This is a genomic window from Limnohabitans parvus II-B4 (assembly GCF_003063455.1).
Lineage (GTDB): Bacteria > Pseudomonadota > Gammaproteobacteria > Burkholderiales > Burkholderiaceae_C > Limnohabitans_A > Limnohabitans_A parvus.
Genome location: NZ_NESN01000002.1, coordinates 443,921 through 556,955, shown reverse-complemented (window position 1 = coordinate 556,955; position 113,035 = coordinate 443,921). Strand labels below are relative to the sequence as shown.

At 60.1% G+C, this 113,035-nt stretch carries 105 protein-coding genes and 1 pseudogene (2 of these 106 cut by a window edge); 60 read left to right on the top strand and 46 right to left on the bottom strand.

All coding sequences use genetic code 11. The annotated features are described in order from the left end of the window. The 3 genes in view from B9Z37_RS07375 to B9Z37_RS07365 are tightly spaced (at most 5 nt apart) and all read right to left on the bottom strand, a layout consistent with a single transcriptional unit that may run on beyond the window. Window positions 1-389, bottom strand: the start of a protein-coding gene (locus tag B9Z37_RS07375) for an amidase family protein (protein WP_108312326.1). Its footprint begins 1,036 nt before the window's first position; only the first 389 of its 1,425 coding nucleotides appear in the window; it begins with the start codon at window positions 387-389; its stop codon lies off the left edge, out of view. A 5-nt stretch (window positions 390-394) separates the two neighbouring features. Beyond that, window positions 395-1,597 carry a M20 aminoacylase family protein gene (locus B9Z37_RS07370; RefSeq protein ID WP_108312325.1) on the bottom strand — a complete coding sequence of 401 codons (1,203 nt, stop codon included), beginning with the start codon at window positions 1,595-1,597 and terminating at the stop codon, window positions 395-397. Next, window positions 1,594-2,580 carry a tripartite tricarboxylate transporter substrate binding protein gene (locus B9Z37_RS07365; protein ID WP_108312324.1) on the bottom strand — a complete coding sequence of 329 codons (987 nt, stop codon included), beginning with the start codon at window positions 2,578-2,580 and terminating at the stop codon, window positions 1,594-1,596. Before B9Z37_RS07365 ends, B9Z37_RS07370 begins: the two co-directional genes overlap by 4 nt. 116 nt (window positions 2,581-2,696) lie before the next feature. Between B9Z37_RS07365 and B9Z37_RS07360 the strand changes: the two genes are divergently transcribed. Beyond that, a complete protein-coding gene (locus B9Z37_RS07360; RefSeq protein ID WP_108312323.1) occupies window positions 2,697-3,599 on the top strand; it encodes a LysR substrate-binding domain-containing protein in 903 nt (300 codons plus the stop codon). 37 nt (window positions 3,600-3,636) lie between these two features. On the opposite strand, the gene B9Z37_RS07355 is transcribed toward B9Z37_RS07360, so the two are convergent. After that, on the bottom strand, window positions 3,637-4,704 hold the full coding sequence (locus tag B9Z37_RS07355; protein WP_108312575.1) for an ornithine cyclodeaminase: 1,068 nt from the start codon (window positions 4,702-4,704) through the stop codon (window positions 3,637-3,639). Between the two features lie 210 nt (window positions 4,705-4,914). On the opposite strand from B9Z37_RS07355, the gene B9Z37_RS07350 reads away from it, so the two are divergent. Together B9Z37_RS07350 and B9Z37_RS07345 are read left to right on the top strand one after the other, a co-directional pair. Then, the gene (locus tag B9Z37_RS07350; RefSeq protein WP_108312574.1) at window positions 4,915-5,334 is read left to right on the top strand and encodes an Lrp/AsnC family transcriptional regulator; all 420 of its coding nucleotides are present in this window, start codon (window positions 4,915-4,917) and stop codon (window positions 5,332-5,334) included. Between the two features lie 6 nt (window positions 5,335-5,340). After that, entirely contained in the window at window positions 5,341-6,648 is a 1,308-nt protein-coding gene (locus B9Z37_RS07345) for a leucine-rich repeat-containing protein kinase family protein (RefSeq protein ID WP_108312322.1), read from the top strand. A gap of 10 nt (window positions 6,649-6,658) precedes the next feature. On the opposite strand, the gene B9Z37_RS07340 is transcribed toward B9Z37_RS07345, so the two are convergent. Then, window positions 6,659-7,048 carry a thiol-disulfide oxidoreductase DCC family protein gene (locus B9Z37_RS07340; RefSeq protein ID WP_108312573.1) on the bottom strand — a complete coding sequence of 130 codons (390 nt, stop codon included), beginning with the start codon at window positions 7,046-7,048 and terminating at the stop codon, window positions 6,659-6,661. 17 nt (window positions 7,049-7,065) lie between these two features. Next, on the bottom strand, window positions 7,066-7,539 hold the full coding sequence (locus B9Z37_RS07335) for an Lrp/AsnC ligand binding domain-containing protein (protein WP_108312321.1): 474 nt from the start codon (window positions 7,537-7,539) through the stop codon (window positions 7,066-7,068). 96 nt (window positions 7,540-7,635) lie between these two features. On the opposite strand from B9Z37_RS07335, the gene putA reads away from it, so the two are divergent. Beyond that, a complete protein-coding gene (putA, locus tag B9Z37_RS07330; RefSeq protein ID WP_407067225.1) occupies window positions 7,636-11,406 on the top strand; it encodes a trifunctional transcriptional regulator/proline dehydrogenase/L-glutamate gamma-semialdehyde dehydrogenase in 3,771 nt (1,256 codons plus the stop codon). A 62-nt stretch (window positions 11,407-11,468) separates the two neighbouring features. Then, window positions 11,469-13,358, top strand: coding sequence for an acyl-CoA synthetase (locus B9Z37_RS07325; protein ID WP_108312572.1), 1,890 nt, complete (start codon window positions 11,469-11,471; stop codon window positions 13,356-13,358). Here B9Z37_RS07325 and B9Z37_RS07320 read toward each other — a convergent pair whose 3' ends face one another. Then, window positions 13,359-13,898 (bottom strand): hypothetical protein, encoded by a 540-nt coding sequence (locus B9Z37_RS07320; RefSeq protein WP_146179718.1) that lies wholly within the window; start codon window positions 13,896-13,898, stop codon window positions 13,359-13,361. It lies immediately after the preceding gene. Between the two features lie 195 nt (window positions 13,899-14,093). Next, window positions 14,094-17,009, bottom strand: coding sequence for a DNA topoisomerase III (locus tag B9Z37_RS07315; RefSeq protein ID WP_108312318.1), 2,916 nt, complete (start codon window positions 17,007-17,009; stop codon window positions 14,094-14,096). A gap of 95 nt (window positions 17,010-17,104) precedes the next feature. On the opposite strand from B9Z37_RS07315, the gene B9Z37_RS07310 reads away from it, so the two are divergent. The 4 genes from B9Z37_RS07310 (at window position 17,105) to B9Z37_RS07295 (ending at window position 19,683) form a co-directional block, all read left to right on the top strand. After that, window positions 17,105-17,836, top strand: coding sequence for an SET domain-containing protein (locus B9Z37_RS07310; RefSeq protein WP_108312317.1), 732 nt, complete (start codon window positions 17,105-17,107; stop codon window positions 17,834-17,836). Between the two features lie 163 nt (window positions 17,837-17,999). Then, on the top strand, window positions 18,000-18,779 hold the full coding sequence (locus tag B9Z37_RS07305; protein ID WP_108312316.1) for a biotin--[acetyl-CoA-carboxylase] ligase: 780 nt from the start codon (window positions 18,000-18,002) through the stop codon (window positions 18,777-18,779). 11 nt (window positions 18,780-18,790) lie between these two features. After that, window positions 18,791-19,003, top strand: coding sequence for a hypothetical protein (locus tag B9Z37_RS07300; protein WP_167394340.1), 213 nt, complete (start codon window positions 18,791-18,793; stop codon window positions 19,001-19,003). 20 nt (window positions 19,004-19,023) lie between these two features. Next, window positions 19,024-19,683, top strand: coding sequence for a glutathione S-transferase family protein (locus tag B9Z37_RS07295; protein ID WP_108312314.1), 660 nt, complete (start codon window positions 19,024-19,026; stop codon window positions 19,681-19,683). A 71-nt stretch (window positions 19,684-19,754) separates the two neighbouring features. Here the strand turns inward: B9Z37_RS07295 and B9Z37_RS07290 are convergent, their stop codons facing one another. From B9Z37_RS07290 to B9Z37_RS07280, 3 genes are all read right to left on the bottom strand, one after another. Beyond that, complete coding sequence (locus B9Z37_RS07290) at window positions 19,755-21,218, bottom strand: sensor histidine kinase (protein ID WP_240606647.1); 1,464 nt, start codon at window positions 21,216-21,218, stop codon at window positions 19,755-19,757. Window positions 21,219-21,268: 50 nt separating this feature from the next. After that, window positions 21,269-21,943 carry a response regulator gene (locus tag B9Z37_RS07285; RefSeq protein ID WP_108312313.1) on the bottom strand — a complete coding sequence of 225 codons (675 nt, stop codon included), beginning with the start codon at window positions 21,941-21,943 and terminating at the stop codon, window positions 21,269-21,271. Window positions 21,944-22,037: 94 nt separating this feature from the next. Then, window positions 22,038-22,541, bottom strand: a complete 504-nt coding sequence (locus B9Z37_RS07280; protein ID WP_108312312.1) for a MarR family winged helix-turn-helix transcriptional regulator — start codon at window positions 22,539-22,541, stop codon at window positions 22,038-22,040. Between the two features lie 142 nt (window positions 22,542-22,683). On the opposite strand from B9Z37_RS07280, the gene recA reads away from it, so the two are divergent. Beyond that, window positions 22,684-23,721, top strand: coding sequence for a recombinase RecA (gene recA / locus B9Z37_RS07275; protein ID WP_108312311.1), 1,038 nt, complete (start codon window positions 22,684-22,686; stop codon window positions 23,719-23,721). Between the two features lie 24 nt (window positions 23,722-23,745). After that, window positions 23,746-24,204 carry a recombination regulator RecX gene (recX, locus tag B9Z37_RS07270; protein ID WP_108312310.1) on the top strand — a complete coding sequence of 153 codons (459 nt, stop codon included), beginning with the start codon at window positions 23,746-23,748 and terminating at the stop codon, window positions 24,202-24,204. 77 nt (window positions 24,205-24,281) lie between these two features. Here recX and argC read toward each other — a convergent pair whose 3' ends face one another. Further along, a complete protein-coding gene (argC, locus tag B9Z37_RS07265) occupies window positions 24,282-25,205 on the bottom strand; it encodes an N-acetyl-gamma-glutamyl-phosphate reductase (RefSeq protein WP_108312309.1) in 924 nt (307 codons plus the stop codon). 186 nt (window positions 25,206-25,391) lie between these two features. On the opposite strand from argC, the gene sucC reads away from it, so the two are divergent. The 5 genes from sucC (at window position 25,392) to B9Z37_RS07240 (ending at window position 30,393) form a co-directional block, all read left to right on the top strand. Beyond that, a complete protein-coding gene (sucC, locus tag B9Z37_RS07260; RefSeq protein WP_108312308.1) occupies window positions 25,392-26,552 on the top strand; it encodes an ADP-forming succinate--CoA ligase subunit beta in 1,161 nt (386 codons plus the stop codon). 9 nt (window positions 26,553-26,561) lie between these two features. Further along, window positions 26,562-27,458: a succinate--CoA ligase subunit alpha gene (sucD, locus tag B9Z37_RS07255; protein ID WP_090142737.1), complete on the top strand. Its 897-nt coding sequence runs from the start codon at window positions 26,562-26,564 to the stop codon at window positions 27,456-27,458. Window positions 27,459-27,588: 130 nt separating this feature from the next. Then, complete coding sequence (locus B9Z37_RS07250) at window positions 27,589-28,305, top strand: TerC family protein (RefSeq protein WP_108312307.1); 717 nt, start codon at window positions 27,589-27,591, stop codon at window positions 28,303-28,305. A 65-nt stretch (window positions 28,306-28,370) separates the two neighbouring features. Beyond that, window positions 28,371-28,853, top strand: coding sequence for a pilin (locus B9Z37_RS07245; RefSeq protein WP_108312306.1), 483 nt, complete (start codon window positions 28,371-28,373; stop codon window positions 28,851-28,853). Window positions 28,854-28,914: 61 nt separating this feature from the next. Beyond that, entirely contained in the window at window positions 28,915-30,393 is a 1,479-nt protein-coding gene (locus B9Z37_RS07240) for a PglL family O-oligosaccharyltransferase (RefSeq protein WP_108312305.1), read from the top strand. A 295-nt stretch (window positions 30,394-30,688) separates the two neighbouring features. On the opposite strand, the gene B9Z37_RS07235 is transcribed toward B9Z37_RS07240, so the two are convergent. Together B9Z37_RS07235 and moaC are read right to left on the bottom strand one after the other, a co-directional pair. After that, window positions 30,689-31,444, bottom strand: a complete 756-nt coding sequence (locus tag B9Z37_RS07235) for a hypothetical protein (RefSeq protein ID WP_108312304.1) — start codon at window positions 31,442-31,444, stop codon at window positions 30,689-30,691. A 169-nt stretch (window positions 31,445-31,613) separates the two neighbouring features. After that, on the bottom strand, window positions 31,614-32,105 hold the full coding sequence (gene moaC, locus B9Z37_RS07230; RefSeq protein WP_108312303.1) for a cyclic pyranopterin monophosphate synthase MoaC: 492 nt from the start codon (window positions 32,103-32,105) through the stop codon (window positions 31,614-31,616). Window positions 32,106-32,228: 123 nt separating this feature from the next. Between moaC and B9Z37_RS07225 the strand changes: the two genes are divergently transcribed. Beyond that, the gene (locus tag B9Z37_RS07225) at window positions 32,229-33,737 is read left to right on the top strand and encodes a M48 family metalloprotease (protein ID WP_108312302.1); all 1,509 of its coding nucleotides are present in this window, start codon (window positions 32,229-32,231) and stop codon (window positions 33,735-33,737) included. 6 nt (window positions 33,738-33,743) lie between these two features. On the opposite strand, the gene B9Z37_RS07220 is transcribed toward B9Z37_RS07225, so the two are convergent. Further along, entirely contained in the window at window positions 33,744-34,430 is a 687-nt protein-coding gene (locus B9Z37_RS07220) for a TerC family protein (RefSeq protein ID WP_108312301.1), read from the bottom strand. A 354-nt stretch (window positions 34,431-34,784) separates the two neighbouring features. Between B9Z37_RS07220 and B9Z37_RS07210 the strand changes: the two genes are divergently transcribed. After that, on the top strand, window positions 34,785-35,252 hold the full coding sequence (locus B9Z37_RS07210) for a DUF3717 domain-containing protein (RefSeq protein WP_108312299.1): 468 nt from the start codon (window positions 34,785-34,787) through the stop codon (window positions 35,250-35,252). A gap of 52 nt (window positions 35,253-35,304) precedes the next feature. Here B9Z37_RS07210 and B9Z37_RS07205 read toward each other — a convergent pair whose 3' ends face one another. Beyond that, the gene (locus B9Z37_RS07205) at window positions 35,305-35,865 is read right to left on the bottom strand and encodes a YaeQ family protein (RefSeq protein ID WP_108312298.1); all 561 of its coding nucleotides are present in this window, start codon (window positions 35,863-35,865) and stop codon (window positions 35,305-35,307) included. Between the two features lie 121 nt (window positions 35,866-35,986). Beyond that, window positions 35,987-37,387 carry an adenylosuccinate lyase gene (gene purB, locus B9Z37_RS07200; RefSeq protein WP_108312297.1) on the bottom strand — a complete coding sequence of 467 codons (1,401 nt, stop codon included), beginning with the start codon at window positions 37,385-37,387 and terminating at the stop codon, window positions 35,987-35,989. 119 nt (window positions 37,388-37,506) lie between these two features. Here purB and B9Z37_RS07195 point away from each other — a divergent pair, with 119 nt between their 5' ends. Further along, complete coding sequence (locus B9Z37_RS07195; RefSeq protein ID WP_108312296.1) at window positions 37,507-38,121, top strand: glutathione S-transferase family protein; 615 nt, start codon at window positions 37,507-37,509, stop codon at window positions 38,119-38,121. A 43-nt stretch (window positions 38,122-38,164) separates the two neighbouring features. Here B9Z37_RS07195 and B9Z37_RS07190 read toward each other — a convergent pair whose 3' ends face one another. From B9Z37_RS07190 to B9Z37_RS07150, 9 genes are all read right to left on the bottom strand, one after another. Then, window positions 38,165-38,599: a nuclear transport factor 2 family protein gene (locus B9Z37_RS07190; protein ID WP_108312295.1), complete on the bottom strand. Its 435-nt coding sequence runs from the start codon at window positions 38,597-38,599 to the stop codon at window positions 38,165-38,167. A 20-nt stretch (window positions 38,600-38,619) separates the two neighbouring features. Further along, window positions 38,620-39,372 (bottom strand): SDR family NAD(P)-dependent oxidoreductase, encoded by a 753-nt coding sequence (locus B9Z37_RS07185; protein ID WP_167394350.1) that lies wholly within the window; start codon window positions 39,370-39,372, stop codon window positions 38,620-38,622. Window positions 39,373-39,482: 110 nt separating this feature from the next. After that, window positions 39,483-40,076 (bottom strand): DUF3833 domain-containing protein, encoded by a 594-nt coding sequence (locus B9Z37_RS07180; RefSeq protein WP_108312294.1) that lies wholly within the window; start codon window positions 40,074-40,076, stop codon window positions 39,483-39,485. A 33-nt stretch (window positions 40,077-40,109) separates the two neighbouring features. Beyond that, entirely contained in the window at window positions 40,110-41,483 is a 1,374-nt protein-coding gene (locus tag B9Z37_RS07175) for an MFS transporter (RefSeq protein WP_108312293.1), read from the bottom strand. Next, window positions 41,480-42,118: a chalcone isomerase family protein gene (locus B9Z37_RS07170; RefSeq protein WP_240606645.1), complete on the bottom strand. Its 639-nt coding sequence runs from the start codon at window positions 42,116-42,118 to the stop codon at window positions 41,480-41,482. Before B9Z37_RS07170 ends, B9Z37_RS07175 begins: the two co-directional genes overlap by 4 nt. A gap of 5 nt (window positions 42,119-42,123) precedes the next feature. Further along, complete coding sequence (locus B9Z37_RS07165; protein WP_407067224.1) at window positions 42,124-43,371, bottom strand: class I SAM-dependent methyltransferase; 1,248 nt, start codon at window positions 43,369-43,371, stop codon at window positions 42,124-42,126. Between the two features lie 29 nt (window positions 43,372-43,400). Beyond that, the gene (locus B9Z37_RS07160; protein WP_108312291.1) at window positions 43,401-44,213 is read right to left on the bottom strand and encodes a DUF1365 domain-containing protein; all 813 of its coding nucleotides are present in this window, start codon (window positions 44,211-44,213) and stop codon (window positions 43,401-43,403) included. Then, window positions 44,210-45,529, bottom strand: a complete 1,320-nt coding sequence (locus B9Z37_RS07155) for an NAD(P)/FAD-dependent oxidoreductase (RefSeq protein ID WP_108312568.1) — start codon at window positions 45,527-45,529, stop codon at window positions 44,210-44,212. The genes B9Z37_RS07160 and B9Z37_RS07155 overlap by 4 nt, the downstream gene beginning before the upstream one ends. Before the next feature lie 8 nt (window positions 45,530-45,537). Then, a complete protein-coding gene (locus B9Z37_RS07150) occupies window positions 45,538-46,143 on the bottom strand; it encodes a glutathione peroxidase (protein ID WP_108312290.1) in 606 nt (201 codons plus the stop codon). Window positions 46,144-46,231: 88 nt separating this feature from the next. Between B9Z37_RS07150 and B9Z37_RS07145 the strand changes: the two genes are divergently transcribed. After that, window positions 46,232-46,393, top strand: coding sequence for a DUF2256 domain-containing protein (locus tag B9Z37_RS07145; protein WP_108312567.1), 162 nt, complete (start codon window positions 46,232-46,234; stop codon window positions 46,391-46,393). Further along, the gene (locus B9Z37_RS07140; RefSeq protein ID WP_108312289.1) at window positions 46,390-47,928 is read left to right on the top strand and encodes a cryptochrome/photolyase family protein; all 1,539 of its coding nucleotides are present in this window, start codon (window positions 46,390-46,392) and stop codon (window positions 47,926-47,928) included. The genes B9Z37_RS07145 and B9Z37_RS07140 overlap by 4 nt, the downstream gene beginning before the upstream one ends. Before the next feature lie 124 nt (window positions 47,929-48,052). Here the strand turns inward: B9Z37_RS07140 and B9Z37_RS07135 are convergent, their stop codons facing one another. The 3 genes from B9Z37_RS07135 to glnE all read right to left on the bottom strand — a co-directional run bounded on the left by B9Z37_RS07135 (window position 48,053) and on the right by glnE (window position 55,155). Next, the gene (locus B9Z37_RS07135) at window positions 48,053-51,148 is read right to left on the bottom strand and encodes an efflux RND transporter permease subunit (protein ID WP_108312288.1); all 3,096 of its coding nucleotides are present in this window, start codon (window positions 51,146-51,148) and stop codon (window positions 48,053-48,055) included. Window positions 51,149-51,157: 9 nt separating this feature from the next. Then, window positions 51,158-52,228 (bottom strand): efflux RND transporter periplasmic adaptor subunit, encoded by a 1,071-nt coding sequence (locus tag B9Z37_RS07130; RefSeq protein ID WP_108312287.1) that lies wholly within the window; start codon window positions 52,226-52,228, stop codon window positions 51,158-51,160. A 173-nt stretch (window positions 52,229-52,401) separates the two neighbouring features. Further along, window positions 52,402-55,155: a bifunctional [glutamate--ammonia ligase]-adenylyl-L-tyrosine phosphorylase/[glutamate--ammonia-ligase] adenylyltransferase gene (gene glnE, locus B9Z37_RS07125; protein ID WP_108312286.1), complete on the bottom strand. Its 2,754-nt coding sequence runs from the start codon at window positions 55,153-55,155 to the stop codon at window positions 52,402-52,404. A gap of 25 nt (window positions 55,156-55,180) precedes the next feature. On the opposite strand from glnE, the gene B9Z37_RS07120 reads away from it, so the two are divergent. The 4 genes from B9Z37_RS07120 to B9Z37_RS07105 are packed head-to-tail and all read left to right on the top strand — an operon-like array spanning window position 55,181 to window position 62,604. Beyond that, window positions 55,181-59,302, top strand: coding sequence for a YhdP family protein (locus tag B9Z37_RS07120; RefSeq protein ID WP_108312285.1), 4,122 nt, complete (start codon window positions 55,181-55,183; stop codon window positions 59,300-59,302). A 6-nt stretch (window positions 59,303-59,308) separates the two neighbouring features. Next, entirely contained in the window at window positions 59,309-61,393 is a 2,085-nt protein-coding gene (locus B9Z37_RS07115; protein WP_108312284.1) for a sensor histidine kinase, read from the top strand. 9 nt (window positions 61,394-61,402) lie between these two features. Then, window positions 61,403-62,044: a response regulator transcription factor gene (locus B9Z37_RS07110; protein ID WP_108312283.1), complete on the top strand. Its 642-nt coding sequence runs from the start codon at window positions 61,403-61,405 to the stop codon at window positions 62,042-62,044. A gap of 14 nt (window positions 62,045-62,058) precedes the next feature. Further along, window positions 62,059-62,604: a C40 family peptidase gene (locus B9Z37_RS07105; RefSeq protein WP_108312566.1), complete on the top strand. Its 546-nt coding sequence runs from the start codon at window positions 62,059-62,061 to the stop codon at window positions 62,602-62,604. A 9-nt stretch (window positions 62,605-62,613) separates the two neighbouring features. Here B9Z37_RS07105 and B9Z37_RS14470 read toward each other — a convergent pair whose 3' ends face one another. Beyond that, on the bottom strand, window positions 62,614-62,751 hold the full coding sequence (locus B9Z37_RS14470; RefSeq protein WP_167394339.1) for a hypothetical protein: 138 nt from the start codon (window positions 62,749-62,751) through the stop codon (window positions 62,614-62,616). Window positions 62,752-62,923: 172 nt separating this feature from the next. Here B9Z37_RS14470 and mltA point away from each other — a divergent pair, with 172 nt between their 5' ends. The 4 genes from mltA to B9Z37_RS07085 all read left to right on the top strand — a co-directional run bounded on the left by mltA (window position 62,924) and on the right by B9Z37_RS07085 (window position 66,250). Then, window positions 62,924-63,910, top strand: coding sequence for a murein transglycosylase A (mltA, locus tag B9Z37_RS07100; RefSeq protein WP_338066582.1), 987 nt, complete (start codon window positions 62,924-62,926; stop codon window positions 63,908-63,910). Next, a complete protein-coding gene (locus B9Z37_RS07095; RefSeq protein ID WP_108312281.1) occupies window positions 63,907-64,179 on the top strand; it encodes a YkgJ family cysteine cluster protein in 273 nt (90 codons plus the stop codon). The genes mltA and B9Z37_RS07095 overlap by 4 nt, the downstream gene beginning before the upstream one ends. Window positions 64,180-64,299: 120 nt before the next feature. Beyond that, window positions 64,300-65,085, top strand: coding sequence for a class II aldolase/adducin family protein (locus B9Z37_RS07090; protein ID WP_108312280.1), 786 nt, complete (start codon window positions 64,300-64,302; stop codon window positions 65,083-65,085). Window positions 65,086-65,125: 40 nt separating this feature from the next. Beyond that, a complete protein-coding gene (locus B9Z37_RS07085) occupies window positions 65,126-66,250 on the top strand; it encodes an alkene reductase (protein WP_108312279.1) in 1,125 nt (374 codons plus the stop codon). 16 nt (window positions 66,251-66,266) lie between these two features. Here B9Z37_RS07085 and B9Z37_RS07080 read toward each other — a convergent pair whose 3' ends face one another. Continuing rightward, complete coding sequence (locus B9Z37_RS07080) at window positions 66,267-66,848, bottom strand: hemerythrin domain-containing protein (RefSeq protein ID WP_167394338.1); 582 nt, start codon at window positions 66,846-66,848, stop codon at window positions 66,267-66,269. Between the two features lie 156 nt (window positions 66,849-67,004). Continuing rightward, window positions 67,005-69,224: a heavy metal translocating P-type ATPase gene (locus B9Z37_RS07075; protein ID WP_108312277.1), complete on the bottom strand. Its 2,220-nt coding sequence runs from the start codon at window positions 69,222-69,224 to the stop codon at window positions 67,005-67,007. Window positions 69,225-69,288: 64 nt separating this feature from the next. Here B9Z37_RS07075 and B9Z37_RS07070 point away from each other — a divergent pair, with 64 nt between their 5' ends. The 8 genes from B9Z37_RS07070 to minE all read left to right on the top strand — a co-directional run bounded on the left by B9Z37_RS07070 (window position 69,289) and on the right by minE (window position 73,778). Further along, window positions 69,289-69,486 (top strand): heavy-metal-associated domain-containing protein, encoded by a 198-nt coding sequence (locus tag B9Z37_RS07070; RefSeq protein WP_108312565.1) that lies wholly within the window; start codon window positions 69,289-69,291, stop codon window positions 69,484-69,486. A gap of 26 nt (window positions 69,487-69,512) precedes the next feature. Then, entirely contained in the window at window positions 69,513-69,707 is a 195-nt protein-coding gene (locus B9Z37_RS07065; RefSeq protein ID WP_108312276.1) for a YgaP family membrane protein, read from the top strand. 201 nt (window positions 69,708-69,908) lie between these two features. Continuing rightward, window positions 69,909-70,409 (top strand): Spy/CpxP family protein refolding chaperone, encoded by a 501-nt coding sequence (locus B9Z37_RS07060; RefSeq protein WP_108312275.1) that lies wholly within the window; start codon window positions 69,909-69,911, stop codon window positions 70,407-70,409. Window positions 70,410-70,530: 121 nt separating this feature from the next. Next, window positions 70,531-71,385, top strand: coding sequence for a DUF2189 domain-containing protein (locus tag B9Z37_RS07055; protein WP_108312274.1), 855 nt, complete (start codon window positions 70,531-70,533; stop codon window positions 71,383-71,385). Next, on the top strand, window positions 71,385-71,594 hold the full coding sequence (locus B9Z37_RS07050) for a DUF2788 domain-containing protein (protein WP_205872560.1): 210 nt from the start codon (window positions 71,385-71,387) through the stop codon (window positions 71,592-71,594). The genes B9Z37_RS07055 and B9Z37_RS07050 overlap by 1 nt, the downstream gene beginning before the upstream one ends. Window positions 71,595-71,880: 286 nt before the next feature. Next, on the top strand, window positions 71,881-72,654 hold the full coding sequence (gene minC, locus B9Z37_RS07045) for a septum site-determining protein MinC (protein WP_108312272.1): 774 nt from the start codon (window positions 71,881-71,883) through the stop codon (window positions 72,652-72,654). Between the two features lie 44 nt (window positions 72,655-72,698). Then, complete coding sequence (minD, locus tag B9Z37_RS07040; RefSeq protein WP_019429986.1) at window positions 72,699-73,514, top strand: septum site-determining protein MinD; 816 nt, start codon at window positions 72,699-72,701, stop codon at window positions 73,512-73,514. A 3-nt stretch (window positions 73,515-73,517) separates the two neighbouring features. Further along, window positions 73,518-73,778 (top strand): cell division topological specificity factor MinE, encoded by a 261-nt coding sequence (gene minE / locus B9Z37_RS07035; protein ID WP_019429987.1) that lies wholly within the window; start codon window positions 73,518-73,520, stop codon window positions 73,776-73,778. Between the two features lie 179 nt (window positions 73,779-73,957). On the opposite strand, the gene B9Z37_RS07030 is transcribed toward minE, so the two are convergent. Then, window positions 73,958-77,494, bottom strand: coding sequence for an indolepyruvate ferredoxin oxidoreductase family protein (locus B9Z37_RS07030; protein ID WP_108312271.1), 3,537 nt, complete (start codon window positions 77,492-77,494; stop codon window positions 73,958-73,960). A gap of 119 nt (window positions 77,495-77,613) precedes the next feature. On the opposite strand from B9Z37_RS07030, the gene B9Z37_RS07025 reads away from it, so the two are divergent. Then, window positions 77,614-78,087, top strand: coding sequence for an Lrp/AsnC family transcriptional regulator (locus B9Z37_RS07025; RefSeq protein ID WP_108312270.1), 474 nt, complete (start codon window positions 77,614-77,616; stop codon window positions 78,085-78,087). 3 nt (window positions 78,088-78,090) lie between these two features. Here the strand turns inward: B9Z37_RS07025 and B9Z37_RS07020 are convergent, their stop codons facing one another. Further along, the gene (locus B9Z37_RS07020; protein ID WP_205872559.1) at window positions 78,091-79,401 is read right to left on the bottom strand and encodes a Glu/Leu/Phe/Val family dehydrogenase; all 1,311 of its coding nucleotides are present in this window, start codon (window positions 79,399-79,401) and stop codon (window positions 78,091-78,093) included. A gap of 287 nt (window positions 79,402-79,688) precedes the next feature. Between B9Z37_RS07020 and mnmG the strand changes: the two genes are divergently transcribed. The 9 genes from mnmG (at window position 79,689) to B9Z37_RS06975 (ending at window position 89,592) form a co-directional block, all read left to right on the top strand. Further along, entirely contained in the window at window positions 79,689-81,659 is a 1,971-nt protein-coding gene (gene mnmG, locus B9Z37_RS07015) for a tRNA uridine-5-carboxymethylaminomethyl(34) synthesis enzyme MnmG (RefSeq protein WP_108312269.1), read from the top strand. Further along, entirely contained in the window at window positions 81,656-82,309 is a 654-nt protein-coding gene (rsmG, locus tag B9Z37_RS07010; protein ID WP_108312268.1) for a 16S rRNA (guanine(527)-N(7))-methyltransferase RsmG, read from the top strand. The genes mnmG and rsmG overlap by 4 nt, the downstream gene beginning before the upstream one ends. 135 nt (window positions 82,310-82,444) lie before the next feature. Then, window positions 82,445-83,056, top strand: a complete 612-nt coding sequence (locus tag B9Z37_RS07005; RefSeq protein WP_108312267.1) for a LysE family transporter — start codon at window positions 82,445-82,447, stop codon at window positions 83,054-83,056. Between the two features lie 41 nt (window positions 83,057-83,097). Further along, complete coding sequence (locus B9Z37_RS07000; RefSeq protein WP_108312266.1) at window positions 83,098-83,715, top strand: LysE family translocator; 618 nt, start codon at window positions 83,098-83,100, stop codon at window positions 83,713-83,715. A 59-nt stretch (window positions 83,716-83,774) separates the two neighbouring features. Continuing rightward, window positions 83,775-84,545: a ParA family protein gene (locus B9Z37_RS06995; RefSeq protein ID WP_108312265.1), complete on the top strand. Its 771-nt coding sequence runs from the start codon at window positions 83,775-83,777 to the stop codon at window positions 84,543-84,545. 45 nt (window positions 84,546-84,590) lie between these two features. Next, the gene (locus B9Z37_RS06990) at window positions 84,591-85,166 is read left to right on the top strand and encodes an RBBP9/YdeN family alpha/beta hydrolase (RefSeq protein WP_108312264.1); all 576 of its coding nucleotides are present in this window, start codon (window positions 84,591-84,593) and stop codon (window positions 85,164-85,166) included. Between the two features lie 2 nt (window positions 85,167-85,168). After that, on the top strand, window positions 85,169-86,086 hold the full coding sequence (locus tag B9Z37_RS06985) for a ParB/RepB/Spo0J family partition protein (protein ID WP_108312263.1): 918 nt from the start codon (window positions 85,169-85,171) through the stop codon (window positions 86,084-86,086). A 94-nt stretch (window positions 86,087-86,180) separates the two neighbouring features. Next, window positions 86,181-87,851, top strand: a complete 1,671-nt coding sequence (locus B9Z37_RS06980; RefSeq protein WP_167394337.1) for an ATP-binding protein — start codon at window positions 86,181-86,183, stop codon at window positions 87,849-87,851. Continuing rightward, window positions 87,844-89,592, top strand: coding sequence for an ATP-binding protein (locus B9Z37_RS06975; RefSeq protein ID WP_108312261.1), 1,749 nt, complete (start codon window positions 87,844-87,846; stop codon window positions 89,590-89,592). The genes B9Z37_RS06980 and B9Z37_RS06975 overlap by 8 nt, the downstream gene beginning before the upstream one ends. Before the next feature lie 30 nt (window positions 89,593-89,622). Here the strand turns inward: B9Z37_RS06975 and B9Z37_RS06970 are convergent, their stop codons facing one another. The 4 genes from B9Z37_RS06970 to B9Z37_RS06955 form a co-directional block, all read right to left on the bottom strand. Then, the gene (locus tag B9Z37_RS06970) at window positions 89,623-91,050 is read right to left on the bottom strand and encodes an FAD-binding oxidoreductase (RefSeq protein WP_108312260.1); all 1,428 of its coding nucleotides are present in this window, start codon (window positions 91,048-91,050) and stop codon (window positions 89,623-89,625) included. 133 nt (window positions 91,051-91,183) lie between these two features. Continuing rightward, entirely contained in the window at window positions 91,184-92,518 is a 1,335-nt protein-coding gene (locus tag B9Z37_RS06965) for a caspase family protein (protein ID WP_240606663.1), read from the bottom strand. Window positions 92,519-92,544: 26 nt separating this feature from the next. Beyond that, a complete protein-coding gene (locus B9Z37_RS06960; protein ID WP_108312258.1) occupies window positions 92,545-93,219 on the bottom strand; it encodes a hypothetical protein in 675 nt (224 codons plus the stop codon). Then, the gene (locus B9Z37_RS06955) at window positions 93,216-93,794 is read right to left on the bottom strand and encodes an RNA polymerase sigma factor (RefSeq protein ID WP_108312257.1); all 579 of its coding nucleotides are present in this window, start codon (window positions 93,792-93,794) and stop codon (window positions 93,216-93,218) included. Before B9Z37_RS06955 ends, B9Z37_RS06960 begins: the two co-directional genes overlap by 4 nt. 114 nt (window positions 93,795-93,908) lie before the next feature. Here B9Z37_RS06955 and B9Z37_RS06950 point away from each other — a divergent pair, with 114 nt between their 5' ends. The 6 genes and pseudogenes from B9Z37_RS06950 to B9Z37_RS14780 all read left to right on the top strand — a co-directional run. Next, complete coding sequence (locus tag B9Z37_RS06950) at window positions 93,909-94,211, top strand: hypothetical protein (protein WP_108312256.1); 303 nt, start codon at window positions 93,909-93,911, stop codon at window positions 94,209-94,211. Between the two features lie 196 nt (window positions 94,212-94,407). Then, window positions 94,408-94,806, top strand: coding sequence for a hypothetical protein (locus B9Z37_RS06945; RefSeq protein ID WP_146179717.1), 399 nt, complete (start codon window positions 94,408-94,410; stop codon window positions 94,804-94,806). Window positions 94,807-94,991: 185 nt separating this feature from the next. Then, the gene (locus B9Z37_RS06940; RefSeq protein WP_146179716.1) at window positions 94,992-95,540 is read left to right on the top strand and encodes a hypothetical protein; all 549 of its coding nucleotides are present in this window, start codon (window positions 94,992-94,994) and stop codon (window positions 95,538-95,540) included. 70 nt (window positions 95,541-95,610) lie between these two features. Further along, window positions 95,611-96,744 carry a hypothetical protein gene (locus B9Z37_RS06935; RefSeq protein WP_108312253.1) on the top strand — a complete coding sequence of 378 codons (1,134 nt, stop codon included), beginning with the start codon at window positions 95,611-95,613 and terminating at the stop codon, window positions 96,742-96,744. 82 nt (window positions 96,745-96,826) lie between these two features. Continuing rightward, a complete protein-coding gene (locus B9Z37_RS06930) occupies window positions 96,827-97,843 on the top strand; it encodes a hypothetical protein (RefSeq protein ID WP_108312252.1) in 1,017 nt (338 codons plus the stop codon). A gap of 63 nt (window positions 97,844-97,906) precedes the next feature. After that, window positions 97,907-97,987: pseudogene (locus B9Z37_RS14780) on the top strand (zinc-ribbon domain-containing protein); the annotation flags it as partial. A 67-nt stretch (window positions 97,988-98,054) separates the two neighbouring features. Here the strand turns inward: B9Z37_RS14780 and B9Z37_RS14465 are convergent. After that, window positions 98,055-98,336: a hypothetical protein gene (locus B9Z37_RS14465; protein WP_167394336.1), complete on the bottom strand. Its 282-nt coding sequence runs from the start codon at window positions 98,334-98,336 to the stop codon at window positions 98,055-98,057. A 49-nt stretch (window positions 98,337-98,385) separates the two neighbouring features. Next, window positions 98,386-98,637 (bottom strand): hypothetical protein, encoded by a 252-nt coding sequence (locus B9Z37_RS14575; protein WP_205872558.1) that lies wholly within the window; start codon window positions 98,635-98,637, stop codon window positions 98,386-98,388. 282 nt (window positions 98,638-98,919) lie between these two features. On the opposite strand from B9Z37_RS14575, the gene B9Z37_RS06920 reads away from it, so the two are divergent. From B9Z37_RS06920 to B9Z37_RS06900, 5 genes are all read left to right on the top strand, one after another. Further along, a complete protein-coding gene (locus B9Z37_RS06920) occupies window positions 98,920-99,588 on the top strand; it encodes a DUF4755 domain-containing protein (RefSeq protein ID WP_146179713.1) in 669 nt (222 codons plus the stop codon). A gap of 68 nt (window positions 99,589-99,656) precedes the next feature. Further along, window positions 99,657-100,226, top strand: a complete 570-nt coding sequence (locus tag B9Z37_RS06915; RefSeq protein WP_108312250.1) for a cob(I)yrinic acid a,c-diamide adenosyltransferase — start codon at window positions 99,657-99,659, stop codon at window positions 100,224-100,226. A 408-nt stretch (window positions 100,227-100,634) separates the two neighbouring features. Further along, window positions 100,635-102,125: an IS5 family transposase gene (locus tag B9Z37_RS06910; RefSeq protein ID WP_240606644.1), complete on the top strand. Its 1,491-nt coding sequence runs from the start codon at window positions 100,635-100,637 to the stop codon at window positions 102,123-102,125. 2 nt (window positions 102,126-102,127) lie between these two features. After that, complete coding sequence (locus tag B9Z37_RS06905; RefSeq protein ID WP_240606643.1) at window positions 102,128-104,158, top strand: acetoacetate--CoA ligase; 2,031 nt, start codon at window positions 102,128-102,130, stop codon at window positions 104,156-104,158. A 211-nt stretch (window positions 104,159-104,369) separates the two neighbouring features. Next, window positions 104,370-105,323 (top strand): alpha/beta hydrolase, encoded by a 954-nt coding sequence (locus B9Z37_RS06900; RefSeq protein WP_205872557.1) that lies wholly within the window; start codon window positions 104,370-104,372, stop codon window positions 105,321-105,323. Between the two features lie 365 nt (window positions 105,324-105,688). Here B9Z37_RS06900 and dapD read toward each other — a convergent pair whose 3' ends face one another. The 3 genes from dapD to B9Z37_RS06885 all read right to left on the bottom strand — a co-directional run bounded on the left by dapD (window position 105,689) and on the right by B9Z37_RS06885 (window position 108,639). Next, window positions 105,689-106,666, bottom strand: coding sequence for a 2,3,4,5-tetrahydropyridine-2,6-dicarboxylate N-succinyltransferase (dapD, locus tag B9Z37_RS06895; protein WP_108312249.1), 978 nt, complete (start codon window positions 106,664-106,666; stop codon window positions 105,689-105,691). An 81-nt stretch (window positions 106,667-106,747) separates the two neighbouring features. Next, window positions 106,748-107,734: an acrylyl-CoA reductase (NADPH) gene (gene acuI / locus B9Z37_RS06890; RefSeq protein WP_108312562.1), complete on the bottom strand. Its 987-nt coding sequence runs from the start codon at window positions 107,732-107,734 to the stop codon at window positions 106,748-106,750. An 8-nt stretch (window positions 107,735-107,742) separates the two neighbouring features. After that, a complete protein-coding gene (locus B9Z37_RS06885; protein WP_108312248.1) occupies window positions 107,743-108,639 on the bottom strand; it encodes a DMT family transporter in 897 nt (298 codons plus the stop codon). 105 nt (window positions 108,640-108,744) lie between these two features. Here B9Z37_RS06885 and B9Z37_RS06880 point away from each other — a divergent pair, with 105 nt between their 5' ends. Beyond that, window positions 108,745-110,370, top strand: coding sequence for an alkaline phosphatase D family protein (locus tag B9Z37_RS06880; RefSeq protein ID WP_108312561.1), 1,626 nt, complete (start codon window positions 108,745-108,747; stop codon window positions 110,368-110,370). Between the two features lie 69 nt (window positions 110,371-110,439). After that, on the top strand, window positions 110,440-111,063 hold the full coding sequence (locus tag B9Z37_RS06875; RefSeq protein WP_108312247.1) for a TetR/AcrR family transcriptional regulator: 624 nt from the start codon (window positions 110,440-110,442) through the stop codon (window positions 111,061-111,063). Between the two features lie 41 nt (window positions 111,064-111,104). On the opposite strand, the gene B9Z37_RS06870 is transcribed toward B9Z37_RS06875, so the two are convergent. The 3 genes from B9Z37_RS06870 to B9Z37_RS06860 all read right to left on the bottom strand — a co-directional run. Further along, window positions 111,105-111,527 (bottom strand): universal stress protein, encoded by a 423-nt coding sequence (locus tag B9Z37_RS06870; RefSeq protein WP_108312560.1) that lies wholly within the window; start codon window positions 111,525-111,527, stop codon window positions 111,105-111,107. 111 nt (window positions 111,528-111,638) lie between these two features. Next, complete coding sequence (locus tag B9Z37_RS06865; protein ID WP_108312246.1) at window positions 111,639-112,517, bottom strand: metallophosphoesterase; 879 nt, start codon at window positions 112,515-112,517, stop codon at window positions 111,639-111,641. Beyond that, window positions 112,514-113,035 carry the 3' portion of a LysR family transcriptional regulator gene (locus B9Z37_RS06860; RefSeq protein WP_205872556.1) on the bottom strand. 456 nt of this gene lie beyond the right edge of the window, so 522 of the gene's 978 nt are visible here — the last part of the coding sequence; its start codon lies beyond the right edge, outside the window; its stop codon occupies window positions 112,514-112,516. Before B9Z37_RS06860 ends, B9Z37_RS06865 begins: the two co-directional genes overlap by 4 nt.

Below are 113,035 nucleotides of genomic sequence, written 5' to 3'. Positions count from 1 at the left end.
GAAAACGCGGGCGCGTTGTTGCGTCCCACCACAATGGCCCCCGCTTCGCGCATGGACTGCACCAGGGGTGAGTCGGTGCTGGCGATGTTGTCTTTGAAGTCGTGCACGCCTTCGTCGGTGGCCTCGCCCTGCACGTCGATGTTGATCTTGATGGTAACGGGCACGCCGTGCAGTGGCCCCAGAGCATCGCCCCGAGCCTGCGCGGCGTCGGCCGCATCGGCGGCTTGCAAGGCTTTGTCGGGCGTGACGCTGGCCAGGGCGTTGACCTGCGGGTTGGCCTCGGCAATGCGGGCCAACACACTTTCGGTGGCGGCGCGTGCGGTGGTCTCGCGGCGGGCGATGCGTGCGGCCAGTTCGGTGGCGCTCAGTTGCCAAAGTGCGGTGGTCATGGTGTTCAGTCTTTCAGGTAGCGTTGTGTCAGCAAGGCCCAGAAGGCCGCGCCCACGGGCAAGATGTCGTCGTTGAAGTCGTAGCCCGGGTTGTGCACCATGCAGGCGTGGGCGGCCGCACTGTCACCTGTGCCTTCACCCGTGCTCTCGCCCGCACCATTGCCGATCATGAAATAACTGCCGGGGCAGTGTTCCAGCATGACGGCAAAGTCTTCGCTGCCCGTGAGCGGGCGGCCCTGGCGCGTGATGCGTTCTGCACCCAGCAGCTCGGTGCCCACTTGGCGGGCCAGTTCGGTCTCTTCGGTCGTGTTCACCAGCACGGGGTAATCGCGCTTGTAGTCGATGTGCGCTTGCACACCCAGGCTTTGGGCCTGCGCTGTGACCAAGGCGGTGATGCGCGCTTGCAGCAGGTCGCGCACGTCGCGGTCGAGCGAGCGCACGCTCAGCTCCAACCGGGCGCTGGCAGGGATCACGTTGTTGGCTTTGCCCGCCACCAGCGAACCCACGGTGATGACGGCCGTGTGCTGTGGGTCCACATTGCGCGAGACGATGGTTTGCAGCGTCATGACGATGGCCGCTGCCGCCACGATCGGGTCTTGTGAGCGATGCGGCATGGCGCCATGCCCGCCCACACCCGTCAGCGTGATGGTGACGTCGTCGCTGGAGGCCATGGCCGGGCCTTCGATGAACACCAGCTGCCCGGCCGGAATGCCGGGCATGTTGTGCGCAGCAAAAATGGCATCGCATGGAAAGCGCTCGAAAAGGCCTTCTTCGATCATGATCTTCGCGCCGCCCGGGTGCTCTTCGGCCGGCTGAAAGATCAGGTTCAACGTGCCCGAAAACTCGACCTCTTGGGCAATGTACTGCGCCGCCGCCATCAGCATGGCGGTGTGCCCGTCGTGGCCACAAGCGTGCATCACGCCTTCGTGCACGCTGCGGTGCTCAAACACATTGACTTCGTGGATGGGCAGTGCGTCCATGTCGGCCCGCAGGCCCAGACGCTTGCCGCCCTTGCCGCGCTGGAGCTGGGCCACCAGGCCCGTCGTCGCCAAGCCGCGTGTGACGGTGTAGCCCCAGCTTTGCAACTGCTGGGCCAACAGCTCAGAGGTGCGGAACTCTTTCAGGCCCAGCTCGGGGTGGCGGTGCAAATCGTGGCGCAGCGCCACAAAGGGCGCGGCACGCGTTTGCAGGGCATGCAGCACACTCATTGGGCTTCGAGCTTGATGGACTTGGCGATGCCCTGGTACAGCTTGACCTCATCGGCATAGACCTGATCGGTCTGGTCCAAACGCAAAGCTTCACCCACTTCCTGGCCCATGGCGGTCATGGTGTTGCGGAAATCGGCGTCGAACATGACCTTGGTCAGCGCCCGGTGCAAGGCTTCGACGACGGGCTCAGGCGTGCCTTTTTTCACGTAATAGCCGCTGCCAATCGTGTAATGAAAGCCTTTGAGTTCTTTGGCCTGGTCCACCGAGGGCACATCCGGAATCAGGCGCTGCGGCTGGGGTGACAAAGCGGCAATGAATTTGATCTTGCCTTCTTTGGCCATGTGCACATGGGGTGCGCCATAAGGGGTGATGAACAGGTCAATCTGGCCACCCATCAGATCCTGCGTGATGGGGCCACCACCTTTGTAGGGCACATGCAGCATTTCAGCGCCAAGCTTCTTGGCCATTTCTTCGCCCAGCAAATGGTAGAAGCTGCCGGTGCCCACGCTGGCGTAATTGACCGGTTTGCCCGCTTTGGCGCGTTTGACGATTTCGGCCACCATCTCTTGCGGGGTATTGCCCGGGAAATTCTTGCTGGCAATGATGGCCATGGGGGCCATGGCCATGCGCTGGATCAGGCGAAAGTCATCGGGCTTGTGCTTGACGGCCTTCATGGCCAAGGGGGCGAGGATGAGTTCGTTGGGCGAGCCCTGGAAGAGGTAGTAGCCGTCTGCGGGGGTATTGAGCACTTTTTGCGCCGCAATAGCCCCGCCCGCGCCGCCCAGGTTTTCGATGATGACGGGCTGCTTGAGCTCGGCCCCCAAGGGCACGTTGATCTTGCGCGCGATGATGTCCGACAGGCCGCCAGCCGGGTAGGGCACCATCAGATTGATGGGCTTGTTGGGATAGCTTTGCGCTTGCGCAGGGGCCTGAACGGCCAGGGCTGCGCCCAGCAACAGGCTCAGGGTGGTGATCAGTTTCATGGGGTTCTCCATCGTCAAAAAGATGGCCTCATGCTAGTCCTGTGAGGGGACAACCGAAAGACTGTCAATTTTCTTCATGACAACTTTTTGTTGTCACTGATTTACACTGCTGCAGCATGAAACTGCACCAACTCCAAGCCCTGGTGGGCGCCGTCGAGCACGGCAGCATCCGCGCCGCTGCCCGAGAACTGCACCTGACCCAGGCGGCCCTGACCAAGTCCTTGCGCCAACTGGAAGAGGAGGCAGGGGTGGCCCTGCTGGTGCGCAAATCGCGTGGGGTGGGGCTAACCGAGGCAGGCCTACGCTTGCACGCCCGGGCACTGCTGGTGATGCGCCAACTGGCGCTGGCACAAGACGAGTTGCAGCAAGCCCAGGGCGACGAGGCCGGCACGGTGCGTGTGGCGCTCACGCCGTACCTGATGCTCACCGTGCTGGGCGAGGCATTTTTGTGGTTTCGCAAACGTTACCCGCGCATCGAGTTGCGCCTGATCGAAGGCCTGGTGGCCCGTGTGTTGCCGGGCTTGCGCGATGGCACGGTGGACTTTGCCATCGTGGCCGACAGCGGCGATGTCACGCCCCAAGAATTTCAATGCACCCGCTTGCACAAAGACCAGCAAAAACTGGTGGTGCGCGCCGGGCACCCGGTGCTGCGCCAGCCCACTGCGGCCAAGCTGGCCGCGCTGGAGTGGGTCATGCCCGGGCCTTTTTCTCAAGGACTGGACGACGGCTTGCTGGCCATGTTTGCACAGGCGGGCGTGTCACCACCCCAGCAGATCACGCGCTGCGACGCGATGGCCGCCATGGCCTTGATTCGGCAAACCGATGCCATGAGCGTGATGCCCGCCCCCTTGCTAGCCCAGCCCGAGGGGCATGGCCTGGTGGAGTTGTCGCTGCGCAGCATGCGCCCGCCCGACATCGAACTGGTGTTGTTGTCTCCACCCGAAGTGCCGCTCACGCCTGCAGCGGCTTATCTGGCCAGGTGCCTGACCGACGCGATTGCCGCGCGGGGCAAAGCCTGACAGCGGCATCGGCGCACATCGGGTTGGCGCCAAGACCTCAGGCCATGGCAACAGCTTGAGGCTGCAAGTGGATGGGGGCGGCGTTGGCCTGGCCATCGAGCAAGGTGCCAAACAGGTTTTTCGGATCGGTCATTTGCGGGATCAGCGCCAGGCGCTCGCCGTAACCCAGCGCCAGCGCCGCGTCGTGCATGAAGCGCAGGGCCGAAAAGTCTTCCAGCGCAAAGCCCACCGAGTCGAACACGGTGATTTGCGCATCGCTCTCGCGGCCTGTCCGGCTGCCGTTCAAAACTTCCCACAACTCGGTCACGGCAAAGTCGGCGGGCATTTGCTGGATGTCGCCTTCGATGCGGGTTTGGGGTGTGAACTCGACAAACACCTTGGCCGCTTGCAGCACACGCGCCGCCAGCTCGGTCTTGCCCGGGCAGTCGCCGCCCACGGCGTTGATGTGCATGCCCGGGGCCAGCATGTCGGCCGTGACGATGGTGGCGCAGGCCTTGTCCGCCGTGACGGTGGTCACGATGTCGGCGCCTTGCACGGCCTCTGCGGCGCTGGTGCAGACCTGCAGCGACAGGCCGCTGCCGCTCAAGTTAGCCACCAGTTTGGCTGTGGCTTGCGGGTCAATGTCGAACAGCCGCACCGTGTCGATGCCCACCAGGTGCTGGAAGGCGATGGCCTGGAACTCGCTTTGCGCGCCGTTGCCAATCAGCGCCATCACCCGGCTGTCCGGGCGTGCCAAGGTCTTGGCGGCCAAAGCCGAGGTGGCGGCGGTGCGCATCGCCGTGGTCAGCGTCAGCTCGCTCACCAGCGTGGGGGCGCCCGTGGCCACATCGGCCAGCACGCCAAAGGCCATCACTGTGGACAGGCCAATGGCGGTGTTTTTGGGGTGACCATTGACGTACTTGAAGCTGTAGGCGGTGTCGTCCGAGATCGGCATCAACTCGATCACGCCGTCTTTGGAGTGGTTGGCCACGCGGGCCGATTTGTCAAAGTCTGGCCAGCGCAAAAAGTCGGCGCGGATGTTGTCGGCAATGCCCGCGATGCAGTTTTTAAGACCCTTGCGGCGCACCAAGGCCACGGCGTCGGGGGCACTCAGGTACAGGGGCATGGTGGCCGAGGGGACGACTTGACGGCGAACGTTGAGGTCGTATTCAGAGGTGTTGTGGTTGTGGCTCATGTGCAGGCTTCTTCGGTCCTTTAGACCTTGTGTGTCGATGCCGGAAGTTTCTGGGAGCCATGTGGCAATGTAAATCAGCAAAAATATGCTGTTTTATGCATTTAATTGTCGAAATGACATAAATGAATGACAATTTGCACCATGGATGACATCGACCAGCACCTGATTAGCCTGCTTAGGCAAAACGCCCGCATGAACATTGCAGACCTCGCGCACAAGCTGGGCGTGTCGCGGGGCACAGTGAACAACCGCCTGCGCAAGCTCGAAGACAGCCAGGTCATCGTGGGCTACACCATCAAGCTGCGCCCCGATGCCGAGCCCGAACGCATCAAGGCCTGGATGGGCGTGCTGATCGAGGGAAACACCACCCGACAGGTGATCGCCAGCTTGCTGGGCGAGCCCGGCGTGGTGGCCCTGCACGACACCAATGGCCGCTGGGATTTGCTGGCCGAAATCGAGGCCTCGTCAATGAAAGAGCTGTCCGATGTACTGGAACGCGTGCGGCTGATCAGCGGCATCCGCAGCACCGAGACCAACATCCACTTGGCGACTTACCGCTGAGCACCCATGCACACCCTTGAACAACTGCGCAGCGGCGCTCTGGCGGGCACGCGCCGTCTGGACCTGTCTTGCGGTCTGACCGAACTGCCGGAAGAAGTTTTCGCGTTGGCCGACACGCTGGAAGTGCTCAACCTGAGCGGCAACCGGCTGCGCGAATTGCCTCACCAACTGAGCCGCCTGCACAAGCTGCAGGTCTTGTTCGCCTCTGACAACGACTTCGAGGTATTGCCCGAAGTGCTCGGTGCTTGCCCAAGCTTGCAAATGGTCGGCTTCAAGGCCAACCGCATCACCCTGGTGCCTGCCGCCGCTTTGCCACCGGCATTGCGCTGGCTGACCTTGACCGACAACGCCATCGACCACTTGCCCACTGAACTGGGCCAGCGCCCGGCATTGCAAAAGCTGATGCTGGCGGGCAACCGGCTCACGGCTTTGCCCGATGGCTTGCAAATGGCACAAAGACTGGAGTTGCTGCGTATCTCGGCCAACCGCCTAGCGCGTGTACCCGACTGGCTGACCCAGTTGCCACGCCTGTCTTGGTTGGCGCTGGCAGGCAACACCATGGCGGGGTCTTGGGCGACAGAATCTGAATTACCAGCTGTGCCGTGGCACACGCTCACACAAGGTCCCTTGTTGGGCGAGGGCGCTTCGGGTCTCATCTACCGCGTACAAGCATCGGACTGGCCGCAACCGCTGGCGCTCAAGCTGTTCAAGGGTGAAGTGACCAGCGATGGCCTGCCCGAAGACGAACTGGCCGCTTGCCTGGCGGCGGGTGAACATCCGGGCCTGACCACACCCGTCGCCCGGCTGGTGAACCACCCTGAACACGCCCAAGGTTTGTTGATGCCGCTGATCCCGCCGGGGCACATCAACCTGGCGGGGCCACCCAGCTTGCAGAGCTGCACGCGCGATGTGTACCCGAGCGGCTTGCGCTTGCCTGCACCTCTGGCACTGAACATCGCCCGCGATGTCGCCCATGCAGTGGCGCACTTGCACCAGCGTGGTGTGATGCATGGTGACTTGTATGCGCACAACATCCTGATCGATCCCATGCACGGCCAAGCCAGGCTGGGTGATTTTGGTGCGGCCACGCGCCTGCCCATGGACAGCACGACCCCGCGCCACCGCTGGCTTGCACTGGAAGTGCGGGCCATGGGTTGTTTGCTGGAAGAGCTGGCAGATCACACGCCAGCGCCAGCCAGCACCGCGCTCCATGCGCTGGCGCAGAACTGCCTGTCGCCTGTGCCCAGTGAACGGCCTGACATGACCACCGTGGCCGCGCAGTGTCAGGCATTGGCCTATGGATTCGCGGCCTGAGCGACTGCGGTCAATCCAGAAATCGGGCTGCCACATCGGACGGTGGGACCATGCAAGTTTCTGTCCGCCCAAAAACCCGGTAACGGTGTCGAGCCACCCAGCGGTACAGCGCATCGCGCAGCACGGCAGGTACCAACCAGCCCAGCCAAGCAGCACGCCAAGGCCAACCCAGATGGTGCAGGATGCGCAAGATGGCAGCCGTGTGTTGCCAACGGGTGGGGCCATCCACCAACAGCAAGGTTTGAAGACCCTCGACCTGCAAGCCCGCTTGCTGCAGCAAGGCTTGGCCTGTACGGCTCTGAATAGCGGCGAAACGGAAAACACCGCGCTGGTCGTGCCTGAGTAAAAACTTCACCCACCCGTTGCACAGCAAGCACTGCGCGTCAAACACCACAATCAAGCTGGGGGTGGTCATGCTCACAGCGCCAGTGCCGTCGTGTTTTTGACTTCTTCCATGACCGCATAGGTGCGTGTCTCGCGCACGCCGGGCAGCTGCCACAGCACCGTGCCTGCAAATTCGCGGTAAGCGTTCATGTCGGCGGCGCGTGTCTTGAGCAGGTAGTCAAAGCCACCTGCCACCATGTGGCACTCCATGATCTCAGGGCGCACCTGCACCGCCGCCTTGAACTGATCGAACACATTGGGGGTGGTGCGGTCGAGCAGGATTTCCACAAACACCATCATCCCCGCGCCCAGCTTCAGCGGGTTCAAGCGCGCCTCGTAACCCAGGATGAAGCCTTCGCGTGTGAGGCGCTGCACCCGCGCCAACACCGCCGTGGGTGACAGGGCCACGCTTTCGGCCAGCTTCAAGTTGCTGATGCGACCGTCGCGCTGCAGCAGGTCGAGGATGCGGCGGTCGATGCGATCAATGTCTGGGGATTCGGTGCTCATGCTACAGATTATTCATCAATGTGACTGTATTTTGGTGAAATATTCGGCCATCAATCCGGATGATGGCGATTCATGTCAACCCGCAAGGCCTCCGTCATGAACGCTCCTACGACTTTCTTTCAACTGATGCCCAGAGGCACCCACTTCAGCCCCGGCGGCCCCTTGCCCGAGCGCAGCGCCCTGCGCGAAGCCATCGCCCGCGCCACCCGCTTGCCTGAAGCGCAGGCCCTGGCCCCCTTGCTGGCCGCCGCGCGCATGAGCGGCCCCCAAGCCGAACGCACCGACGCGCTGGCCCGCCAACTGGTGAGGGGCATGCGCGAAGGCCAACGCGGCCGCGCCGGCAGTCCATTGAGCGGTCGTGCCGGCCGCGTGCAAAGCCTGATGCAGACCTACGCGCTGTCCAGCGAAGAAGGCGTGGCCCTGATGTGCCTGGCCGAGGCGCTGCTGCGCATCCCCGATGCGGCCACGCGCGACGCGCTGATCCGCGACAAGATTGGCCAGGGCGACTGGCACCAGCATGTGGGCCGCAGCCCGTCGTTGTTTGTGAACGCTGCGTCCTGGGGCCTGCTGCTCACAGGCAAGCTGGTGGCCACGCACAGCGAGGGTGCGCTGCTGGCATCGCTGACCCGGCTGATCGGCAAAAGTGGCGAGCCGCTGATCCGCCAGGGTGTGCAACTGGCCATGCAGATGCTGGGCGAGCAGTTCGTCACCGGCGAGACGATTGACGAGGCCCTGCACCGCGCCCGCGCCATGGAGGCGCAAGGCTTTCGCTATTCGTATGACATGCTGGGCGAAGCGGCGCTGACCGAAGCCGACGCGCAGCGTTACATGCAGGCCTATGAAAACGCCATCCACGCGATTGGCAAGGCATCCAAGGGCCAAGGCGTGGTGGACGGCCCCGGCATCTCGATCAAGCTGTCGGCCCTGCACCCGCGCTACAGCCGCGCCCAGCACCAGCGCGTGATGGATGAACTGTTTCCGCGTGTGTTGAAGCTCACCGAATTGGCGATGCACTACGACATTGGCCTCAACATCGACGCCGAAGAGGTGGACCGCCTGGACATCTCGCTCGACCTGCTCGAAGCCCTGTGCCTGGCCCCCAGCCTGCAGGGCTGGCACGGCATCGGCTTTGTGATCCAGGCCTACCAAAAGCGCTGCCCCTTGGTGATCGATTTTGTGGTGGACTTGGCACGCCGCACAGGCCACCGCTTGATGGTGCGTTTGGTCAAAGGTGCTTATTGGGACAGCGAGGTCAAACGCGCCCAGCTGGACGGGCAAAGCGACTACCCGGTCTACACGCGCAAACACCACACGGATGTGTCTTACCTGGCCTGCGCCCAAAAGCTGCTGGCCGCGCCCGATGCGGTTTACCCGCAATTCGCCACCCACAACGCGCACACGCTGGCGGCCATTGTGAACATGGCTCAGGACATGCACGGCGACTATGCGCCGGGCCAATACGAGTTCCAATGCCTGCACGGCATGGGCGAGCCGCTGTACCGGCAGGTGGTGGGTCCGCTGCAGCGGCCGTGCCGCATCTACGCCCCCGTGGGCACACACGAAACGCTGCTGGCTTACCTGGTGCGCCGTCTGCTCGAAAACGGGGCCAACAGCTCGTTTGTGAACCGCATGGCCGACGCCAGCGTGTCCATCAGCGATCTGGTGCAAGACCCGGTGACGCGCACCGAAGAAGACGCCCAGCGCGAAGACAGCCCCTCCGGCCAGCCGCACCCGCAAATTGCGCAGCCCGCTCAGCTGTATGGCGCAGCCCGCCGCAACTCGCATGGCCCTGACTTGGCCCACGAACCTACACTGCGCCAGCTGGCCGCTGACATGCAAGCGCAGGTGCAAGCCGTGTGGGTCACGCCATTGCTGGCCACCCCTTTTGCAGGCGCTGAACGCATCACCCTGCGCAACCCTGCCGACCACAGCGATGTGCTGGGCACGGTGCACTGCGCCAGCGCGGCCGATGTAGAGGCTGCCCTGCAAGCCGCTAGCGAAGCCGCCCCCGCCTGGGCCGCCACGCCGCCCGCACAACGCGCCGCGCTGCTGGCGCACGCGGCCGATCTGCTGCAGGCCGATGCACCCCACGTGATGGCGCTGCTGGTGCGCGAAGCGGGCAAGACCTGGGGCCACGCCGTGGCCGAGCTGCGCGAGGCGGTGGACTTTTTGCGCTACTACGCCGCACAGGTACGCCGCGACTTTGACCCCAGCACCCACACGCCACTGGGCCCGGTGGTCTGCATCAGCCCGTGGAACTTTCCGCTGGCGATTTTTGTGGGACAGGTCGCCGCCGCACTGGCCGCAGGCAACCCGGTGCTGGCCAAGCCCGCCGAGTCAACGCCTGCCATCGCCGCGCTGGCCGTGCAAGCCTTGTGGCAAGCCGGCGTGCCCCGGGCCGCTGTACAACTGCTGCCGGGCCAGGGCCGCGAAGTGGGCATGCAACTGGTAGGCGATGCCCGCGTGCAAGGCGTGATGTTCACCGGCTCCACCGAGACCGCCCGCGTGCTGCAAGCCGCGCTGGCCGAACGCCTGAACGCGCACGGCCAGCCCGTGCCGCTGATCGCCGAGACCGGCGGGCAAAACTGCATGGTGGTCGACTCGTCGGCCTTGCTGGAACAGGTCGTCACCGACGCCGTGGCCTCGGCCTTTGAAGCCGCAGGCCAGCGCTGCTCGGCCCTGCGCGTGCTCTGTGTGCAGGACGATGTGGCAGACCGCCTGATCGAGATGCTGCAAGGCGCGATGGCTGAAAACACGCTGGGCACACCGGCAAATCTGTCGGTGGACATTGGCCCGGTGATCGACGAACGGGCACGCGCTGGCATCGAAGCGCATGTGAATGCCATGCAGCAAGCGGGTTGTACCGTGCACCGCATCAGTGCCAACGCATTGGACACTTTGCCAGAGGGCACTTATGTGCAGCCCACCTTGATCGAGATCGACCGCATTTCACAACTGCAGCGCGAGGTCTTCGGCCCAGTGCTGCACATCGTGCGTTATGCCCGCCGTGAACTGCCCGCGTTGCTGCAAGCCATCCACGACACCGGCTATGCGCTCACGCTGGGCGTGCATTCGCGCATCGAAGAAACCATCACGCAAGTCATTGACCACAGCCATGCGGGCAATGTCTACGTGAACCGCAACATGGTGGGCGCGGTGGTGGGCGTGCAGCCTTTTGGTGGCGAAGGCTTGTCAGGCACCGGCCCCAAGGCGGGTGGGCCGCTGTACCTTTTGCGATTGTTGGCACGTTGCCCGCAAAACGCCGCCTTGCGCAGCGTGCAAGCCAGTGGCGCGGCCGCGCTGCCCCAGCCCCCCCTTGCGCTGCAAGCCCTGCACGACTGGGCGGTGGCGCAGGCCCGTTTGCCATTGGCGCATGCCTGTGCGCAGTTTGCAGCGGCCAGCCCGGCGGGTCTGCAAGCCACCCTGAGCGGTCCCACGGGCGAGCGCAACGTGTACCGCGTGCAAGCCCGTGCGCGGGTCCTGTGCCTGACGGGCGATCAAGCCTGCGCTGATGCCGACCGCCTGACCCAATTGGCCGCCGTGCTGGCCGTGGGCAGTCGCGCGGTGTGGCCCCTGAGCGCACAAGCGCAACATGCACAACTGCCTGCAGCCGTGCAAAGCCAGGTAACGCTTGAAGACCCCCGCCATGGCCAGCCGGTGGATGCGGCCCTGCTGCACGGCGACGCCGCCACCACGCTGCACTGGCAAACACAACTGGCCCAGCGCCCGGGGGCCATCGTCACGCTCACGGCCCTGCACACGGGGGACACCGCCGTGCCACTGGAACGCCTGGTGAGCGAGCGCAGCATCAGCACCAACACGGCCGCTGCGGGGGGCAACGCCAGCCTGATGACACTGGCGGTTTGAAAACGCCCGTGCTTTGCCACTTGTGTGACAAAGCACGGGCCAGCCTCTGGCTACCATCGCGCATGCACCTGACCGTTTCATCTCCCGTTCAATCCCTCGCTGACATTCACCGCATCGAGGCCACTCCACTGAACCAAGCCATACCCTGGCCCAGCACTTACGACCTGATTCGCGCCAGTGCCGAGGCCCACGCAGAGCAGCCCGCGCTCACGTTTTTACACACAGGTGCGCCCGGCGGCCCCGCAACCACCTGGTCCTATCGAAGCTTGCTGCAAGGTATTCACCAGACGGCCAATTTGCTGCACAGCCTGCACCTGGGCCCACAAGACGTGGTGGCCATCTTGCTGCCCGGCGGACTGGCCTACCACCTGGCCTTGTGGGGGGGCGAGGCGGCGGGCATTGTGCAACCGCTCAACCCTTTGTTGAGCGAAGACAAACTGCTGTCTCTGCTGCGCGCCAGCCAAGCCAAAGTGCTGATCGCCCACGGCGTAGACGATGACAGCCACCTGCGTGAAAAAGCGCTGCGACTGCAAGCCCAATTGCCCGACTTGAAAACCGTGTTGCTGGTTCACCCGGAGGGTGCACCCTTGGCACCCGATCTGCCGCACGGCACACAGGACTTTCATGCCCTGCGCCAGCAACAAGTCAGTGACCAACTGCTGAGCGAGCGGGTCTTTCAGCCGAGCGACATCGCTGCTTACTTCCACACTGGCGGCACCACCGGTGCGCCCAAACTGGCAAGGCACAGCCACGGCGCACAAGTTTTCACTGCCTGCGCCAACGCCAGCATGCAGGGCTTTCGCGCCAACGATGTCACGATCAACGGCTACCCACTGTTCCATGTCGCCGGCGTGCTGCCTGGCGCGCTGTGTTCTCTGGCCATCGGCATGCATGTGATCATTCCGACAGATGCGCTGTTTCGCAACCGCGAGGTGGTGCAAAACTACTGGCGTCTGGTCGAGCACCACGGCTGCACGCTCATGTCGGGCGTGCCGACGGTGCTGGCGGCATTGGCGGGTGTGCCACTGAACGGGGCAGACATTGCTCGCATGCGTGCGGTGCGCACCGGGGCTGCGCCACTGCCGCCCGAGCTGGCGCAGCGCTTTGAGCAGACTTTTGGCTTGCAGATCAACGAAAGCCTGGGCATGACCGAGACGGCCGGCCTGAGCACCGTGGCACCACCGGGCCTGAGCGCACCTGCAGGCTGTGTGGGCTGGCCACTGCCGCATGCCAAGGTGCGCATCGCGGCCTTGAACAGCGATGACCAAGTCACCAGCGTAGACCTGCCTGCGGGCGAAAAAGGCATGGTGCTTTACCAAGGACCGAATCTGTTTTCAGGCTATCTGGATGCGGCAGAAACTGCACGCAGCTTCACGCCAGACGGCTGGCTCATCACGGGCGATGTGGGCTTCATCGACGAACAAGGCCGCCTCAATTTGTCGGGTCGCGCCAAGGATTTGATCATCCGTGGGGGCCACAACATCGACCCCAAAGTGATCGAAGACGCCTTGGGGTCGCACCCCGCCGTGGAGTTGTGCGCTGCCGTGGGTGCCCCCGATGCCTATGCGGGTGAGTTGCCCGTGGCGTTTGCCACGCTCAAGGCAGGCGCACAGGTGAGCGAAGCCGAGCTGCTGGCCTTCACCGCCGAGCGTGTGGACGAAGCCCCCGCTAAACCCAAGAGCATCACCATCCTTGAACGCATGCCCGTGACCAACGTCGGCAAAATTTACAAACCCGAGTTGCGCACCCTCGCCACGGCCACCGTGGTGCAGGGCCTGCTCCATCAGGCCATGACGCCCTTGCAAACGCCTGCTGCGCAATGGCCCGAGGTGAAGGCCACGGGAGATGCCCCTGTCGAAGTCGATGCGCGGGCCACGCCCGAGGCGGCTTGGGCGGCGCTGAAGCCGCTGCTGGTGGCCTTGCCCGTTAAGATCCTGTTGCGCGAAAAATAGTCACCGCTTTTTAAGCTGCTCGCGCAACCGGGTTTGCTCTTGTTCTTCGGTCTTGAGCTGATCGCGAACCTGGGTCAGGCTCTGCTCTTGGGTTTTCAAGTGCGTCAACAGCCGCTCCTGGGTTTGCTCTTGCTTGCGCAATGCGTCCAGCAATTCGGGCTTGTCTTGCGCGTGGTCCTGGATCTGACTGCGCGTACGAACCAGCAGCTGGTCTTGTCGTTGGATCTGGTCACGCGTTTGTTTGAGCAGCTTTTCTTGCGCCTTGATCTGGTCCCTTATGGCGGACAGGTTTTTTTCTTGCGTGCGGATTTGCGTCTGGTGGTAGATGGATTCTTTTTGTCGCTCGACAAATTGCTCCGTCTTGGCACCCAAGCCGGTAGCGGGGCCTGCTCCCGAACCAGGGCCTGCGCCGCCTGCGGCACCCGGACCTGCGCCTGCGCCTGCACCTGCACCTGCGCCTTGGGCAAAGGCTGCGAAACTGGAAGCCGCCAGCACAAGGGCTACGGTCGTTGAAGCAATTTTGACAAGTCGTGCAGTCATGGAAAGTCCTTGGTTTTTGCAGTTGAAAGACACCTAGAGTCTGCAAAAACCAGAAAGAACCGTGAATCCATCAGACGGTCAATTTTCATTGACCGAAAGATCTATGCCGTCATTGACACGACAGGACGACCAGGCCTTGCACCAAAGAAAACGCCACGACCCGCGTGGCGTTCAACACCTCACCTCAGAAGACGATCAGCTCAGGTGCTTGCCAATGATCCCTGCCAGCTCGAACATGGTGGCTTGGTCTTTGCCAAACACGGCTTGCAACTTGCCATCGGCGGTGATGGAGCGCTTGTCCGCCGGATTTTGCAAGTTATTGGCCTTGATGTAGTCCCAGATTTTTTTGACCACCTCGGTGCGGGCATAAGTGCCATCGCCAATCACGGCGGCCAAGGCGGCGCTGGGCTTCAAAGTGCCGACTGCGGCTTTGCGCGGCGCCTTGGGTGCAGCGGTTTTGGCCACTTTTTTGGCAGCTGGCGTTTTGACGGCGGCTTTCTTGGCGGCAGGCTTGCCGAAGGGGGTCTTCTTGGCGGCTGTTTTGCGCGGTGGGTATTTCTTGCCGCCTTCGCGCTGTTCAAACTCAAATGCCACTTTGCCCTCTTCGGGGTTCCAGGCCAGCATGGCCTTGAAGCTGCGGCGCGTGCGGTTGCTCACAAATTTGTCGAGCAGATCGGTCTTGCCAGTGGCCAACAATTTGACGACTTGTTCCCGCTCCACCGGCTGCTGCAAGATGACCTTGCCGGTCTTGAAGTCGCAGCTGGGCGTGGGCTGCTCGTGCGTGGGCACGGCTTTGCTGCACACGTAGTTGCTGCCGTGCTCGTGCACCGCGCTGCCGCACTTGGGGCACACGCCCAGTGATTCATCGGTGAATTCGACGATCTCGCCGCTGTCTTCGTTTTTCTTGTCGTCACCAAAATCGAATTCGAGCTTCCAGTTCTTTTCTTCTTCGTTGTACTTGAGCGCCATCTCGGCCACGAAAGGCCAACCAGCTTTGGAGCGGAAGCCGTCCAGCGGGCCAATCTTCTTGTCGCGCATGAATTGCTCGACTTCGGCTGGCTCAAAGGTGCGCCCGGCCGGCGATTTGCCAAACGAGAAGCCGCAACCCTCAGCAGCGCCATGGGCCCCGGTGCAGGTGTACCTGCGGTAGTTTTCTTTGACCACACCGCCGCAGTTGGGGCAAGGCGTGGTCAGCGTTGCGTAGTCACCGGGCACAGTGTCGCGGTCGTACTCTTTGGCTTTCTTGACGATGTGCTCGGTCATGGCCGCGATCTCGGCCATGAAGGTGGCGCGGCTCAATTTGCCTTGCTCCATCTGGGCCAGCTTGTATTCCCACTCGCCGGTCAGCTCGGGTTTGGAGAGTTCTTCGACCTGCAGGCCGCGCAACAGCGTCATGAGCTGGAAGGCCTTGGCCGTCGGGATCATTTCGCGGCCTTCGCGCAGCATGTATTTCTCGTTGATCAGGCCTTCGATGATGGCGGCGCGGGTGGCTGGCGTGCCCAGGCCTTTTTCCTGCATGGCCTCGCGCAGTTCGTCGTCGTCCACCATCTTGCCTGCGCCTTCCATGGCACCCAGCAGCGTAGCTTCTGAGTAGCGTGCCGGAGGGCGTGTCTTCAGGCCTTTGGCTTCGACCGATTCGACACCCACTTGTTCGCCCGGCTGCACCGGCACCAGGTTTTGGCCTTTGTCGCCATCTTTGGCGTCTTCCACTTCTTCTGCGGCTTCTTTGCCGTAAATGGCGAGCCAACCCGGCTTGACCAGCACCTTGCCGACGGTCTTGAAGCTGTGACCAGCGGCCACGCTGATGCGTGTGGTCACCTGGTATTCGGCGCTCGGGAAGAACACCGCCATGAAGCGGCGCACCACCAGGTCATAGAGTTTTTGCTCGGCCTCAGACAGGCCGCTGGGCGCTTGCAGCGTGGGGATGATGGCGAAGTGGTCCGACACCTTTTTGTTGTCGAACACACGAGGGATCTTGCGCACGTAGTTGTTGTTCAGTGCCGTCAGGGCGTGCGGGGCCAGGTGGCGCATGCCGCTGTCGGCCAGCATTTCGAAGGTTTGCTTGGCCACGGGCACATAGTCTTCGGGCAGGTGGCGCGAGTCGGTACGTGGGTAGGTCAGGGCCTTGTGGCGCTCGTACAGGCTTTGGGCCAGCGCCAACGTGGTCTTGGCCGAGAAGCCGAACTTGCCGTTGGCCTCGCGCTGCAAACTGGTCAGGTCAAACAAACCGGGGCTGGCTTGTGTGGTGGGTGTGGCCTCTTCGGTCACGCTGGCGGTTTTGCCGCGCACGGCATCCACGATGGCTTGTGCCTCGGCAGCGGTCCATTGGCGGTCGGCTTTCTTTTCGGCGTCTTCTTCTTTCTTCCACTTCGGGTCGAACCACTTGCCGGGGTAGGTGCCCGCAGCGGCGGCGAACTCGGCGTGGATTTCCCAATAGTCGCGGCTCACGAATTTGCGGATCTGCTCTTCGCGCTCCACCACCACAGCCAGCGTGGGCGTTTGCACCCGGCCCACAGTGGTCAAGAAGAAGCCACCATCACGCGAGTTGAATGCGGTCATGGCGCGGGTGCCGTTGATGCCCACCAGCCAATCGGCTTCAGAGCGGCTGCGGGCGGCGTCGGCCAGGCCCTGCATCTGGGTGTTGCTGCGCAGGTTGTCAAAGCCATCGCGGATGGCTTGTGGCGTCATGGACTGCAGCCACAGGCGTTGTACGGGCTTGTCCAGGGTCTTGGTGCCACCGGCATATTGTTCGATCAGGCGGAAGATCAACTCCCCCTCGCGGCCCGCGTCACAGGCGTTGATGAGGGCGTTCACGTCTTTGCGCTTGGCTTGCCTCACCACGGCACTCAAGCGGCTCTTGGTTTTGTCCACCGGCTTCAGGTCAAAGTGCGGCGGGATCACGGGCAGGTTGGCAAAGCTCCACTTGCCGCGTTTCACGTCGTACTGCTCAGGCGCCTGGATCTCCACCAGATGGCCCACGGCGCTGGTCACGACGTATTGCTCATTCTCAAAATGGTCGTCGTGTTTCTCGAACTTGCCGGAAGTCGGCGTCAAGGCTTTGACGATGTCTTGAGCCACCGAAGGCTTCTCTGCAATTACCAATGTCTTCATGTCATTACAATCCGTTGTCTCGCGTGTGCGCACGCGCCCGGGCACGCGCTCACGCGCACGCCCACATGAATTCACCATAACAAATTTTTAACGCCGTGGCCAAAACCCCTGTTTCTTCCCCCAGCCGCTCCAAGCCGAGCGCATCCGGCAAACGCATCCAGGTTCGCCGCTCCGGCGTGCACGGCAAGGGCGTGTTTGCCCTGCAAGACTTGGCCGAAGGCGAGACCCTGATTGAGTACGTGGGCGAGGTCATCAGCTGGGACGAGGCGCAAGACCGCCACCCACACGACCCGAATGACCCGAACCACACCTTCTACTTCCATGTGAACGAAGACCGGGTGATCGATGCGCTGCACGGCGGCAACTCTTCGCGCTGGATCAACCACAGCTGCAACCCCAACTGCGAAGCCGACGAAGAAAACGACCGCATTTTCATCAAGGCCATCCGCAACATCTTGGCCGGTGAAGAGCTGAACTACGACTACGGCCTGATCATCGACGAGCCTTACACCAAGAAGCTCAAGGCCGAATACCCTTGCTGGTGCGGCAGCGCCAATTGCCGTGGCACCCTGCTGTCGCCCAAAGAGCGCAAGGACACGCCCAAAACACCTGGCCAGAAAAAAGCCAAGGCCAAATCCAAAGACAAGCCGAAGGCAAAAGACGACGTCAAAGCCAAAAGCAAAGGCAAAGCCCCCAAGGCGGTCAAGCCAGTGAAAGCGGAAAAGGCGGTCAAACCCGCGAAGGTGGAAAAGGCGGAGAAGGCCAAAAAGGCAACGAAACCTGAGAAAAAGACCCAAACCAAAAAGGCGGTCGCCAAAAAAGGCTGACGCATATTGGCCTGCAGCGTTGACCCTGTAGGAGGCCGCCCCTGCGGCCGAATGCGGGTGAATCTGTACAGGCCTTGTCGAAGCGCCGACCTTCGCGAGCGGGGGGACTCGCTCCCACAAAACACGCACTCAGCCAACAAGCACGCACAACCAACGCCACACCATGATCACGCGCACCCCTTGGCCTGCTGAAGCGATTTGGGAGCAGATTTACCCCCTGCTGCCCGATTTCACGGTCGAGGTGCTGCCCGAGATCGATTCGAGCAACAGCGAGCTCATGCGCCGAGCGCGCGCAGGCCAGCTCGAGCCCACGTTGCTGGTGGCCGAGCGTCAAACTGCAGGGCGTGGCCGCATGGGCCGCGTCTGGCAAAGCCAACCGGGCGACTCGCTCACTTTCTCCCTCAGCTTGCCCCTCAAGCCCAAAGACTGGTCCGGCCTGTCGTTGGCCGTCGGCCTGAGCCTGGCCGAGAGCCTGCACCCCGAGGTGGGCCTGAAGTGGCCCAACGATTTGTGGTTTCAAGACCGCAAGCTTGGCGGCATGCTGGTCGAAGCGGCCAGCATGGGCGGGCGCAGCCAGGTGGTGGTGGGGGTGGGCCTGAACATCCGTCCACGGCCTTCAGATGGCCTCAACACAGCGCCAGCAGCCCTCACTGAGATGTTGCCTGACTTGACCGCACCCGCCTGCCTGGCACGCGTGGCCATGCCTTTGATACAAACGCTGCTGGCATTTGAGCGCGAAGGCTTCGCCCCGCTGCAAACCCGGTTTGAGTCGCGCGACGTCCTCAAGGGCCGGCACGTGCACACCAGCGATGGCCAAATCGGTCTGGCACTGGGCGTCAGCCCCAACGGCGCTTTGCGTCTGCAAACCGACACAGGCCTGCAAGAGATCCACAGCGCTGAAGTCAGCGTGCGCCCTTTTCCTGTTGAGGACAAATCCCAATGATGCGTTGGTTCATGGCTCTTTTGCTGATCCTCCATGCGGCCACGCTGGCTTGGCAATGGGACGCTTTCGCCCGCTGGGGTTGGGGCCCGAATACGGCACGCGAGCCTGAACGCTTGGGGAACCAAATTCGCCCTGAAGCGTTGAAAATCGAAACACCTGCCGCTGCCGCAGAGCGCATGGCCGCTGAAACGGCTGCCGCAGCCCTCAAAGCCACAAACCCTTAACCCTTTTGGAGACTTGACCGATGAGCCTGAAACTTTACTTTGCCCCCGGCGCCTGTTCTTTTGTGCCCCATGTGCTGCTGGAGATGAGCGGTGCCGAGTTTGAGCCCAGCATGGTCAAGCTGCACAAAGGCGAACAAAACAGCGACGACTACAAAGCCATCAACCCACGCGGCCAGGTGCCGGTACTTGTGAACAACGGCCAACCCGTCACGCAAATCGTCGCCATCGTCTTGCATCTGGACCAGCTGTTCCCGCAGATGGGCTTCTTGCCCACAGAGGCCTTGGCCCGCGCACAAGCCATCTCGACTTTGGCATGGATGAACAACACGGTGCACCCGACCTTCACGCACATCTTCATGCCGCAAAAGTTCTCGGACCAGCCCGAAGTGCAAGCGGCCCTCAAGCCTTACAACACCCAGCTGTTCCGCGGCATGCTGGGCGAATTGCAGGCACTGGTGAAGGCCGCTGCTGCCAAGGGCCAGCCTTGGTTGAGCGGTGAACGCTTCGGCCCGTTGGACGCCTACAGCCTGACCTTGACACGCTGGGGCACGATTGCTGGCATCACGCCCGAAGAACACCCCGAGCTGTGGGCCTTTGTGCAAAAAGTGGCGGCAGAGCCCGCCGTGGCCCGCGTGATCGAGCGTGAGCGCTTGCAGCTGAACATGGGCAGGCCCGCTTAAGGCGGCCAGAGCCACGTCAGACATTCGGCCGCAGGGGCAGCCTCCCACCAAGGGCCTGGCAAGGCTTGCGCTCAAGCGAACGCGTTGAACCGCAGCGTGAAGCAAGCCCCTGGCGGGGTGTGGCTCGGGTGCGCGGCATCGACCGTGACCGAGGCCCCGTGTTGCTGCGCGATTTCCTTGACGATGGGCAAGCCCAAACCCGAGCCATCGACGTTGGTGCCCAGCGCCCGGTAAAACGGCTGAAACACCAGATCGCGCTCAGCCAAAGGAATGCCCGGGCCGTTGTCCTCCACCTGCATCACCAGCGCTTTGCTGTACGGGTCCACCAGAACGCGCACCGTGACCACCCCCGGATGTTCCGGCGTGCTAGGGGTGTAGTGAACGGCGTTTTCGACCAGGTTGCGCAGCATTTCTTTCAGCAAAGTCGGGTTGCCTTGCACCTGTGCACCCGGTGTGCCCGCATCCACCCCTTCGTAGCCCAGATCCAAGCCTTTGTCCATCGCGCGCGGCAGGCAGTCTTGTATGACTTCGCTGGCCAGCAACACCATGTCGCAACTTTGCTGCGCGACATGCGTGCCGCCACCTTCTGCGCGAGCCAGTGACAACAACTGGTTCACCGTGTGGGTGGCCTGCACACTGGCCCGGCCAATTTGTTTCAAGGATTTTTTCAACTCATCTTCGCTGGAGCCCGAACGCTGCGCCAGATCGGCCTGCATGCGCAAGCCCGCCAAAGGGGTTTTGAGTTGGTGCGCCGCATCGGCCAAAAAACGCTTTTGCGTGACGATCGAGTCTTTCAGGCGTTCCAGCAAGTCGTTCACCGACACCACCAACGGGGCCACCTCCATGGGCACCGCTTTGTCATCGAGCGGGCTCAAATCATCGGGTTTGCGCGCACGGATACGCTCTTCCAGCTCCGACAAAGGCTTGATGCCGCGCACCAGCGCCAGCCACACCAACAGCACGGCCAAGGGCAACAAAGCAAACTGCGGCAGCATCACGCCCTTGATGATCTCTGCCGCCAGCACAGAACGCTTTTCACGCGTCTCGGCCACCTGCACCAAGGCGGGGTGCTTGCCCTCGGCATCCAGCCGGATCCAGGTGTAGGCCACACGCACCTCGAAGCCACGCATCTCGTCATCGCGGATGTGCACCTCGTAGCTGCTGCCTTTGTCTTGGTCCACCGGCGGCAAGGGCAAATCGCGCTCACCACTCAAATGCTCTTGATGGCCTCCGCGCACCTGGTAATAAACCAGATCGGTCTCGTCGGCGCGCAGCAATTCACTGGCGGGCTGGGGCAGGTTGAACTGAACACGTTTGTCGGGCCCCAGCTTGACCTGCTGAGCCAAGGCCTGCACGTTGTAGACCAATGCACGGTCAAACGGCTTGTTGGCCAACCCTTGCGCCACCAGCCAGGTCAGGGCCAAACTGATGGGCCACAGCAACAGCAACGGCGTGAGCATCCAGTCGAGGATTTCCCCGAACAAGGAACGTTGTTCGCGTTTGAAGATGCGCACACTCCAGCCGCGGGATTTCATGGCGGCGGCATCCTTGACTCTGGCGTGGCGCGTGTCAAATCACCGGGCGCTCAGCCAGGGATTTTTTCGAGGCAGTAGCCCAAGCCACGGACGGTGGCGATGCGGATCGGGCCCTTTTCAATCTTTTTGCGCAGACGATGGATGTACACCTCGATCGCGTTGTTGCTGACCTCTTCGCCCCACTCGCACAGGCGTTCAACCAACTGGTCTTTGCTGACCAGACGCCCCGCACGCTGCAGCAGCACTTCCAGCAGACCCAGCTCACGCGCTGACAGCTCCACCATCTTGCCGTCGATGGTGGCCACGCGACCGGACTGGTCATAGATCAGCGGACCGTGCTTGATTTGCGAGGTGGCACCGCCCATGCCGTGCCGTGTGAGGGCGCGCACGCGGGCTTCGAGTTCTTGCAGGCTGAAGGGTTTGGCCATGTAATCGTCGGCGCCGTAGTCCAAGCCCTTGACGCGCTCTTCAACGCTGTCTGCCGCTGTGAGGATCAGCACCGGCAAGGTGGAGCCTCTGGCGCGCAAACGCTTGAGGACTTCCAGGCCGTGCATTTTGGGCAGGCCCAAATCGAGGATCAGCAGATCAAATTCGTTGTTGGTCATCAAGGCCGCGTCCGCCTCACTGCCACTGGCCACATGGTCCACCGCTGCGCCCGCACTGCGCAGGGTGCGCAACAAGCCATCGGCAAGCACCTGGTCGTCTTCGGCTATCAGAATTCGCATGTCTGTCTCCTGTTGTGGTGGGTGCGGCTCGTTCCGGGCTGATGACCGAGGTGTTGCAATTCTAGTGTCTGGCGTGGGGGCTTCTGCCTGAACATCAGTGCGCATAGGCCTCCAGACCCAAAGCCACCACGGTCGCCACATCCTTGCCCACCGCATCGCGGAACTCGGTCTCGGCTTGCGCCACCGCATCCTTGAAGGCTTGCAGCCAGGCCAGCCCCACGGGCGTGAACACCACGCGCCGCGCACGGGCGTCCGACACATCGGGCTCGCGTTGCACCAGACCCCAGGCCGTGCATTGGTCCACCAAATCCCCCATGGCCTGCTTGCTCATCCCTGCTGCACGGGCCAGATCGGTCAGGCGCGAGCCTTCCAGCGCCAGATGCCGCGTGATGTGAACGTGTGCGGCGCTGATCTGGTCGCGAGATGCCAGATTGGCCAAGGCCAGCGGCACGCCCTCATTGCCCGCCATCAGGTAGAGCACACGTTCGTCAAAGCGGCGCATGGCATGCCCCAGCAAACGGCCTAAATGGGTTTGACGCCAGCGGTCATCGGCCCAGTCGGGCTGTTCACTGGCTGTTGATTCAGGGGTTTCGCTCATCGGATAAATGATAAGGCAAACTGACCAAAAATAGTGTTCACAGGTTTATACAGTTCGTTTACAGTACTGTTCAAGCATCCAGTCGACAGCGCATTCCCGCTGAATTCGGTGCCCCAAACCATTGATATTCAAGGAGATTTCCATGAGCGACGACAACAGCGAAAAGTCCAAAGCCCTGCAAGCCGCCCTGGCCCAGATTGAAAAACAATTCGGCAAAGGCACCATCATGCGCCTGGGCGAAGGCGAAGCCATCGCCGACATCCAGGTCGTCTCCACCGGCTCTTTGGGCCTGGACATCGCGCTGGGCGTGGGCGGTCTGCCCCGTGGCCGCGTGATCGAGATCTACGGCCCGGAGTCATCGGGCAAAACCACCCTCACCCTGCAAGTCATCTCCGAAATGCAACGCCTGGGCGGCACCTGCGCCTTTGTGGACGCAGAACACGCACTCGACGTGCAATATGCCCAGAACCTGGGCGTCAACCTGCAAGACCTGCTGGTCAGCCAACCCGACACCGGCGAACAAGCACTGGAAATCGTGGACAGCCTGGTGCGCTCCGGCGCGGTCGACTTGGTCGTCATCGACTCGGTGGCTGCCTTGACCCCCAAGGCCGAAATTGAAGGCGACATGGGCGACAGCCTGCCAGGCCTGCAAGCACGCTTGATGAGCCAGGCCCTGCGCAAGCTGACCGCCACCATCAAGAAGACCAACTGCACCGTCATCTTCATCAACCAGATCCGCATGAAGATTGGCGTCATGTTCGGCAGCCCCGAAACCACCACTGGCGGCAACGCGCTCAAGTTCTACGCCTCGGTGCGCCTCGACATCCGCCGCACCGGCACCATCAAGAAGGGCGACGACGCGATCGGCAACGAGACCAAAGTCAAAGTGGTCAAAAACAAAGTCGCGCCACCCTTCAAGACGGCCGAGTTCGACATCCTGTTTGGCGAGGGCATCAGCCGAGAAGGTGAGGTCATCGACATGGGCGTGACCGCCAAGATCGTCGACAAATCGGGCGCTTGGTACGCCTACCAGGGCGAGAAAATCGGCCAAGGCCGTGACAACGCCCGCGAGTTTTTGCGCGAAAACCCCGCCTTGGCCCGGGAAATCGAAAACAAGGTGCGCGAATCGCTGGGCATCCGCTTGTTGGAATCGGCCATTGCCGAGCCCAAAGGCGAATAAGCGGCCTTTGCGAAGAGACCCAACTTGAACAAGCCCGGCTTTCAACCCTCGCTCAAGGGGCGCGCCCTGCGCCTTTTGAGCCAGCGTGAACACTCGCGCACTGAGCTGGAACGCAAACTGGCCCAGCACGAAGAAGTGCCCGGCGAGCTGGCCAAAGCACTGGACGAGTTGCAAGCACGGGACTTCATCAACGACGGGCGAGCCATCGAGTCGGTCGTGCACCGCCGCTCGAGCAAGCTGGGTGCAGCACGTGTCAAGCAAGAGCTGGCCGCCAAAGGCCTGTCGGGCGAAGCCGTGACCGCTGCGATGGAGGGGTTGCGCGAGACCGAGTTCAGCCGCGCACTGGCCGTCTGGCGCAAAAAATTTGACCGGCCTGCAGCCGACCCGAATGAGCGGGCCAAGCAAATTCGCTTTTTAATGACACGCGGGTTTCAAGCCGAGGTCGTGCGAAAAATCGTGCAGGGCGCAGACGAAGACATCTGAGCCTTTGAAAGGCCCCTGCATTCACAAGCTGGGGCCTATTGGTGCAGGACGAACCCTGCAAGTCGTTTGCGGGTGAATTACAAACCCAACATCAATTGGATGTTTTGCACCGCCGCGCCGCTGGCACCCTTGCCGAGGTTGTCCAAACGGGCAATGACCACGGCATGACGGGCTTCTTCGTTGGCAAACACCCGGATTTCCAGCTTGTTGGTGTCGTTCAGCGCCGTGGCGTCCAGCTTGGCGTCAGCCGTAGCCGGCAGCACACTGACCCAACCACCCGCCTCTTGGCTTGCGGCGTAATGCGCGCGCAAAGCTTCGTGCACAGCAGCAGCCGTCGGTTTGCCTGGCAAGCTGTCCAGGTGCAGGGGCAACTGAACCAGCATGCCTTGGCGGAAATTGCCCACGGCCGGCACAAACAAGGGGCGGCAGGTCAGCCCGGTGTAGCGCATGATTTCAGGAATGTGTTTGTGCTTGAGGCCCAAAGCATAGGCCTCAAACAGTGGGGCTTTGCCGGCCTCGTAGTCCTCGATCATGGTTCTGCCGCCTCCGGAATAACCACTCACAGAGGGCAAACAGACCGGAAAGTCCAGCGGCATCAAACCGGCATCGACCAACGGCCGCAAGATGGAAATGGCGCCCGTGGCATAGCAACCAGGGTTGGCCACGCGCTCGGCCTGGCGCACAGCATTCAGCTGGTCGGCTGCCAGTTCAGGAAAACCAAACACCCAATCAGGGTGGCAGCGGTGGGCGGTCGAGGCGTCCACAATGCGCGGCTTGCGGCCGGGCAGGCTGTCGATCATGGCCACCGACTCGATGGCGGCATCGTCGTGCAGGCACAGCACCACCAAGTCGGCAGCAGCCATCAGCTCGCGCTTGGCTTCGGGGTCCTTGCGGCGGGCGGGGTCGATGCTCAGCACCTCGATCTGAGGCATCAGCGCCAAGCGCTCGCGAATCTGCAAACCAGTGGTGCCAGCTTCGCCATCGATGAATATTTTGGCCATGGGTATTACTTTCTCAAAAAATCCTGCGTCCAACGTCAAGTCAATGTAAGACGCAAGGATCAGGATTGGTGCATTGCAGCATGATACAGTCCAAGGCTGCAGTGTCCAGAGCCTGCTGGCGTACACCCTTTGATACAGGGGCCCCGGCGGACCGGTCGAATTTCCACCCCTCTGAGAGAAGACCTCATGAAGATTCACGAGTACCAAGGCAAGGAAATCTTGCGTCAATTCGGTGTGCCAGTTCCCCGTGGCATCCCGGCGTTCACCGTTCAAGAGGCGGTTGAAGCCGCTCAAAAACTGGGCGGCCCGGTTTGGGTGGTCAAGGCCCAGATCCACGCAGGTGGCCGTGGCAAGGGTGGCGGCGTCAAGGTGGCCAAAACCATTGAAGACGTCAAGCGCATCTCTGGCGAGATCCTGGGCATGCAGCTCAAGACCCACCAGACTGGCCCCGAAGGCCAAAAAGTCCGTCGCCTGTACATCGAAGACGGCGCTGACATCAACAAAGAATATTACGTGTCCGTGGTCACCGACCGCGCCACTCAGAAGATTGCTTTCATCGCTTCCAGCGAAGGCGGCATGGACATCGAGGAAGTGGCTCACTCCACCCCCGAGAAAATCATCACCGAGTTCATCGATCCCCTGACCGGTCTGGGCGATGCCCAAGCCAAGAAGATCTCTGACGCCATCGGCATGCCTGCAGACTCCACCGCACAGGCAGTGGACATCTTCAAGAAGCTGTACCAGTGCTACATGGAAACCGACGCGTCGTTGGTCGAAATCAACCCGCTGAACCGCGACAGCAAGGGCAACGTGATGGCTTTGGATGCGAAGTTCAACTTCGACGCCAACGCCCTGTTCCGTCACCCTGAAATCGTGGCCTACCGCGATCTGGACGAAGAAGATCCAGCCGAAGTCGAAGCTTCCAAGTTCGATCTGGCCTACATCTCCTTGGACGGCAACATTGGTTGCTTGGTCAACGGCGCTGGCTTGGCCATGGCCACCATGGACACCATCAAGTTGTTCGGCGGTGAGCCTGCCAACTTCCTGGACGTGGGCGGCGGCGCAACGGCCGAGAAAGTCACAGAAGCCTTCAAGATCATGCTGGCCAACAAGAATGTCAAAGGCATTTTGGTCAACATCTTCGGCGGCATCATGAAGTGCGACACCATCGCCACCGGCGTGATCACCGCTTGCAAGGCCGTGAACCTGTCTGTGCCACTGGTTGTGCGCATGAAGGGCACCAACGACGAGCTGGGCAAGAAGATGCTGGCCGAATCCGGTCTGCCGATCATCTCTGCCGACACCATGGCCGAAGCCGCGACAGCCATCGTCGCAGCCGTTAAGTAAGGAACCGACATGTCGATCTACATCAACAAAGACACCAAAGTCATCACCCAAGGTATCACCGGCAAAACCGGTCAGTTCCACACTGAAAAGTGCCAGGAATACGCGAACGGCAAGAACTGCTTCGTCGCGGGTGTGAACCCCAAGAAGGCTGGCGAGTCCATCTTCAACATCCCAATCTACGCATCGGTCAAAGAAGCCGCCACGCAAACTGGCGCGACCGTGTCCGTGATCTACGTGCCACCAGCCGGTGCTGCCGCTGCGATCTGGGAAGCCGTTGAAGCTGACCTGGACTTGGCGATCTGTATCACCGAAGGCATTCCAGTCCGTGACATGCTCGAAGTGCGCAACAAGATGAAGGCCAAGGAAGCCGCTGGCGGCAAGCGCACGCTGCTGCTGGGCCCCAACTGCCCAGGTCTCATCACCCCTGACGAAATCAAGATCGGCATCATGCCCGGTCACATCCACCGCAAAGGCCGCATTGGCGTGGTGTCCCGTTCGGGCACTTTGACCTATGAAGCCGTGGCGATGTTGACCGAAGTGGGCCTGGGCCAGTCCAGCGCCGTCGGTATCGGTGGCGACCCGATCAACGGTTTGAAGCACATCGACGTGATGAAGGCTTTCAACGACGATCCAGACACCGACGCGGTCATCATGATTGGCGAAATCGGCGGTCCGGACGAAGCCGAAGCCGCCATGTGGTGCAAGGCCAACATGAAGAAGCCGGTTGTTGGCTTCATCGCCGGTGTGACTGCCCCTCCCGGCAAGCGCATGGGCCACGCAGGCGCCCTGATCTCTGGCGGTGCCGACACGGCCGATGCCAAGCTGGCCATCATGGAAGAATGCGGCTTCATCGTCACACGCAACCCCTCTGAATTGGGCAAACTGCTCAAAGCTCAGCTGAAGTAAACTTCAGGCCGCTTTAAATGGCGGCTGTGGTTAGCCACAATGCCAAAGCCGGATGTTCTGCGGGACAATCCGGCTTTCCGTTTTTTGAAATCATGATTCGTCGACTCAAGGTTGGCGTCAAAGGAACACCGTGGAAGAATTTCTGACCGCTCATTTCTGGTTCGCTGTGGGCCAGATCATCATGATCGACATCCTGCTGGGTGGCGACAACGCTGTGGTGATCGCGCTGGCTTGCCGCCAATTGCCCACCCACCAGCGCACCAAAGGCATTTTGTGGGGCACAGCGGGTGCCATCGTTTTGCGCGTCATCCTGATTTTCTTCGCACTCACCCTGTTGGCCATTCCTTTCCTCAAATTTGTGGGCGCACTTTTGCTGTTGTGGATCGGCGTGAAGCTGCTGACCCCCGACGAAGACGATGACCACAGCAACATCCAGGGCAGCGACAAGCTCTGGGGTGCGGTCAAGACCGTCATCGTGGCCGACCTGGTCATGAGCGTGGACAACGTGATCGCCATTGCCGGTGCCGCCCAAACTTCGGGCAACGCCGACCACCAGATGCCTTTGGTCATCTTCGGCCTGCTGGTCAGCATCCCGATCATCGTTTGGGGCAGCCAGTTGGTGCTCAAACTGATGGACCGCTTCCCGATCATCATCACGGCTGGTGGCATGCTGCTGGGCTGGATTGCGGGCACCATGATCCAGACCGACCCCGGCCTGATCAACTACATCCCGCAAGACAAAGCCTGGGGCTACGGTCTGGGCGTGGCGGGTGCTTTGCTGGTGCTGGCCTTGGGCAAGATCATCTTGGCCCGTCGCCCGGCGCACGCCGAAGACACAGCCTCTTGAGCTGAAAACAGGCGTTCGGTGGGTGAATGATTTACCATCGAAGGCCATTCACCAGGGGGAAAACCATGAAAAAAAACCAACACGGTTTGACATTGATCGAGTTGATGATCGTGATCGCGGTCATTGGCATATTGGGTGCGCTGGCGCTGCCGGCCTACCAGGACTACGCCATCCGGGCCAAGGCATCTGAGATGCTGCTGGCCACCAACGCTTGCAAAACCGCCGTCAACGAAGCCGTCAGTTCATCGTCCGAAGCCAATGTGGCTGCGATTTTGCCCAAGGTTTGCGAAAGCCAGGACAGCAAATATGTGAGCAGCGTGGCCGTGGACAGCAATGGCGTGATCACCGTGGTGGGCAAGCACGACGCCTTGCGCGGCAGCACCAGCGCATCGGCCAATGCCATCGCGTTGACGCCTCTGCAAACCGGCGATACGCCAGTCAACGGCAGCACCGATGGCGGTAAAACCATCTCGGGCTGGCGCTGCGGCCCTGCCAGCAGCAATGGCTTGCCGGTCAAGTACCTGCCCGCTTCATGCAAAGCGTCCTGAACGTCTTTTGCACACCCCAACGCCCTGCTGAACCCAGGGCGTTTTTCATGGTGACGACCGCATGTTGTTAAGCCCACCACGCACAAGCGCTTTCGGGGGGGCGACTTCGCTCCAGGCTTGGTTCTTGGGCGTGTTGATGGTGCTGCCTTGGATAGCGCCCTGGTCACCTTCGCCGCAAGCCAATACCGTGCCCTTGCTGGTCAGCTGGGCTTGCATCGGTTTGCTGATGCTGGGGGGCCAGCGCATCCAGCCACTGGACATCGCTCGCGCATGGGCTTGGGCCGCCCTGATCAGCAGCGTGATGGGGCTGATCCAGTACTTTGGCGCAGCGTCTGCGTTCAGTGCCTGGCTGCATGTGCCCGGCTTGGGCGAAGCCAACGCGAACTTGCGCCAGCGCAACCAGCTGGCCACCTTGCTGGGTATCGGTGTGCTGGCGGTACTGTGGTGGCAAGCCAACGGGCTCAAAACCCGGCATGCGCTGTGGATGCTGGCGTTGCTGGCCATTGGCAATGCCGCCACCACATCGCGCACAGGCTTGCTGCACATGCTGTTGATTGGCGGCTTGGTCACCTTCTGGGCCTGGCGCAGCCGTTTGCAAGCGTCGAAGCTGTCCGCGCGCTTGGTCTTTTGGGCATTGGCGGTCTACCTGCTGGCCAACTGGGCCCTGCCTTGGTGCTTGAGTGTGCTGTCCGGACAAGACGTCATCGATGCATTGACCCGCATGGGCCACAACGAAGGCTGTGGCAGCCGACGCGTGCTGTGGGCCAATGTGCTGGAGCTGATTGGCCAGAAGCCCTGGACAGGCTGGGGCTGGGGCGAGCTCAAATATGCGCACTACATCACAGCTTACGACGGCGAACCCGAGAAAAGGTTCTGCGAGATTCTGGGCAACGCCCACAACTTGCCTTTGCACCTGGCCGTGACTTTGGGGCTGCCTGCTGCCGTTGCTTGGGGTTTAGGCTTGCTGGCCGCATTGGCTTGGGCACGCCCTTGGTTGAGCCGTTTGCCCGAACACCAATTGGCTTGGTCGGTGTTGGCCGTGATCGGTTTGCACAGCCTGCTGGAGTTTCCGCTTTGGTATGGGCCGTTCCAAATGGCTGTGTTGCTGTGTGGCGTCTTGCTTTTGCCATCTACCTCCGGCGTGAAAGCACAGGCCTCACCATCCCTACAGCTGGCCGGAGGCTTGATCCTCGCGATGACCTGCCTGATGGGCGCGGACTACGCTCAAGCGCGTCAGATTTACATGCCAGCCCACCAACGCTGGCTTGTGTGGCGTGACGATCCATTGGGGGCCGCCCATCGCAGCTGGTTTTTCAGCCGATCAGCAACGTTTGCCGAACTGAGCATGACCCGCGTGACCCCAGAAAATGCCCCCTGGATACTGACCACCAGCCAAGACATGCTGCATTACTCACCCGAGCCCAAAGTGGTGCGCCAATTGATCATGAGTGCGCACATGCTTGGCAGGCAGGATTTGGTGAATCTGCATTCAGCAAGATGGCTTGCTGCGTTTCCGTCAGAGCCGCTGCCTGGGCATTGAGGGTCTCAGGTGGATCAGTGACAAGGCCGTGGAGTCAAGCTGAACCAGCCAAAGTTTACAAGGGAGACCACAAAGCACCGCCAGCCACCTTGAGTGGAAATGATCTGGCGCACACGCTAAGCACAAAAGACTGGAATTAAGCGCGAGATGCCGGCCACGATTTAACGTCTTGTTGACCGGTGACCGCCAGAGGGTTAGATTTATCTTCGCTCCCTTAGGCGTTGTGACGCTGCGCGGACGCATCGAACGACCTATTCTTTCATTTGAAGTATCAGCCCTGGCTCTGGTAGAGCCTCTACCGCGCTGTCAGACCAGCTGCATAAGTTTCCATTACCCGGCGTGCGTTTGCCTTTTGCGTCTCAAGTGGTGTTCCCGGCGTGACAGGCAGAACAAGGGCGAACTGAATCAGTCGCCCTGGCGTAGTGACGAATCTGCTCAAGCCCATGGTCGGAGTCTTGTCCGAATTAGCGGTCAATTTGAAACGCGCAGCCGGAAAGCAGGGAGACCCAATGCGGTTCGGTACGAAGATATCAAAGCCTTCACCCCACGGTGTATTTACACGCTCAAGTATTGGTTGAGCCGACGTACCTCGCAGGTTGTCACGTTCACCAGCTATCGCCGCTCCAAGTGCCTTTTGAGGTGTGTCGACCGACAAAGGAAGTTCTGTCACCATCAACGCCGCCACCGGATCATCCAGGTCGTTCGGCAAGAGCAGGACATAGTGGTCCACGACCTTCCGTCCACGGTCATCAAAAGCGAGCTTGACCGAGTTCACCGGCAACTCTGGAATGCTCGGAACAATGAATTCCATCTGCGAGTTCGGAATCCTCACGATACCTGTCCGTCCAACTTCGGCAGCGTCAGGGCTGCGGACACTCTCATGCGCCACAAAGCCATTACAAGAAAGCTGCTTTACCAGCCAGACCGATTTGGGTAAACCAGCCTCAACCGGTGCCTGTGCGTGAACTACGTGGCTAGCACCGAGGGCAATACATATAAGAAGACCAGCTTCAAAACCTGAAATCAAAGCACGCGGCAGGCGGAGCAACATTTATAGAATCTCAGTAAAAAATACAAGGTAATGTATTATGAAAAACCTTAAAAACAAACGGAAGAAGTCTGATAAATTCGACCTACCAATCTATGCAAGCAACTTGCTAGAACAGTTACACATGTGTGTGCGCTACTTGCAATTCAGTCTCAGAACAAGCAGCCATCACCTACTTCCCCGCCACAAAGCTCCCCGACTTGCCCCCATGCTTTTCCAGCAAGGTCACGCCGTTGATGGTCATGCCCCGGTCCACGGCTTTGCACATGTCGTAAATCGTGAGCAGGGCAACCTGCACAGCGGTGAGGGCCTCCATCTCCACGCCGGTCTGGCCCACGGTTTCTGCCGTGGCGGTGCAGACCACCGCGTTGTCTGCGCTCAGCACCTCAAATTCCACGGCCACACGGGTCAAGCCGATGGGGTGGCACAGCGGAATCAGGTCGCTGGTTTTCTTGGCGCCCATGATGCCGGCAATGCGGGCGATGCCCAGCACGTCGCCTTTTTTGGCGGTGCCCGACTGGATCAGTGCCAGCGTGGCGGGCAACATCTCGATGCGGCCGGTGGCCACGGCAATGCGGCGCGTGCTGGATTTGCTGCCCACGTCCACCATGTGGGCCTGGCCTTGGGCGTCAAAATGGGTCAAGACATCGGTAGACTGGGTCATGGCTGTGCTTGGTAAAAAACCATTTACAAAAGGTTGACAAGAATGGCGCATCATACGGCCACCAACAGGTCAATCCACGGGACGTCGATCACCTTGAAAAACATATTCCGCCCCTCTCAACTGATGCTGGTTTTGCTGCTGGGCACCTTGGGCCTACAGCCTGCCAGAACCCAGACCAACGCATTGCCCTCCCTGGGCAACAGCGAAGGCATCTCACTCAGTGCCGAGCGCAAACTGGGTGACCGCATTGCACGCGAGTTGTACCGCGACCCGGATTACCTGGAAGACCCGGTTCTGGACGAATACATTCAGCGCCTGTGGGCACCCTTGATCAAAGCGGCAGCGGCACGCGGAGAACTTTCACCCGATTTGCAAGAGCGTTTTGCGTGGCGCATTTTGCTGGGTCGTGATCGGTCGGTGAACGCGTTTGCCTTGCCCGGCGGCTATTTGGGTGTGCATTTGGGCTTGATCGCGGTGGTCGGCTCCAACGATGAACTGGCTTCTGTGCTGGCGCACGAGTTGAGCCACGTCACGCAACGCCACATTGCGCGGTCCATGGACGAGCAGGGCAAGATGACGCCCTTGGTCATTGGCTCGATGATTCTGGGGGCGCTGGCCATCAGCAAGAACCCGCAAGCCGCTCAAGGCCTGATCGTGGGTGGCCAGGCGGCTGCCATCCAGTCGCAGCTGAGCTATTCACGCGACATGGAGCGGGAAGCCGACCGCGTGGGTTTCGGCGTGCTGACCGATGCCGGTTATGACGCACAAGGCTTTGTGGGCATGTTTGCCAAACTGCAACAAGCCGCGGGTGTGAACGACAACGGCGCTTTTCCTTACCTGCGCAGCCACCCTTTGACCACCGAGCGCATCGCCGACATGCAGGCGCGCTTGCAGCTGGGCAGCAGCACTTCGCGTGCGCCAGCGGACTTGGCGCAAGCCATGCTGGCCGCCCGTGCGCGGGTGATGTCGCAAAACAGTGTGGAGGCCTTGAGAGCCTGGACACAAGACAGCAAGGCCACCTCGGCGCAGGCATCTGCTACGCAAAAAGCGGGGGCTTTGTACGCCGCCACATTGGCCCACTTGCAATTGCGCGATACAGCCGCCGCTGAACGCACATGGCAAACCCTGTCGCAATTTGTATTGCAAGCGGGACCGCAGGCCACAGACGCCAGTCGCTTGGTGACTTTGCTTCAGGCCGAAGTGGCCACCAAACAAGAGCGCTTTGGTGCTGCCCTGCAGGTGTTTCAGACTTTGGGTGGAAAAACCCCACAACGCCCGGAACTCTTGGCGACAGCGCAGGCTTTGCTGCGGCTTCCTGCGCATCCAATGCGCGCCGACATCACACGGCAGTTGCGCGAACAAGTCACCCAGGCACCGCACGATGGGCAAGCTTGGAACACCCTGGCCAGCATGCTGGCATTACAAGGCCAAACGCTGGCTTCGCTGCGCGCCGAGGGTGAAGCCCAGATGGCCCGCATGGACTGGTCGGGTGCCGTGGATCGCTTCAGGGCTGCGCAAGACTGGGCCAAAAACAACCGCCTGCAACCGGGCGACCACATTGAAGCATCGATTGTGGACACCCGGCTGCGGCAAGTACAAAGCCAGATCCGGGAGATGCAGGCCGAGCGCTGATGGGACTCAGCCTGCGCTGGCTTGCGTTTTGCGCGCAGTCAGCCAACCCGCGCCCAAGACTGCAACGACGGCCAACACATAAACAGCCCAACGCCAGACGGCCTGCGAAGGCGCGTCAAAAAAGCTGTCGAGCAAAGGCTCCGTCACCACCATCTTGGCGGCAGTGAACGCCAAAACGGCGGCACCCAACTGGATGATGATCGGGAACCGCTCGACCAGCTTGAGCACCACCGAGCTGCCAAACACCACAATCGGCACGCTGATCAACAAACCAATGATCACCAGGTCCCAAGCGCCGTGTGCAGCACCTGCCACACCCAAGACGTTGTCAACGCCCATCAAAGCATCGGCCACGACGATGGTTTTCATGGCGCCCCAAAAAGTGCTGGCCACGGGCCCGTGTTCGTCGTCGTTGCCCGTATCGGCCAACAGTTTGTAAGCCACCCAAAGCAAGCCCAAACCACCAGCCAGCATGAGGCCGGGAATCTGCAGAAGCCAGACCACGCCAATGGTCATGACGCCGCGCACGGCAATGGCACCCACGGTGCCCCAAAAAATGGCTTTCTTTTGCAAGTCGGCAGGCAAGCTGCGGGCCGCCAGAGCGATCACGATGGCGTTGTCACCCGCCAGTACAAGGTCAATCAAGATGATGGCCAGCAATGCCGACCACCAAGGTGCCGATAAAAATTCCATGGAAGACTCCGGTTCAATGTGTTGAACCTGCTTGGAGGGAGTCGGGAATGTGCAGACAGCAGACATGCCGTATGCAACAAGATCGACCCACCCTTGACAGGCTTGGATCGAAGGTCTTGCTCAGCAACAAGCTGGGCTTGTGCCTGGTAAACCGGAAGCTTGCGCTACGTATTGACGGCTTACCAAAACCGGGGCCCTTTGCAGGCCTCGGCAACAGGGAGCTACTCCCCTTCTGGACTGAATTAAACCTTATTTTTGTTTTACCTTTTAAGTTTTGGGGGAATTGACTGTTCACCCCACAAGCTTCTGATCGGGGTGAAGGCGCTATGATCGCCGACCTGCTCCTCACACACCATGGCCGGAATACACATCACCGACATCGAAGCCGCCATCAACCACTGGCGCATCAAGAACCCCTCACCCGATGGGGTCACATTGCCACGCGAACTGCGTGCGCTGGCCGAGGTGTATGCACTGATGGTTTATTACAAGCACGACCTGGCCGACGAGTTCACGCTGCCGCTGGCGGCAGCCGAAGCCTGGCAGGACTGGTACGCCACCACGCCCGACACGCCTTGCATTGCCATTTGTTCGACCAGCCAAGGCGATGAAACCTGCAAAGGCTGTGGCCGAAGTTTTGAAGAAGTGCAGCTGTGGACCGAGATGACCCCCGGTGAAAAACGCGCCGTATGGCACCGCATCACGGTCGACGGCACCTCGTGGCGTTTCAACAAATATGCCGAACGCGCCGCTGAAGAGCGCCATTGGGCCAAGGCGGCAGCGGAAGCGCAAAGCAAACTGGACCTGAAAGCTGCCGACTGAGGCATGGATCCCGGATCAAGTCCGGGATGACCTGTATCGCTGTGGGTTTACTTTACTTCCAGCGTTGCAGCTCGATGTGCACGCTGCCCTTGTCGCTGCTGAAGGTCACGCTGCCTTCTTGCACCGTGGCCTGCAATTGCATGCTGCGCTCGGCCAGCTGCGCCAGCTCTTGTGAACGCTCGGTGGGCACGCGCCAAACCTGCAGTTTGTCCAGTCGCGTCAGCTTGGTCTCGATGCCCTTCCACCAGACTTCAGCCGCGTGGTTGAAGCAATACAGCAACACTTCGTCGGCCTTCTGGCAGGCTTTCATGATCGGCTTGTCTTCGGGTTGACCGACTTCGATCCACATGCGGGTCTGGCCCGTGAAGTCGCGCAGGCTGACGTCCGGGTCATCCGGGTCGGACAAGCCCGCGCCAAAGGCCAGCTTGCCGTCGCCGTTGCACACGGCTTGCAGCTTGTAGGCGTTGATGGCCAGCGCCAGCAGGCGGATCATCATGCGCTCGTCGGTCTCGCTGGGGTGACGCGCCAGCGTGAGCTGGTGGTCTTCGTAATAGCTGTGATCGATGTCAGCGATCGACAGGTTGGCTTTGTAGATGGTGGATTTGAGGGCCATAGGACGTCCAGAACACGGTGAAGACCTGTTGGATGTCATCCCTGCGAAAGCGGGGATCCATCTTGGAAGCAGGTATAGACCCCCGTTTTCACGGGGGTGACAAAAACTTAAAACAACGACTTCAGACGCGGCGGGCCAGCTCGGCGGCCTTGCCGACATAACTGCCGGGTGTCATGGCGAGCAGACGGTCTTTGTCGGCTTGCGGAATCTCCAAGCCCAGGATCAGGCCATGCAGGTCCGCTGCCGTGACAGTCTTGCCGCGGGTGACTTCCTTGAGCTTTTCGTAGGCGCCCTGCACGCCATAGCGGCGCATCACGGTTTGGATAGGCTCGGCCAGCACTTCCCAGGCGGCGTCCAGATCAGCGGCCAAGGCTTCTTCGTTCAGCTCCAGTTTGTTCAAACCGGTCATGAGCGAGGCATAGGCCAGCGTGGTGTAACCCAGGCCCACGCCCATGTTGCGCAGAACGGTCGAATCGGTCAGATCACGCTGCCAGCGGCTGATCGGCAGCTTCTCGCTCAGGTGCTTGAGCACGGCATTGGCCAGGCCCAGGTTGCCTTCGGCGTTTTCAAAGTCGATGGGGTTGACCTTGTGCGGCATGGTGGACGAACCGATCTCACCCGCCTTGAGGCGCTGCTTGAAGTAACCCAAGCTCACATAACCCCAGATGTCGCGCGACAAATCGATCAGGATGGTGTTGGTGCGTGCCACGGCGTCGAACAACTCGGCCATGTAGTCGTGCGGCTCAATCTGGATGCTGTAAGGCTGGAAGGTCAGGCCCAGGCCCCATTGGCTGCTTTGGGTTTCGCTCAGCTCGGGCGTTTCTATGACTTTCTTCGAGAAAGCTTCCCAATCAAAGTCGGGCCAGGCCGACAGGTGGGCGTTGTAATTGCCCACGGCGCCGTTCATCTTGCCCATGAGCTTGACGGCGGCAATCTTTTCACGGCAGCCATTCAAGCGCATGACCACGTTGGCCATTTCCTTGCCCACGGTGGTGGGGCTGGCGGTCTGGCCGTGGGTGCGGCTGAGCATGGGCACTTCGGCAAAAGCGTGCGCCATCTCGCGCAGTTTGGCGATCAGGCCGTCCAGGCCCGGCAAGATCACCTGGGCGCGAGCACCCTTGATCTGCAAGGCGTGGCTGGTGTTGTTGATGTCTTCGCTGGTGCAAGCAAAGTGCACGAATTCACCCACATGCTCCAGCTCGGGGCGGTCCTTGAATTTGGACTTGATCCAGTACTCCACGGCCTTCACGTCGTGGTTGGTGACCTTCTCGAACTCTTTGATGGCGACCGCATCAGCCTCGGAAAAGTTCTTCACCAGCGCCGTCAGGTAACTGCGCGCACCCGGCGACAGGGGCTTGAACTCTGCAAACCCGGCATCGGACAAGGCAATGAACCAGGCAATCTCCACCTGCACGCGGCGGTGCATGTAGCCTTGCTCGCTCATCAGAGGGCGCAAGGCGTTGAGTTTGCTGGCGTAACGGCCATCCAGCGGCGAGAGGGCGGAAATAGGTGAAAAATTCATTCTTTGATTGTAATTCCCAGCGCCAAGGTGCCACGATGCGCATGGGCGTCAGTTTCTGTCAGTGACAGCGAGTCCAAACCTCTAGAATCAGCAGCCATCCTGCACCGACACATCCATTTATGAAACTCATCGGCTCCATCACCAGTCCCTATGTCCGCAAGGTGCGCATCGTCATGGCCGAGAAAAAACTGGACTACCAGTTTGTCACCGAAGATGTTTGGTCTGCACAGACCAGCATTCACGCCACCAACCCCTTGGGCAAGGTGCCGTGCTTGGTGATGGAAGGCGGTGAAGCGGTGTTCGACTCGCGGGTGATCGTCGAGTACTTGGACACCTTGTCGCCTGTGGGCAAGCTGATCCCCACAGCAGGTCGTGAACGCGCCGAAGTCAAAACATGGGAAGCCTTGGCCGATGGCCTGCTGGATGCGGCCTTGCTGGCCCGCATGGAAGCAGTCTGGACCGAGCGCCAAGAGAGCCAACGCAGCCAAGCCTGGATTGATCGCCAGTTGGACAAAATTCAACACGCTCTGCGTGCCATGAACAACGGTCTGGGTGACAAACCCTTTTGCTCCGGCATCCACCTGACATTGTCTGACATCGCAGTGGGCTGTGCCGTGGGCTATCTGGACTTCCGCTTCCCGCAAATCGACTGGCGCACGCCTTACCCCAACCTGCACAAGCTTTATGACAAGCTGGCGCAACGGCCGAGCTTTGTAGACAGTTTGCCGGGCTGATCGGCCTGCGGCAAACCACAAGGCCGAACAGACAACCGCGTCTTCAGCTGTTGGCCTGTTTTTTGAGCCAACGCATCAAGCCACCCACCAACGGCAATTTCTCATACAGTTCTTCCGCCGCGTCCCAATAGTCACGGTGCAAGGTCACCAAGCCTTGTTCATTGAAAGCCACATGGCTTGCGCCGCGCACGGTTTGCAAAGTGGTGGTGTCAAACCGCTTGAAGCGAAAACGGAACTCCCAGGTCAGAAAGGCTTGCGCACCATCGACCAACTGACCGGTGATGACGAAGTGCGGCTGGTCAAGTGCGCCGTACATGTGCCGAAAAATGCGCTCGATCTCAGGCAAGCCTTGCACCTCGTTGAAAGGGTCTTTGAACGTGGCTAGCGCATCGTAGAGCGTGTGCAGCTGCGACACGCTTTGGGGTGAAAGCGTTTCAAAAAATGTGGCCAGATTTTGCGTGACTTGTCGGGTGTCCATGAAAGACTTTCAATTCAGGCTTACAGGCCCGTGAATTTGCGCACCAATGGAAAATAAAGACGATAAGGCAGCAGGCGCAACAGCTTGAGCCACAGCGTGAAGCGCTTGGGAAAGTGGATGTCGAACTGGCCTTGGGCCCAGCCTTTGAGCATTTGACGCGCCGCTTCTTCGGGGCGGATGAGGGCAGGCATGCTGAACTGGTTTTGCGCGGTGAGCGGCGTGGCCACAAAACCCGGGTTCACCACACTCACGCCAATGCCCCGGTCCTGCAAGTCCATGTACAGCGTTTCAGCCAAGTGAGTGAGCGCCGCCTTGGTCGGGCCGTAGGCCAAGCCATTGGGCAGTCCGCGCCAACCCGCCACGCTGCTGAGCACGCTGATGTGCCCGCTTTGTCGAGCCAACATGGCAGGCAATACCGCATGGATGACTTGCAGGGCTCCTTGGTAATTGACCTTGTCGTGTTGCAGCAAGTCTTCCAAATTCATGGCTGTGGCACGTTGGGCACGGTAATAACCGGCGGCGTAAACGACCAAGTCCAGCGGGCCTTCGGCCAGAATGGCGCGTGCGGTAGCCTGGACGTCAGCGTGTTCGCCCACATCCAGTGCGCGCCACTGCACACCCGCATCTTGCGTGGCCCAATCCTGCACACCTTGCGGGTTGCGGGCCGAAATAACCACCTGTGCGCCAGCTGCACGCAACGCTTGCGCACAGGCCAGACCAATGCCCGTAGAAGCCCCAACCAGCCAAACGCGGCGACCATGCCAGTCGGTCATCGGTACATTCAATTGAAGCCAGCGGCGTACAGCGGCTTGCGGTATGGGCTGGGGGCTGACTTTTTGCAGCACGTTGGCTGCCGCATTGGAAGGTGTTGTTGCCATGCTGTTCACCCTGGCGTGGCCAGCAAAGGTGTGCGGCGTGTGAACGACAGGGTGACTTCGCCCAGCTTCACACCCCATTTGCTCATGGTGGCTTTGTTCAACATGACACGGTTTTCCATCAGGTACATCCAGTCGTCAAAGTCGACATGCCAAACTCGGCCGTCTACCGGCAAGGCCAACGTATAGCCCCAGCGAAAGGCATTGCCGCTGACTTGGCCCGAGGCCTCTCCCACCACGTCGTCGGCGCGGCCGGTATAGGCACCGTTCGGCCCGGCCTTGAGCCTCCAGATGCGGCGTTGCTTCGTCCCGTCCGAATACACAAAGGCTTCGTCCAGCACGCCTTCGTCACCGTTCCAGCTGCAGTCCATGACCACCGTGAAGCGCTTGACCACCTGACCGCTTCGGTCGGTGAACACGCCCCAAGCGTCGATGGTGCCAGTGAAGTAGGTGCGCAAGTCCAGTTGCGGTTTTTCCTGCGCGTACTGTTGCACCTGCGGTCCGGCACAGCTGGCCAAGAACGGCGTGGCTGCGACCACGGGCAAAGCGGCCAAACGGGTCAAGACAGAACGGCGGTGAATCAGGGCGTTGTTTGGGCTCATGGTGGGCTCCAGTTATCGAATGTCAAAGTGGCTTCATGCCGAAAGGTGCGCCGAAGGATGGGCGGCATCAGGCCCGGAAATCAAATCAGGTCGGCGCATCAAGCCCACATACAAAGCCAGCCCGGCCAGAAGCTTGAGCACGCAAGGCAGCAGGCCGTAGGCCAGGCCCAGCGCCAGCACAGCGTTGGCGTCTTGTTGGCCCGGGACATAACCCCAAAGACCCAGCAAAGGCAGCGACAAACCTGCCGCCAAGGCCAGATTCAGTTTGGTGGCCAGATTCCACCAGCCCATGAAAGCGCCGTCTGTGCGACCCCGCTCGCCGCAGCGATCAATCAGCTGATTGAGCAGGGCACCGGGCACTGTGAGGTCGACCCCCAAGGCCATGCCCGACACAGCGCACACCACCAAAAAAGCGGTGGTGTCGCCTGCGCCCAACATGACCACGCTGATGAACGCCAGCACCGACAAAGCCATGCCGCTGGCCCAAGTGCGCAGCAAACCGATGCGGTCAATCACCTTGAGCCACAGTGGAAACGACAGCGCCCCGGCGGCGAAATACAAACCCAGAAACAAAGGCTCCATGGCCTTGGGCGCTTGCAAGCGGTCTTGCACAAAAAACAACACCAGCGTCGCAGGCACCGCACTGGCCAAACCGTTGAGCATGAACACCATCAGCAGGCGGCGAAAACCCGCGTGCCGCCAGGGCTGCCAGAGGCTGGTCGTGTCATTCACAACACGAGCTGACTGACCTGCGTTCAAGGCCGTGGCGCCAGGGGCTGCGGGCCCTTGTGCAACCCTGCGTACCGTGCGTTGCCAGCTGAGCAAGCCCAGCGCCAACATGAGCGCCAGCAAAGCGGTGGTCAGCCCCCAACCCCAGAAGGCGGGCAGGGCAGATGCCAGCAACACACCCAGCAAAGCAAATCCTTCGCGCCAGGCCACCCAGCGGCTTTGCGCCAAGCCACCACCGCCCTGCCTTGCGGCCCAAGCTTGGTGCAAGATGCACAAACCACTGTAGGCCAAGTGGCTGAGGGTGAGCGCTGCGCCCACCCACACCAGCAAGGCCATGGGTGACAGCGCCGCCGCAGGCGGGAAAAACAAGGCCACAAACCCCAGCGCCACAGCCAACGCCAGGCACATCGACGCCAGCCACACGGCACGCCATGAATGGCGGTACAAGCGGTCACCCCAGCGACCAAGCCACGGGTCCACCACGGCATCAATGCTGCGGCTGAACAAGAGCACCCCACCCAAAGCCGCCAGCGGCACGCCGTATTGTTGGGCGTACAAATTGGGCAGATGCACATAGACAGGCAAGGCCACAAAGGCGAGCGGAAAGCCCAACAAACCATAAGCGGCAAAGGCCTGACGTGACAACACCGGATCGCCCATCGAGGTCGCTGTATTCATGGCTGCAGGCCTTGCAGCAACTGCGCACGCATCTTGGGCTCGGACGTGCGTTCATCGAGCCAGATGCCAAAAAACAAGCGCGCAAAAGCAGGGTCTTTCACCATGCCCACGCGCAGGCCATTGACCCAAAATTCCGCGCCTTCTCCCGGCAAATTCACGCCCGTGATGCGTTCTCCCGCCCCCACGTTGGGAAACAACTCACGCATGGCCGCCAGCCAGCTGTGCGCTTGGGCATCGCTGAAACTGCCCACGCGCCGCATTTCATCGATCGATCGGCTGGCGATGGCCGCGCCTTCGAGGCGACGCAGGTATTGCAGCTCCAACGCAAACAGGTGCTGCGCAGCTTGGCTGTGGCGAAAACCATGAGGCGTCCACAAACGCGCGTCATAGACCTCAAACCCCCAGACACGCAAACGCACAGGTGCTGTGGGAACGGCACCTCGAAGGGCCGCAACTTCAGGCCGGCTGTACTGGGCATTCGGGTTGGCCACGCTGTTGACTTGGGCCTCGGCCATGTTGGTGTTGGCAGGGGCTTGCGCCTGCGCAACACCCGACACCATCGCCCACGCGAACACACACGGGCAACAACGCAGCCACAGCGGCATCGCTTCAAAGGGCGTGGTCTGCGCGTGCATGTGCATCAAGCCGGTTTGACCAAGGTGAACTGCACCACATCAATGTTGGCCTCATCGAACGCGGCTTCGCAGTACGCCAAGTAAAAGGCCCACAGGCGGATGAAGCGATCGTCAAATTTCAGGGTCCGCACAGTGTCCTGTTGCACCATAAAGCTCTCGCGCCAGCGGCGCAGGGTTTCGGCGTAGTCGGGGCCAAAGTTCAGCTCGTCCACCACCTGCAGACCAGCGGCTTGTGCCTGTTTGCGGAACTCACTGGGGCTGGGCAGGCAGCCGCCCGGAAAGATGTACTGCTGGATGAAGTCAGTGGAATTCAAATAACGCTCGAACAGCGCGTCGTCGATGGTGATGCTCTGGATACAGGCGCGGCCACCGGGCTTGAGCAAACGGCTCACCGTCTGGAAATAGGTGGGCCAATATTCCTGGCCCACGGCCTCGATCATCTCGATCGAGCAGATCGCGTCGTACGGCCCATCGTCGATGTCGCGGTAGTCTTGCAAGCGCAAATCGGCCCGCTGCTGCACGCCGTGGGCTTGCATGCGGGTCTGGGCAAAAGCCAGCTGCTCGGTCGACAGCGTCACGCCCGTGATGTGGGCACCAAACTCGGTGGTGGCCGATTCGGCCAAGGCGCCCCAGCCGCAACCGATTTCCAGCACGCGGTCACCCGGCTGGACATTCACCATGCGCAGAGCGCGGCGCACTTTGGCTTTTTGGGCCTCGGCCATGTCTTGCGTGTGGTCGCCTTCAAACCAGGCCGACGAATAATTCATCGTGCCGTCCAGCCACAGCTCGTAAAAAGCATTGCCCAGGTCGTAATGCGCGTGGATGTTCTTGCGGCTGTTGCTGCGGTTGTTGCGGTTGAGCAGGTGCTTGACGCGGTAGACCAGTCGTCCCAGCCAGTGGCCATAAATCGCGCCCTCAATTTGCGTGCGGTTGGCGATCAACAGGCGCAGCAAAGCGGCCAGATCGGGTGTGTCCCAATCACCCGCCATGTAGCCTTCGGCAAAGCCGATGTCGCCCGACTTGAGCACCTCGGCGCACACCGACCAACTGTGAATGTGCAAAGCTGCAAACGGGGCCTCGTGCGTGCCAAACACCTGAAAATTGCCATCGGGTGCGTGCAGGGTGAGGGTGCCGATTTTCAGTCGGGTGAGCAAGCCCAGCAAACGCGTGGCGGCTTTGGGCAAGCTGGCGTGCGGGATGTGCGCTGCGGCGCTGGATGCCCCCAGGGCGGTGGCTTGGTCAATGGTCTTCATCGTGGTGGGCATCCGGTGGGGTCCAGTGTTCATCGGGTCACAAAATCGCGGGGAGGTTCGGGCTTGCGCCAAAACGGTACTTTTTTCAGCCACAGCAAGAGCGCATGCCAATGGATGCGTGCCACCACCCCCAATGTGAGCAGCGGAAAGCGCCACACCACGCGGCGCAAAGCGCCTGCGGTGGCGGGCTCCAGCACGCCGCTCCAGCTCGTGTCAATCAGCGGGCCATCGGCGTCAGCGTGGTCCACACGCGCCACGATGCGGTCTTGGCCATTGTGTTGCGTGCGCATGAAACGGAATCGGTACTCCCCTTGCACATCGCAAAAGGGCGAAACATGAAAAACCTTGTGGGCCAGGATCGTCTGGCCGTATTGCGGCTCAGGCAGCAGGTAGCAATGGCGCTCGCCAAAGGTGTTGTTTACCTCGGCCACGATGGCGGCCAGTCTGCCGTCGGCGCGGTGCGCATACCAAAAGCTCACGGGCTTGAAAGCATGGCCCAGCACCCGCGGAAAAGCCTGCAGCCAGACCTCGCCTGTGGCATCTTGGATGCCCTCTCGCTGCAGCAATTCGTCCAGCCAAGCCAGCGCCCCGCCAGTCTCGGCCGGGCGGCCATCCCCGTGGTCGGCGTCATGGAAGGCGAACCAGGCGGGGCGGTTGATGGCCAATGCAGTCGGTTCACATTCGCGTGCGGGAGCGAGCCCCTGCTCGCGAATGCCTGCAAACGCCAAGCTGCGCATCGGCAACATCAAGAAAGCGGTTGGATAGACGAACGCATGGTGGGCAGGGCGGTGCCGCGTATGACGCACCTGGCCCCAGCCGATGAGCGCGGTGGCTGGCTTCATGCGGCCAACGGGTCCTGAACAGCGCTGCCTTGCTCGTGAACTTGCTTGAGCAAGGCACGCCCCACTTGCAGACCAGACTTGAGGCCGTCTTCGTGAAAGCCATAACCTGTCCAGGCTCCGGCGTACCAAGTGTGGCGCTGACCTTGCAGCAAGGGCACGCGCTTTTGTGCGTCGATGGCTTTCAGGTCAAACACCGGGTGGGCGTAGTCGTACTCGCCCACGATGGTGGCGGGGTCTATCGCCTGCAGCGGGTTGAGCGAGACCACCACGGCTTGCTGAAACGGAATGCGTTGCAAGCGGTTGAGCAAATAGTGCAGACACACCCGAGAAGACTCACGCTCGGTGCTGGCAGCGCGCTCGTAGTTCCAGGCGGCCCAGGTCTTGGAATTGGCGGGCAAGACGCTGGCATCGGTGTGCAGCACGGCGCGGTTGTCTTGGTAGCGGATGGCCCCCAGCACGCTGCGCTCGTCACCCGAGGGTTCGCGCAACAGGCCCAGCGCTTGGTCGGTGTGGGTGGCGATCACCACTTCATCAAAGCGCTCGGCGTGTCCATCGGTGATGACGCGAACACCTTGTTCATCGCGCTCGATCAGGCGTACCGGCGTGTTCAGGCGCTTGTCGTGCACGACCGCCAAAATCTTCTCAACGTAGTTGCGGGCACCGCCCACCACGCTAAACCATTGCGGGCGGTTGGTCACCTGAATCAGGCCATGGTTGTGGCAAAACCGGATCATGGTCGCCACCGGAAACTGCAGCATCTGGTCGGTCGGGCAACTCCAAATGCAGCCCAGCATGGGCAGGAAATACCAGTCGCGAAACGGCTCGCTGAATTTGTGAGTTTTCAAAAATTCACTCAAGGGCTGCTGCAACTCTTTCTCGCGCTGCTCTTTGGCGATGCGGGTGCACAGCGCATTGAAGCGCATCACGTCGGCAAGCATGCGCCAAAAGCGTGGGTTGACCAGGTTGCGGCGCTGCGCGAACACGCTGTTCAAGTCGGTACCGCTCCACTCCAGGGCTTTGCCGTTCAGAGCGCCCGGCACCTTGACCGAAAACGACATGTCGGACGGCGCGGTCTCCACGCCCAGCTCGGCAAACAGGTTGATCAGGTTGGGGTAAGTGCGTTCATTGAATACCAGAAAACCCGTGTCCACGCCATGCGTGACCGGGCCTTGCGGTGTGGGCAGCGTCACGTCCACCGTGTGGGTGTGGCCACCAAAATAATCGCCCGCCTCGAACACGGTGATGTCGGCGTGGTCTTTCAAGGTGTGGGCCACGGCCAAGCCGGAAATACCCGAACCCACGATGGCCAGTTTCATGCGCGGCTTCATGGCTTGGCTTTCAAGGCTTTGTCGATGGCCGACAGCAGGGTCTTGCTTTCAGGTCCGGTCATGCTGCTGTATTGGTCAATCACCTTGCCATCGCGGCCGATCAGGTATTTGTGAAAGTTCCAGCGCGGCTTTTGCCCGGTTTGTGCAGTGAGCTGTTTGAACAGGGGCGCTGCACCCTCGCCCGTGACCTGGGTTTTGGTGAACATTGGGAACTTCACGCCGAAGGTGCTTTCGCAAAAGGCGGCAATGTCCTTGTTGCTGCCTTTTTCCTGCGCAAAGTCGTTGGATGGAAAGCCCAGCACCACAAGGCCCTGGTCTTTGTACTGGGTGTTCAGGGCTTCCAGGCCTTTGTATTGCGAGGTAAAACCGCAAAAGCTGGCGGTGTTGACCACCAGCACCACCCGGCCCGCGTATTGGCACAGCGACTGGGGCTTTTCGTCTTGCAGGCGGTCGAAGCTGTGGTTCAGGATGGCCGGGCAGACCGCTGTCTGGGCAGCCGCTTGTGGGTTGGCCTGAGCCATGTCCAATCCCAAGCCCAGCACGGCGGCCAACACAGCCATCAGCAGGCTGCCGCCCCATTGTTTTACCCAAGAGTGATTCATTTGCACTTTAAAATCTATTTTGTGACCAGTCAGTTTAAACTTGTTTATGCACCTTGTCACGCCAGCCCCTTTTTCATTGGAGAAGCGCATGCCCAAACCCTCGGGTTTCAAAGGGAACAAACAGGATTTGCCGCAAAAACCCTGCGCGGTATGTGGCCGCCCCATGAGCTGGCGCAAAAGCTGGGCCAAAAACTGGGACAGCGTGCTGTATTGCAGTGACCGCTGCCGCGCCGCCAAAGGCAAGGCATGACACGCCATCTGATCTTGGTGCTGGGCGACCAATTAGGTTGGGACAACCCGGCGTTTGAAGACTTTGACCCGGCGCAAGACCGTCTGCTGATGATCGAGGCCGACAGCGAAGCGGGCGAAGTCTGGAACCACCAAGCCCGCATCGCGCTGTTTTTGTCGGGCATGCGGCACTTTGCCAACGAAGCACACCGCCGCCGCTGGCCTTGCGTATACATGAAGGTAGACGACCCGAGCCTGCCCGGTGACTTCGCTGGGCGGCTCGCCCACGCCCTGCACACTCACCAACCGAAGGCGCTGGTGGTCATGGAAACCGGGGCCTGGCGCATGGAGCAACTGATTGATAGCGCCGCCGAACACGCCCAAGTGCTGCTGCGCTGGGTGAATGACACGCACTTTTTGTGCAGCCGGGCCGAGTTTGCCAAGTGGGCAGGCGACAAAAAAGAACTTCGCATGGAGTTCTTTTACCGCGAGATGCGCAAGCGCCACGGCATCTTGATGGAAGGCAAAGAGCCGATTGGCGGGCAATGGAACTACGACGCAGAGAACCGCAAAGGCTTTGGAGCCAAGGGCCCCGGCACGGTGCCCCCGCCCGCCCGTTTTGCGCCCGACCGCGTGACGCAAGACGTGATCTCGCTGGTGCAAACACGCTTTGCAGGGCACCCCGGCACGCTGGACCACTTTGCCTGGCCTGTGACCCGCGAAGACGCGCTGGTGGCTTTGCAGCACTTCATCGACCAGCGCCTGGAAAACTTTGGTGCCTGGCAAGACGCCATGTGGACCACGCTGCCTTTTGGCTGGCACGCGCTGGTGGGCAGCAGCCTGAACCTGCATTTACTGAACCCGCGTGAAGTGATCACCGCCGCCGAACAGGCTTATCACGAACGGGGCTTGCCGCTGGCCAGCGTGGAAGGCTTCATCCGCCAGGTGCTGGGCTGGCGCGAGTTCATCCGTGGTGTGTACTGGCTGGACATGCCGCACCTGGCAGAGGCCAACCACTACGGCCACACCCGCGACCTGCCCAAGTGGTACTGGACAGGCAACACCCACATGGCCTGCATGCAAGCGACTATTGGCCAAAGCCTGCAACACGGTTATGCCCACCACATCCAGCGGCTCATGGTCACGGGGCAATTTGCGGTGTTGGCGGGCCTGTCACCCCAGCAGGTCAGCGCTTGGTACCGCGCGATGTACGTGGACGCGGTGGAGTGGGTGGAGACGCCCAATACCCTAGGGATGGCGCTGCACGCCAACGGCGGGCGTTTCACCAGCAAGCCCTATGTGGCCAGCGGCCAATATGTGAGCCGCATGAGCAACTACTGCAAAGGCTGCCGCTACCAGCCCGAGGTGCGCACCGGCCCCAGCGCCTGCCCCATGACCACTTTGTATTGGGATTTTTTAATCCGCCACGAACAAGCCTTTGCAGGCAACCCGCGCACCGCGCTCATGGTCAAGCATGTGGGCAAGATGAGCGAGGAGGACAAGTCGCAGATTCGGGCGCAGGCAAATGCCACACGGGAAGGGTTGGATGGGATGTGAACAAGCCCTGGCCATTCACACACCTTCTGGCCATTCCTACGCCCTCTTGTCATCCCTGCAGCTCTTGTCATCCCTGCACCCTCTTGTCATTCCTGCGAAGGCGGGAATCCATCTCTGATGAGGCTCACCTTCCGGTCAGCCTGGCATACATCCGCCCCACCCACTGCCCCAAATCGTCCAGATAAGTGAACACCACAGGCACCACCAGCAAGCTGAGCACGGTGCTGGTGAGCAGGCCGCCGATCACGGCAATCGCCATGGGCGAGCGAAAACTCGCGTCCGCCGCGCCCCAGCCCACGGCAATGGGCAGCATGCCCGCACCCATGGCGATGGTGGTCATGACAATCGGCCGGGCGCGTTTGTGGCACGCGTCCAGAATGGCATCCCAGCGGCTCATGCCGGGCACGGCAGGGTGGCCGTCGGCGGCGGGGTGACCGCGCCGCGCTTCAATCGCGTACTCCACCAGCAAGATCGAGTTTTTTGTCGCGATGCCCATGAGCATGATGAGACCAATGAGCGAGGGCATGGAGAAGCTTTTTTGCGCGATCAAGAGGCCCACAAACGCGCCACCCAGCGACAGCGGCAGCGCCGCCAAAATCGTGATGGGGTGCAAGAAGCCTTTGAACAGCAGCACCAACACGATGTAGATGCACAGCACGCCGATCAACATGGCCAGGCCAAAGCTGGCAAACAGTTCGCCCATGACTTCGGCGTCGCCCACCTCCACCACCTTCACGCCCGGCGGCAGGCTTTGCAGCGCGGGCAGCTTTTGCACCGCAGCTGTCACGTCGCCCAAGGGCATGCCCGACAGCTCGATCTCGAAGTTGATGTTGCGCTGGCGGTCATAACGGTCAATCACCGCCGGGCCACCCGCCACCTCGATGCTGGCCACCTGACCCAGCATGACCGGGCCACGGCTGCCCGGCACCATCAGGCGCTCGAGTGTGCTCAGATCATGCCTCGACTCGTCACCCAGTTTCACGACGATGGGCACCTGACGCTCCGACAAATTGAGCTTGGGCAGGGCCGCGTCGTAGTCGCCCAAAGTGGCCACACGCAAGGTGTCGCTGATGGCGGCGCTGATTACGCCCAAATCGGCGGCTTTGGCAAAGTCGGGGCGCACCGCGATCTCGGGGCGCACCAAGCTGGCCGTCGATGCAATGGAGCCCAAGCCTTGGATGGTGCGCAGGTCACGCTCCACCGCCATGGCGGCGGTTTGCAGGGCCTGCGGGTCTTCGCCGGTGAGCACCAGCACGTATTTCTCGCCCGAGCCGCCCAAGCCCACCTTGCTGCGCACGCCAGGCAGTTGTTGCAGCGCGGTACGGATGTCGTTTTCAATCGTTTGCTTGCGCGGGCGTGTGCCGCGTTCGCTCAGCTGAATGGTGAGCGTGGCCTTGCGCACCTCGGCCGCGCCACCGCCTGCAAACGGGTCACTGCCTGCGCTGCCGCCGCCAATGGTGGTGTAGACGCTCTTCACGTCGTTCACCGTCATGAGCAGTGTGCGGGCGTGTTCGGCACTGGCCTGGGTTTGCGCCAAAGTCGAACCCGGTGGCAGCTCCACATAAACCTGGGTTTGCGAGTTGTCGTCTGGCGGGATGAAACCCTTGGGCAACAAAGGCACCAGCATGATGGAGCCGATGAAAAACAGCGTGGCCAGCACCATGGTGACCAGGCGGTGCTTCATGCACCAAGTGGCCCAGACCATGTAGCGCTTGAGCCAGCCGGGTTCGTGCGCGGCGGTGACGATGGGCTTCAAGATGTACGCCGCCATCATGGGCGTGAGCACCCGCGCCACCACCAGCGAGGCAAACACCGCGAGCGACGCAGTCCAGCCAAACTGCTTGAAGAACTTGCCCGGAATGCCACTCATGAACGCCGTGGGCAAAAACACCGCGATCAGGGTGAAGGTGGTGGCGATCACGGCCAGACCAATTTCATCGGCCGCTTCCATCGCCGCCTGGTAGGGCGACTTGCCCATGCGCAAATGGCGCACGATGTTTTCCACTTCCACAATCGCGTCGTCCACCAGCACGCCGATCACCAAGGACAGCGCCAGCAAAGTCACCACGTTGATGGAACAACCCAAATACGCCATGCCAATGAAGGCCGGGATGACCGACAGCGGCAATGCCACGGCAGACACAAAGGTGGCCCGCCAGTCGCGCAAGAACAGCCACACCACCAGCACCGCCAAAATCGCGCCTTCGTAAAGCAGCACGAGTGAGCCGTCGTATTCCTCTTCCACCGGGGTCACGAAGTCGAAGGACTCGGTGATCTCGATGTCCGGGTTTTGCAAGCGGTAGTCGGCCAGCGCTTGACGCACCAAGCGGCCCACGGCCACCTCGCTCTCGCCTTTGCTGCGCACCACCTCAAAGCCGACCACGGGCACACCATTGAGGCTGGCCGCAGACCGCGCATCGGCCAGCGTGTCGCTCACCGTGGCCACTTGGTCCAGGCGAACACGCCCACCTCGCGATGTGGCCAGCTCAATTTGGCCCACCTCTTGCGCCGTTTTGACCGTAGCCAAAGTGCGCACAGGCTGCTCGCCCGCGCCCAAATCCATGCGCCCGCCCGAGCCTTCTTGCTGCACCTGTTTGAGCTGGCGCGACACTTCGGCCGCCGTGATGCCGAGCGATTGCAAGCGGTTCACATCGAGCGCCACACGCACCTCACGCGTCACGCCGCCCACGCGGTTGACCGCGCCCACACCGCGCAGCGACAAGAGTTTGCGGGTGATCTCTTTGTCCACCAGCCAAGACAGGGCCTCGTCGTCCATGCGCGACGAGCGCAGGGTGTAGGCCAGCACGGGCGAGCCGGCCAGGTTGAGCTTTTGCACCACCGGGTCGCGCAGGTCGCCAGGCAAATCGGCCCGCACGCCCTGAATGGCCGAACGCACATCGTCCACCGCCTCCTGGCTGGGCTTTTCCATGCGGAACTCGGCGGTGATGGACACCACGCCGTCTTGCACCTTGGTGGTGATGTGTTTGAGGCCTTGCAGCGGCGCCAGCGCGTTTTCGAGCTTGCGGGCCACATCGGTCTCAAGCTGCGAGGGTGCAGCGCCAGGCAGGCTGGCGGTCACGGTGATGGTGGGCACGTCCAGGTCTGGAAAGTTTTGCACCTTCATGGACCCAAAGGCGATGAAGCCCGCCACCGTCAGCAGCACAAACAGCATGACGGCGGGAATGGGGTTGCGGATCGACCAGGAAGAGACGTTGAGCATGGCGTCCCTTTATTTGGTGGCCGGGGCTGCTTGAGGCGCTGGGGCGTCCACCACGCGCACCGTGTCGCCGTGGTTCAAAAACGCACCACCACTGGCCACCACGCGGGCATCGCCTTTCAGGCCGCTCGTCACCTCCACGCGGCCTGCGCTTTGGCGGCCGGTTTGCACCTTGAGCTGGCTGACTTTTTGGTCTGTGCCCACGGTATAGACATAGCTGAAACCATCGCGCACCACCACCGCCGTTTGCGGCACGGTGAGCGCCTGGCTTTGGCCCAGCGCGATCTCACCTTGGGCGTACATGCCTGCGCGTGCGCTGCCTGTCTGTGCGGGCAAATCGACGTAGACCAGTGCGTTGCGGGTTTGCGCATCGACCGAGGGCGCGACCATGCGCACCTTGCCTTGCAGCAGCTGGCCACTGGCCGCTTTGATCTGCACAGGTGCCCCCACCTGGATGCGGCCAATCTCGGCAGCGGTCACTTCAGCCCGCCACTCGATGCGGCCCTGGCGAATCAACCTGAACAACTCGGTGCCTGCGCCCACCACGCTGCCCACGGTGGCCTGCCGGGCTGAGATCACGCCCGCATCGGGCGCACGCACCTGGGTTTGCGACAGGCGCACGTTTTGCAGCTGCACCAAAGCGCGAGCGGACTGCACTCGGGCCACAGAAGAGGCCTCAGCGGCCACCGCCTGGCTCAGCTGCGCTGCACTGAAAAAGCCTTGCTGCTGCAGGCTGCGGGCGCGTTCGGCCTGGGCCTTGGCTTCTTGGGCGCTGGCCGCAGCTTCGGCCAGCAGGCCTTCGGCCTGCGCCAGCTCGGCACGCAAGCTGTCGGCCTGCAAAACCGCCAACACATCGCCACGCTGCACCCGGTCACCCACATTCACACGCACCTCGGTGATCTTCAGGCCATTGGCCTCGGTACCGACGACCGCTTCCTGCCAAGCGGCCAGGTTGCCGTTGGCGCTGATCTTTTGCGCCATGTTGGCCACTTGGGGGGCAGCCACCGTCACGGTCAAAGTTGGCTTGGCAGACAGGGTCGGCTGACTGTCTTGCGCGGCCAAAGCCACATGACTCCAACCCATGCACACACCCACCCACAAACCAAGTCCAACACCGCATTTTTTCATGACACTTCTCTTTTTGACTGCACGTCCCTGTGACGTGCGGCGAGTTTAGCGGCTGACGGTGACAAGCATCACGGCACAGATGCCATGTCCAAGCGTTTCAAACAAGGGCTACGGGTCAAAATACCGATTCAGCCCATCACCCACTGCCACACCGCCAGCACCGCATCGCGCTCGCTGCTCAGTGTGGCGGGGTCCACCTGGGTCGGCTCTTCGTTCAGGCGGGCGCGGTGTTGCAAACGGCGCATTTCGCGATAAGCATTGGCCGCAGCTTGCCCCGCGCCAGTGGGCAACAAGCCGGCTTTTTCGGCACGTTGCAACAAGGCGATGTTGCCCACGTTGTCGGCCAGCTCGGGGTGTGCAGCGGCGCACAGCAGCACCAGGTACTGCATGGCAAATTCGGCATCCACCATGCCGCCGGGGCTGTGTTTCACATCAAAATGGTCGGCCTTGACCGGATGGCCCTGGCGCACGCGTTCGCGCATGGCCACGATTTCGGCTTTCAGGCTGGCCGCATCGCGCGGGGCGCTGATGACGGCATGGCGCACAGCGTCAAAACGCGGCGCTAGGCTTTGCAAGCCCATAACAAAGCGGGCGCGGGTCATGGCCTGGTGCTCCCAGGTCCAGGCGGTGTTGCTGCCACGTTGCTGCTGGTAGTCGGCGTAGGCTTCAAATCGGGTGACGAGCAGGCCAGAGTTGCCGTTGGGACGCAGCGCAGTGTCAATTTCGTAGAGGTCGCCGTCGGCGGTTTTGACGGTCATCCAGTTGATCATTTTGCGCACATAACTGGCGTAGATTTCCTGGGCGCGTTCGTCCTCGTCGTCGTACACGAACACGATGTCCAGGTCGCTGCCGTAGCCCAGCTCTTTGCCGCCCAATTTGCCGTAGCCAATGATGGCAATGGCAGGCTCGTCGCGGTGGCGTGTCTTCAGGCGGTCCCAGCACCAACGGGCCGTCACGCGCAGCACGGCATCGGCCAGCGCACTCAGGTCGTCGGCCACTTGCTCGACGCTGAGCACGCCTTCGACGTCGCGTGCCAGGGTGCGAAATTGCTCCGCATGGTGGGCACGGCGCAGCAAATTCAAAAGACTTTCTTCGTCGTCTTCGCCCGTGCGCTTGAGCGCGACGCGGCGAGACTCCAGTTCTGCTTCAAATTCGGTTGCATCAAAGCGGGTGTCAAACAAGTTCCCCCCGGCCAGCTCATCGATCACACCGGGGTGTTGCAACAAATAGCGCGCAGGCCATTTGGCCGCCCCCAGCAGACGCAGCAAGCGCTCGTACACGGAAGGGCGTTCCAGCATGAGGGCCAGATAGCTTTCGCGGCGCAGCAAGGGTTCGATCCAGTCGGCCATGCGCAGCACGGCCACTTCGCTGATGCGCCCCTCTTTGAGCCATTGGGCCGTGCGTTGCAACAGGCGCATCAGGCGGCCTCGGGCATCGTCGCGCAGGGCTTGCACGCGGGGGTTGTCACCCCACTGTGCCAAGCGAGCGCGAACTGCGCCGTCAAACTCGGTGAGAACAGCATCGAGTTCGGCATGTTCACGGCCATGGACACCGTTCTTGCCATTTTTTCCGTTGCAGCCTTTGCACTCCCGATCGCCGCCCAGCAAGGTATCGAACTCTTGCGCCACCACCTCACGGTGTGCGTCCAAGTCGGTCAAAAACGCGCAGGCATCTTCGTATCCCAGGGTCTGGGCCATCCAGGCCAGGTCATCGTCGCGGGTTGGCAGCACATGGGTTTGCTGGTCGTCCAGGTACTGGATGCGGTGCTCGACTTGACGCAAGAAGACATAGGCCGCACCCAAGGCGTCGGCCGTGGCCTGCGGCATGAGCCCGGCTTTGGCCACGCGCTGCAGCGCGTCCAGCGTAGGGCGCGTGCGCAACTCGGGGAACTGCCCACCACGCACCACTTGCAGCAATTGCACGGTGAATTCGATCTCGCGAATGCCGCCACGCGACAGCTTGACGTCGTTTGCCCGCTCGGGGTGGCCCGCGCTGCGTTTGGCGGCGTGGTCGCGAATTTGCTGGTGCAGCGTGCGCAGCGACTCGAACACGTTGTAGTCAAGGTAACGGCGAAACACAAACGGCAGCACCACCGCACGCAAGGCCTGGGCCGAGCCATTGACCACCGCGCTGCGGGGCGCGACCACGCGGCTTTTCATCCAGGCAAAGCGCTCCCATTCGCGGCCCTGCACCAGCAAATATTCTTCGAGCGCATCGAGCGAGACGACACTGGGCCCCGAATTGCCGTTGGGCCGAAGGGCCAGATCCACCCGGAACACAAAACCGTGTTCGGTGGTGTCGCCAATCAGGGCATACATGCGCTTGACGGCGCGGGTGAAATATTCCTGACAAGAGACCTTGTTGCGGCCTTCGCTGTTGCCCAGCGTTTCACCGTCCTGGTCGTAGACGTAGATCAGGTCAATGTCGCTAGAGACATTCAACTCGCGGGCGCCCAGCTTGCCCATGCCGATGACCCACATCTCGGCCCGTTGGCCGCTGAGGGTCAAGGGCTGACCGTGCAAAACGTCCAGATCGGCCATGACCTGCTGCCAGGCGATGTCGAGCGTGACTTCGGCCAGCCAGGTCATGGCATGGGTCACCACCGCCAAAGGGGCTTGGTCTGTGCAGTCCAGCTGCGCCAGACGCTCCAGCGTGAGCTGACGCAACACGCGCAGGGCTGCGCCTGTGTCCAGGCCCGTGCTTTGCAGGGCCGCAAAAGCGGCGTTCAGGCTGTCGCGCGTCGGGGCACCCGGGGCCAACAGGGGCAAAACATCGGCGTAACGACGGTGCAAACGCTGCACAAAACGTGAATACAAGGTCAAATTAACAGGACTTGGCGCTTTTGAGATGGGGGCATCGTCCATGGGCTGGCTGCGGGTCATAATTCCTGCTGACTTTCTGATTCAAATGTTTGTACCGTCTTTGCCCACTTTTCCCCGCCTGAGCCTTGCGCTGTCCCATGTCATACGGGCCATCGCATGGGTGTTGCTTGTCTTGGGCGTTTTGCTGGGCATGGCCTGGGGTACCCTGCATTTTTGGATTGTGCCGCGAATCGGTGATTACCGTCCCGCGCTGGAACGCTTGGCCCAGCAAAGCATCGGGGTTCCGGTTCGGATTGGTCAGATTTCTGCAGAATCCACAGGTTGGGCACCCTCCTTTGAGCTGCGCAACATCGAGTTGCTGGACCGGGAAGGCCAACCTGGCCTGCACTTGCCCAAGGTGGTGATCGCCATCAGCGTGCAATCCGCCTTGGCACTGAAGCTGGAACAGCTCGTGCTGGACGCGCCGGAGCTCGACATCCGCTTGACCGCCGAAGGCGCATGGCGCGTGGCGGGCCTGGATTGGGCGCCCAACACCCGCAGCGACGGGGCAGCCGCCGATTGGTTGTTCTCGCAGCGCGAAGTCATCGTTCGGGGCGGCACCGTGCGCTGGACCAACGAACACCGCCCGCATCAACCACTGCCTGGCCTGCTGTCGCCATTGACGCAGAAAACCTCAACACCACCAACCAACGCCCACACGCCACCGGTCGCGCTCGCCCTGCGTGATGTTGACTTGGTGCTGCGCAACTCGGCCAGACACCACGATGTGCGATTGGACGCCACCCCCCCGCAAGAGTGGGGCTCGCGTTTTGTCGGCATGGGGCGTTTTCGGCGCAGCCTCTTGTCCATCCACCCCGGTCAATGGGCAGACTGGACAGGCCAGGTTTATGCCCACTTCCCCGAAGTGGATGTGGCGCAATTGGGCCAACATGTGCCCTTGGGGGTTGACATCGCCACAGGCACCGGGAGCCTGCGCTTGTGGAGCGATGTCGCCCGGGGACAGTGGACAGGGGGCCTTGCCGATGTGAACCTGACCGGACTCCAAACCACATGGGCATCCGATGCGCAAGCGCTGGTTTTGGAACGCTTGTCGGGGCGCCTCGGTGCACGGGTCAGTGCATTGGGCTTTGAAGTATCGACCCAACACCTGGCCTTTGTAAGCGCCAATGGCGTGGCCTGGCCCGGCGGCAACGTGTCGCTGGAATACACCCACCCGGAAGGCAAAAACCCGGCACGCGGCCAGATCCAGGCGGACCATCTGGATTTGTTTGCACTGCGCGAAGTCGCACTGCGCATGCCTTTGCCAGCAGGATTGCACGAGCGCCTGCAGCAACAAGACATCAGCGGCCAAGTGGGCGCTTTGAAGTGGCGCTGGCAAGGCGATTGGCAATCACCCGAGCGCTATGACGGCCAAGTCACACTGGAAGGCCTGAGCCTGCCCCCTCCCACACTGAAGGTCAACGACAAGACACCGCAGCGCCCCGGCCTGCAAGGCGCACAGGCCAAAGTGTCGATGACACAAGACGGTGGCCAGGTGACCGTGAGCATGGGATCGGACGGGGCGGTGTTTCTGCCCGGCATTCTGGACGATGCCGAGGTGCGTGTGCAGTCATTGCTCGCCGAGGCCACCTTCAAACGCGAAGCCGGTCAATGGCGCGTGCCGCAATGGAAACTGAAATTGGCCAACGCTGACTTGCAAGGCGAGTGGCAAGGAAAATGGCAAGCAGCGGCCAATGGCAATGGTCCCGGCACGCTGGATCTGCAAGGGCAAATCAAACAAATCGATGCATCTCGTGCACACCGCTACCTGCCCGTCACGCTGCCCGTCAACGTGCGCCAATATGTGCGCGATGCCGTGGTCAAAGGGGTTTATTCGGATGTGCAGGTCAAACTCAAGGGTGATCTGGCGCGCCTGCCGTTTGCAGACCCCAAAGAAGGTGAATTCCGCTTTGCCGGACGCCTGCGGGATATCGAACTGGACTACCTGCCTGCTGCCTTATTGCCCCCCAAGAGCCTGCCCTGGCCCCGTTTGTACAAGTTGAACGGGCTGCTGGTGTTTGACCGCTTGGGCATGAAACTGACCGATGCTTCGGCACGCGCAGGCGACGCCCGCACCGGACTCAGTTTGACCGCCGGGCAAGCAGACATCGCAGACATGGCCCACCAGGCCGTTCTGAACGTTTCGGCTGACAACAAGGCCTCCGCCACGCAGGTGCTGACACTGGTTCAAAAATCGCCACTGGATGCGCTGCTGTCGGGCGCACTGCGTCAAACCCAGGCCACAGGAACCGTCCAGACCCGGTTCAAACTGACCATTCCCCTGCTGACCCCTCAAAACACCAAAGTGCAAGGCACGGTGGTGCTGGCCGGCAACGACCTGCGCATGTCCCCCGCCACGCCCTTGCTGGAAAAAGCCCAGGGCACAGTCCAGTTCACAGAAACAGGTTTCACCCTGGGCACCATGCAGGCCCGTGTGTTGGGGGGCCCCGTTCGCATCGAAGGCGGCCTGCGCACATCACCTGCGACAGTGGCTGAAACCGGCATGCAATTGCGTGCACAAGGTCAAATCACCGCTGAGGGTCTGCGCCAAGCCAAAGAGTTCGCGCCGCTCAACGAACTGGCCCAATACGCCAGTGGTGCCACCACTTACAGTGCGCAGTTGGGCTGGCGACAAGGTCAACCCGAATGGTCTGTGCAAAGCCCATTGGAAGGCCTGGCACTGCAGTTGCCATCGCCCTTGGGCAAGACCGCCGCCGCCCGAGTGCCCTTGTCCTTGCGCGTGCGCGTGCAAAACCAAAGCGGCGTCTTGCAAGACCAACTGCAATTCGAATGGGGCAGCGTGGCTTCGGCCAACTATGTACGCGACCTGAGCGGTGCCGAACCTGTCGTGCTGCGCGGCAGCCTGAGCCTGGGCACACAGGCCCCGGCCTTGCCCGCCACAGGGGTTTCGGCCACGGTGGCGCTGGACCGTTTTTCGGTCAACGACTGGGAAAACCTGCTGCCCGCCAGCCTCTTGTCCGGCGAAGAAAAATCCGGCACCGGAAAAACCGCCTGGCGAGCCTATTTGCCCACACGTTTGGGCTTGCAGGCCAACACCATCACCGCCGATGGGCGCACCTTGCACCAGGTGGTCGCAGGTGGGGTTCGCGAAGACCTCACCTGGCGCGTGAACGTGGACGCGCGCGAGCTGAGCGGTCATGTGGTCTATCGCCAGCCCTCGCGTGAACAATTGGGACACCTGTTTGCGCGCTTGTCCCGGCTCAATTTGCCGCCTTCCAGCGTCGCCGAAGTCGAAGGCCTGCTCGAAGCCCCACCCGCCAACTTGCCCTCTCTGGACATCGTGGTCGAACAACTGGAGCTGCGCGGCAAAAACCTCGGTCGCATTGAGATCGAAGCCGTCAACACGGAACAACAAAAATCGCGCGTCAAAAGTGCACCCGAATGGCAATTGAACAAGTTCAACCTCACTGTGCCCGAAGCCACACTGCGCAGCACAGGCCGCTGGCTGACGGCAGGCGAAGGAGGGCACCAACGCAAAACCGAAATGAACTTCAAGCTGGACGTGACCGATGCAGGTGCATTGTTGACACGCCTGGGCACACCCAACGCCCTGCGCGGCGGCACAGGGCAACTCGAAGGCACCGTGAGTTGGCAAGGCTCCCCCATGGCTTTGCATTACCCCAGCATGTCAGGGCAGTTCGGCGTCAAGATGGGACGCGGCCAATTCCTCAAAGCGGATGCCGGTGCCGCCAAGCTGCTGGGGGTGTTGAGCTTGCAAGCCTTGCCGCGGCGGCTGCTGCTCGACTTCCGCGATGTGTTTTATGAAGGTTTCGCCTTTGACTCGGTGCGCGGCGACGTGACCATCACACAGGGCATCGCCACCACGCGCAACATGCAAATCAAAGGGGTGAATGCCTTGGTGCAACTCGACGGCTCGGCCGACATCGCCCATGAAACCCAAAAGCTGCGGGTGGTGATTTTGCCGGCGCTGGATGCAGGCACCGCTTCTTTGGTGGCGGGCATCGCTCTCAACCCGGTGATTGGGCTGACGGCATTTTTGGCTCAGCTTTTTCTGCAAAACCCATTGACCAAAGCCAACACCCAGGAATTCCTGATCGATGGCAGCTGGGCAGAACCACGGGTGACCAAAGTCAGCAGCAACGGCGCAGACAGCAAAACGTCCAGCGCCCCCAACGCCACGCCCTGACGTGCCATGAAACTCCCTGGCGCTTCACACATCGGTGCAGCATGGCAAAAAAGCCTGGTCCGCTTGCGCTCCAAGCTCGACGAGGTCTTGCCCTGGGGTTCAGGCAGGCGATCCTTGTGGGCGGCCTTGATCGCCTTGGTGCTGGCGGTGCTGGTCACACTGGTGTGGCTGGCAGGTCGCTACGAAGCCAGCCAGGTTCAGGCCGAGCTGGAACGCGACACCGCCGATGCCGTGAACGACCTGCGCAACAGCTTGTCTCGCCAGGTGCAGGCCTTGCAGGCGCTGCAGTCGGGCCATTTCGCACCAGCAACCTGGCAACCCGAAGCACTGGGCTTGCTGCGCGAGAACCGCGACTGGCTGCGCCTTGAATGGCGCGACAAGGAATGGCGCTTGCTGTCGTTTGCCGACTCGCCCTTGCGTGCGCCAGCGTTTGAACGCATCGCACGCCCGGACGTGCTGAACGAAGCCACCCAGGCTTGCCAGCGCGGCAAGCGTTTGAATGGCCCCGCCTATTCGAGCACTTATTTTTTGCCGCAAACCGATGGCCTGGGCATGGAGGTCATGGAGCTGTGCCTGCCCATGACACAAGCGGGCGAACTCACGGGCTACACGGTGGTGACTTACAGCCTGCAAGAAATGTTGACAGAGCGGCTGGGCACCACGTTTGGCCGCCGCAACGAGTTGTCCTTTATTGAACCGGATGGCACACGCCTGGCCATCGCGGGCACCCAGCGCCGGGAACGGCGGGTGTTCACGGCACAACAACTGGTGGACTTGCCCGGCAACACCTTGTTGCTGCGCATGGACGGCCGACGGGGTGAGCCTGACTTGTTTCCCAATGTGCTCACTGCACTGGTCACGGGCATGTCGATTGCGCTGATCACGGTGATGGTTTTGCTGGCCAAGGATTCCCGACGACGCCTCAAAGCCGAACGCGACCTGGCCGATGCCCTGGCTTTTCGCAAAGCCATGGAAGACTCACTGGTCACCGGCTTGAGGGCACGCGACCTGCAAGGTCACATCACTTATGTGAACCCGGCCTTTTGTCAAATGGTGGGCTGGGACGCCGAAGCACTGGTCGGCCAAAACGCCCCCATGCCTTATTGGCCGCCGGAAATGGTGGACGAATACCAGCAGCGCCAAGCCATCCGTCTGGCAGGCAACGCCCCACCGCGTGAAGGCTTTGAATCGGTCTTCATGCGGCAAGACGGCACGCGGTTCCCCGTGCTGATCATCGAAGCACCACTGATCAGCATTCGAGGTGAACAAACGGGCTGGATGGGTGCCGTGCTCGACATCAGCGAGCAACGACGGATTGAAGAACTCTCGCGTGCCAGCCAAGAGCGCCTGCAAGCAACCGCCCGACTGGCCACCGTGGGTGAAATGGCCTCTTTGCTCAGCCACGAATTGAACCAGCCCCTGGCAGCCATTTCGAGCTATGCCAACGGCTCGCTCAACCTGCTGCAAGACCCGCAGGCCGAGCCGCAAACCCTGGCCGACGTGCACATGGCGCTGCGGCGCATTGCCGAGCAAGCCGAGCGCGCGGGGCGCGTCATCAACAGCGTGCACGACTTCGTGCGGCGCCGCGACCAGGCCCGTGAGGCCGTGGCCCCGCAAGCCCTGCTCGACGCCATATCGCCCCTGGTCAACCTGCAGGCGCGCAAGCTGCACGTGCGTGTGCACATTCGGGTCGAGGCGCGCCTGCCCTCCGTGTGGTGCGACCGCACCATGGTCGAACAGGTTTTGCTCAACCTGGCGCGCAACGGCATGCAAGCCATGGACCATCCTCAATGCCACGACAGGGTGCTGGTCTTGCAGGTCAAACACAGTGCATCCAGCACCGAACCGGGAGGCGTCGAATTCGCGGTCACCGATGTCGGCGCAGGCATCGATGCCGATGTCGCCACCCAACTGTTCAACCCCTTCTTCACCACCAAAGCCGAGGGCATGGGCCTGGGCTTAAGCCTGTGCCGCACCGTGATCGAACAACACGGCGGTCATCTGGCCTTTGAAACACATGCGCCCAAAGGCACCGTCTTCCGTTTCACGCTGCCTGCGGCGTCCGGCAACACCGCCGCATCCACCCTCTAAAATCCCGCCATGCACCCACCTTTTGACAGCATGGTCTACATCGTTGACGACGACATTGGCGTGCGCGAAGGCATGGCGTGGTTGCTGCGCACGCGGCGCTTGTTGAGCGAATCCTACGACAGCGCCGAAGCATTTCTGGACATGCTCGGGCGCACATCTCAAGCATCACTGTTACCCCAACAAGCCGCATGCATTTTGCTGGATGTGCGCATGCCTGGCATGAGCGGTTTGGTCTTGTTTGAGCAACTGCAGGCCAGCGGCATCGCCCAAGCCTGGCCCGTGATTTTCTTGACCGGGCATGCCGACGTGCCCACGGCGGTGGACAGCGTCAAGCGCGGCGCTTTTGACTTTTGTGAAAAACCGTTTTCTGACAACGCCTTGGTGGACCGCGTGGAACAAGCTTTGCTGCTCTCGCAGCAGCGCTTGATGGCACGCACGCAACAAGACTTTTTGCAATCGCGTCTGGGCGAGCTGACCGACCGCGAACGCGACGTGATGCGCTTGGTGGTCGAAGGCCTGCCCAACAAACTGATCGCCGACCAGCTGGACATCAGCGTGCGCACGGTCGAGGTGCACCGCTCACGCGTGTTCGACAAGATGGAAGTCAAATCAGCCGTCGAACTGGCCAACCTGATGCGGACCTTGACATGAACCAAGCCACACGGATGACTCACAGATTCACGCGGCTCGCAGCCACCGCCCTGACCGTGGTTCTTGCTGCGGCTTTGACTGGCTGCGGCTCTACCGGCCCGGTTTCTGATGCACCAGACTTGCCGCCCAGCACACCAAGACCGCAAGCGGATCAACGGACGCAGGGCAACACCCCTTATCACCCCAGGCGCAACGACCTGACCTTGTTTGCCTTGTCCTTGCTGGACACCCCTTATGCCTGGGGTGGCCGCGGCCCTGCCACCGGGTTTGATTGTTCAGGGCTGGTTTCACATGTTTACCGCGAAGCGGCAGGCTTGCCGGTGAAGGGCTCTTCGGCCGATCTGGGCCAAAAGTCGCGCCCCATCGACCGCTCGCGCCTGCAGCCCGGTGATCTGGTGTTTTTCAACACCTTGGGGGCTCGCCATTCGCATGTGGGCATTTATGTCGGCGACGGCCGCTTTGTGCATGCCAGCAACCCGCGAACCGGCGTGCGCATGGACCAACTGACCAACCGTTATTACGCCCAGCGTTTTGAAGGTGCAGCAACCCTGCTCGACTGACCTGCCAGGTCAAGGGGCCTTGTCGTCTGGGTCGGATTTTTCGGGCTGCGACAACTCCCCCTTGGATCGCCCGGAAAACATGGTCCACCACACGATCCCGACGAAGACGACCAAGGCCAGCAAAGCTTCCAGCAAAATAAGGACCATGAATCAATTTCCGTTTCTTTGGCTTGGCCGGATACGTTCCGGTGCGGCGCTGGCCGCGATTGTAGGGAGCTTGGTCGGCTGCTCGGTTGCGCCGGTACTGGATGAGCCCTCTCAGCCAAGCCCATCACCCACATCACCCGTGGCCGATCAAAGGCCTTTGCCCGCCACCATCATGCAGGCAAAAAGCCGTTGGGTACCCGTGCACTGGTCGGATTTGCCCGGACTGGAAGCGGATGCGCTGCACGAAGCCTGGCCTGCCTGGCTGCAAAGCTGCTCGCGCCCTGCCAAACCCTGGGCAGCACTGTGCCCCAATATCCGTCAACTGGCCAATGCGTCAGCCCAAGAACAACGCCGCTGGATTCGGGAGAATTTGCAGCCTTACCGCGTAGAGTCGCATGAGGGCCAATCACAAGGCAAATTGACCGCCTATTACGAGCCCCGTTTTGAAGCCTCCAGGCTGCCGCGTTCCGGTTTCAACATACCGCTGTATGCACCCCCTTCGGGCATGAACAAGAACAGTCCTTGGTTCACCCGCCAGGAAATCGAGACCCAATCCGCAGCACGCAACGCTTTGCGCGGCAAAGAACTGGTCTACCTGGCCGACCCGATTGACGCCATGATCCTGCACATTCAGGGCTCCGGCTTGGTCAACGTCACCGAGCCCGATGGCAGCCAACGCACGTTGCGCATGGCCTTTGCCGCATCCAACGAACACCCCTACAAAAGCATCGGCAGCTGGCTTTTGCAACAAGGCTTGCTGAAAGACGCCTCATGGCCCGGCATCAAGGACTGGATGGACCGCAACCCCTCGCGTGTGAACGAGCTGCTCTGGAAAAACCCCCGATTCATCTTTTTCAAAGAAGAAAAACTGCCTGCAGGCCAAACGCCTCCTGGACCCAAAGGCGCGCAAAACGTTCCTCTGACCGCTGGCCGCTCGGTGGCCATTGATCGCAACAGCATCCCCTATGGCACGCCTGTCTGGCTGATGTCAAAGGGGCCTCAAGTCACACTGGACAAACTGGTCATGGCGCAAGACACCGGCAGCGCGATTGTGGGGGCCGTGCGCGCCGACTATTACGCAGGTTCGGGCAAAGCCGCCGGAGAGTTTGCTGGGCGAATCAACCAAGGCCTTCAACTGTGGGCGCTTTGGCCCCGATGAGTTTGTCGTGCCGACCGGGCTGCGCCGCCTGCTGCACCGCGCCCTCCATCTCGTCAGCCATCCCGGGCATGCCCCAAGGCAAACCCGCAGGCGTGCCCTGTGTGCAGCTGGACGAGCAGCTGCAGTGCAAGATTTTTGGCCAAGCGGAGCGTCCGGCCGTGTGCGGGCAACTGCAAGCCTCGCTGGAGATGTGCGGCCCTCAAGACGATGGCGGGCTGTTTGCCCGCAGCTATCTGATGCGGCTAGAGACTTTGACACGACCGGATTGATGCTGCGTCTTTGCCTGGGTCGTCCTTGACAAGTTTGGGCGTGCCTTAGTCTCCAAGACGTCATCACCCTGACGCCCAGGTCGTTAAGCTGGCGGTTCATTTTTTACCCGGAGTCTGTTCATGGCGTTTGACATCCCATCCCTCAAAGACAGTGTGCACCCTGACGAATGGCAGTTGCGGGTGGACCTGGCGGCGTGTTACCGATTGGTGGCGCTGTATGGCTGGAGCGACCTGGTGTTCACCCACATCAGCGCCAAGCTGCCGCACTCGGTGGCGGGCGATGCGCACCAGTTCCTGATCAACCCTTATGGCCTGATGTTTGACGAGATCACCGCCTCCAGCCTGGTCAAGGTGGACATGCAGTGCAACAAGTTGCATGACAGCCCGTTCCCGGTCAACCCGGCAGGCTTTGTGATCCACAGCGCGGTGCACGAAGTCAGGCCGGATGCCGGTTGTGTGCTGCACACCCACACCCGGGCAGGCGTAGCCGTGAGTGCACAGGCGCACGGCGTGTTGCCCATCAGCCAGCAAAGCACCTTTGTGCTGGCTTCGCTGGCCTACCACGGCTACGAAGGTGTGGCGATCCGCGACGACGAAAAGGCGCGACTGCAAGCCGATCTGGGCGAAGCCAATTACCTGATGCTGCGCAACCACGGCCTGTTGACGGTGGGCAAGACCATTGCCGACGCGTTCTTGTCGATGTACACGTTTGAAAACACTTGCCGCATCCAGGTGGATGCGCTGGCAGGGCAGGCTGGACCCAAAGAACTCACAGCCGTGAACCCCAAAATCCTGGATGGCGTGGCCCATGCCTCACGCGTGCAAACCGGGGGCCTGGGCGGTGCGTTTGTCTGGCCGTCGTTGCTGCGCAAACTGCAACGCGAGAGCCCGGATTACGCTCACTGAACCGAACCCCGCCGATTTCCTTTCTTTTTGAATCACACACATGACCTCTTTGTTTGACCCCGGCCAAGTCGGTGCCATGCACCTGGCCTCACGCATCGTGATGGCCCCACTCACCCGCAACCGCGCACCCGGCGCACTGGCCAACGCGCGCATGGCCACCTATTACCGCCAACGCGCCAACCCGGTCACAGGTGCGGGGCTCATCATCACCGAGGCCACGGCCATCAGCCACCAAGGCCAAGGCTATGCCGATGTGCCGGGCATCTGGAGCGATGCGCAAGTCGCCTCTTGGAAGCAGGTCACAGACGCTGTGCACGCCGAGGGTGGAAAGATCGTCATGCAGTTGTGGCATGTGGGTCGTGTGTCACACACCAGCTTGCAGCCAGGGGGTGCGGCACCTGTGGCCCCCTCTGCCATCACAGCCAAAACCAAAACAGTGCTCCTGGTCGATGGCCAAGCCCAATTCATGGACACATCCGCGCCCCGTGCACTGGACACGGCGGAGTTGCCAGGCATCGTGGAGGACTACCGCCGCGCCGCCGCCAACGCCATTGCAGCCGGATTTGACGGTGTGGAAGTGCACGCGGCCAACGGTTACCTGATCGACCAGTTTTTGCGCACGGGCAGCAACCAACGCAACGATGCCTATGGGGGCTCCATCGAAAATCGCGCCCGTTTTCTGAACGACGTCATGAGTGCCGTGGTGGCCGAAATTGGCGGAGACCGCACAGGCATTCGCATCTCGCCCGTCACCCCCGCCAACGATGCCAGTGACGACCAGCCACAGCCCTTGTTTGAGCACGTGGCCCGTTTGCTGGGCCCGATGGGGCTGGCCTATGTGCACGTGATCGAAGGCTCGACCGGTGGGCCTCGCGACCACCAGCAAGGGGAACAGGCTTTTGATTACGCCGCGCTGCGCCAGGTTTACACCACGGCCAAGGGGCAGGGTGCCTGGATGCTCAACAATGGCTACGATCTGCCCTTGGCCGAGCAAGCGCTGGCGCAAGGCGCTGATCTGGTGGCGTTTGGTCGCCCCTTCATGGCCAACCCGGATCTGGGCGCTCGGCTGCGACAAGGCGGTCCATTCAACACCCCTGACCGCAAAACCTTTTACGGTGGCGACGAAGCGGGCTATACCGATTACCCGCGTTTGCCACAGTCCTGAGGCTTACGCCACGGCATCAACCCAGACCAATAGGTGAAGGTGCTCGGGTCACGATCAAGCTGAACAGTTTTTCAAATTCCTGAGCAGGCGGGTAATGGCCTGTGAGCGGATCGGCGTTTTCTGCAAACGCCACATCCAGCACACGCCAATCGTCTGCTGAAAAGCACCGCTCTGCCTCGGGCAAGATCACGGTTTCTTCCAGGTTCATGTGCTCTAAATAGAAGTTGACGTATTTTTCAAAAGCTTCTTCAAATGCCTGGCGTCGGCCAGCACCCAACAACTCCCAGGCCAGCAGCAGGTGCTGCATGTCACGAGCGGCTTTTTCGCTGCTCAGGTGATCACGCTCCAGCTTGTCGATGGCCCCCATCACCTTGGGCGCCAACTTCACGACTTTGGGAAACAAGAGGTTCGATTCTTTGGGGTGGTGCAAGCGCTCTGGAAATTCGTCGATGTAGAACAACATGGCCCGCAGTACGTCAAAGAAGTTGCGCCGGTCTTCTGCAGGGCCGCGTTGGACCATCATGCGCATGGACTGGAGCATGGCCGCCAATGAGGCGTGTTCGTCGCGGATGATTTGAAGCGCGCTGTGCTGTGTCATGAAAACAAACTCCGGGTTCTGAAGGGTTTCAGTTTGCCGGTTTGTGCCCCAACGCACCATGACGCATGTCAAGAATGGGTGATTTGGCTTTGCTGACATTCGGCCGCGGGGGCGGCCGCCCACAAAGTCAAGCCAGGGTTCAGCGCGGTCTCTTGCTCAGGGCTTCCAGCGCTTGAGCAGCAAGGCGTTGCTCATCACGCTGACCGAGCTGAGCGCCATGGCACCACCGGCAATGACCGGGTTGAGGTAGCCTAAAGCGGCCAGCGGAATGCCCGCCACGTTGTAGGCAAAGGCCCAGAACAGGTTTTGCCGGATCTTGGCCACGGTGCGGGCCGAAATGTCGAGCGCTGCGCCCACCAGCGCCACATCACCGCGCATGAGGGTGATGCCCGCCGCGTGCATGGCCACGTCGGTGCCGTTGCCCATGGCCATGCCCACATCGGCGGCAGCGAGGGCCGGGGCATCGTTCACCCCATCGCCCACCATGGCCACAATGCGCCCGCCCTCGCGCAGTTTTTGCACTTGAGCGGCCTTGTCGCCCGGCAACACATCGGCCAGCACTTCGCCGTCTTCAGGGCGCAAGCCCAAACGACGCGCCATGGCTTCGGCGGCGGCCTGGTTGTCGCCCGAGATCATCACCAGCTTCAAGCCACGTTCGCGCAAGGCTGTCAACGCCTCGGCAGCGCCCGCCTTGGGCTCGTCACCAAAGGCCATGAGCAACAGCCCTTGCACACCGGTGGCGGTGCGTTCTGCCAGCGCCGACAAGGTCGCGCCTTGTCCCTGCAGTGCAGGCACATCGTCCGCCCACAGCGCGGGGTCCATGCCTTCTTGCTGCAACCAGCGCAAACTGCCCAACAACAACTGACGACCATCGACGGTGGCTTGCACGCCACGGCCCGGCACTGCGGCCAGCTCAGCGGGCGTTGTCAGGTTCAAGCCCTGTACTTTGGCAGCCGTCACCACGGCACGGGCCAAGGGGTGTTCACTGCCACTTTGCACGCTGGCGGCCCAGCTCAGGGCGGCTGTAATGTCTTGCCCCGGCGCAGCCACGTGCTGCGTCAGGCGAGGCTGGCCCACGGTGAGCGTGCCGGTCTTGTCAAAGGCCACGGTTTGCACGCGGTGCGCCATCTCCAGCGCCTGCACATCCTTGATCAAAATGCCGTATTTGGCCGCCACGCCCGTGCCCGCCATGATGGCCACGGGCGTGGCCAAGCCCAAAGCACAAGGGCAGGCGATCACCAGCACAGCCACGGCGTAAATGAGGGCTGTTTCAAAGTTGGCCCCCATGAACATCCACGCCGCCAGCGTGGCCAGCGCGATCAACATGACCACCGGCACAAACACCTCGGCCACTTTGTCGACCAAGCGCTGGATGGGCGCTTTGGCCGCCTGCGCATCTTCCACCAGCCGGATGATGTGCGAGAGCACGGTTTCGTGGCCCACAGCTGTCACACGCATCACCACGCGACCATCGCCATTGATCGATCCACCTGTCAGCTGCGCACCCACGGTTTTGGACACTGGTAGAGGCTCGCCGGTGAGCATGGATTCATCGACCTGGGTCTGGCCTTCAACCAGTTCACCATCGAGCGGATAGCGCTCGCCCGGTCGCACCACGATCAGGTCGCCCGTCAGAATTTCGTCCACCGGCACATCGACTTCGCCGTCTTCGCTGATCCAGTGCGCCTTGTCAGGACGCAAAGCATGCAAGGCCCGAATGGCTTCTGTGGTCTGGCGTTTCGCGCGTGCTTCCAGCCACTTACCGAGCAAAACTAAGGTGATCACGACGGCCGAGCCTTCAAAGTACAAATGCGGCGCATGCCCTTCGTGCGCCGTCAGCCACAGCCACACCGACAACAACCAGCCGGCCGTGGTGCCCAGCGAGACCAACAAATCCATGTTGCCCGTGAGTGCCTTGAGCGCATGCCAGCCGGCCTTGTAAAAACGAGCGCCCAAAATGAACTGCACTGGCGTGGCCAGCGCAAATTGCACCCAGGCGGGCAGCATCCAATGCTGGCCCCACAGATCACCCAGCATGGGCAGTACCAAGGGCGCTGACAGCACCAAACCGACCGCCACGGGCGCAAAACCTGTCCAGGGCGAGTTGTTGTTGGCCTGCGCCTCGGCCGCTTCCACTGAACGGGGCTCGTACCCGGCATCGCGGATCACCCGGCGCAAGCGGGCATCGGTCAACTCAGCATCGGCCACCACAATGCGTGCTGTTTCGGTCGCCAGGTTGACCGTGGCCGAGGCCACACCGGGCGCTTTGCTGAGTGCTTTTTCGACCCGTGCTACGCACGAAGCGCAGGTCATGCCGCCAATACCGATGTCCATCACGGTGTTGTGGGCTGAAGGCTCGGTCTTGATCTGTGTCATGTTGTGCGGTTTGTTTTGAACTATGCTTCGACAAACCCATGAGGGCTTGTCTGAAAGGGACATCATGAACCAGATTTTCACTGTTGAAGGCATGACATGTGGCCACTGCGAAAAGGCCGTGACCAAGGCCTTGCTGGCATTGGATGTCCAGGCCAAAGTCGTGATCGACCGCGCACAAAACACCGTGCAGGTTGAGTCTGAAGAAACCCGTGCGGCGCTGTCCAAAACCATTGCAGACGCTGGCTACCGCGTTGTAGCCTGATTTTTTAACCCAAGGGAGAACTCACCATGAACAAAAACATTGGCGGCATCGAGCGCATCATCCGCATCGTCGCAGGCCTGGTCCTGATCGCATTGGCAGCCACGGGCACCGTTGGCTGGTGGGGTTGGCTGGGCTTGGTGCCGTTGGCCACCGGGCTGATGGGCTGGTGCCCGCCTTACAGCTTGCTGGGCATCAACACTTGCAAAAACCGCAACGTCTGATTTAGCCGTTCTGACTCAGCCTGCCCTGAGCCCACAACAAAAAACCCCCGACTGGATGATGGGGGGGTTTTTTGTTGGTGAACTCGCAAGACGACACGGCACAAAGCTTCACCTGTCTTTACAAATCACTGCACAAACCGCACTGCGCAGAAACATGGGCAGATCACACTGACGACACCCCATCACTGAAAGGATGTTTCCATGAAATCGATTCGTACCACCCTGATTGCGGCCAGCTTGTTGGCTGGCCTGAGCGGTTTGGCCTTGGCCCAAACAGCCCCTGAGGCCAAAACCAGTGGCCACCGTGCTGAGCGCATGGAGAAAATGCACGCCAAAATGGGCGAGCGCCATGCCAAGCACTTGGCTGAGCTGAAAGGCAAACTGAAGCTCGAAGCCGGTCAAGAATCCGCTTGGACTGCTTTTGAACAAGCCATGCAGCCCCCTGCTCAACCCATGGCACATCCTGACCGGGCCGCCATGGAAAAAATGACGACGCCAGAGCGCATTGACCAAATGCAAGCCCACAAAGGTCAGCGCGACGCACAGATGCAAAAGCACGCCACCGCCACCAAAACTTTTTATGCGGCATTGAACGCCACACAAAAGAAAACGTTTGACGCCGAAACCGCACGCAGCATGAAAAACATGGATGGCGGTATGCACGGTGGTAAAGAGCATCGCGGGCATCACGGTCAACATTGACAACACCGACAGGCCTCGCTTGTCTTGACCACCAGGCCGCTCCATGAGCGGCCTTTTTATTTCATTTTTAGACTTGACACATATCAAGGTAGGTGCCGCCGTGCTTGGTTAAGCTTTGCGCATGCCTCGAAACTCCCATTCCGATTCCACCCAGACCCGTTCTGGCATTTTTTTGCCGCCCATCCGGCCCATCGCAGCCGACCAGCCCATGCAGTGGTTGGCCTTGGGGTTCAAGGACATGGCCCGAGCGCCTTTGCTGAGCATCATGCATGGCGTTGTGCTGGCTGGCCTAGGTGGCTTCATCGCCCTGCTGGCACACGACCAATTCTGGCTGCTGGTCGGTTATCTGTCGGGCTTCATGGTGGTGGCACCTGTGCTGGCCACCAGCCTGTATGCCATGAGCCGGGCCATGGAGCGGGGCGAAACTGTCAATTTTGATTTGCTGGTGCAAACCTGGACGCAGTGGCAAATGCGCTTGCGTCACCAACCCGACAGCTACTGGAGCCTGATCCGTTTTGGCTTGCTGCTGGGTTTGGCCGCTACCGGCTGGGTCATCACCTCGGCCGCCTTGATCACTTTGCTGGCACCAAGCCCGATTCACACGCCCGTCGACTTCATACGCCATGTGGTCTTGGCCAAAGAAGGCCATTTGTTTGAACTGTGGGTGGAGCTGGGCGGCATGATGGCCGTGCCGGTATTTGCCTCCAGCGTGGTGTCCATGCCCTTGTTGTTAGACCGCCGCGTGACAGTGTTGCAAGCGGTACTGACCAGTTGGAAAGCGGTGTTGACCCACCCGTTTCAAATGACCTTGTGGGCTTTTTTGATCATCGGCTTCAGCATGCTGGGCATTTTTTCACTGTTTTTGGGCTTGATTTTGGTCATTCCCATGCTGGGCCATGGCAGTTGGCATGCTTATCGTCACCTTGTAGATGTCTCTGATTTTGAAGAACGCATCAGTGAACAAGGTGAATTGTGATGTTCGGATTCAACGAAGAACAATTCGCCTGGTTTGGCCTCACGATCGGTGTTGGGGCATTCATGCTTTACATGCTGTTCATCATTGGACAACTGGCTTGGGAGTCCAAAGCTGGAAAATTCGGAACGTTTGTCATTTTTCTTGGATTGGCATTTGGCATGCTGGGTTTTGTGGCGAAAGCCATCATTCAGTGGCTGCTCGAAACATGAAATCCAGTTCTGAATAAGCCTGTGGATAAAAAAACAACAAGCAACAGGTTATCCACAGCTTGATGTCTTGATCAGAAGTTGTTCATTTTTGCGAAACACCAAAAAACCGCCACAGCACACACGTTTACAAGTCATGCAAGTCCTTGTCAGCCATGAAAAAAATATGCTTATCCACAAAAAAGGGCTGCCTTTATCTACTACGACTATTTAAAGATATAAATCTATAAAGAAAAACAAGGAACAAGCGCGCTGGTAAGATTTACGTCTTTCTTTCCCTGATGGCACCATGGCGATCGTTTCAGAAGCATCCATTTCAAACTGTTACGACATCAAAAGCGCTGACTTGTCTTTGGTGGCTTTGGTATTGAAAACAGCGGACATTGCTGCCATTTCTCAAGCCTTGGTTCAACAATTGAAAGAGAGTCCTGGCTTTTTTGACCAGGATCCCCTGATCATTGATGTCAGCTTCTTGGGTTCTGAACAAGACCTGCCATCGATCGACTTCCAAGCCTTGTTGCCACTTCTGCGTGAACACGGTTTGGTACCTTTGGCCATCAAAGGTGCCCAAGGTGAGCTTTTGACGCAAGCCAAGGGGGTAGGCTTGGTGGACGCGAGCGATGCCCGCATTCGCCGTTCTGTGCCTCTTGCTGATGTTGTTCAGCATGTACCAAGCCTTGAACCTGTTGTTGCCCCCATTGATGCGCCTGCGTCTTTGGGTCCGATGGTGATCGACAAGCCTTTGCGTTCAGGTCAGCAGGTGTATGCCAAGGGTCGGGACCTCATTGTTTTGGCCATGGTGAATGCAGGGGCAGAGGTCATTGCCGATGGTCATATTCACATTTATGCGACTTTGCGTGGCAAAGCCATAGCAGGGGCACGTGGCAACGCCCACGCTCGTATTTTTGCGCAGGTGATGGAGCCCGAGTTGATTTCGATCGCAGGCATCTACCGCACCAGCGAAAATGCCTTGCCCAAAGACGTTTTGGGGCAAGCAGCCCAAGTCTGTCTGCAATCAGGTCCTGATGGCGACAAATTGTTGATTTCGCCCATCAAATCCTAAAATATCAAATTTGTACTGATACCTTGTCAAAGAAAGAAAATCCCATGGCAAAAATTGTTGTTGTGACTTCAGGTAAAGGCGGCGTGGGCAAAACCACGACCAGCGCCAGTTTTGCCACAGGTCTCGCACTCAAAGGCTTCAAGACAGCCGTTATCGACTTTGATGTGGGTCTGCGCAATCTGGACCTGATCATGGGCTGTGAACGCCGCGTGGTGTACGACCTGATCAATGTGATCCAAGGTGAAGCCAATCTGAATCAGGCCCTGATCAAGGACAAACAATGTTCCAACCTGTTTGTGCTGGCGGCCTCGCAAACCCGCGATAAAGATGCTTTGTCGCAAGAAGGCGTTGAAAAAGTACTCAAAGACCTGAACGACATGGGTTTTGAGTACATCGTCTGCGATTCTCCTGCCGGCATCGAAACGGGAGCCTTGATGGCCATGCATTTTGCCGATGAGGCTTTGGTGGTGACCAACCCTGAAGTGTCTTCGGTGCGCGACTCTGACCGCATTCTGGGCATGCTCGGTAGCAAAACCAAGCGAGCGATTGAAGGCCTGGAACCGATCAAAGAACACTTGCTGATCACCCGTTACAACCCGAACCGGGTGGAAGACGGCCAGATGCTGTCGCTGCAAGACATTCAAGATATCTTGCGCATCAAGTTGTTGGGCGTGATTCCTGAGAGCGACAACGTTTTGCAGGCTTCCAACCAGGGCACCCCGGCCATTCACATGGCCGAGAGCGATGTGTCCGAGGCTTACAAGGACGTGATTGACCGCTTTTTGGGCGAAGACAAGCCCATGCGCTTCACTGAAGCCGTGAAGCCCGGTTTTTTCAAACGCATGTTTGGAGGCAAGTGAACCATGTCGTTTCTTTCCTTCCTCTTGGGCGAAAAGAAGAAAACCGCCAGCGTAGCCAAAGAACGCCTGCAAATCATTCTGGCGCACGAGCGCAGTGGTCGCAATGCCGCTGAGCCCGATTACCTGCCTGATTTGCAACGCGAGTTGGTGGCCGTGATCAGTAAATACATCAAGATCAATCCAGATGACATCAAGGTGAACCTGGAGCGTCAGGACAACTTGGAAGTGCTGGAAGTCAAGATCGAATTGCCAGACGCACGTTGACCTGATGTGAGCTTGTCACATCCCTGCTTGATCGGGTGTCCATGAATTCGCAGGAGATGGATACCCGCATGCGGGGGCATGACAAATCTGTCACACCCGACTTGATCGGGTGTCCATGTCTTTTGGTTGATATGGATACCTGCATGCGCGGATATGGCGCGGCGGAGATTTGTCGCGGGTCATTGTGTTCCCAATGACGCCCACACAGTCCGCGCAACCTTGATGTTGCGCTCCTTGACATGGCCAAAGCCTTTGATGTTCTCAGGCACGTTGGCCACATTCAAGGCATGTGCATGGTTTTCAGGGCTCAGGTGTTCAATGGCCTGTTCGATGTGTTGCATGTATTCACCGATCAAAGCTTGTTCTGTCCGGCGTTCTTCTGTGCGGCCGAACACATCGAACGCGGTGCCACGCAAGCCTTTTAATTTGGCCAGCAATTTGAAACCTGTCAGCATGGCAGGCCCGAATTTTTGTTTGACCAGTTCGCCTTTGTTGTTCCGTTTGGCCAAGAGGGGTGGGGCCAAGTGGTAATGCACTTTGAAGTTCCCTTCAAAGCTGTTGGCAATGCGGTCCAAAAACGCTGACTGGGTGTGCAAACGGGCCACTTCGTATTCGTCCTTGTAGGCCATCAATTTGTACAGATGACGTGCCACAGTGGTTGTCAAGACGGTTTTGCCTAAAGGTGCTTCTGCCTCTTGAACACGCTGCACAAACGCCTGATATCGAGCTGCATAGGCGGCGTTTTGGTAATCGGTCAAACGCGTCATGCGGTCAGCGATCAGGTTTTCCAGCGTTTCGCGTTTCTTGAACTGCACCACTTGCACCGGCTGGATTTTTTGCATCAGCGCATCCAACTGGTGCGCAGCATGACGACCCCACTCAAAAGCAGCGAGGTTGTTTTTGACTTGGACATCGTTGAGCTCAATGGCCCGCACCAAGGACTCATGTCGTAAAGGCACCCAGCCTTTTTGCCAGGCGTAACCCAGGATCATGGGGTTGACGTAAATCGTGTCGCCCATGAGTTGTTTGGCCAGTGCATCGGCATCGAAACTGCCCACACCATCCACACCGACTTGTGCCGCGATTTCAGCCACACATTGCTCGGCCGGGTTTTGCCAATTGCCGTTCCTCACAAATGCGGCCGTGGGGGTGCTGTTGCTGTTCAGTGCGACATGGGTGCGGCCTGCACGCATGCGCAAGGTGGTTTCCTTGGATGCACTGACGATGGGGTCGCAGCCCATGATCAGATCGGCCGCCGCCATGCTGACGCGGGTGGTGCGGATCTCGTCTTGTGTGTTGGCCACCAGGACGTGGCTCCAGGTTGCGCCACCTTTTTGGGCCAGGCCTGCAGAGTCTTGCGTGACGATGCCTTTGCCTTCCATGTGCGCGGCCATGCCCAGCAATTGGCCGATGGTGATGACCCCTGTGCCACCGACACCGGCGACCACCATGCCCCAGGGTTGGGTGATGACTGGCAGTTCAGGCTCCGGTAATGGGCTCAGGTGGGCGGGACTCAATGTCGAGGTGCTTGACGACGACTTTTTCTTGAACGTGCCACCTTCCACGGTGACAAAACTGGGGCAAAAACCTTTGAGGCAGCTGGTGTCCTTGTTGCAAGTACTTTGGTTGATGGTGCGTTTGCGCCCCAAATCTGTTTCCAAAGGCTCCACCGACAGGCAATTCGATTGCACCCCGCAGTCGCCACAGCCTTCACATACCTCTTCATTGATCATGACCCGAACAGCCGGGTCGACCATGGTGCCGCGCTTGCGACGGCGGCGCTTTTCGGTGGCGCAGGTCTGGTCGTAAATGATGACCGTCGTGCCTTTGATTTCACGCATTTCGCGTTGGATGCGGTCCAGCTCATCACGGTGAAAAACGCGCACGCCTTCGGCCAAAACCACGCCATCGTATTTTTCGGGTTCGTCGGTCACCACGTCGATGCGTTGGGCCCCTTCGGCGCGCATGCTCATGGCAATTTGCACCACGCTGTGGCCTTCGGGTCGCTCACCTACTTGCTGGCCACCGGTCATAGCGACCGCATCGTTGTACAGAAGTTTGTAGGTGATGTTGACGCCCGCCGCAATGCTTTGGCGAACGGCCAAAATGCCGCTGTGGAAATATGTGCCGTCACCCAGGTTGGCAAAGATGTGTTGTTCCTTGCTGAACGGTTGTTGACCTGTCCATGGCACACCTTCTCCACCCATTTGCGTGAAGCCCACCGTGCTGCGGTCCATCCAGATGCTCATGAAGTGGCAGCCAATGCCCGCCATGGCGCGAGAGCCTTCTGGCACTTTCGTCGATGTGTTGTGTGGGCAGCCTGAGCAGAACCAAGGCTGGCGGTCGGCCGCTGTCCCCAGCGTGAGCGTCTGCATGGCTTTTTCCTTGCCATCGAGCACGGCCAGATGGGCGTCGATGTGTGCGGTGGTATCGGCATCGACACCCAGTTTTTTCAGGCGCTTGGCAATGGCCCTTGCAATGATGGCAGGCGTCAAATCGGCATTCGCCCGCAACAAAGTACGCTCGGTGGGGTTGGGGATGGACCACTCACCACCCGACACATCGCCATCGGCTTCGTCGAACTTGCCCAAGATGTTGGGGCGCACATCGTCGCGCCAGTTGTACAGCTCTTCCTTGAGTTGGTATTCGATGATTTGGCGTTTTTCTTCCACCACCAAAATCTCGCGCAGGCCGGTGGCAAATTCGCGTGTGGATTGTGCTTCGAGTGGCCAAACCACCGCGACTTTGTGCAAACGGATACCCAGCTGACGGCAACGCTGGTCATCCAGCCCCAAGTCGATCAAGGCCTGGCGAGTGTCGTTGTAGGCCTTGCCGCTGGCGATCAAACCAAATCGGTCGTTCGGGCCCTCGATCACGTTGTGGTTGAGTTTGTTGGCGCGGATGTAGGCCAGGGCCGCATACCATTTGTAATCGAACAAACGGGCTTCTTGCTCCAGCGCGGTGTCTGGCCAGCGGATGTGGACGCCACCGGGTGGCATCACGAATTCGGGCAAGACAATTTGCACACGCTCAGGGTCGATGTGGGCGGTGGCGCTGGACTCAACGATCTCCTGGATCGTTTTCATGCCCGCCCAGACACCCGCGTAACGGCTCATGGCGATGGCGTGCAGGCCTTGGTCGAGGATGTCTTGCACATTGGTCGGAAAGAACACCGGCAGGCCGCAGGCCTTGAAGATATGGTCGCTTTGGTGCGCGGCGGTGGAGCTTTTGGCCACATGGTCGTCGCCCGCCACAGCCAGCACACCGCCCCAGGGCGTGGTGCCCGCCATATTGGCGTGCTTGAACACATCGGAGCAACGGTCCACGCCCGGGCCTTTGCCGTACCAGATGCCGAACACACCATCGAATTGGTTGGTGCCAGGTGGTGCAAAGCCCAGTTGCTGAGTGCCCCACAAAGCGGTGGCGGCCAGCTCTTCGTTCACGCCGGGTTGGAAGACGATGTTTTGGGCCTTCAGGTGGTCTTTGGCTTTCCACAGAGACTGGTCGTAACTGCCCAGTGGCGAGCCCCGATAACCGCTGATGAAGCCCGCCGTGTTCTTGCCTTGCAAGGCGTCTCGCTGGCGTTGCAGCATGGGCAGCTTGACCAGCGCTTGCACGCCGCTCATGAAGGCGCGACCGACATCGAGGCTGTATTTGTCATCCAGCGTCACCGTCTCAAGAGCTTGGCGAATCGAATCGGGCAATGGGGCGTTCATGGGATGTCCTGGGGCTGAAATGGATGGCACAGTGTAGGACGGGCCAGCTGACAAGTGCTTGCTTTCGGCGACAGGATTTGCCCTATGATTTGAAAGATTCTTGCTTAAAGAGGCTTATTTTGGAAACGTTGGATAAATTTGACTGGGCGATATTGAACGAACTGCAAAAAGACGGGCGACTGACCAATGCAGAACTGGCACAGCGTGTGGGTTTGTCGGCCGCACCTTGCTGGCGGCGTGTGCGTGCTTTGGAAGAGTCTGGGGTTATCCAGGGTTACCGCGCCGAAATCAACCGCGAGAAAGTGGGGTTGGATGTGTTCGCGTTTGTGCGGCTGGACGCGGAGCGCAACCGGGGTGACGTCACGCGGCAATTGGAAGAAGCGATTCGTAAAATTCCAGAGGTCATCTCCTGTCATTACATCAGTGGCTCAGGCACCTTCGAGTTGCAAGTTGTGAGCAAAGACCTGAATAGTTTCAGTCAGTTTGCACGGGATGTGCTGCTTAACCTCCCCAATGTCAAAGACCTGCACACCAGTTTTTCCTTGGGCGAGGTCAAGGCCGCAGGGGCCTTGCCTTTGCAGGGTCACAAATGACGCTCAGGGATACAGGCCGCGCAGTTCCCGCGCTTGCAAAATACGCGTGCAAGCCACGATGAAGGTTGCGGTGCGCAAACTGACCCGGTGCGTATCAGCCACTTGCCAGATGGCAGCAAAGGCCTCCCGCATGATGCGCACCAGACGTGCGTTGATCTCGTCTTCACTCCAGAAGAAGCTGGAAAAATCCTGCACCCATTCAAAATAGCTGACCGTGACGCCGCCGGCGTTGGCGATCACATCGGGCACGACCAGGACGCCCCGCTCGTGCAGGATGTCGTCGGCCTCGGGGGTGGTGGGCCCGTTGGCGCCTTCGATCACCATACGGGCCCGGATCTGTTGGGCGTTGGCGGCGGTGATTTGTTGCTCTAAAGCGGCCGGAATCAGGATGTCGCAATCCACACCCCAGAATTGCGCGTCTAGCAGTGTTTCTGCCGGGCCAAAGCCCTTGACGCTGCCATGTTCACTGACGTGGCGCAGCAGCGCAGGCACATCCAGGCCAGACGCCTGGTAAACCGTGCCGCCATGGTCTTGCACTGCGACCACCGTGGCCCCGGCTTGGGCAAACAGCTTGGCCGCGATACCGCCCACATTGCCAAAGCCCTGCACCGCAATTCTGGCCTTCGTGATGTCCAGACCGATGTGTTGAGCCGCTTCCTGGCCCACGGTGAACACGCCTCGCCCCGTGGCTTCGCGTCGACCCAAAGAGCCGCCCAACGCAATGGGTTTACCGGTGACCACGCCTGACGCGGTGGCCCCTTCGTTCATGGAGTAGGTGTCCATCATCCAGGCCATGACCTGCTCGTTGGTGTTGACGTCTGGCGCGGGGATGTCTTTGGTCGGGCCGATGATGATGCCGATCTCGCTGGTGTAGCGGCGTGTCAGGCGCTCCAGCTCGCCGCGTGAGAGTGTTTTGGGGTCCACGCGGATGCCCCCCTTGGCACCGCCAAAAGGCAGATTGACGGCTGCGTTTTTCACCGACATCCAGGCCGACAGGGCCATGACTTCGGACAGCGTCACGTCTTGGTGAAAACGCACACCGCCTTTGCCTGGGCCTCGGCTGGTGTTGTGTTGGACACGATAGCCTTCAAAGTGCGCCATGGTGCCGTTGTCCAGCTCGATCGGCACGTCCACGATCAGGGCGCGTTTGGGTCGCTTGAGGGTTTCGATCCAGCGCGACAAGTTGCCCAGATAGGGCGTGACGCGGTCGACTTGTTGCAAGTAAATGCCCCAAGGGCCGAGGTGCTCAGGGTTTAAATATGAGGGCAGAGCATGGGCGCTTGTGGCGTGCATGTGTGCGGGTGAATTGGACATGTTTCGTCGCCTTTCTTGAAACTGACGGGTTGTCAGTGGGCAAATGGTAGGTTGTGTGGGTGGCGCTGTCCAAGGCCGCTTGGCTGTTGAGTCATGCACTTTACGCATAACGTTTGGCTCTTGATGTGCGCCATGGCACAGCCTTGACCTAGGGGCAGGGCACAACCCTGTGCAGACCCAAGGCGCGACCCCCTGCCTGTAAAATAAGCAAATCAGCCGACCCCGTGGCAGGGCGGCTCCATGGCGCAGGCGGCGCCCATTTTTTGGCCCTCAAGGGGCAGACTCTCATGCTTTACCCTCAAGAATTCGACGTGATCGTGGTTGGCGGCGGCCATGCCGGAACAGAAGCGGCGTTGGCTGCAGCACGCATGGGCTGCAAAACCTTGCTGCTGTCGCACAACATTGAGACGCTGGGCCAGATGAGCTGCAACCCCAGCATCGGCGGCATCGGCAAGGGGCACTTGGTCAAAGAGGTCGATGCCTTGGGCGGTGCCATGGCGCTGGCCACCGATGAGGGCGGCATCCAGTTCCGCATTCTCAACAGTTCCAAGGGGCCGGCCGTGCGAGCCACGCGTGCACAGGCCGACCGCATTTTGTACAAAGCCGCCATCCGCCGCATGCTGGAGAACCAGCCCAACCTGTGGCTGTTTCAGCAAGCCGTGGACGACTTGATGGTCGAGGGTGACCGGGTGGTGGGCGCCGTCACGCAGGTGGGCATCCGTTTCCGTTCGCGCACGGTGGTGCTGACCGCCGGGACTTTTCTGGACGGCAAGATCCATGTGGGACTGCAGAACTACGCGGCGGGTCGTGCGGGCGATCCACCTGCCGTCAGTTTGTCTGCCCGCCTGAAAGAGCTCAAGCTGCCGCAAGGGCGCTTGAAAACCGGCACGCCTCCGCGCCTCGACGGCCGTACCATCGACTTCAGCCAATGCACCGAGCAGCCCGGCGACGGCGTGCCCGGCGGCATGAACCCCGAGGGAGGGGTGCCGGTGTTCAGTTTCATGGGCAACGCGGGCATGCACCCGCAGCAAGTGCCGTGCTGGATCACCCACACCAACGAACGCACGCACGAGATCATCCGCTCCGGCTTCGACCGCAGTCCGATGTTCACCGGCAAGATCGAGGGCGTGGGCCCGCGTTACTGCCCGAGCGTGGAAGACAAGATCAACCGTTTTGCCGACAAGGACAGCCACCAGATTTTTCTGGAGCCCGAAGGCCTGACGACGAACGAGTATTACCCCAACGGCATCTCGACCAGCCTGCCGTTTGACATTCAGTACGACCTGGTTCGCTCGATGAAGGGCCTGGAAAACTGCCACATCCTGCGGCCCGGTTACGCGATTGAATACGATTACTTTGACCCACGGGCGCTGAAAAACAGCTTCGAGACCCGGCAGATCAACGGCCTGTTCTTTGCAGGGCAGATCAACGGCACCACCGGTTACGAAGAAGCCGCAGCGCAAGGCTTGTTTGCCGGCATCAATGCCGCGCTGCAATGCCGGGGCGAAACGGCCTGGACGCCTGCACGCGACCAGGCTTATCTGGGTGTGTTGGTGGACGATCTGGTCACGCAAGGCGTGACCGAACCCTACCGCATGTTCACCAGTCGGGCCGAGTTCCGATTGCAGCTGCGTGAAGACAATGCCGACGTCCGACTGACCGAAGCGGGGCGGCAAATGGGGCTGGTGGACGATGCTCGCTGGGACGCCTTCAGTCGCAAACGCGATGCTGTTTCACGTGAAACAGAGCGCTTGAAATCTACCTGGGTGAATCCACGCAACTTGCCAGCCGAAGAGTCGGTGCGGGTGTTGGGTAAAGCCATTGAGCACGAACACAACCTGTTTGATCTGCTGCGCAGACCCAATGTGTCTTACCAGGCCCTGATGTCTTTGGACGAAGGGCGCATGGCCAGCGCTGATGTTTCACGTGAAACGCTGGGCGAATTGAGTGCCACGGTCATTGAGCAGGTCGAAATTGCCGCCAAGTATTCCGGTTACATCGACCGCCAGAAGGGCGAGGTGGAGCGTGCCGCGTTTTACGAACATTTGCGCTTGCCCGAAAGTTTGGACTATATGCAGGTGTCAGCCTTGTCGATCGAGGCGCGCCAAAAACTGGCCAAGCACCGACCCGAAACCCTGGGCCAGGCTTCACGCATCTCGGGCATCACGCCAGCAAGCGTGTCGCTCTTACTGATTCACCTGAAAAAGGGCGGGTTCAAGGGTTTCATGCAGACGGCCGAGGAAGGCGTGCAGGCATGAGCAATGGTTTGAACCTAGAATCCGGGCTGCGTTCGGGGGTGCAGGCTCTGGGCCTGAGCCTTTCAGACGAGCAAGTCCAGCGCTTGCTGGATTACGTGGCGCTCATCCAAAAATGGAACAAGGTGTACAACTTGACGGCGCTGCGCGACCCCGCAGACATGCTGACGCACCACCTGCTGGACAGCTTGACCGCCGTGGCCCCTTTGGCCCGGCATACCCAGGGCCAAGCCATTCGGGTGCTGGATGTGGGCTCGGGCGGCGGCTTGCCCGGCGTGGTGCTGGCCATTTGCATGCCTGAGTTGAATGTGACTTGCGTGGACACCGTGGCCAAAAAAGCGGCGTTTGTGCAGCAGGTGGCTGTCAGCCTGAAGCTGCCCAACTTGCGTGGCTTGCATGCGCGGGTGGAGTCGTTGGTTGATCCGTACCAGGTCATCTGTTCCCGCGCCTTTGCGTCCTTGCCGGACTTCGTGACGTGGTCCCGCTCCGCCTTGGCCGAGGGCGGGGTCTGGATGGCCATGAAGGGCAAACACCCACAAGACGAAATCGACGCCTTGCCCGCCGATGTGAAGGTGTTTCACGTGGAACCTTTGACGGTGCCTGGTCTGGATGTCGAGCGGTGCATGGTCTGGATGAAGCCTCAGCCCGTTTGATTGGCGCGTGTTTCACGTGAAACACGACTTGGCCGGGGGCCGAAAAGGGCGACGCAATGTGCCGGCCTGAGTGTTGTGGATGCTCCGTTGACCAATGCATCACGTACACTCGCCCATTCCCTTGAAAGTTCATGCATGTTTGGTATTTCGGATTACGGCGCATTCACGGCAGCCTTTGTGCTGTTGTTGTTTTTGCCGGGCCCCGGCAATCTGGCCTTGATCAGCTCGGCCAGCAAAGGGGGCTTGTCCGGCGGCTTGGCATCGGTGTTGGGTTTGTTGCTGGGCGACCAGGTCTTGCTCTGGCTCACTGTGGCGGGTTTGGCGGCTGTGCTCCAGGCTTTCCCGCCTTTTTTCACGGCCTTGCAGTGGGCGGGTGCCGCTTACCTGGCGTGGCTGGGCTTCAAAATGCTCACGGCCAAACCCGGCGAAGGCCCCAGCATCCAAATCAGCCCCGGGCACTATTTCCGTGAAACCATGTTCATCACCTTGCTCAACCCCAAGGCGATCATGTTTTACTTGGCCTTCTTTCCACAATTCATTGACCCGGTAAACCACCAAGGCTGGATCACCTTTGTCGCGATGGCCGTGACCATTGCGGTGCTGGGCTTTGTTTATTGCTTTGGCGTGGTGTTGATCACCCACTTCATGGCCGAACGCATCCGCGCCAACCCCCGTGTTACGGGCGTTTTGCAAAAATTGGCGGGCCTGTGCCTGATCGGTTTTGGCATCAAGATGGTGGCCAAATGATGCAGTGTGTTTCTTCGATTTCATGGTTCTGAAAGCTTTGCATGTTCTTCGGCATCTCTGACTACGGCGCATTTGTTGCGGCCATCGTGTTGTTCTTGGCCATTCCGGGCCCGGGCAATCTGGCGCTCATCACGTCCACCAGCAAGGGCGGTATGGCGGGCGGTTTCATGGCCACCTTGGGCGTGATCGCCGGGGACCAGGTGCTCATGTGGTTGGCGGTGGCGGGCGTGGCTGCGGTGCTGGCCACTTACCCCACGGCGTTTGCCGTCATCCAGTGGTTGGGCGCGGCCTACCTCGCTTGGCTGGGTTGGAAGATGCTCTCGGCCAAACCAGGCGACGCGCCTGTGCTGCACATCCGGCCTCGTCAGTACTTTCAGCAAGCCTTGGCCATCACCTTGCTCAACCCCAAAGCCATCGTGTTTTACATGGCCTTTTTCCCCTTGTTCGTCGACCCGAAGACCCATTTGGGCTTGCTCAGCTTTGCCGTGATGGCTGCGACCATTGCCGCATTGACCTTTTTGTACGGATTGGGCATGAGTTTGCTCACCCACCATTTGGCCGCACGCATGCGGGCCAACCCGGCCGTTGGGCGGGTGCTGAGCAAGGTGGCAGGCATTTTCTTGGTGGGCTTTGGCCTTAAGCTGGCCTTGTCCAAATGAGCGCATACGCCCCACGCCGACCTGCCCGACAAACGAACAGATTCAACTGAGCGCAACATATGGCCACTATTTTCTGCATTGCCAACCAAAAAGGGGGGGTGGGTAAAACCACCACCACCGTCAATCTGGCCGCTGGTTTGGCCAAAGTCGGGCAGCGCGTGCTCTTGGTCGACTTGGACCCCCAGGGCAACGCCACCATGGGCTCGGGCATCGACAAACGCACGGTCGAGCTCAATGTGTACGACGTGCTGCTGGAGTCGGCAACGATCGCCGAAGCCGTGATCAAGGCCGATAAATGCGGATACGACGTGTTGAGCGCCAACCGCGAGCTGGCCGGGGCCGAGGTGGAGCTGGTGCAGCTGGAGCACCGCGATCAACGCCTGAAAAATGCCTTGGCGGTGGTCGATGCCGATTACGATTTTGTGCTGATCGATTGCCCGCCATCCTTGTCGATGCTGACACTGAATGGTTTGTGTTCGGCCCACGGCGTGATCGTGCCCATGCAGTGCGAATACTTTGCGCTGGAAGGCCTGACTGACTTGGTCAACACCATCAAGCAGGTGCACGCCAATCTGAACAAAGACCTCAAGATCATCGGCTTGCTGCGCGTCATGTTCGACCCGCGCATCACCTTGCAAATGCAAGTCAGCGACCAGCTCAAGGCCCACTTTGGCGACAAGGTGTTCAACACCGTGATCCCGCGCAACGTGCGCCTGGCCGAAGCGCCCAGTTATGGCCTGCCCGGCGTGGTGTTTGACCCGTCTGCCAAGGGCAGCCAAGCATATGTCGAGTTTGCCCGCGAGTTGGTGCAACGCGCGCCCACGCTCTGAGCCTTGGCCGCACACCGCTTCGTGAACCCTCCCTTGACTCGCCCCATGACCGGCTCAACCCCTTCACCCGCTGCCAACCTAGGCGGTGCGCCTACGGTGTTGATCTTGCCTGGTTGGCTGGGCAGTGGCCCCGACCATTGGCAAATGCAGTGGGCTCGTCTGCACGGCTACGCGGTGGTCGAGCAAAACGACTGGCAGCATCCGTTGCGCGGAGACTGGCTGGCGCGTCTGGATGAAACCGTGATCGACGCCCCTGGCCCGGTGGTCTTGGTCGCGCACAGCCTGGGCTGTTTGTTGGTGGCCGCGTGGGCCAGCGTGTCCCGGCACACCTCTCGCGTGCATGGCGCTTTGTTCGTGGCCCCCGGCGACACCGAGGCCGCAGAGCTCAAAGACCGCCTGCCCGGCTGGTCGCCCATCGTGCGCCAAGCGCTGCCGTTCAAAAGCATCCTGGTGGGCAGCCAAAACGACCCCTTTTGTGCGGTTGAGCGTGCCCAAGGTTTGGCCCATGACTGGGGTGCCCACTGGGTGGACCTGGGCGCAGCCGGGCACATCAACGCCGATTCATCGCTGGGCGATTGGCCACAAGGCCAGACGCTTTTGCAAACACTTTTGAAGGATTGACCATGGTCACCAAAAAACCCAAAGGCCTTGGCCGTGGACTCGAAGCCCTGCTGGGCCCCAAAGTGCAAGACGCCCCCGCGGCAGACATGACTGCTGAAACGGGCGTGTCCACCCAGCTCAAACTCGACCAGATGGTGGCGGGCATGTACCAGCCGCGCACCCGCATGGACGAAGGCGCTTTGTACGAGTTGGCCGAGTCCATCAAGGCGCAGGGCATCATGCAGCCGATCTTGGTGCGGTTGCTTTCTGAGGGCGAGAATGCGGGCAAATACGAGATCATCGCGGGCGAACGGCGTTTCCGCGCTTCGCGTCTGGCGGGGTTGGAGTCGGTCCCTGTTTTGGTGCGCGACGTGCCCAATGAGGCCGCCGCTGCCATGGCCTTGATTGAGAACATCCAACGCGAAGACCTCAATCCTTTGGAGGAGGCCCAAGGCCTGCAACGCCTCATCAAAGAGTTTGGACTCACTCACGAAGCTGCAGCACAGGCGGTGGGTCGCTCCCGCAGCGCCGCCAGCAACCTGCTGCGCTTGCTGAATCTGGCCGAGCCGGTGCAAAGCATGCTCATGGCGGGTGACCTGGACATGGGCCATGCCCGTGCCCTGTTGTCGCTCGACAAGGCGACTCAAATCACCGCAGCCAACCAAATCGCGGCCAAAAAACTGTCGGTGCGTGAGGCTGAAAGCCTGGCCAAAAAGCTGGGTGCCGAATTCAACCTGGTCACGCAAAAGCCCAAAAAAGAAAAGTCGCGTGATGTGCGCCGGGTCGAAGAAGAACTATCGGACCTGTTGATGGCGCAGGTCGAGGTGCGTGTCAAAAAACGCGTCAAGCGTCTGGGCAAGATGGAAGAGATGGGCGAGCTGAGCATCCAGTTTGGTTCGCTGGATGAGCTCAATGGCTTGATTGAAAAGCTGCGCGGCTGAAGCCCAAGGGCGAATGTCCAGTCTTGGTTCTTCCTTTTTTCGGTCCGGTTTTGGCCCGGACCATACCTCGATTTTTTCGAGGAAAAACATCCTCGTGGTCTACCTGATTGCGGTGGGACTGAATTCGCTGCTGTTTTATCTGATCCCTCCCGGGTACTACGATCGAAATGCCAACTTGCTGACATCGGTCTTGACGGTGTTGATGATCCCTTTGGCATGGCAGCGCAGGTTTTTCCCCTTTATCGTGCACTTGACCACGCTTCTGGGTTTGGTGCTGGTGACGTACATCGCCGCCAAATCCGGTGGTATCAACTCCATGGCGGTGGTTTGGCTCAATGTATTGGCTTTGCCTGTGTTGTTGCTTTTGGGACCGCTGGCCACACTGGTCTGGATGGCCATCATTTTGTTGACGGTTCTGGGGCTGTTCTTGAGCACCCTCAACGGTGTGGTTGGCAGCCATGTCAACATGGCCCAGCAAGCCGTGCCCTGGGCCGTGATGAACAGTGTTTTGGCGGTCGCGAACCTGATGCTGGGGGTGCGTTTGTATGAGCATTTGCACGAGCAGCAGCTCAAGCAATTGCATGTGCGCAACGAAGCGCTCAAGGCCACGCACCAAGCTTTACTGCAAGCGCAGGCACACAAAGACGAGTTCGTGGCCGCGGTGGGCCATGAATTGCGCACGCCCATGAATGCCATTTTGGGGTTCAACGGCGTTCTGCGGCAGGAGCTGGCAGACCGCCCTGACCAAGTCGATGTGGTCGACCACATCCGCCGCTCCACCAGCCATTTGTTGCAAGTGGTCAACGACATTCTGGATTTTTCCCAACTGCAGGCAGGGCAATTGCAGTTGCGGCCCCTGGATTTTGAATTGGCCGCTTTGATGCAAGAGCTGATGGACACCTTCAAGGACAAAGCGCAAGAAAAGGGGCTTCGTCTGACTGGGCATCAGGATCCTGCATTGCCTTTGAGTATTCACGCTGACCGCCAGCGCGTGTTGCAAACTTGGCGCAACCTGCTCGACAACGCGTTCAAGTTCACAGACCACGGTGAGGTGGTGTTGGGCGTGTGGCGGCAAGGTGACTTCTTGCGGTTTGAGGTGTCAGACACGGGCCGTGGCATTGCGCCCGCGCAACAAGCGCAGATTTTCAGGCGGTTTGAACATGCCGATGTGCAGACTACGCGAGCCTATGGGGGCACAGGACTGGGTTTGTCCATTTGTGAAAAACTGGTGACGTTGCAAGGGGGGCAAATTGGTGTTGACAGCACAGAGGGGCATGGTGCCAGGTTCTGGTTTGAAATTCCTTTGCTCGCAGCGCAACCTTTGCAAGCATTGGCCGGTACGCCTGTGCCCGATTTTTCCCAGACGGCTTTGCGCATCCTGGTGGTGGACGACAACGCGATGAACCTGATGGTGGCCCGCCTGCAATTGCAAAAGTGCTGGCCTCAAGCTCAGGTGGTCACGGCCAGCAGCGCGGCTGAGGCCATGGTGCTGTTCGATGCGCAGGCCTTTGATGTGGCGCTCATCGACATGATCATGCCCGACATGGATGGCATCCAATTGACCCGGCAGATACGGCATCGATTTCCGGCGATCACGGCCCAAATGCCCATCTTGGCTTTGACCGCCAACACCAACCCTGTTGACCGCCAACGATGCCTGGATGCGGGCATGGACGATGTGTTGGACAAGCCCATGGATCTGGTGAACCTGGTCCAGGTTGTGAACCACCACATCGCTCACGTCAGGAGCTGGCAGCATGGATGACGGCCAGTTGTTGACCACCCGGTTTGAGCAAACGATTGCCCGACTGCCTGTGGCTTTTCGCGTGGGCAAGATGCCCTATGTGTTCTTCTTCGTGACCATGGTCATCACGGTGTTGCTGCTGTATGTAGCCATCAGCCCCTACCAGAATGCTTCGCCCATGTTCATGTCGATGGCGGTTTTCTTGGCCGTCTTGCTGGGCCTGGTCAACTATGGCATGCCCCTGGCTTGGGGGGTGCACCTGGGCACCAGTGCGGGTGCTGTGCTGTTGTGCTTTGCCGTTTGGCATGCCGGTGGCGTGTTTTCTCCGCGCTTTGCCTGGCTGATGATCTTGCCGTTGACCCCGTTTTACGTGATCAGTCGCCGTGCAGGGGCTTTCTGGTTGTGCATGGTTTGGGTTTTGCAGCTGGGTCTGGCATGGTGCAATTACCATGGGCTGGTGCCCCCCTTTGCACTGGGCCTGATGCATGCCACGACCTCCTGGGTCACCTTCAGCGTGGTTACGGGGGTGTTGATCATCATCCCCATGATTTATGACCGCCTGCATGTGCGCGCGGTGGCCCAGAGCATGCAGTACCAGCGTGAGCTGGAAATCAAACGGCAGGAGCTGGAACACACCTTGCAAATGCGTGAGCATTTCATCGCCACCGTGAGCCACGAGCTGCGCACACCGATGAACGCCATCCTCGGTTTCAACGCCTTGTTATTGGCCCGTGTCGAAGGCAAGCCCGAAGCCCTCAAGGTGCTCAACCATACCCGCCAGTCGGCCGACCACCTGATGACGGTGATCAATGACATCCTGGACTATTCTCAGTTGCAAGCGGGTCGATTGGTGATCCAGGCTGAAACCTTTGAGCTGCGCAAAATCACCGGGTATGCCTTTGAACTGTTTTGGCCTCGGGTCAAGAGCATGGCGCTGGATTATCGGATTGAGCTGGACGAGGCCTTGCCCACTTGGGTGCATACCGACCGCCATCGGCTGATGCAAGTGCTGGTCAACTTGCTTGGCAATGCGCTCAAGTTCACCCACCAAGGCTCGGTGCTGCTTCGTGTGCAATGGGAAAACCCCGGGGTCTTGTTTTCGGTGACCGACACAGGCATTGGCATTGCACCTGAGCGACAGGCACAAATTTTCAATCGGTTTAGCCAGGCGGACAGCGACATTCAATCGCGCTACGGGGGCAACGGCTTGGGTTTGGCGATCTCCCAAAAGTTGGCGCATTTGCTGGGCGGCGAGATGGGTTTTGAAAGTGAGTCCGGCAAAGGGTCAAGGTTTTGGTTGCGCCTGCCGCTGACGATCGCCCAGGCTCCTTCGCACACACCCAACACAGTCAAGCCCGAGGTCCAAACCAGTTCAATGGCCTGGCGGTTTTTGGTGGCAGATGACCATCCGATCAACCGCTTGCTGGTCAAGCAAGTGCTGCAAAACACTTGGCCACAAAGCGAAATTCTGGAGGCTGCCGATGGTCAGCAGGCTTTGCAATGCCTGCGCGAGACCGCCGTCGATTTGGTACTCATGGACATGGTCATGCCTGTCATGGATGGAATTGCGGCCACACGTCATTTGCGCAAAGATTTTTTACCGCCGACCCAAGATGTGCCGATCTTGGGCTTGACGGCGAACGTCAACCCTGTCGACCTGGATGCTTTCAGGCAAGCGGGCCTGAGCGCTGTGATGCTCAAGCCGTTTGAGCCCGCTCAGTTGTGCGCCAAAGTCGAGCAATTGCTGTTGACGAGGGCATGACACAGGCGGACCGCGGGTTCGCCTGTGTCTTTACATCGAGAAGATTTTCCCCGGGTTCATGATGTTGTGCGGGTCCAGCGCCCGCTTGATCGTGCGCATCATGTCGACCGCGCCTTCGCCGGTTTCGGTGCGCAAGAAATCCATCTTGTGCAGGCCGATGCCGTGTTCGCCCGTGCAGGTGCCGCCCAAGCGCAGAGCGCGGCTGACCAGTTGCTGATTTAAAGCTTCGGCCGTTTCGCATTCTTGCGGGTTGTTCGGGTCGATCAAATAGCCGAAGTGGAAATTGCCGTCACCCACATGGCCGACCAAAAAGTAAGGGATGCCGCTCGCGTCGGTCTCGGTGATGGAGTCGAGCAGGCAATCGGCCAGGCGGCTGATGGGCACGCAGGTGTCGGTGCTGATGGCTCGGCAGCCGGGTTTGCTCTGGATGGCCGCAAAGTAGGCGTTGTGCCGTGCGGTCCACAGGCGGGTGCGTTCTTCGGGGGTCACCGCCCACTCAAAGGCGTTGCCGCCGAATTCGCTGGCAATCTCTTGCACCGTTTCGGCTTGTTCCTTCACGCCCGCAGGCGAGCCGTGGAACTCCATCAACAGCATGGGCTCTTCGCGCAGGCCCAGCTTGGCGTAGGCATTGACCATGCGTACGGTGTTGTGGTCGATCAGCTCCACGCGGGCGATCGGCACGCCCAGCTGGATGGTCTGGATCACGGTGTGCACCGCCGCCTCGATGCTCGGGAACGAGCAAATGGCGGCAGAGATGGCTTCGGGCAGGGGGTACAGACGCACGGTGATTTCGGTCATCACACCCAGCGTGCCTTCGCTGCCCACCATCAGGCGCGTCAGGTCGTAACCCGCGCTCGATTTCTTGGCGCGGGTGCCGGTGCGGATCACCTCGCCCGACGAGGTCACCACTTCAAGCGCCAACACGTTTTCACGCATGGTCCCGTAACGCACGGCGTTGGTGCCGCTGGCGCGGGTGGCGCTCATGCCGCCAATGGTCGCGTCCGCGCCCGGGTCGATCGGGAAGAACAGGCCGGTGGATTTGATCTCGTCGTTGAGCTGCTTGCGCGTCACGCCCGGCTGCACGGTGACAGTGAGGTCTTCGGCGTTGATGGACAGCACCTTGTTCATGCGCGTCAGGTCGATGCTGATCCCGCCTTGCACCGCCAGCAAATGGCCTTCGAGTGAAGAGCCCACGCCAAAGGGGATCACCGGCACTTTGTGCTCAGCGCACAGCTTCACCGCATCGGCCACGTCCTGGGTGTTTTCGGCAAACACCACGGCGGCGGGGGGCGGCACATGGGTGAAGGCGGATTCGTCACGGCCATGCTGCTCGCGGATCACCAAGGCGGTGGAGCAGTTGTTGCCAAAGCGGGCTTTCAAGGCCGTCACAAAAGCCTCGGGCACCGCGCGTTGCGCGATTTCGGGGGCCAGGTGGGCGGCGGGGGTGGGGGCGTTCATGGGGTCTCCTCGTGCGTCAGCCTGAAGGGGCTGCTTGTCTTAAGGTGGATTATGTCGTTAACGGGGTAGCTTTGTACTCTGCTGCGGTGTTTTGGACGTGGCCACCAATACCCCGCTTAATCCCTCTGACTGTTCAGTCGTTTTCAAAAGCGCGGCTCACGGCTTGTATTCTCCAGTCGGGAACTTGTGTCTTAGATGCTTCGTTCAGTAATTGCCGGGCCTTTGCATTGTCTTTTTTGACCCCTTCACCGCGTTGGTACATGTTGGCCAAGTAAAGTTGGGCCAATGCGAACTTCCTTTCTGCCGCTCTTTGCAACCAATACAGCGCCTTTGCGTGGTTGGGTGGCAATTGGAAGTTTTTGTCTTTTCGGTAAAAAATAGACCCATCCCGGTACAAGACACCCAAAGAAGTCATGTCGATCACATTGCCGTTTTCTGCACGTTTGAGCCACGGTGGAATATCTTCCAGTTTGCTGTCGTGTTCTCGGGAATACATGTAATCACTCAGCTTGCCCCACTCATAGTTGTCTAAATGTAGATGCCAGTCGGGTGGTTGATCTGGCTCCGCACTTTTCCACCACTCGTAGTTGTCCAGATCCATCCCTTGAAATGGGGACCGCCAGTAGGGCTCTAAGCCAAGTTGTTCAAGCCCTTTGAGTTCGTTGCTATTTTTTGGCGATGATGCTTTTGGCGTCGATGGCAAAAAGTAAATGGATTCGATGATGGAGGATTCATACCAAGGAATTTGATCGTCACGGGTCTTGTCCCGCACCAGCGCATTGACCTTTTTGAAAACCTCCTCCACCGTCAATCCGGTCTCCAATAAGGTGTTGGCCAGAGCAGCCGTGTAGACGCTGTTGTTGTTTTTACCGTCTGCAGCCAGTTGACCTGGCTGGGTTGAATAAGCCAACAAAGTGCCCCGAGGAGCGCGTGTTTTTGCCAATCCGATCGGTCCCGTGCTGCGGTAACGCACGGGCGCAGCAGGCTGAAAAGGGTTGTCTCTGCAGGCGTCCAGGATCACGATGTTGACGGCAGATGGCGCAGCAGAAACTTCGTCCAGCAAACGCCGCAAAGGGTAAGCGCTCAGTTGCACGTTTTGCTCGTTGCTCAGTTGTATGTCGGTGGGCATCAAATAACTGGCACCACCAATTTGCACGCCATGACCGGCATAGAACACCAGCGATGTGGCACCTGTAGGTAAGGAGGCCGCAAACGCTGACACGCGTTTGCCCATCTCTGCGCGAGATAAATCCAAGTGCGTCTGCACTTCAAACCCCAGTTTGAGTAATGTCTGACTCATCAACTGGGCATCATGGATCGGATTTTTCAGGCGACGATTGACCCCTTGGTATTCACTGTTGCCGATGACCAGTGCCAGTTTTCGGGGTGAGCTGGCGCGAGATTCGGTGCGCGATGGGCTAGCCGTTTCTTGTGCTTTCGCTGGGATGCAAAAGCAAGCCAGGCACATCCAAACTGCAATGATCTGGAGCCGGTTCATGATGGGCATGGTGGGGACAAAGGTGGAGTGCTGGCAGGCAGCGCCAGCTCAATCAATGGACTGTTGCGCAGCAGACTCAGGGTTTCGGCCATGGACGCACCCTTGTCGATGCGCACCCACACTTCGCCATCCTGGTTGGGTCCACTGACCAATTGCAATTGGAGCTTGCGCAGCAACTGCGCAAGCACACCCCATTGTGTGGAGGGCGACAGGGAGATCCGAATGTCTTGCGCCACAGGGCAGTCGCGGCGCTCACCCCGGTGCAGCGCTGCATCCTGCTTGGCGTTGGTTGTGGGGCCACCGTGTGGCGCGCGGATGCCCATGCCTGCAACCAGTAAAGCACCGAGCAGCATGCCCAACAAACCCGTCAGCCACGGGTGCGTCAGTACTGTGCGTGGATTTTTTTGCTTGGGCGCTTGCGTTTGAATGGTCGAATCTGGCCAAGCGAGTTGACTGCGTATGCGTGCCAGGCGAACAGATTCAGCGATATCCGAGTGCACGGCTTGGCAGGCGATGCGTTCTTGTCGAGCTTGATCCACATCCGTTTGCCATTGCGGATGTTGCACAAGGCGCACCGCCATCCAGGCGTGTTCGTCGGTGGGCAAACTGCCATTGACGTAAAACGGCAAATTTTCGGCAAAACGTTGTTCGTCGGTTTGGGGTGAGTTCATGGCGTGACGCCTCCTTGCCAGCGCTCAAGGCAGCGACGCATGCTTTGTCGCGCATTGAACAACCGTGATTTCACAGTCCCCGTGGGACATTGTTGTTCTGCGGCGATGACCTCCACGCTGGCATCGATGTAATAGGCCAAGTACAGCGCCTGTTTTTGTTCGAGAGGCAATTGATCCCGGCAATGGTCCAGCGCCAAGCTTTTTTCGTGGCGCAAAGCCTGCGTCACCACATCGCCCGATGCGTCGGCCATCGCACACCACGTGTTCTCGTCCACAGACTCGGTTCGAACATGCCGCCCCCGTTGACGCATCCTGTCAAACACCTTGTTCTTGGCAATTCCCAACAGCCAGGTTGAAAACCGGGCATGGCCTTGGTAAGCCATGGGGTTCTTGGCCAAAGTCAAAAAAACATCGTTGGTGATTTCTTCGCCATCAGCCCGATCGGCATGCATGTGCAGCACAAAGGCAAAGACGCGGTCGTGGTAATGCCGGTACACACGCTCAAACGCCTTGAAGTCCTGTTGCCCGATTTGGGCCAGCAAGTGTTGCAAGGTGGATGGAGGCAGTTCGGTCATAACGAAGGTCGGAGGCTAAATGCGCTGATTCTAGAGGGGCTTGGAAAATTAAGTGAACCAAAGTATTTTTAAAGCGACAAAAGAGAGTCTCTAACAATTTACAAAGGAAGCAACATGCAGCGAATCAATGTTTTGGCCGCTTTAGGTCTCTTGGTCTTGACAGCGGTGACGAATGCCCAGTCGCCACCGGTTTGGACGTCGCCCCTTGAAGTGGGCCAGTGCGCCAACGGTGACACTTACAAATTGCAGTCCTACCGGCAAGACCAAGGAGGTCGACAAGTCAATGGCTATGCCTACGAAGGCCCACTTGGGCAAGGAACGGTTTTGTCCAGTGTGGCGCTGGATCAAGCCAAACGACACGTCTGCAAAGAGGAAGTACTGAGCCGATGGTTGCCTGACGACGGGGATGATCAGTGAGTTCGTAAGGGGTTTGACGGGGTTTTGCATCTCGGCAAAGCATGAAGCACCATGTATAAATTAATAAATGGTAAGCTAAAAATGTCAAATTATTAGAACTTTAAAGTTGTTTTTGGGTGATATATTTCCGGTCACGGTTTTATTGCTATTTCATTCTTTGAACAAACGCATGTCAGAAAGTCCGAGTCCACCCAAAGTGGGAATCTACGAAAAGTTCAGAAGCTTCACAGCCAAGCACTTGGCCCCGATCAACACGTTGCTGCTGTTGGGGGCTACGTTTGGTGGGGGGCAGCTGCTGGATCGATTGGGCTTGTTGCCTGTGCGCACGCCAGTTGAGCAGCAAAGACCTGTCGCCAAGCCGGATGAGTCGTTGCCCAAATCGGGCGCGAGGGCTGACACCGCGTCTGTACCGCCATCGCCATCGCCTGCCCCGATGCCTGTGGTTGCAGGCACTCAATCGCCAGCGCCTGTGCGTCAACAAAAGCCAGCAACTGCGGCTCAAGCCCACAACGATTCAATTCACACGTTGAGCAAGCAACTCGACGATGAACGACTCAAACATGCCAACGCCATTCTGGATGCCAACCTCAAATGACACACCTTCATTCATTCTCTTTGACCACGCGCCACGGCTTGCATGTGGGGAAAAAACTGACCATTCTCTGCCTTGCTGGCTGGCTTGTGGGGTGTGAAAGTATCCCTAAAAGCCTCGAGTCAGTTGATCAAAAAACCGTCAGCACGGTGGCGGGCGCAACCCTGGGTTGTGCAGGGGGTGTTTTGATGGCGCAAATCGTTGGCGGTGACCGCTTGACGGCATGTGTGGTCGGCGCTGCCGCTGGGGGCTTGTTGGGCTTTGAGCGTGCCAGACGGCAAGAGCTGGAAGACGCTGCGGCTTCTCGCCAAGAAATCATTGCCACCATCGCGCCGATTGCAAAGACCAAAGGCGTCATGGTTGGCGAGGTGAAAACGCAAGACGTCAGCATGAAAACCGACGATGGCAAAGACACCAAAAAGGTCAAAGCTTTTGAGTCCTTGACCGTCGAATTGCCGACTGCCACCAAAAACCGTCCAGAGCATGCCGCCGCAGTTGAAAAGCTCAGAAAGCTGGCCGAAAAAATGGCCGATGAGCGGGGCTCGGCAGACATCATTCTGGCGGTTCGCCCCGAAGAAGCCAAAGCTCGCAAGTTGAGCCTGACGCCCGACGTCATCACCACGGCCAAAGGCAAACAAATCACGTTCATCCGGCAAATCGATTCGTGCGTGCCCAAAGGGGTGGAGCGGGTGACGGTGCAAGCCGGGCCTGTGCCTTCGGAGAACAAAGCGGGTTAAAGAACGAGAACGGCGATCCATCGGCATCGCTTCTTCAGCCATTCAGATTTTTGAATCAAAGGGACTTTTCATGACAGCGGCAAACAACACAATGCAGCAGAACCCATCGGCGGATCTGCGCAACAACCTGAACCAATCAAGTTCGCTGCTCGGGGCCCTTGATGCGGTGACCCAATGGCGTCCTTTTGCGGTGCTGGTCATGACATTTTTGGCGTGTGTGGTTGTGAATGCCACATTTGCTGCCATCTTCGCGTCGATGGTCATGAGCGGCATGGCCGGCTTCCTTTTCATGTTGGCCATTTTGATGACCTTCGGCATCGCCTTGGTGGGCATAAATGCGGCGGGCATACTCGTCAGTGACGGCGTCTGGGGACGCCCGCAGCGAAACATCACGGATGCTTTGCTTACCTCGCTGTTCACAAGCCATCGCTTGCTGTTGGTCCTGTTGTTTGAGGGCATCCTCTTTTTGGCTTACTTGTTGGTGCTCGGTGTTTTGCTGCTGATTTGCAAAATCCCAGGCGTTGGCCCTCTTTTGTTCGCGATCGTTTACCCGGTGGCCGCATTGTTGACCGGTCTGGTGTTGTTTGGCTTGCTGTATGTGGCGATTCCCCTGGCTGCCCCGGCGATCTGGAGCGGCTCGACGGCCATATCGGCGCTGGTCATGCTCAAGGAAATCGCACGCCACCGATTGATCATGGCGGTGGTCATGAGCTTGATGCTTGGTCTGTTGATGGTGGTGGTGAGCGGTATTGTGGTGGGTATTGTCGGCAGCGGCGTTGGCATCACACTGAGCATGTCTGCGGGCATCTTCGGCATGTCGATGAACTTTGACGGTCTTATGGGCTTGATGGGTGGTTCTGGCGGCAACAGTGGGTACATGTGGGCATTAGGCTTGGGCTCCACGATCTTGTTTTTGGTTGCAGCGATCCCCGTTTTTCTCGTGGGCATGAAAGGCGCAGCCATCATTCATCACACGGCCATCGCGGGCTTGTCTCTTCGTGAAGCCGAAGACAAAGTCAACCAGCAACTGCAGGCGGCTAAAGAGCGTGCCCAAGAGATCAAGACACAGGTTGCTGCCCAGGCGGCTGCGGCACAACAAGCCACCCCGAAAGAGGCTCCTGCTGGCCTGACTTGCCCGAGTTGTTCCATGACGGTCACTGACGCTGATCTGTTTTGCGGCGGCTGCGGCCACAAACTCAAATAAGGGGACAGGCATGGCTTTCTGTACCCAGTGTGGACATTCAAACCCTGACGACGGACGCTTTTGTGAGACTTGCGGCCACCCGATGGTCAAGCCCGTGGCAGTGTCCAGCCCGCATGGTGCGACACAAGCTGCACCATCGATGGGCATTCCCGTTCGACGCCAAATTTCCCGAATAGTGGGTGTTGCCGTGCTGGTGATCGCGGCGATGGCCGGTGCGGCCTATGTGTTGATGCCAGAAAGCGCATCCAAAACCAATTTTGCCAATGCCATCAACCGAGAGTTGCTAAAGCAACCCACACTGTTCAGTGAAGACTACTGTCTGAAGAATTTTGCCTATGACCGGGCCACCGTGCACGTCAATTCCTACGACGCAGGCACGGAGCGGTGGTTGAATCTTTTGTCCAGTGCAGGTCTGTACTCTGGTCCCGAAACTGTCACCACAGGTGGTGGATTTTTCAGTCAAGTCGTTCTGAAATACGAAAGAACGCCAGAGTCGGCCAAGTTCATTCGCGGTAAGGCTTTGTGTTTTGCAGACGGGCTTGAACTCAAATCAGTCAATGAATTCACGCCTTCAGAGAAAGTGGGTGAGCAGGAATTTTCATCGGCTTCTGTGACCTTCGCACTCAAAAACCCGGCCCCCTGGACGCAGACCAATGATTGGAAAACGCTGCAACCTCAGCACGTAGGCGATGTTGAAAGACAGGTCACTTTGGTGTTGAAAGAGGGCAAATGGCAGGTTGCGACAGATGCCAGCTTTGCAGCCGCTCAAAAACAGCAGGTCTCCAAATCGTCGGTCACTGAAAAGAGCGGGTCAACCATGGGTTGGTTTTCCAAGTTGTTCAGCTGGGGAACCCCCAATCCCTTGATTGGCAAATGGGAACCAGAAAACAACCTCTTTGAGGCTATGAAATTTGAATTTTCTGCGGACACGATGCAAAACAATGGGGTTCGGGTCAAGGTTCGTTACGAGGTCAAGGACGGACAGGTCACCGTGTACCCCGAAGGCAGTCCGATGGGGACAGTTTTCCGTCTCATCGACTCAAACACCATGGTCCTTGATACCCCGTTAGCCAATATCAAGCTCTTGCGTATTCGATAAGGCTGATGCCTGAATCGGTCTTTTAATTTCCACAATTTTGTCTGTGTTGAAGAGGGTCGCCCCATGAAATGTTTTGCTTGCCAAACCGATAACCGCGACGGAGCCAAGTTTTGTATCGGCTGTGGTGCTGGCTTCAGTTCTGCCGTCATTTGCCCTTCTTGTGATACACCTTCCAGCACGGGCAAGTTTTGTGTGAAATGTGGACATCAATTCACCAGCTTGGTGAAACCCGAAGACAAAGCTGAGGTCGTGCCAACGCCAACGCCAACGCCAACGCCAACGCCAACGCCAACGCCAACGCCAACGCCAACGCCAACGCCAACGCCAACGCCAACGCCAACGCCAACGCCAACGCCGACGAGCAATCCGCCAGTCCTGACGCCTGCCCCCGAGCCGCAGCCAGCTCCAGCTCCAGCTCCAGCCCCAGCCCCAGCCCCAGCCCCAGTTCGTCCCGTGGAGGCAGCGCCTGCGCGTAAATTGTCGTGGTTGGCAATCGGTGGTGCTTTGGTTCTGGTCTTGGTCGCTGCAGGTGGTGCCTATTTCTATCTCGGCGGAGGCAAGTCCTCGGCGCAAAACCAGCCACAAGTGCCAGCAGTCCAGGCACCCACGGCAGCTCCAGCTGCCACTGTTCCGGTTACGCAGCCTGCGCCTGCAGTTGTTCCCGTCGCGCCACCCGTGAGCCCGCCCGTGGTGGCGGCTCCGCCCCCGGTTGCTTTGCCAACGCCAGCCGCACCCACGGTCACAAAGCCAGTGACCAAACCGCCTCGCCCAGTGTCGCAGCCTGCTGTTCCCATGCAAGCGCCAGTAGCGCCGCCTGCACCCGTTCATGCGCCAGCTGAGCCGGCCCCTCTGCCCAAACCAGAACCCAAAATCGAACCTCAACCCAGGCAGTTCTCATGCGGTGACTTGCCCTTTTTCCTGCAAATCACTTGCGGTGTCGAGGGCAAAGAAGTTGTCCGCAGATGCGCACCGGATTTGAAAAATTGGAATCACAAAATTCCTGGGTGTGATCGACAAAAGAAGACAGAGAATTAATTTCCCAATCAACAAATAAACAACTTAAAAGAGGGCATAAGGTGGAATATTTCGCATTGTATATTGTTGGCGGTTTTATTGTTTTTCGTTTGATATTTAAAATGTTTGAAATGAATTCAGATGGAAAAATCGAAGACATATTTAAAAAAGCCACCGAAAAATACGCGCATAAACATTATCATAATAAATCAGGAATAGGGATAGATTCAGCTTCTCAAAAAATCCATTTATTTGCAGAAGCAACTGATAAAATTTACAATTTTACGGATGTTAGAGAGTGGACAACAAAATACGTAACCGGCGGTGAAGAAAAAAATAATAAAAATAAGACAGGGCTGTTCATTCATGTTCGCGATATTGACAATCCAGTTTGGCAAATAAATTTTTGGTATGGTACTCACACTGATAAAGAGTTGGCTAAGTGGATGGAAATATTAACCCAATACTTGAATGAAAACAAAACCGATCCTGACGCTGATTTGATTGAAAAATTATCAGAATGGAGTTGTGACAGAGAGAGCCCGCAATTCATGGCGGAGCTGAATGCTTTGAATGAAAATTTAAGAGCCCAAATTCACCAGCGCTACATGCAAAAGAACACCGCCAAATGGCATGTGTTCAAAGCCAGGCTTGATGCCTATCCAGAAGAAGACAGAACGGTTGAGTTGAGAAGACAGATACGCAAAGAGGTTGGGCAACTGGGTATCTGATGGGCCGTGTGCCACTTGAAGGCATACTTGCAAGCAGTCAGAACTTCAGGTCATCGACTTTTAACACCATGGGCAACCGACTCACACAAATCGCCACCCGCACCGGCGACAACGGCACCACCGGCTTGGGCAACAATCAGCGTGTGTCCAAAAACAGCTTGCGCGTGCACGCCATGGGCGAGGTGGATGAACTCAATTCCCAGATCGGCCTGTTGCTGTGCGAAGACATGCCTGCGGGTGTGCGCGAGGTGCTGGTTGAAGTGCAGCACCAGCTTTTCAATTTGGGTGGGGAGCTGTCCATTCCTGGTTTTGAATTGCTCAAGGAAGAGGCCGTGGCGGCACTCGATGCAGCGCTGGCCACTTACAACGCGCAGTTGCCCAAGCTCGAAGAGTTCATCTTGCCTGCAGGCACACGCGGTGCCGCGCAGGCCCACGTTTGCCGCACCGTGGCCCGCCGAGCCGAACGCGCTTGCGTCGCGCTGGGCAACGAAGAGGCCATCAACGAAATGCCGCGCCAATACCTCAATCGCTTGTCCGATTTGATGTTTGTGTTGGCGCGTGTGCTCAACCGCATGAACGGCGGCGATGACGTGTACTGGAAGAGTGCACGCATGAGCCAGGACGCTGACGCCAAGTGAAGCGTCCATGCGTCATGGCATGGGTGGCCGTGGCCTTGTGGGCCAGCCCAGTGCATGCGACCACCCAGACGGTCACCTTGTCGTGTGATGTTGTGGCCCCGTCCTGAGGCTGTCACCTAGGCGCGCTTTTTGAGGGTTGTCGCAGGTGACAGCCATGCACTGGCGCTGCTACGCTCAGCGCCATGAACACCGCCACACGCCCCCATGAATCCGCACCCTATGTGCCTCAGATTCGTCTGTACCAAAACTGGTTGCGTGACCAACGCGGCCTGAGTTTTGCCACTTAGTCGCCCCTGAAATATCCGTAACCCATTGATTTAATTGAATATTTACGCAATTTTGAGCTATAATTTCTCTCGCCTTATAACCCCTCCAGATACTATTTCTGGGAGTTTTTGAGAAATTTCCATGACCGCCAGCACCGACGATTTCTTTCGCAGCCGTTTGGACCACATGATTGACCTGCGCCATCCCTTGGCGGTGCTGGCCAGTCGCATGCCCTGGCAAGAGATCGAATCTTCGCTGGCTCACCGCTTTGCCCGGCAAGTGCGCACGGGCAAACAGATCGAAGACTCGGGTCTGTTTGGCCCGACAGTCATCACCGCTGGTGCCGCCGTCTCCAACGCCGGTCGGCCCCGCTTGCCGCTTCGCTTGATGGCCTCGCTGCTGTACCTCAAACACGCCTTCAACGAGAGCGACGAAGACGTCTGCCAGCGCTGGGGCGAGACTCCGACTTGGCAGTACTTCTCCGGCCTGGCCTACTTTGAGCACCGCGGGCCTTGCGACCCCACCTTGTTGGTCAAGTTCCGCAAGCTCATCGGTGAAGAAGGCGTTGAAGAATTGCTGGCCCGCACCATTGAAGTGGCGGTCACCTTGAAACTCATTGCCAAGAGCGAGCTCAGCCAAATCATTGTGGATTCCACCGTCCAAGAAAAAGCCATTACCCACCCCACCGACAGCAAACTTCTAGGCACGGCACGCGCCAAACTGGTCGAGACGGCCAAGGCCCAAGGCATTGAGCTCAAGCAAACCTACGCCAAAGAGGGCCAGCTGCTGGGCTACAAAGCGGGCCGCTACGCCCACGCCCGCCAGTACAAGCGCATGCGCAAAGTGATCCAGCGTCAGCGCACCATCGTGGGCCGCTTGCAGCGTGAAGTGGGCCGCAAGATGAGCGCCCTGGGCCTGGCCGTGCAAGCAACTTTGGGCCACACGCTGAGCCAAGCCCAGCGCCTGATCTCGCAGACGGCCAGCAAGAAGAACCCCGGCAAGCAAGGCAAGCTCTACAGCTGGCATGCGCCAGAAGTTGAATGCATCGCCAAGGGAAAGAGCCGCACCCCGTACGAGTTCGGTGTGAAGGTGGGCATTGCCACCACGCTGCAAGGCAATTTGATCGTCGGCGCACGCAGCTTTCCCGGCAACCCGTATGACGGCCACACACTGAACGAGCAGCTCGAGCAAGCCAGTATCCTGATGCAGGCGACCGGCATGAAACCTGAAACCGTCTATGTCGACTTGGGCTACCGGGGCGTGGACCAAGCCAACCCGGGCATCGACATCAAGCACCGCGGCAAGTTCAAGTCACTGACGCAGGAAGAGCGTAAAAATCTCAAACGCCGGCAAGCCATTGAGCCGATCATCGGCCACTTGAAAGCAGACCACCGGATGAATCGCTGCCACCTCAAAGGCGCAAACGGTGACAGTTTGCACGCAGTGCTATGCGCGGCGGGCTACAACATCCGCTGGTTGCTGCGGATGATCGTCAAAAAAGAGCTGAGCCTTTTTTTGCGGCTGTTGCAGGCAGCGGGTTGGACCGATTTCAGCGATTTGCAGCGCAAATTACGAGGAATCTTCACCGTAAAACCGATCAACTCCGCTTCAATGAACTGGGTGGTGGGCTGAAAGTGGATTTTTCAGGGACGACCACTTACAACGACCTGTGGCGATGGTCGGTGACCGATCTGGAAGGCTTTTGGCAAAGCATCTGGGATTACTTCGGGCTGGAGTCGCCCACGTCGCACCAAGCCGCACTGTCCAAAAATGCCATGCCTGGCGCGGTGTGGTTTGAGGGCGCCAAAACCAATTACGCGCACCAGGTGTTCCGGCACGTTCAGCCTGCACACGCAAAAGGCTTGTCGGCGGTCATCAGCATCAACGAAAAAGGCCTGCGCCGCGAGATGAGCTGGCCCGAGCTGCGCCGCCAAGTGGCCGCTTTGGCCTTGCACCTGCAAGCCCAAGGCGTGCAGCCGGGTGACCGGGTGGCGGCTTATTTGCCCAACATCCCCGAAGCCATGGTGGCGTTTTTGGCCACGGTCAGCGTGGGCGGCGTGTGGAGCATTTGTGCGCCCGACATGGGGACCAACGCCGTGCTCGACCGCTTCAAACAGATTGAGCCCAAGGTGCTGATCGCGGTGGACGGCGTGAGCTATGGCGGGCGTGATTTCGACCGCATGGCCGTGCTGCAGGAACTCCAAGATGCGCTGCCCACGGTGCAACACGTCATCGTGCACGAGAACCTGGGCACGCTCGACCTGGCCAGCTGCGACGTGGCGGCCAGCGTGCAAATGTCGGCCATCACATCGCGCGACGATGCCGAGGTGCAGGCTTTCGAGCCACTGTGGCTGCCGTTTGACCACCCGCTTTGGATTGTGTATTCCAGTGGCACCACTGGTCTGCCCAAGCCCATCGTGCATGGCCACGGCGGCACCGTGATCGTGGCCCTGGCCAACAAGATTTTGCACAACGATGTGGGCTGCAGCTACCACCCCAACAGCTTTGGCGAACGCTTTCACTGGTACAGCTCCACCGGCTGGGTCATGTGGAACGCTCAGGTGGCGGGCTTGCTCAATGGCGTGACTTGCGTGATCTACGACGGCAACCCCGGCGGCAGCAAAGACAAACCTGACTGGGGCATTTTGTGGCGCATGGCGGCGCAAGAAAAAGTCACCTTCTTTGGCGCGGGCGCAGCCTACTTTGCCAATTGCCAAAAAGCAAATGTGGACATTTCCCGTTGCGGCGACCTGTCGCAGGTGCGTGCATTGGGCACCACGGGCTCACCTCTGTCACCCGAAACCCAAAGCTGGGGCACAGACCAGTTCAAGGCCATCGGTACCAACATCTGGTGGTGCAACATTTCGGGCGGCACCGACTTTGCGGGTGCCTTTGTGGGCGGTCACCGCGAGCTGCCGCAAGAGCCCGGCGTCATGCAATGCCGCATGCTGGGCGCTGCGGTCGAGTCGTGGAACGAAGCGGGCGAGCCGGTCAAAGGCGAAGTGGGCGAGCTGGTTTGCACGCAGCCCATCCCGTCCATGCCGCTGTTCTTTTGGGGTGACAAGGACAACGCCCGCTACCTGGCCAGCTATTTCGAGATGTACCCCGCAGGCCATGGCCGCCAACCCGGGGGAGGCGACGGCCCGGCCAGCATGGGCGGCGTCTGGCGGCATGGCGATTGGCTGCGGATTGGCAACGGGAATCCTGAGACAAAGGGCGAGGGCGAAGGCTGCGTCATTTTCGGCCGCAGCGACGCCACCATCAACCGCCACGGCCTGCGCATGGGCACCAGCGAGCTGTACAGCGCCGTCGAGGCTCTGCCCGAAGTCATGGATTCGATGGTCGTGGACCTGGAGTACTTGGGCAAAGAAAGCTACATGCCGCTGTTTGTGGTGTTGCGCCCCGGCACCTTGCTGGACGATGCGCTCAAGGCCAAGCTCAACAACGCCATCAAGGTGGCGCTCAGCCCACGCTTCATCCCGAACGAAATTTTTCAGGTCGCCGAGATTCCGCGCACCCTGTCAGGCAAGAAGCAGGAGTTGCCGATCAAGAAACTGATGCTCGGCCAGCCGCTGGAAAAGGTGGTCAACAAAGACGCCATGGCCAACCCGGGGTGCCTGGACTGGTATGTGGCGCTGGCGCAGCAGCATTTGGGCAAGGCTTGATCCGTAGGCGCTAGTGATCCGGCCCTTTGAAGTCTGCAGGGTGACTTCCATCTTGCACCTTGTGGGAGCTAGCCCTGCTGGCGATCAGATGCTTGTGGATCACAGGCTTTTCGCTTGCAGGGCAAGCTCCCACAAAATCCTCCCAACGGCAAACATATTGCTCAGACTTCATCGGGCCGAGCACCTTTTTGATCTAACTGGAGTTCTTGTCATGCGCATCGTTTGTGGAATCCTGATGTCTTTGGCCTTGGTGGGGTGTGCTTCTGCGCCTTCTTCCAAAACTGTCGCACTGCCTTCTGCCGTGACGTCGCAGATCGCCGCCGAGTTGGCCAAGATCGGCCGCGTAGTGGCCCCCCCACCGACCGAAAAGCTGTACGCACCCCTGCAAGAGCGCGAGCCCTATGCCGGGGTGCAGGTGCGCCGTGACGTGCGCTATGGCGGTGATGCCCGCCACCTGCTGGACGTGTTCACCCTCGACAAACCGCAGGCCAACCAGCCCGTGCTGGTGTTTGTGCACGGCGGCGCCTTCATGCGCGGCGAGCGCCGCACCGGCGACAGTCCGTTTTACGACAACATCATGCTGTGGGCCGTGCGCCAGGGCATGGTGGGCGTCAACATGACCTACCGCCTGGCCCCGGCCCACCCCTGGCCCGCTGCGCAGCAAGACATCCAGTCGGCCCTGAAGTGGGTGCGCGAGAACATCGCAGCCAGCGGTGGCAACCCCCAACGCATCATCCTCATGGGCCACTCGGCGGGTGCGGCGCATGTGGCGCAATACCTGGCGCATCCGCAGTTCCATGTGGTGCCCGGCTCGGGCCTGGCCGGTGCGGTCATGCTCTCGGGCATCTTTGACCCGACCACGGCCGAGTCCAACCCGCCCCTGCAAGCCTACTTTGGCCAAGACGCCGCTCAGTACCCCGCCCGCTCAGCGGTGCCCGGCTTGGTCGCATCCCAAGTGCTGATGTTGCTGGCCTATGCCGAGCTGGACCCGCAAGACTTTCACACCCAAAGCGAACAATTGAACGCCGCTCTTTGTAAAGCGGGCAAATGCCCCGGCCTCTACAAACTCATGGGTCACAGCCACATGTCCGAGATCTATTCGATCAACAGCGCCGACAAAACGGTGACTACGCTGATGAAGCAGTTGGTGGATCGGGTGCGTTGAGCGGCGGTTGCATCCAATCTATTCAATGAAATTGGATAGAACTTCAAAAATCCTTTAGCTGACAACGACTTGAACCCCTCGGAGGCTTGAAGTATCTATTCAAGTATTCATTCAGTGAGTGCCTCCAGCAAAGCGAGGCCATCCATGTTTGAAAAGTCAACAAGCACTGGACGGACTTCGTGAAGTTGTCGGCCTTGTTGCAGCCTAGCCAGGGGGCGGGGCTTCACCCCTTGCTCAAGCGGACTCGCTTCGGGAGGGCGCTTAGCTCGAAGCTTATTGTGAAGACGCGATGAAGCCAACGGACAAAACAAAACGGCGTGCCCACTTCCGCAGGCACGCCGTTTCTTATTGCAGAACCGAAAAAATCAGTTCTTGTGCAACTCAGCGTTCAACTCGCCCCAGCTCTTGTTGCGCGGGATCGCGTGCAACGCGCCCGACTGTGAATCGCGGCGGAACAAGATGCCGTTTTTGCCGGACAGCTCTTTGGCTTTCATCAGGCTGCCATCGGGCAGTTGCACGCGGCTGCCGCCGGTGATGTAGCAACCGGCTTCGACCACGCAGTCGTCGCCCAGCGAGATGCCGATGCCGGCGTTGGCGCCCAGCAGGCAGCGCTTGCCGACCTTGATGACTTCTTTGCCGCCACCCGACAGCGTGCCCATGATGGACGCGCCGCCGCCGATGTCGCTGGCGTCATCCACCACCACGCCCGCGCTGATGCGGCCTTCAACCATGCTGGCGCCCAAGGTGCCCGCGTTGAAGTTGCAAAAGCCCTCGTGCATGACGGTGGTGCCGCTGGCCAGGTGCGCGCCCAGGCGCACGCGGTCGGCGTTGGCGATGCGCACGCCCGATGGGATCACGTAGTCGGTCATCTGTGGGAATTTGTCTACGCCTTTGATTTCGAGCATGCGGCCAGCGGCTCGGGCCTTCAGGCGGGCGGCGGGCACTTCGCTCACAGCGCAAGGGCCAAAGTTGGTCCAAGCCACGTTGGCCAGCAGGCCAAAAATGCCGGTCACGTTGGCGCCGTGCGGCTGAACCAGACGGTGGCTCAGAAGGTGCAGGCGCAAGTAAGCGTCGTGCGTGTCGGTGGGCGCGTCGGCCAGGCTTTTGATCTCGGTGCGCACGGCCACCACGAAGGTGCCACGCACAGTGCAGGCGGTCAGGGCTTGGGCCACATCAGCGCCCAAGGCGGCCACGGCTTCGGCTTCGGTCAGGCGGGTGCTGCCGCTGGCCGCAATGCCATCGGCCAGTTCGGGGGCCGGGAACCAGGTGTCCAGCACGGTGCCGTCAGCGGCCAGCGTGGCCAGGCCCGTGGCGCGTGCGCCGGTGGTTTGGAAAGTGCTCATGTGTTGCTCCGCAAAAGAAGGCCCGCCAAGATCTGAACAGGGCGGGCCGTTGGAAATCAGAAGGCGTGATTATCGGGGACTTCAGCCGTTCACGTTCACCACCACCCGGCCACGCACCTGCCCCGCCAAAATCTCCGCCCCCAAGCCGATGGCCTCGGCCAGACCCACTTCGCGGGTCATGCGCTCCAGCTGTACGGTGTCCAGGTCTTGTGCCAGCCGCGCCCAAGCCGCTTCGCGCACGGCACGCGGGGCCATCACGCTGTCGATGCCGGCCAGCGTGACGCCGCGCAAGATGAAAGGTGCCACGCTGGATGGAAAGTCCATGCCTTGGGCCAGGCCGCAGGCGGTGACCACGCCGCCGTATTTCGTGCTGGCGCAGGCGTTGGCCAGCGTGTGGCTGCCCACGGTGTCGACCACGCCCGCCCAGCGCTCTTTGGCCAGGGGCTTGCCGGGGGCCGACAGTTCGGCCCGGTCCATCACGTCGGCCGCGCCCAGCTGGCGCAGGTAATCGGCTTCTTGCAGGCGGCCTGTGCTGGCCACCACGCGGTAGCCCAGCTTGGCCAACAAGGCGATGGCCACGCTGCCCACGCCACCGCCTGCGCCCGTGACCAAGATGTCACCGCTGGCGGCTGTGACGCCGTGTTTTTCTAGCGCCATCACGCACAGCATGGCGGTGTAGCCTGCGGTGCCAATCGCCATGGCTTGGCGCGGGGTGAAGCCGGTTGGCAACTTGACCAGCCAGTCGCCTTTGAGCCGAGCTTTTTGCGCCAAGCCGCCACTGTGGCTCTCGCCCACGCCCCAGCCGTTCAAAACGACTTGGTCGCCCGCTTTGAACAGCGGGTGTTGGCTGTCGGTCACGGTGCCCGCCAAGTCAATGCCGGGCGTGAGCGGGAACTTGCGCACCACTGGGCTCTTGCCCGTGATGGCCAGGCCGTCTTTGTAGTTGAGGGTGGAGTAGTCCACTTGTACCGTCACATCGCCTTCGGGCAGGGCGCTGTCATCCAGCGTTTGCAGGGTGCAGCGGTAACCGGCATCGTCTTTTTGGATTTGCAGGGCTTGGTAAGTCATGGGGTTCTTCATGAGGGTTTGCGGTTGACCAGCACAATGCCCACCGCCACCAGCCCAAGCGCCATCAGCAGCGTGGGGGTGGCGGCCTCGCCCAGCAACAAGGTGCCAAACAGCAGGGCAAACAAGGGCGTCAAAAACACGAACACCGAAATCTTGGTGGCCGGGTAGCGGCCCAGCATCCACATCCAGGCCAGGTAGCTGGCGAAAGCACCGATCACGGTTTGTGCCAGTATCGAGCCCCAGGCCAGTGGGCTCCAGTTGAAGTTCCAGCTTTCGCCCAGTGCCAGCGAGATCCAGGGCACGGCCACGGCGGTGGTGGCGATTTGATAAAACAGCAGCTTTTCAGGGGCGATGCGTGTCAGGTTTTTGGCGCGGATGGTCACCGTGGTCAGACCCCACAGTGCCCCGGCGGCCAGGCCCAGCAAATCGCCCAAAGCGCTGTCGCCGTGACTGCCCGCGCCCAAGCCTTCGCGCATGGCAAAAGCCACCGCCACAAAGGCGCAGGCCATGCCCAGCCATTGCAGGGGGCGCAAACGCTCTGACTTGACGAACAGCGGCACCAGCGCAGCCACCCAAAACGGCGAGGTGTAGAGGAACACCGTCAGGCGTGAGGCCGAGGTGTAGCGCAAGCCCAAATAAATGCAGGCGAACTCTGCCGCAAACAAGCCGCCCGCCAACAGGCCGGGCCAGAGGCTGCCATCCCGCTCGAACAGGCGCACGCCGCGCACGCGGCACCACACCAGCAGCAGCACACAAGCGCCCACACAGCGCAGGCTGGCTTGAAACAGCGGGGCCACTTCGCCCATGATGGATTTGACGAGCACCTGTTGCAGGCCCCAAAACATGCAGCAGGCCAGCAAGGTGCCGATGGCCAGTCCGTCCAGATGGTCTTTGCGCGAATTCATGGCCCGCATTGTGCCGTGCCGGATGGGCGGGACGTGTCACCTGCGGTCCTGGCTCTTGCGGCAGGTAACATGTGCGCCACCATCCAAGCCGTGCACCGAACTTCCATGAACTCAGCCCCAACGCCTGAATCCTTGACGGGGATTTCACCTTGCACGAACGTGTCCCGGCGCGACTGGAACCGCATGGCTTTGGCTTTGGCCATGTCGCCCTGGCTCGCGCCTGCCGCCCAGGCACAAGCGCTGACCAGTGCGGCCGGCGCAGGCCAAGGTCCGCGTTGGCAGGCCGATCCGTTCAGTTTGGGTGTGGCCAGTGGCCAGCCGCAGCCGGGCAGTGTGGTGTTGTGGACCCGCTTGCGCATCACCGAGGCCGATGCGGCCTTCAAAGCGCAAAGCATTTCAGTGGTGTGCGAGGTGTTTGCCGATGCGGCTTTGCGCCAGCCCGTGCGCCAGTGGCGTGTTCAGACCGATGCAGCGCGTGCCCACAGCGTGCATGTGGTGGCCAGTGGTTTGCAGGCGGGGCGACCATATTGGTACCGTTTTGTCTGCGGCAGTGCCACCAGCCCGGTGGGGCGCGCCCGCACCAGCCCAGCTGCGAATGACGCAGTGGACCGCTTGCGCATTGCCCTGGCGTCTTGCCAACATTACGAGCAAGGCTATTTTTCGGCGCACCGTGAAATGGCCCAGCGTGATCTGGATCTGGTGCTGTTTGTGGGCGACTACATCTATGAAAGCTCTAACCCGCAACACATGTTGCGCAAGCACTTGGGCGGTGTGCCCACCTTGTTGGACGAGTACCGAGACCGCCATGCCCAGTACAAGACCGATGCCGATTTGCGCGCCTGCCACGCAGCCCACACCTGGCTGATGACTTGGGACGATCACGAAGTGGTCAACGATTACGCCAACGACCTGGACCGCAACTTCAGTGATCCGCAGGTGTTTTTGCGCCGCCGTGCTGCCGCCTACCAGGCTTACTTTGAACACATGCCCGTGCGCCTGGGGCCTGATCCGGCCAACCCCAGTCAGATGCGCATCCATGACCGTTTGGCGTGGGGGCAGCTGGCCGATGTGTGGACGCTGGACTGCCGCCAATACCGAGACCACCAGGCTTGCCCTGACCCAAACCGGGGCGGTGGTCGCGTGGTGGTGGGCTGCGATGCCTTGGCCGACCCGGCGCGCAGCATGTTGGGTATGGCTCAGGAGCAATGGTTCACCGAGGGCTTGACCCGCAGCACTCGGCGCTGGAAGTTGGTGGCCCAGTCCACACAAATGAGTTCGAGCGGCGTCAACACGCCTTTGGGCCGCAGTGCGTTCACCGATGGTTGGGATGGCTATCCGCAGGCGCGTGCCCGTTTGCTGAGCACCGTGGCAGAGGCGCAGTTGAAAAACGTGGTCATGTTGGGGGGCGATGTGCACATGAACGTGGCGGCCCAGTTGCGTGTGCAAGCCAATGACGAGCGTTCGCCCGTGGTGGCCAGCGAGATCGTGACCACGTCCATCACGTCACGCGGCCTGGGAGAAAAGTTGCTGGCCCAAATCCGTGACAGCAACCCGGACATCTTGCATGCCCGCTCCGATGAGCGCGGTTACACCTTGCTGGAGGTGAAGCCCGAGGGCATCAGTGCTGAATTCAGGACCACCCCCAACCCGGCCTTGGCCGATGGGGTGTTCAAGGTGCAGGCGAAACTGGGCATCCGTTCAGGGGTGGCCGGGGTGCACAAAGACGGGTGAATTTTGAATGGCTTAGGTTTGGGTGTGACCCATCGGTCTTTTTTTGATCAGCGGGGCTAGAATTCGGCCATGAACACCGACATCCAGAAACCGCCGAAGAAGTCTTTCAAGATCCAGATGCTGGCAGCGCGAGAGATGGCGATCATCCAGTCGGTGAACCGCTTTCTGGCCGAAAAAGGCTTTGATGCGATGACGGTGGACGAAGTGGCCGCCGAAGTGGGCATTGCCAAGGCCAGCCTGTACAAGCATTTCACCAGCAAAGAAGAACTCGCTTGCGCCGCGATGGTGGCGGCCATGCGCAAGGCGCAAGACTTTATCCAGTCCTTGCCCGCCGGTCAGGCACCCATCGACAAGCTCAAGGCCGTGACGCGCTGGACCATGACCCTCAAGCTGCAAGGCTTGATGCCGTCCTTGCCCAGCCAGAACTCCAGCTTGCGCGCCACCTTGATGGCGAACAAGGATTACATGGACGGTTTGATGGAAGTCAGCGATGCGCTGGGCGGTTGGATCGAAGAAGCCCAGGCGCAAGGACAAATCAACAAGGGCTTGCCCGCCGTGGCTGTGCTCTACACCTTGTTTGCACGCGCTTGCGACCCGGTGCTGGAATTCCTCAAAATGGGCGAACAGCACACCGACGAGCAAATTCTCGATCTGGTCATGAGCACCTGCTTTGACGGGCTGAGTGCCCGCTGACTTTGCGGGCGGGGTGTCGCCCACAAACAGTGCCAGAGCGTTCAGCGAACCAACAGCACGGGCACTTTGCAGTGCGCCAGCACCTGGGTGGCCACCGAGCCCATGACCAGATTGCCCAAAGTGCCGTGGCCGTGTGAGCCCATCACCACCAGATCAAATTTGCCGCTGTCTGCCGTCTTGGAGATGGTTTCGCCTGCGTGACCCACTTTGGACACGGTTTTGGCATCGATGCCGTGGCGCAGCAAGAACTTGGTGACCGGGCTTAGCACTTTTTCCGACTCTTCGCGGTGGAAGGTTTCAACCGCTTCCTTGCCCACCACCGCGCGTGCGCGGGGCGGCAGTTGGGGTTGCACCGTGAGCAAGGTGTAGCTGTTGTTGGCATTGAACAACTCGTCGTGAGTGCTCAGGTAAGCCAGCATTTTTTTGGTGTATTCACTGCCATCAACGGCCAACAAGATTTTCATGGTGCGCTCCTCAAAAATTTGAACAAGCATCCAATTTACTGGCATTGAAATTGTTCGTCTTGACCTCTGTCAAGCATTGCTGTGATGAACCGTTCGAGTTGTGGCCAAGGTTCAGGTCCCTGTCTTCAATACCCGTTGCGCATCAAACAACAGCTGTTCTCCTTTGTGCGCGTAACCCAGCGGATTGGCCACCACGCGGCAGCCGTGCTGGGTGTAGTCGCTGGGGCAATGCAAGTGGCCGTGCAACCAAAGCTGTGCCTGCGGCAGCAAGTGGTCCAGCGCATTGCAAAAACCCGCTGTGCCCGGCACTTGGCCATAGCGCGGGTCGGCGCTGCGCAGGCTGGGGGCAAAGTGGGTGACGACCACGGTACTTCCGGTAAATGGGGTGCTCAGGGTCTGCTGGAGCCAGTCCTGGCACAGCAGGGCTTGCTCGCGCAGGCCTTCGGCCAACCAGGCTTCGCCTCGGCGTGTGGTCTGGGTTTTGCGAAGGTAATAGTTGGCCGCGCGAAAAGCCTTGTCACGTGCTTTGAGCTGGCGCGTATATTGGCTGTTTGGGTGATGGAAGTGGGTGGGGAATTTGGCCGATGCCGGGTCTGGCAAGGGCTGCCCTGCCAGCGGCCCCAGCGCATCGAAGTCGGTCCACAGCGTCGTGCCCACAAAGCGCACCTTGCCCAGCTGCAGCACTTCGCGCTCCAGCCAGGTGATGCCCAGTCGGGCGCAGGTCTCGTGCAGCCGTGCGTGGGCTGCGTCAAAGTCCAGGCCGTCGTATTCGTGGTTGCCCGGCACAAACAGCACCGGGGTGGGCCAGCCGTGCAGCGGCGAAAAGCGTTTCAGGCCAAAGTCGGCATCGCCGGCGGTGGTGAGCGCCGAGTTCGTCTGGTACGAGCCGATGTCGCCCGCCAACACCAGCAAGTCGGCGTCGGGGGCAGGTGTGGGTACAAAACCGGGGTTGGCTTCCAGGTGCAGGTCCGAGAGCAATTGGATTTTCATGCGGTGCCCTCATTGGCAAAGGCGGCTTGGGCCACTTGCAACAACTGGCCGCGCAGCCACTGGTGGGCGCTGTCGTGTTGCACCCGGCGATGCCAAAGGGCTTCGACGTGGACCGGTGGCACATCCAGGGGCAAGTCGCGCAGCACCAATTGGTCTGTCATGCCCGTGGTGGGCACAAAGTGGCGAGGCAGCACGGTGAGCAGGTCCGAGCTGACGACCACCTGCCCGGCGGTGAAAAACTGGTTCACGGTCAGCACGATGCGCCGTTGCCTGCTGATCGAGGCCAGTGCTTCGTCCACAAAGCCATAAGGACGCCCTGAAAAACTCACCAGCAGGTGCCGGGCGGCGCAGTAAGCGTCCAGCGTCAGGGGCTGGTCGGCCAGCGGGTGGCCTTGTCGCATCACGCAGACATATTCACCGGCGTACAGGCGCTGGTGCTCAAAAGCCACGGCCTCGCCCGCCTGGGCGCGGCCCGTCAGGTCGGTCAACACCGCCGGAAAGTAGCCCAGCGCCATGTC

What these genes read in the sequence shown, in the direction of transcription:
- B9Z37_RS07205 (WP_108312298.1), bottom strand. Translation starts at nt 35,865, where the DNA reads ATGGCCCTCAAATCCACCATCTACAAAGCCAACCTGTCGATCGCTGAC.
- argC (WP_108312309.1), bottom strand. Translation starts at nt 25,205, where the DNA reads ATGGCCAAAATATTCATCGATGGCGAAGCTGGCACCACTGGTTTGCAG.
- B9Z37_RS06880 (WP_108312561.1), top strand. Translation starts at nt 108,745, where the DNA reads ATGAACTCAGCCCCAACGCCTGAATCCTTGACGGGGATTTCACCTTGC.
- B9Z37_RS07075 (WP_108312277.1), bottom strand. Translation starts at nt 69,224, where the DNA reads ATGACACAGATCAAGACCGAGCCTTCAGCCCACAACACCGTGATGGAC.
- B9Z37_RS07005 (WP_108312267.1), top strand. Translation starts at nt 82,445, where the DNA reads ATGTTTGGTATTTCGGATTACGGCGCATTCACGGCAGCCTTTGTGCTG.
- B9Z37_RS07140 (WP_108312289.1), top strand. Translation starts at nt 46,390, where the DNA reads ATGACACGCCATCTGATCTTGGTGCTGGGCGACCAATTAGGTTGGGAC.
- B9Z37_RS06985 (WP_108312263.1), top strand. Translation starts at nt 85,169, where the DNA reads ATGGTCACCAAAAAACCCAAAGGCCTTGGCCGTGGACTCGAAGCCCTG.
- recA (WP_108312311.1), top strand. Translation starts at nt 22,684, where the DNA reads ATGAGCGACGACAACAGCGAAAAGTCCAAAGCCCTGCAAGCCGCCCTG.
- B9Z37_RS07080 (WP_167394338.1), bottom strand. Translation starts at nt 66,848, where the DNA reads ATGACACAGCACAGCGCGCTTCAAATCATCCGCGACGAACACGCCTCA.
- B9Z37_RS07130 (WP_108312287.1), bottom strand. Translation starts at nt 52,228, where the DNA reads ATGGGTTGGAGTCATGTGGCTTTGGCCGCGCAAGACAGTCAGCCGACC.
- B9Z37_RS07095 (WP_108312281.1), top strand. Translation starts at nt 63,907, where the DNA reads ATGAGTTTGTCGTGCCGACCGGGCTGCGCCGCCTGCTGCACCGCGCCC.
- B9Z37_RS07105 (WP_108312566.1), top strand. Translation starts at nt 62,059, where the DNA reads ATGACTCACAGATTCACGCGGCTCGCAGCCACCGCCCTGACCGTGGTT.
- B9Z37_RS07315 (WP_108312318.1), bottom strand. Translation starts at nt 17,009, where the DNA reads ATGAAGACATTGGTAATTGCAGAGAAGCCTTCGGTGGCTCAAGACATC.
- B9Z37_RS06935 (WP_108312253.1), top strand. Translation starts at nt 95,611, where the DNA reads ATGACAGCGGCAAACAACACAATGCAGCAGAACCCATCGGCGGATCTG.
- B9Z37_RS06940 (WP_146179716.1), top strand. Translation starts at nt 94,992, where the DNA reads ATGGCGCAAATCGTTGGCGGTGACCGCTTGACGGCATGTGTGGTCGGC.
- sucD (WP_090142737.1), top strand. Translation starts at nt 26,562, where the DNA reads ATGTCGATCTACATCAACAAAGACACCAAAGTCATCACCCAAGGTATC.
- B9Z37_RS07165 (WP_407067224.1), bottom strand. Translation starts at nt 43,371, where the DNA reads ATGAAGACCATTGACCAAGCCACCGCCCTGGGGGCATCCAGCGCCGCA.
- B9Z37_RS07365 (WP_108312324.1), bottom strand. Translation starts at nt 2,580, where the DNA reads ATGAAACTGATCACCACCCTGAGCCTGTTGCTGGGCGCAGCCCTGGCC.
- B9Z37_RS06865 (WP_108312246.1), bottom strand. Translation starts at nt 112,517, where the DNA reads ATGAAAATCCAATTGCTCTCGGACCTGCACCTGGAAGCCAACCCCGGT.
- B9Z37_RS06965 (WP_240606663.1), bottom strand. Translation starts at nt 92,518, where the DNA reads ATGTGCCTGGCTTGCTTTTGCATCCCAGCGAAAGCACAAGAAACGGCT.
- B9Z37_RS07225 (WP_108312302.1), top strand. Translation starts at nt 32,229, where the DNA reads ATGCTGGTTTTGCTGCTGGGCACCTTGGGCCTACAGCCTGCCAGAACC.
- minC (WP_108312272.1), top strand. Translation starts at nt 71,881, where the DNA reads ATGGCGATCGTTTCAGAAGCATCCATTTCAAACTGTTACGACATCAAA.
- B9Z37_RS07305 (WP_108312316.1), top strand. Translation starts at nt 18,000, where the DNA reads ATGATCACGCGCACCCCTTGGCCTGCTGAAGCGATTTGGGAGCAGATT.
- B9Z37_RS06885 (WP_108312248.1), bottom strand. Translation starts at nt 108,639, where the DNA reads ATGAATTCGCGCAAAGACCATCTGGACGGACTGGCCATCGGCACCTTG.
- B9Z37_RS07090 (WP_108312280.1), top strand. Translation starts at nt 64,300, where the DNA reads ATGGCGTTTGACATCCCATCCCTCAAAGACAGTGTGCACCCTGACGAA.
- B9Z37_RS07000 (WP_108312266.1), top strand. Translation starts at nt 83,098, where the DNA reads ATGTTCTTCGGCATCTCTGACTACGGCGCATTTGTTGCGGCCATCGTG.
- B9Z37_RS07370 (WP_108312325.1), bottom strand. Translation starts at nt 1,597, where the DNA reads ATGAGTGTGCTGCATGCCCTGCAAACGCGTGCCGCGCCCTTTGTGGCG.
- B9Z37_RS07145 (WP_108312567.1), top strand. Translation starts at nt 46,232, where the DNA reads ATGCCCAAACCCTCGGGTTTCAAAGGGAACAAACAGGATTTGCCGCAA.
- B9Z37_RS07350 (WP_108312574.1), top strand. Translation starts at nt 4,915, where the DNA reads ATGGATGACATCGACCAGCACCTGATTAGCCTGCTTAGGCAAAACGCC.
- B9Z37_RS07170 (WP_240606645.1), bottom strand. Translation starts at nt 42,118, where the DNA reads ATGCACGCGCAGACCACGCCCTTTGAAGCGATGCCGCTGTGGCTGCGT.
- B9Z37_RS07185 (WP_167394350.1), bottom strand. Translation starts at nt 39,372, where the DNA reads ATGACCGACTGGCATGGTCGCCGCGTTTGGCTGGTTGGGGCTTCTACG.
- B9Z37_RS06950 (WP_108312256.1), top strand. Translation starts at nt 93,909, where the DNA reads ATGCAGCGAATCAATGTTTTGGCCGCTTTAGGTCTCTTGGTCTTGACA.
- B9Z37_RS07245 (WP_108312306.1), top strand. Translation starts at nt 28,371, where the DNA reads ATGAAAAAAAACCAACACGGTTTGACATTGATCGAGTTGATGATCGTG.
- B9Z37_RS07030 (WP_108312271.1), bottom strand. Translation starts at nt 77,494, where the DNA reads ATGAACGCCCCATTGCCCGATTCGATTCGCCAAGCTCTTGAGACGGTG.
- B9Z37_RS07175 (WP_108312293.1), bottom strand. Translation starts at nt 41,483, where the DNA reads ATGAATACAGCGACCTCGATGGGCGATCCGGTGTTGTCACGTCAGGCC.
- B9Z37_RS07195 (WP_108312296.1), top strand. Translation starts at nt 37,507, where the DNA reads ATGAAACTCATCGGCTCCATCACCAGTCCCTATGTCCGCAAGGTGCGC.
- B9Z37_RS07345 (WP_108312322.1), top strand. Translation starts at nt 5,341, where the DNA reads ATGCACACCCTTGAACAACTGCGCAGCGGCGCTCTGGCGGGCACGCGC.
- B9Z37_RS07335 (WP_108312321.1), bottom strand. Translation starts at nt 7,539, where the DNA reads ATGAGCACCGAATCCCCAGACATTGATCGCATCGACCGCCGCATCCTC.
- B9Z37_RS14575 (WP_205872558.1), bottom strand. Translation starts at nt 98,637, where the DNA reads ATGGGAACAGCAGGCTGCGACACTGGGCGAGGCGGTTTGGTCACTGGC.
- B9Z37_RS07020 (WP_205872559.1), bottom strand. Translation starts at nt 79,401, where the DNA reads ATGTCCAATTCACCCGCACACATGCACGCCACAAGCGCCCATGCTCTG.
- B9Z37_RS14470 (WP_167394339.1), bottom strand. Translation starts at nt 62,751, where the DNA reads ATGGTCCTTATTTTGCTGGAAGCTTTGCTGGCCTTGGTCGTCTTCGTC.
- B9Z37_RS07300 (WP_167394340.1), top strand. Translation starts at nt 18,791, where the DNA reads ATGGCTCTTTTGCTGATCCTCCATGCGGCCACGCTGGCTTGGCAATGG.
- B9Z37_RS07110 (WP_108312283.1), top strand. Translation starts at nt 61,403, where the DNA reads ATGCACCCACCTTTTGACAGCATGGTCTACATCGTTGACGACGACATT.
- B9Z37_RS07065 (WP_108312276.1), top strand. Translation starts at nt 69,513, where the DNA reads ATGAACAAAAACATTGGCGGCATCGAGCGCATCATCCGCATCGTCGCA.
- B9Z37_RS06990 (WP_108312264.1), top strand. Translation starts at nt 84,591, where the DNA reads ATGACCGGCTCAACCCCTTCACCCGCTGCCAACCTAGGCGGTGCGCCT.
- minD (WP_019429986.1), top strand. Translation starts at nt 72,699, where the DNA reads ATGGCAAAAATTGTTGTTGTGACTTCAGGTAAAGGCGGCGTGGGCAAA.
- B9Z37_RS07235 (WP_108312304.1), bottom strand. Translation starts at nt 31,444, where the DNA reads ATGTTGCTCCGCCTGCCGCGTGCTTTGATTTCAGGTTTTGAAGCTGGT.
- B9Z37_RS06910 (WP_240606644.1), top strand. Translation starts at nt 100,635, where the DNA reads ATGACCGCCAGCACCGACGATTTCTTTCGCAGCCGTTTGGACCACATG.
- B9Z37_RS06930 (WP_108312252.1), top strand. Translation starts at nt 96,827, where the DNA reads ATGGTCAAGCCCGTGGCAGTGTCCAGCCCGCATGGTGCGACACAAGCT.
- mnmG (WP_108312269.1), top strand. Translation starts at nt 79,689, where the DNA reads ATGCTTTACCCTCAAGAATTCGACGTGATCGTGGTTGGCGGCGGCCAT.
- B9Z37_RS07360 (WP_108312323.1), top strand. Translation starts at nt 2,697, where the DNA reads ATGAAACTGCACCAACTCCAAGCCCTGGTGGGCGCCGTCGAGCACGGC.
- B9Z37_RS06870 (WP_108312560.1), bottom strand. Translation starts at nt 111,527, where the DNA reads ATGAAAATCTTGTTGGCCGTTGATGGCAGTGAATACACCAAAAAAATG.
- B9Z37_RS07285 (WP_108312313.1), bottom strand. Translation starts at nt 21,943, where the DNA reads ATGCGAATTCTGATAGCCGAAGACGACCAGGTGCTTGCCGATGGCTTG.
- B9Z37_RS07150 (WP_108312290.1), bottom strand. Translation starts at nt 46,143, where the DNA reads ATGAATCACTCTTGGGTAAAACAATGGGGCGGCAGCCTGCTGATGGCT.
- glnE (WP_108312286.1), bottom strand. Translation starts at nt 55,155, where the DNA reads ATGACCCGCAGCCAGCCCATGGACGATGCCCCCATCTCAAAAGCGCCA.
- B9Z37_RS07290 (WP_240606647.1), bottom strand. Translation starts at nt 21,218, where the DNA reads ATGAAATCCCGCGGCTGGAGTGTGCGCATCTTCAAACGCGAACAACGT.
- purB (WP_108312297.1), bottom strand. Translation starts at nt 37,387, where the DNA reads ATGAATTTTTCACCTATTTCCGCCCTCTCGCCGCTGGATGGCCGTTAC.
- B9Z37_RS07320 (WP_146179718.1), bottom strand. Translation starts at nt 13,898, where the DNA reads ATGACTGCACGACTTGTCAAAATTGCTTCAACGACCGTAGCCCTTGTG.
- B9Z37_RS07115 (WP_108312284.1), top strand. Translation starts at nt 59,309, where the DNA reads ATGAAACTCCCTGGCGCTTCACACATCGGTGCAGCATGGCAAAAAAGC.
- B9Z37_RS06900 (WP_205872557.1), top strand. Translation starts at nt 104,370, where the DNA reads ATGCGCATCGTTTGTGGAATCCTGATGTCTTTGGCCTTGGTGGGGTGT.
- B9Z37_RS07055 (WP_108312274.1), top strand. Translation starts at nt 70,531, where the DNA reads ATGCCTCGAAACTCCCATTCCGATTCCACCCAGACCCGTTCTGGCATT.
- B9Z37_RS07160 (WP_108312291.1), bottom strand. Translation starts at nt 44,213, where the DNA reads ATGAAGCCAGCCACCGCGCTCATCGGCTGGGGCCAGGTGCGTCATACG.
- B9Z37_RS06960 (WP_108312258.1), bottom strand. Translation starts at nt 93,219, where the DNA reads ATGAACTCACCCCAAACCGACGAACAACGTTTTGCCGAAAATTTGCCG.
- minE (WP_019429987.1), top strand. Translation starts at nt 73,518, where the DNA reads ATGTCGTTTCTTTCCTTCCTCTTGGGCGAAAAGAAGAAAACCGCCAGC.
- acuI (WP_108312562.1), bottom strand. Translation starts at nt 107,734, where the DNA reads ATGACTTACCAAGCCCTGCAAATCCAAAAAGACGATGCCGGTTACCGC.
- B9Z37_RS07355 (WP_108312575.1), bottom strand. Translation starts at nt 4,704, where the DNA reads ATGCCCCTGTACCTGAGTGCCCCCGACGCCGTGGCCTTGGTGCGCCGC.
- B9Z37_RS06955 (WP_108312257.1), bottom strand. Translation starts at nt 93,794, where the DNA reads ATGACCGAACTGCCTCCATCCACCTTGCAACACTTGCTGGCCCAAATC.
- B9Z37_RS07240 (WP_108312305.1), top strand. Translation starts at nt 28,915, where the DNA reads ATGTTGTTAAGCCCACCACGCACAAGCGCTTTCGGGGGGGCGACTTCG.
- dapD (WP_108312249.1), bottom strand. Translation starts at nt 106,666, where the DNA reads ATGAGCACTTTCCAAACCACCGGCGCACGCGCCACGGGCCTGGCCACG.
- B9Z37_RS07155 (WP_108312568.1), bottom strand. Translation starts at nt 45,529, where the DNA reads ATGAAACTGGCCATCGTGGGTTCGGGTATTTCCGGCTTGGCCGTGGCC.
- B9Z37_RS07295 (WP_108312314.1), top strand. Translation starts at nt 19,024, where the DNA reads ATGAGCCTGAAACTTTACTTTGCCCCCGGCGCCTGTTCTTTTGTGCCC.
- B9Z37_RS07210 (WP_108312299.1), top strand. Translation starts at nt 34,785, where the DNA reads ATGGCCGGAATACACATCACCGACATCGAAGCCGCCATCAACCACTGG.
- B9Z37_RS07180 (WP_108312294.1), bottom strand. Translation starts at nt 40,076, where the DNA reads ATGAGCCCAAACAACGCCCTGATTCACCGCCGTTCTGTCTTGACCCGT.
- B9Z37_RS07325 (WP_108312572.1), top strand. Translation starts at nt 11,469, where the DNA reads ATGCACCTGACCGTTTCATCTCCCGTTCAATCCCTCGCTGACATTCAC.
- B9Z37_RS07135 (WP_108312288.1), bottom strand. Translation starts at nt 51,148, where the DNA reads ATGCTCAACGTCTCTTCCTGGTCGATCCGCAACCCCATTCCCGCCGTC.
- B9Z37_RS07070 (WP_108312565.1), top strand. Translation starts at nt 69,289, where the DNA reads ATGAACCAGATTTTCACTGTTGAAGGCATGACATGTGGCCACTGCGAA.
- B9Z37_RS06975 (WP_108312261.1), top strand. Translation starts at nt 87,844, where the DNA reads ATGGATGACGGCCAGTTGTTGACCACCCGGTTTGAGCAAACGATTGCC.
- B9Z37_RS06875 (WP_108312247.1), top strand. Translation starts at nt 110,440, where the DNA reads ATGAACACCGACATCCAGAAACCGCCGAAGAAGTCTTTCAAGATCCAG.
- B9Z37_RS07060 (WP_108312275.1), top strand. Translation starts at nt 69,909, where the DNA reads ATGAAATCGATTCGTACCACCCTGATTGCGGCCAGCTTGTTGGCTGGC.
- B9Z37_RS06915 (WP_108312250.1), top strand. Translation starts at nt 99,657, where the DNA reads ATGGGCAACCGACTCACACAAATCGCCACCCGCACCGGCGACAACGGC.
- sucC (WP_108312308.1), top strand. Translation starts at nt 25,392, where the DNA reads ATGAAGATTCACGAGTACCAAGGCAAGGAAATCTTGCGTCAATTCGGT.
- B9Z37_RS07280 (WP_108312312.1), bottom strand. Translation starts at nt 22,541, where the DNA reads ATGAGCGAAACCCCTGAATCAACAGCCAGTGAACAGCCCGACTGGGCC.
- B9Z37_RS07050 (WP_205872560.1), top strand. Translation starts at nt 71,385, where the DNA reads ATGTTCGGATTCAACGAAGAACAATTCGCCTGGTTTGGCCTCACGATC.
- B9Z37_RS07120 (WP_108312285.1), top strand. Translation starts at nt 55,181, where the DNA reads ATGTTTGTACCGTCTTTGCCCACTTTTCCCCGCCTGAGCCTTGCGCTG.
- B9Z37_RS07190 (WP_108312295.1), bottom strand. Translation starts at nt 38,599, where the DNA reads ATGGACACCCGACAAGTCACGCAAAATCTGGCCACATTTTTTGAAACG.
- B9Z37_RS07220 (WP_108312301.1), bottom strand. Translation starts at nt 34,430, where the DNA reads ATGGAATTTTTATCGGCACCTTGGTGGTCGGCATTGCTGGCCATCATC.
- moaC (WP_108312303.1), bottom strand. Translation starts at nt 32,105, where the DNA reads ATGACCCAGTCTACCGATGTCTTGACCCATTTTGACGCCCAAGGCCAG.
- B9Z37_RS07085 (WP_108312279.1), top strand. Translation starts at nt 65,126, where the DNA reads ATGACCTCTTTGTTTGACCCCGGCCAAGTCGGTGCCATGCACCTGGCC.
- B9Z37_RS06970 (WP_108312260.1), bottom strand. Translation starts at nt 91,050, where the DNA reads ATGAACGCCCCCACCCCCGCCGCCCACCTGGCCCCCGAAATCGCGCAA.
- putA (WP_407067225.1), top strand. Translation starts at nt 7,636, where the DNA reads ATGAACGCTCCTACGACTTTCTTTCAACTGATGCCCAGAGGCACCCAC.
- rsmG (WP_108312268.1), top strand. Translation starts at nt 81,656, where the DNA reads ATGAGCAATGGTTTGAACCTAGAATCCGGGCTGCGTTCGGGGGTGCAG.
- mltA (WP_338066582.1), top strand. Translation starts at nt 62,924, where the DNA reads ATGCAGGCAAAAAGCCGTTGGGTACCCGTGCACTGGTCGGATTTGCCC.
- B9Z37_RS06995 (WP_108312265.1), top strand. Translation starts at nt 83,775, where the DNA reads ATGGCCACTATTTTCTGCATTGCCAACCAAAAAGGGGGGGTGGGTAAA.